The sequence below is a fragment of the Bacillus sp. MN7755 genome, assembly GCF_054771475.1.
In genome coordinates, this window is sequence record NZ_BTRL01000001.1 from 171,087 (window position 1) to 286,429 (window position 115,343).

The window sequence follows — 115,343 nt, forward strand, 5'->3', positions numbered from 1 at the left end:
AGGAACTTTCTTTATCACAAATGATGGGAAGAAGAGAATATTAATTTCAGAATCAATGAAATATCAAGCTGTTGTTGACATGACAAAACTAAATAAAAATGTATTTACTTATAAAAGAATGGGGAAAGACGCTAACGGTAACGATGTAGAAGTCTTCGTTGAACATGTTCCATATAAAGAAAAAGAGCTTTCTTTCACTGATCCGGACAAGCAACTGAACACGACTACTGGCGATATCGTTAAGAACGTTGATGGAGATAAAATTTTAGGTGGAACCCTTTGGCACGGAACAAAAGTATTAGATGAAGCTGGTAATGACGTAACACAGTTTAATTCGAACTTTATTAGTTTAGCAAAATTCGATGACAAATCTAATAAATATGAGTTCTTCAATAGCGAAACAGGTCAAAGCCGCGATGACTATGGTTACTTCGATGTTTTACATGAAAATAAAATAAGAGCTCATGTTTCAATTGGAAATAATAAATATGGTGCGGCTCTTGAACTTACTGAACTGAACAATAAGAAATTTACGTATAAAAGAACTGGTAAAGACCAAGCGGGTAAGGACATCACTATATTCGTTGAACATGAACCTTATAAAGGTGATATGAAACCACAATTTAGTTTTTAATTGGTTTGATTAAAACTCCTGTACTGAGTTACAGGAGTTTTCTTATGAGTCTACTTTTTATATTTAAAAAATAAAAGAAGCATAAGCTGACCAGCACAGTCAGCTTATGCTTCTTTTACATGGAACAATCACTACAGTTCATCCATTACTTTCGTTGGCTTTTGAAGCTCAGATGAAAAAATTGTTAATTCTTCAGCTGATTGCAAGGTAAAAAAATTGCTGCCTATAAAATACAGACAGCAACTTCAACTAAAGTAGCTAGTATCATTTACGCAAGCTACAGTATACATTTTTTAACTAATAAACAGCAATTGGCCCATAAGGCCCCTTGATAATCTCTATTTTTGTTTCAAAAATATCTGTCAAAAGTGTTGGGTCCATAACCTCTTCTACTGTTCCAAAAGCGGCAATTTGTCCATCTTTCATAGCACAAATTTTGTCAGAGTATTTAGCTGCAAAATTTATGTCATGCATAACAGTCAAAATTGTTCTTCCAAATTCATTAGCCGCACGTCTCAAATGCTCCATCATTTGAACAGATCGAGCAACATCAAGGTTGTTCAGAGGCTCGTCCAAAAGTACATATTCAGTCTCTTGGCACAATACCATCGCTACATATGCCCTTTGTCTTTGACCACCAGAAAGCTCATCTAAATATCTATTCTCTAAATTAGTTAAATCTAGGAAGTCGATATATTTAGAAATAATAACTTCATCCTCTTTCGTTAATCTCCCCTTTGAATAAGGAAATCGTCCAAATCCAACTAATTGTCTAACAGTAAGCCTAGTTACAAAATGATTTTCTTGTCGCAATATAGTCAAAACTTTTGCTAAGTCTTTTGATTTGGATTCAGAAACATCCATATTCGCTACCTGAATTTGACCTTCATCCATATCTAAAAGTCTTCCAATCATCAAAAGTGTCGTGGACTTTCCAGCGCCATTTGGTCCAATTAAAGAAGTAAAGCCTGCTTTTGGTATTTCAATATCCAAAGGTCCTATTTTTACCTTATCAGTATAGAACTTTTTAACGTTATCAATTTTTATCATAAAGCCCTCTTCCTTAAAACTATAGTTAAGAATATGATTCCACCAAATAATTCAATAATAACTGAAACTACCCCTTGAGCATGGAATACATGATACATTAAAAAGTATGCACTCGTCATTATTAAAAATCCTATAGCAAAAGCCATTGGGAAAATATATCTATGATCATAAGTTGACGCCGCCTGATAACTCAAAGTTGCTACTAAAAAGCCGTAGAAAGTAAGTGGCCCAATTAGAGCTGTTGAGATAGACATCAAAATAGCAACTAACACAAGCGTATAAATTACACTAGGTTGATATTTAACCCCAAAAGAAGTAGCAACATCCTTTCCTAATGACAAAACATTCAACTTCTTAGAATGAACAAAAATTAATACCGCTACAATTATGATCATAGGAATTACAATAGGAAAATATGCAGGGTCTGCATGATTAACAGAACCAAATAATCTCGCTTGTAAAATATCAAATTCTGAAGGCGCAAGTAGTTTTCTCATAAAAGTTGACACAGAATTTAGCCCGGTACCAATGATAATTCCAACTAAAAGCATAAGTTGTAAATTCCCGTATTTACCGGAAAGTAACCATCCATAAAGTATCAAACTCATGAAAACCATCACAACAACTTGAAATAAAAATGATCCAATTCCATTAAAGTTTATTAATGCACTAGCACCAAAGAAGAATATTGTACTCGTTTGAATTGCTGAATAAAGTGATTCGAAACCTAAAAGTGAAGGAGTAATAATCTTATTATTCGTAATAGATTGGAAAGCAACTGTCGATAAGCTATGGCAAACTGCAGCAATAATCATTGCAACAATAGCTACTATCCTTCTCTTAACAACTGGGATAAAAGAAGGTGAATCTATCGGAACTGGGTTGTTATAAACTAAAAGTCCATATGAAGAAAGGAGACCTAAAGCAATCAATGTTATGAGTAAAATCCAATAACGTCTCGCTTCCTTCTTAGAACGAAAAGCACTAGCTGATCTACTTTCATTATGAAGGCTAGAATCGATTTCGACATTTTCTTTATTTTTATATTCTAATGTGATCATCGCAGCCTCCTTGGTTTTCTTTGTCTCAATAGAATAGTAATAAACACGACCGCTCCCACTGTTGCAAGTATTAAAGAAACAGGGACTTCAAAAGGCTTTATAATTGTTCGAGAAATGATGTCACAGGCAGTTATTGTCCCCATTCCAATCACACAAACCCAAGGTAAATTACTTCTAAGATCATCACCTCTAAACATAGAAACAATATTTGGCACAATTAATCCCAAGAAAGGTAAGTGTCCAATAACAGCTGCAACAATTCCAACTGCAACAGAGATAAGAGCAGTCCCAAAAAGAACAATTCTATTGTAATTAACGCCAAGGCTTGTTGCGACATCTTCTCCTAGTCCAGCTAAAGTCAATCTATTAGCATACATAAAAATAAGCAAAGTAATGATAACAATCAGCCATAAATATTCATATCTTCCCACCTGAATGTTAGCAAATGAACCTACAAACCAAGTTTCAATACTTTGCGTCATTTGAAAAAGGAGTCCCAAAAAGGTAGACACTGCAGAAATAACTGCTCCAAGCATCAATCCAATAATCGGGACAATTAAAGACGAACGAAGCTTAACTCTTCTTAAAAATAGAAAGAAAATCATAGTTCCTATAAAAGAAAAAATGATTGCACCAGTCATTCTTTGAACTAAAGTCGGGGCAGGAAATAATAAATACACAAAAAGCAGGCCTAAGCCTGACCATTCAATAGTACCCGTTGTAGTAGGTTCAACAAAGCGATTCTGTGTAATGAGTTGCATGACGAGTCCTGCCATCGCCATTGCAGCTCCAGTAAGCATTAATGCAACTGTTCTCGGAACACGAGTGATGAAAAACATCTCCATTCCGTCCTCTTGTCCACGTATATCATAAACTCCAGTAAACAGTGATATAATCCCTAAAATTATAACAACTATAACCGCTATTATAAAAGGTTTTGTCCATATTTTATTGTGATTATAAAACTGGGGTTGAGAAATATTCTCAACCCTAGAAATCATATTTTTTGACACTGTTTCGTACCCCTTTACACTACTTAGCTAAAGTTTTTGCAAGATTTCCAAATAACTCTACATAAGTCTGAATTGATTCATTTGTGTAAGTATCTTCTGGTGCATAAACAACTTGTTTTTTAGAAACAGCAGTTGTGTTTTGTAGAGCTGGTGATTTAGAAATAACATCCTTAGCAGGTGTTGAAGTAGCTGCATCAGATGTTGCAGCATCACGATCTAATACGAAAAGCCAATCAGGATTTGTTTGTGCAATAGCTTCAACAGAAACGTCATCACCTTTATGACCTGCAGTAGAATTAGACACTTCTAATGCTGGAGTCCAACCGAAAATTTCATACATTGGTCCCCAAACACGACCAGAATGTGGAGCAGCAAAACCAATATTCCCACCAGTAACGATAACACTCATAACTTTATCTTTTCCGTTATAAGCAGATTTTGCTTTTTCAATAGATTTATCAAAATCAGCTACTAATTGTTTAGCTTCTTTATCTTTATCAAAGATTTTTCCTAGAGTAGTTGTAGAATTTTTAAGTCCATCTACTAAATTTTTTCCAGGCGTAGTAGATTTCTCAGAAACATCAAAATTAAGATCAATAACAGCTGCATTTGGCACTAATTTTTTGATTTCTTCGTAATGATCAGCAAATCTTTGACCAACGATTACAAGTTCAGGGTTTGCCGCTGCAATAATTTCAAGATTTGGTTCGCGATGATTCCCGATATTTTTAACTGAATCATCCTTTTTATATGCTGAGTCTGCAGGCATGATATCCTTTGGAGCAGCCGCTAATTTAATTCCCCAATCAGCTAAAGTTTCAAAAGTTCTATTATCTAAAGCAACTACATTCTTTGGATTTACAGGGACTTTAACAGTTCCATGAGCATCAGTGATTTCAACCGTTTTTGGCTTATCACTACTATCACCTTTATTAGCTTTCGAAGTTTCCTTACTTGAATCTGAGCAAGCTACTAACATTAAAGTGAAAATTGCTAGAATACTTACTAATTTTAAAAGCATAGTTTTTTTCATACGTATACTCCTTATTATGTAATTTAGTTCGAAAATGATAAAGTTCATAGATTAAATTAGATAGTAACTTTTATACATCTAAATTGCTATTGATAATCATTTTCATTTGAACATCCTGTAAATAAGTATAGTCATTAATTCTGTGAAAATCTTGTGAATGGTGTGAGTTAATAAAATTAAAGATAAATTTGATACGGTCTCAACTAATGCGCATCAGATCCATCCCCCCACACATACTAATCGATAGGCTCACACCTTATAAACCATGATTTCTACTGCAAAAAAATGACCATTTCCTGATAGCAATCTTCTTTTTATAGTTTCTGTCTTTTCATATTTCACAGAAACTACTTTATTATCTTATGTTTATCATTCAACCATTGAATATCCCCTGCCATGTATCGTTTGAATATATCTATCTTTCTTCTCGCACTTTAACTTTTTTCTTATATACCCAATATATAAGTCTACTACATTTGGATTTACTACTACGTTATGTCCCCAAACCTGATTCAAAAGCATTTCACGGCTCAATATTGTATTTTTATTCTTGATTAAAAATACAAGTAAATCATACTCCCGCTTCGTAAGCGAGAGATTTTTACCACCTTTTTTCACAATATTGCTAGATGCATCAACAAAGAGATCTTTAAACTGAAAAAAGTTTATCTCATTTTGCTGGTTACAGTCACTTCTTCTTAAAATAGCTTGAACCCTTGCTACTAATTCTTCTTTCGCAAATGGTTTTCTTATATAATCATCTGCTCCTGCTTGTAACCCTGCTACGCAATCCTTGCTAGAAATATTGTCAGTCACAATAATGATCGGTGTCGTTTTAACAAGTCGTATTTGTCTGCAAATTTCTGGTCCGGATATGCTTAATGAATCCCAATCTAATATGATAATATCCCAATCTTGTTCATATATTATATTTAAACCTTCGTTTTCATTGTGAAGTTTTAAAATGAAATAGCCTTCTTGCGTTAAACCGCTTACGATTTTCTTTGCTAAAGACCGTTCATTTTTAATTACTAACACCTGCCTCACCGATGGTTCACCTCTACTTCAATATCACTTAGTTAGATAAAAAATTATCCCTCAAAAATAATTTAAGATTTATAAATATTAAATTCCTAAAAAATCCATTAAAACAGCTTATTAGGAGAACTCTATATAATCTTACAATATGTATGGATAAAAACACAAAACATATGAAGATTTGAATAAATTAAAAATTTAATAACCGCTCGCCAATCGGGCGCTTACGGGCAGCTATAGTATCTACCTGCTTATCATCAATAACTATTTATACTGGAACTTTTTCCATAAAAAGACTTAAGCATTTTATAAAACTACAAAACAAAAAGAACCATAAACTTGCCGTTCAGGCAAACTTATGGTTCTTATCATACATGTGACTTTACCCATAAAGTTGCCGCTAAAAGAAGCATAACTTTGCCGGAAATCACATGTTATTGAGAAGATTTGGTTGATTATTCGAGGAAAAAGGAAGCATAACTTTGCCGTGGATTAATTATTAACCCATAAGCTTGCCTTGAATTTTACAACAAGACAAATAAAAATACCTATTATCAGTATGAGGTATTTAATCTTACTATTTTAGTCATTAGAACTTTTATACGACAAGTTCAGTAACTTTAACAATGGAATTTTAGTATACAGGCTTAATGATAAAAGTGCTTGTAGTGATATCCTTTGCTTTCTAAGCATAATTGCTTTTAGAGTCATAGGATGTATGCCTGCCGCTTTACAAAACTGGCGATGGTCACTTTGAAAAAGAACTGTTACATACTGTCCAAGCATTAAAGAAATCTCTTCTATTGTCGGAGGAACAATGTATGGAGCTACTTGTAACAGTTCTCCTATACTTTTACTAATCCATTCCTCTCTTTGAGTTATCTCATATTGCTTTTCCAAAAAATCATATTCTCTTTGTCCTAACCAATTACCACATGCATAACAATGACCCCGAGACTGTCTAATAGCTACTTGTTCTCTCCTACATTTTGGATTAGGACACAAAGCTTCTAATTTTCTTTTATGCTTCAAACATACAGTGGCACAGTCAAAATACCAAATAAATGGTTCATATATTTCTTCACCAACCTTCTTCCATTCATCAAGACAGTGGGGACACCACTTCTTATAAAAATTATATAAATTCTGAGAATATACAACTTCCTTCCAAGTTAGCATCGTCATGTACTTAAAACCTTTTTGTAACGTTAACAGTTCTAAGGATTCAGCAATTATCGATGTACTTTTTGCCATACTATAATAAGAAGTCTGGTTGATAAAACTTCCCTGTTGAGGTTCTTTAGAAAGTAAGTTACGCTTCTCTGGATGCAAAAAAATAATATGAGAAACAAGGGTTCTTAATTTAACATTATGCGCATCAGCAAGTCTTTTAAGATAACTATTTAAACATTCAACCATTGGAGTACCAATATTTATAGGTTTTATAGGATAGAAATAACTAACTGTTGGCTTTTTAGATATATCCATACTTTTAGCCTTCCATATAATCTTGTTTACCTACAGGATCTCTTTTTGGATTACGCATTCCTACCTTCCCCCCTCTAGTTGCAACTGTTTTTTTCGCTTGCTTTTCCTCTCTCTCTTTTAATCCTATTTTATATAAGAAATTCATCCTATGTTGTTCATTTTCATCAAATAAAGCTTCACCTTGTTCAATTTCCCCATACAACATTTCTAAAGCCTGGATTGGCATAGCATATTTATGTAGCATTTCTTCTGTAATAGTGCTTTTTTGATTATGAAGAGCATCTCCGAGACAACGAGTTAACCAATCTTTTAATATACCTACACAACCCAATGTACGCTCATAAATAAAATCTGCATGCTGTAATAAATTCGGTTCTTCTTCTAGAGGCATGTTTTTTTGCAACATACGAATCACTGATAAAAATGTACGGTATTCATCTACATTACTGGCTTTATATCTTGGGAAGTGTATACTAATTGTCCTACGACTAAGCTGAGCACTTAAATTAAAAAATTCTTTCAATTCATATGTACCAACTAATATGTGAGGTACTTTTGTTTGATTTGCTAAAGACTTAATAGTATCTAGTTGATTTTGTAAACTTTTAGATCCTGATACTTTTAGCAAATGTTGCGCTTCATCCAATATACAAGCTACAGGTCTTCGAAACTTAAATGCGTTCTCAAGTGAGCTTCTTAACGCATACCAGGTAGATTTGCTATGATAGTTAATTGTAGAATTTCGCACCTTATCCTTTTGATTTTCTATAATAACCTTATGATTTATAAGTGGTTCCTGTAATGCCTCTAAAGTTCGATAATAATAATCTTTCCAAGTAAATTTTCCAGAATCAAATCCTACAACTTCAGTTCTTACTATAGGGATTCTCCCTCGATCCCTTACTAATTCTTCCTTCATTTGTTCAATGAAATATTCGTCTAACACTTGAGCTAAAGTGGTTTTTCCCACCCCACTGGGTCCAAGAACTAAAAAGATAAAAGTTCCCGCCGGATTAAGGATACAAGATATAAGTTGTTCTTTGACTTGTTTAATTATAGTATGTTCTACCACAAGACTTTCAAATTGCTTTAACTTTTTATCTTGTTCAACAAATGAAGGTCTATTCTCATTCTCTTTATATTTATTCATCTTAATTTCAGCCTCCCTTCTTATAGATATCAAACTCTTGAAATTCCATATTTTCCAATAAATCTTTAGCTTTTGATGAAATAGAAGAAGGGTATTGTTCTTCAAATTCGTTCTGATCCCCTTTAGAAGACAATTGTTTCTTCATATTCTCTGCCATTAATTTCTCTTTTTCCTCAATATTATTAATAAATTCAGCAATTTTCTTAGCTGTGATTGCATACCCTTTGACGTGATTTTGTTTTCTTTTCTTAATTTCTTCCATAGCTAATTTTAGCTCTCGTTCTGTTTTCCCTTTTAATTCATGATAATATTCAGAGGTACACGTTACCCATTTTTTGTTTACATACGCGTAAGCAATTCCGATATTAAATGGATCATATCTCACAGGTACACTTTTCGCCTCAAGTATAGAATTATTTAAAGCAGGACTCCAATAATTTATATAATTCACTTTAATACCTGTACGTAAATTCACTTTAGCTACCCCATTCCTTGTAGACGGCAAAGTAGTAACGATAAAGTTTTCATCATACGAGATGAAATCAAGTTTCCGCTCTCCTGTTCTATATATGCCTTCATTAAATGCTTCATTAGGCGTAAGCCCTTCCAATGATGGATGTACATTATCACTGTATACCTCCACTAGCCATTTACCAAACACACCTTCCAAATTTTCCAAAGTCCATATCGCGTGATTTACAGGATTTACAGCCTTGGTAACTTGTCGAACATTCTTCATAATTTGAGTATTTCCCCTTAGATTATGAAGGAAATTAGAATTCGAGGTGCCAAACAATCTTTCAATTACACTTCCAAATCTAGCTTTTGCTGGTAGTCTTACTTTTTTGTTAATTTCGTACATAGCTGTAAATGTCTCGAAATAAATGCTGTGAAATTCTTTTCCTCCGTCCACTACAATAGATTGCGGAAGTCGATGATATTTACGCACACATTCTCTCAATGCTACCATCACTGATCTGTAACTAGGTGACTCGAAGGTAATATAATGGGAAAGAACCATTCTAGAGTATGCATCCACTAATAATGTTAGCCACGGTCTTCCTAATACTTTACCCGTCCTAGAACATACAACCTGAATATCTAACTGTGTATGATCTATATGTGTAATCTCAAAAGGTCTATCCCCATGTTTGGGAACGCTTCTTTCTAAGTTCCAATAAAACGGCTCATGCTTATAAGCAGACCGTTCTCCTTGTCTTTTCTTGACTTGTTCATATCGATTTCTATTTTTAATAGCCTTACAAAATGTTTTAAAGCTTGGAACAGAAATATTTTTACTTTCACATAGAATGACTAGTTGTCCGTATACGATTGTTTTATTCTTCTGTTTAAGATTCTCATATTCCCTTTCAATTACTTCTTCTATTAGAGCTATTGTTTCAGTTGGAAGCTTTTTCTCTCGATTACCCTTGCTTTGATTTTTAGCTAATAAACCTATATATCCATTTCCATATATCTGTTGAGCCTCTTTGTAGTCTTTTACCCACTGTCTCAAAGTTCTTTCAGAAACTTCACTACTAGGTATTTTTTCATTATTTAATTTTCGCTTAACTACATTTATCTTTCTATTAGCCTTTGCCAACTCTTCTGGCCCCATTTCTAATATATTTTCTATAAAGGGCGCATATTTTCTACTCTCCTCTTTTTCATTTTTGAGATCTATCCTACCGTTATTCAGCAACTCTATAAAATGTATTTTAGGTAATTCTAATAATCCATTGTCATCCGAATAAAGCGAGATTGATTGAAAGCCTACATTTACAATCCTCCAAACAATTCCGTCCCACATAACTGTCGCATTAACATCTATTGTTACAGCTGTTACAGGATGAATATTTTCAGTTTTTGTTGAATTAATACTTTCAAATGCCTTATTATGCTGTTCACTCAAAAAAATCGGTACATCATTAGAATTGGCAATTATATATTTCACCAGGTCCACATATATTTCATTCTTCACAATCAATGTATATACATCATCAGCATTTGTTGTTTTTAAAGAAGCAAGTAGTTTGGATAATTTCATTCCTAAATTCGAAGAAAGAATATTAATGATCTCTTTTTTCTTGCCTTCTGGTACTGTATAATCTCCATTCTTGAGATACGCCTCTAGAAATATAAGATTTCTGTGCACGTTTAAATCTATTTCAGCTGATGACCGCACAACAAAATCTAAACCTAATTGACTGGCTGCAATTTCTGCGGGGGGACATCTCCAATTCCCCTCTTCATCTTTGCAGTACCTTACTGGATCTTTTTCTGAAAGCTTAATTAGTTGTTCTTCTGTTTTCCATTCTTCAATCTGTACACCATCTTTTCTTAACACTAAAAAATCTGGGGTATAATAAAAGGCAATTCTCTTACCATTTTCCCGAGAATAATCTAACTTTAGGGTAATAGGCTGATCATAATATTCAAGTACATCATCATCATATTCCATTACGTACATAGCGACTAGTTCAACAGTATAACTCTCATATTGAATAGACATCCCCATTTTCTTACTTGGGTATTTCCCTGATAAGTTTTTTTTCGAACTTCTAACACTACGAGAAGGCGGTGATGTCCGGATTTTTTGAATTGTACTAACCGCCTCTTTGTTGAAATCCAACAAAATACACCAGCTTTGAAACTCCTGTTCACTTAACATGACTTACCTCCTATCATTAGAAAATTCATTTTGCATCAATACATTCAAATATTCTCTTAACTTCTTATCTTTAAGTAATCCTGGCTTATGAGCAATTTCTTCTATCTTTCTTCTACTCGGATACACACCGTGCTTTCCTAGAATTTCAACACAGTTATCAATTATTAAGCAATTATCTTCATAAGCCTGTTTTGTTCGTCTTTTAATAAATTCTTTATTCTTTGCAGAAATAATCTTGCATAAGTCTGGAAAATGTTCATACAGTGTTCTTTTGGGGTAGCCTATCAACTTAGCTAATTCAGTCATAGATATAATTCGTTCTGAATTGCTGGCATATTCCCTAAGTATGGACAATGCCCTAGCCCAATCAAATCTAATTTCTCTTGTACCCCGATTCCTTAAAAGATTCTCTACGTTCAAAATAATTAGATTTTTATTTGTACTGATATCTTGGGTATAGAAATAAACCGGTGAAATATCAAATAAGCTACATATTTCAAGCATCCTAGGAAGGGGTGGTAAAACTTTTCCTTTACACCAATCCCAAAGAGTCGTTTTTGCTAAATTTAAGTTCTTCGCAAACCTTTGTAGATTCCCCTGTTCATAAGTTTCAACAAGGTAATTTAAATTTCTAATGATTTGTTGTCTATTCCCTGAAACTGATAGCTCTTCCTTATGTTTTATAAATTGTTCCGCCATTAAAGTTATTTTGTAATTAAAATCTAGATTGTGTAAATTTTGATCGCTACCTTTTTCTATACCAAGCCATGTATTGCAATATACACAATATCCATTTTGACTTTTCCGGTGTAAAATGGGAGATTGTTTAGAACAAGAAGGACATTGCGTTTCTAATCTACGTTTATGCTTAAGGCATACCTTAACTACCTCAAGGTGCCACAATAATGGATTATAATGACTTTCTTCATTATTGATTTGCTCTTCATAACATACTGGGCACCAAGAAAGATGGGCCTTCAATAAATACCGTGATGGAATTACTTCCTTCAATCCCATTAATGTCAATTGATCCAAATGCTGTACTCCTGTTAAAACTTCTAAAACAGTTACCATATCTATAGCATTTTGTTCAAAAGCATTAATTGTCCGAGCACCATCGTAAAATCTATTTCCACCTCTTTTAACACTGTTAATAAGGAATTCTTTATCAAGAACTGGTGCAACGATATAAGAAAGTAACGATGACAGATGAACTTTATGTACTTCTGATAACCTAATTAAGTAACTTGTTAGGCATTCAATATAAGGACTTCCTACTCCCATAGGTTTGACTCCATATAATTCACTTCTTTTTGAATATGCATAATGCAATTTCAACACCGCACTTTGTAAAATATCCTATTACAAATATGGACATATATGTTCGTATATAAACTGCTAATTCTTCCAAATAAAACATTTATGAATCCTTATTCAAAAACTAGATGAATGGTATAATTAAATATAATGAATGTACTAGCAGGAGGATTATAATGAGTACTCAACCTAAAGCAGATATAAGCTTTCAAACAGATTTATTTGATGCAGCAAATCAATTACGTGGACCGGTTTCACCGGCTGATTATAAACACTATGTATTACCTTTAATTTTCATGAGATATCTATCATTGCGTTATGATAAACGCAAAGCACAGATTGAAGCCATGACAGATAATCCAGATAGCGACTTTTATGCAGCCGGAGATGAAATAATACGCGAGACTTTCCTTAGCATGGATGACCTATATAGATCTGAAAATGTCTTTATAATTCCCCAAAAAGCTCATTGGGATTATATCCGATCTAATGCAAATCAGCCTAATATTAAAGAAATTATCGATAACGCTATGAAATTAATCGAGGAAACAAACCCAGAACTACAAGGAACCTTACCTCGAATTTTCCAACGTGCAACTTCTTTACCTATTGAAAATGTCGCTCAGCTTATCACTATCTTTTCACGCGATGCTTTTAGCACATCTAACGAAAATAGTGTTGATGTACTAGGTCGAGTATATGAATACTTCATTGGAAACTTTGCATCTACAGAAGGACAACGCGGTGGTGAATTCTTCACACCAGCATCTATTGTAAATTTATTAGTTGCTATGCTTGATCCAAAGGAAGGAAAGGTCTTTGATCCAGCATGTGGATCAGGTGGGATGTTCATTCAGTCTGATGACTATTCTCAACATAATCGCAACTTGTCTTTTTATGGGCAAGAAATCAAAGAAAATAACGTACGTCTAGGTAAAATGAACGTATTATTACACGGTATTAATGCTGATATTCGTTTGGGTGATTCCCTACTAAATGACCAATTTCCTGATTTAAAGGCAGACTATGTTATCGCAAATCCACCTTTTAACATGAAAGATTGGGGTGCAGACCTTATTCCTAATGATGATCCTCGCTTCAATGTATTAGGATTAGAAGGTGTAAAAGTAACAGATAGCAATGCCAACTATGCTTGGATGCAGCATTTTTTATATCATTTAAGTAATGAAGGTACAGCAGGATATGTTATCGCTAATGGTGCGATGACAACAAATATTACAGGTGAAAAAGATGTTCGACAAGCATTAATTGAACAGGGTTATATTGATTGTGTTGTTCAATTACCAGAAAAGCTTTTCTTTACAACCGGTATACCATGCTGTTTATTCTTTTTAAGCAAAAATCGAGATGGAAAAAGTAAATATCGTGAGCGTAAACAAGAAATTTTATTTATTGATGCTCGTAAAATGGGTGAATTAGTATCACGCCGTCAAAAAGCATTAACAGAAATAGAAATTAATTCAATTGTAGAAACATATCATCAATTTAGAAATAAAAATAGTAAATATAAAGATCAAGCTGGATTCTGTAAAATAGCCTCTATCTCAGAAATACGAAATCAAGATTACAAATTAACTTCTGGTATTTATGTTGGATCAGAAATTCCAGACAGTGATGATATCCCATTTGAAGAAAAAATGGGTGAATTAATTGAAACCTTACGCGAACTATTCGAAGAAAATAATCGTCTTCAAGAAAAGATTTTTAATGACTTGGAGGGATTAATGTGAAGCACACGTTAATCAAATATAAACTGAGTGACCTATGTGAGATAACCATGGGACAAAGTCCCAAAGGTATAGATTGTAATACAGACGGGTTAGGGGTCCCTTTATTAAATGGACCAACAGAATTTAGTCATGAATTTCCTATTCCTGTTCAATTTACTACCTCCCCTAAAAAAATGGCTAATATCGGAGATATATTATGGTGTGTACGTGGATCAACAGTAGGTAGAAGAAATTTTGCAGATAAAGAATATGCAATAGGTAGAGGACTTGCAAGTATTAGAAGTAAATATGGTATTAATCATACTAAATTAGTAAGTTTGATATTGGATCAAAAATTATCATCTATCCTTCAATCTTCATCAGGAAGTACATTCCCTAATGTAAGTCGAACTCAATTAGAAAACTTAGAAATATTCCTTCCATCCATAGAGGAACAAATGACTATTGCAGATATATTTTCTTCGATTTTACAACAGGAATCTTTAAATTTAAAAATAAATAAAACTCTTGAAGAGATGGCACAAACATTATATAAGCATTGGTTTATCCAAGAAGATACTGAAGAAGAGATAGAATTATCACAAATAGTGGAGCTTAATCCTAGATTAACAATAAAAAAAGAGCAGATCTCCTCTTTTATTGATATGAAGGCCCTACCAATTAACGCTTCTTCTATTCAATATACATCTATTCAAAAAAAAGCGTTTTCCTCGGGAAGTAAGTTTCAAAATGAAGATGTGCTTCTAGCAAGAATCACTCCATGTTTTCAAAATGGAAAAGCAGCATTAGTAAATTGCTTAGAAGAAAATGAAATAGCCTTTGGATCAACGGAATTTTTAGTGTTAAGATCAAATAAGCATTCTTGCTCTATGTTTTTATATTGCTTATGTAAAGACCTTTCATTCTTAAAATATGCAGAAGGAAGTATGGTAGGATCATCTGGTCGACAGCGTATACAAAATGATTTTTTATTAAAATACAAGCTTCCTAAATTTACTCAAGAAAAAATGACTAACTTTAAGTTACAAACAACAACTTGGTTTAAAGTAATTGCGAACAATACATTGCAAAACTATAAATTAGCTGAAACTCGAAACTATCTCCTTCCTCTTCTTCTTTCTCGAGATATAGAAGTAAAAGAGGCCAAACAAATAATAAAAGAGGTGCTAACAAATGACTAGTCGGTTGTATGAATCAGATTTTGAACAAGCAACCATCGAGAGACTACAACAAGAAGGTTACACATACTTACCAGCGCATAAATGGATGACACGTAATGATTTACATGAAGTAATAATAAAGGAACGTTTAGCAACGTTCCTTTCTGATAAATATCAAATGATTCCATCTAATGAGATCCCTCGCTTAGTCTCATTATTAACCACAATAGATGGAGTAGATGTAGAAAAAAGAAATGCACGTTTTCATGAACTCCTAGTTAAAGGATATACTTTTTCTTATGAAAAAAACGGAAAAACAAAATATACAGATGTTAGTTTTATAGATTGGGGTGCCCCAAAAAATAACGATTTCATTGTTATGAACCAACTAGCAATCGAAGGCCGTTTTTCTCGCAGGCCTGATATTATCATTTATATTAATGGTATTCCATTAGTTGTTTTTGAATTAAAAAGCCCTTATCGTGAAGACCCCTCTGTTCGAGGTGCTCATTTACAATTACAACATTATGTAAAAGATATTCCACAACTATTTGACTACAACGCTTTTGTTGTCCTATCAGATGGAGTGCAAACAATGCACGGGATGCCCTTTGCTTCATTTGAATATTTTGCCGAGTGGAAGTCAAAAAATGGACGTACAATTGAAAATAATCCTGTATTATCTATGAAAACATTAATTGAAGGGTTATTTCCTAAGGATCGTTTATTGGAATACATTCAAAGATTTATTTTCTTTAAAACACAAGGACAGGCTAGTGTTAAAATCGGTGCAAAGTACCATCAATATTTTGGAGCAACGATTGCATACGAGGAAGCGTTACGGGCTTCTGGTCCAAATGGAAATAAAAAGATTGGAACGGTATTCCATAGTACCGGTTCAGGTAAATCTTTTACTATGCTATTTTTAGCAAATTTACTCCGCCGTTCAAAGGATTTAAAAAACCCAACAATTGTTTTACAGGTAGATCGCACAGATTTAGATGAACAATTATATAAAACATTTGTTAGTGCGGAAAGTTTTATAGGCAAGGTATTCCAAGCAAGTTCGGCAGATGATTTACGTGATTTATTACAAAATGAAGGTGGACAAATTGTATTATCTACAATTGAAAAATTTCGCTTAAAAGATGATGAAAATGAACACCCTGTATTATCTGATCGTTCTAATATTATTGTTATTGCTGATGAAGCACATCGCACTCAATATGGTGTAAAAGGATTTGCTGGGAACTTAAGACAAGCTTTACCAAATGCTTCTCATGTTGCCTTTTCAGGTACACCAATTTCTATGATCGGACGAGATACTACAGAACAATTTGGGCCTATAATTCATACATATGATATGGTTCAATCGGTAAACGATGGTGCAACTGTTAAATTAACATATGACTCTCGCTTAATTCCATTAGATTTAACTAATCTAAATATTGATGAGGAATTAGCTGACATCGTCGCTCATGGTTCAAATGATGATGCATTAGAAAAGTACAAGCGTCAATATGCAGCATTAAAAAAGGTCGTTGGAACACCGAAACGATTAGAGCAATTAGCAAAAGAAATTGTAAATCACTTTAATACGGCTAGCATTGAGCAGCCTTTTGCAAAAGGCTTAATAGTAACGATGAGTCGACATATTTGCGTAGCTTTATATGACCAACTAAAGAAAATACCTAATTGTCCACAAATGGAAATTGTTATGACAGGAGGAAGAACAGACGATCCAATAGAATGGAAAGACGTACAAAAAGGTAGCCAATACGCACATATAAAAAATGACGAAGAAAAGAAAGTTATCAAAGAAAGATTAGCAGATCCAAAAGATCCATTAAAATTATGCTTAGTTGTAGATATGTTCTTAACAGGCTCAGATTTCCCACCAATGACATTTCTATATGTCGACAAACCTATGAAAGGCCATAACTTAATTCAAGCAATCGCACGTGTTAACCGAGTGTTTCCAGAAAAAGAAGGCGGTCAAATTATTGATTTTATCGGTATTGTAGATCAATTAAAACAAGCGACAAAACAATATACAAATAGTATCGAGCCACCAAAAGAAGCTCTTTTTGATATGAAAGAAGCATTAGAGATATTTTGGGGGAATTTAGAGATTATACGACAATATGTACCAGTACATTTACGTCCGGCAGGTTGGCGTAAATTGAGCAAAATCGAGCAAGAAGATTTATTTGCAACACTGCTAGGAAAGTTTTTAGGTATGGATATAGAAAAAGATTTCTTAGAGGCTCAATTAAAATTATCTAAATCCTATAAACTTGTTTCTAACGAAATGGTTGTGAGACCTGTAGTAGATGAAATATTGCTTTATGAAATTGTAAAAACCCAAATACGTAAAATTAGTATGAAGGATTTTCAAGCGGAAGAGCAACTAGAACAAAAATTAAACAAATTGGTAAATGATAGTCTCGTAACTCGCCAAACTATTGATATATTTGCCGTTGCAGGTATAGAAAAACCAGATGTATCTATTTTAGATGATGCATTTACATTGGATGTACAAGATAAAAAACATGAAGATTTACGCTTAAAATTATTCAAACAATTATTAGAGGATCAGGTGAAATTAACATTCTCTAAAAACAAGGCAAAATCTCAAAAAATGAGTGAGCTATTAGAGAAAACAATAACTGAATACCATAATCGAATTATCAATGCAGCAGATGTAGTACGTATTATGACAGAAATGCGTAATGAGATGATGACAGAGGAACAAAAACGCAAAGATTTAGGACTAACCGAAGAAGAAGCTTCATTCTACGAGATTATCGCTAATATGGGTGAACATAGTTTTGAAAATAAGTTTATTGCTGATTTGGTTCATAAAGTAATTAAAGAAATGAAGAGAGAATTTCGTCCTGGCTGGACAGAGGTTCATCGTACCGATGTTTTAGCAAAAGTACGTATTGCCGTTACAAAAGTTCTTATTAAAGAAAAAGTTTCTGGTCAACAACTACAATTTATTATGAACGCGATTGTTGATGAAGCAAGGGAGAAATATAGAGATTGGCCTATTAATGCCTAACTAGAAGTTCTATCCTCTTTTTTATGAAAGGAGGATAGGACTTCTTATATTTCACGTTACAATACTGATGGATACTTTCCGTTAGGTGAAAATCTATTAATTCGATATTTGTATCTCTGGTAAAATAAACACATAATATATTATACACTCTGTTTGTCCATATACTCTTCAAAATCCTTAGCCACCTTTAAGAGTTCTTCACTTCTTACATGGACCGTTTTATTACCTAAATTATATTTCCGGGCTTTTTTTAACTCTTTTATAAAATTGAGCCTTAAATTCATTTTCTTGTCTTGGCCGTACATATGGATAAGAGCTCTATTCCTATTTTCTAATGCCTTATATTCATTGACATTTGCTTTTATATCATGCCTATATTCTGTAGCTTTTAAATAAACTTTTTTAGCTGTAAGCTCATCCATGTCTTGATTAAAATAAATATTTTTATAAGCATTCACACATTGCAGAATATTTAATTCCCTAATATCTCTTTCATTGTCTAACCAAACAATATCATTTTTTTTGTTACCTACTTTATATGTATCACCATCATAAAAAACAAGATATACTTTTGGACTAAGCGGGAAGAAAATTTGTAATCCTTTTGTGGCAAACCCCAAATTGCTTCCATGTGAGTTTCTATGCTCCAAAAATTGGTTATACTTTACTACAGGGTTATCTGATGTAATAAACGCTCGATTAGTTCTATTAAATATTAATTTACACTTTAAATCAGAAGCGACCGGAAGCATCTTTGCCGCAACACTTAAAATAAATGCTGGTGCATTAACATGTTTTACCGTGAAGTCATCTAACCTCTCTTTAACTCTAGGATCATCTTTAAATATAGTCTTAACAGCCTTATCAAGAAATTCATTTTGTGTATCTGCTGAATGCTCGGTTCTGACAGCTAAAAATATTGTAAAGATTAACATCAGATAGTAGTCATTTGATAAATATGCTGGCATAAATTTTTCAGATAAAATCTTATAAAATAGCTTTGAGGCCTCCCCCTCTAACTTTCCCAATCCATCTTCTATCCGACCATCCTTGCCATAAAAATAATCTTTATATGCTTGATTTTTCAAATTACCTTTTGCTATAAACATCTCTCTTTCAACATTAAATATCCCAATAGTCTTTTGATCCAAGTTATTCGAAAACATCTTCAGATAAAACCTTGGCACAAAATGTTGTTTTTTCTTTTTAGACACTAGACCACCTCTTCTAAATAAGCTTGAACATTAAACAAATTAATTTTTTAATAATAAAATTCATTATTTAGATAGTCATTTGATTAACTAAAAACCTCTTACATATAACTTATAATGTAAAAAACAAAATACAAGATACTACAATAATAACGAAAAGAAGAGTTTCAATATGACAAATTGGGTATTTATCTTTAAACCCTAATTTCAATTCTTTAATAACCCAGTTTGATTGCATAGTCTTAAAAAAAGCAATATGAGTCCACCAATGTGTAAAAATCGCCTGATTAGATAAAGAACATTGGTCAACGTCATCAATTATTTCCCTTCTTCTTCGTTCATAAGACTCCCAATTATTTATAGGTCCTTGCTGATTTTTTATTTCAAAATACATTTCACTTAGTTCATTAAAATAACGTAACATTTTTTTGCCTACAATATTATATTCCTGTTTGTTATCTCCTAACAAATCAAGAACTAACCCTATAATACCTACAGCAATTAACGAAATTGATATAAAATCTTTTACTCCTTCATTATCAACTGATTTATACCAAATAGATAGCTGATACACACCTATAATAGTAACTAGGATACTAATCAATCGTGGAAAAACACGATATATATCGTATGTTACAAAATGTTTTTTCCCTCCAAACCCTATATTATAAGCAGTTCGAGCTATATTATGTAATAACGTTTCTTTATCCATCTCTTTTCCCCACTAGCCTACATATGATTTCCCGAATATTTCTTGCCACTTCTCTTTTGCTGAATATGTATAACCTTTTTCATCATATTCAATTGCTTCGATTGTAGTTTTATATGCTTGTTTTGCTTTATACTCAAAATTACCTCTTCGCCAAACATATTGTTTACTTCCCCAGGCCAACCAGTACTCTTGTTTAGGATTGCACTCAGAAAGATATTTAAAAAAGTCTCTAGCCATCCAATCATAGTAAATGTATGATTTATCATTGTGCTCCCAATCTTTCATAAAATTCATTACTAATGTCTCTATTAACAATCCACTAATCGGTACATTATTTTTATTTTTCCAAGTCTTCACCATACGTACAAGGTGTTTGACTTTCTTGTTATACATTTTATTCTGTTCATTTATAGCCTCTATTTCAAGTATAGGCTTACAAATTTTCCAACTTCCTCCATTGTTAGAATCAGCATATGTATAACTTTTTTCCCCTTCATTTAAAAAGGCAGGTACAATCTCAAATTTAACACCATCGCTAAAATTTACTACTACAACTTGCCCGTCCCCACCAATTTCTGTATTAGGATAGGTTGATTTTATAGAATTACGTACCGCTTGTAATAAAGCTGATTGGCCATTACCTATATAACCATTATATTTTGCATACATATCATATGGTAAAACCATTAATAAATCTACATCACTAAAACCTTTGATATCCGTTCCCCTTCCATAAGAACCTACATATCTAGAATTTGATGTGGAACTATCTAAACCCCTAAAGTCCAAATTAATTCTTTTAGTAACACGTTTACATCTTTCAGAAACAATAGCATGATTAGTTGTTCTCAAATTATTAGTAAATGCCTTGAAATTTTCAGCTACACCCATGTCACTTCTCCTCTACTTAAACGTAAACTTACAATAATTTATATGAATTAAAAAATTTAGAAATTAAAGTTAATTATAACATAAAAATTGGAAGCATAAGTTTGCCGCAAACAAAAAGAACCATAAACTTGCCGTTCCGGCAAACTTATGGTTCATATCACAATACAAAATAAAAAAACCACCAAATATGTATTGGTGGAGACGGTGGGAGTCGAACCCACGTCCAAAAATATCGGCACTTAAGCTTCTACGAGTGTAGTCGATATATTAGCATTTCGCAAACTCTTCGGCCTATCGACAGGCTTCCAAGTTGCTAGTCTGGTTGTTCTCTTCCTTTGTCCTCAGACGGCGAACTCCGGCGTAGTCCACTTAGTTTGAGTCCCTTACCCTACCACATGGACGATGGAGGGAGGAACCTTTAGTGCAATTAAGCAGCTAAAGAAAGATTGTTTTGTTTGCCAATTATAGGCTTTGACGTTTTAACGAGGCCGATCCCCTCGACTCGCAACCTAAGCTCGAACTATCCCTGTCGAATCCGTAACGTCCCCATGATAAAAATGGAGCATACGAAGAAAATTTCGTGATAGCTACTAAGAGCTGTTTTTCAATGTGCAACAATCTTACATAAGTTATTATAACATACGCGCGCCGTTTTACAAATGTAAATATCTGTATTACATCTTTTGACGATCACGGAACGCGCGTGCAATTTCACGTTTAGCTTCTTTCTCTTTTAAATCGTGACGCTTATCATATTGTTTCTTACCTTTTGCTAAACCAAGTGCCATTTTCGCGAATCCATTTTTTAAATAGATTCTAACTGGAACTAATGCATATCCTGTTTCTTTTGAAGCACCCATTAACTTCTCGATTTCTTTTTTATGAAGAAGTAACTTTCTCGTGCGAAGCGGGTCATGGTTGAAACGATTCCCTTGCTCGTACGTACTAATATGCATATTATGAACCCATACTTCACCATTATGTACACGTGCAAACGCATCTTTCAAGTTCACGCGTCCAGCGCGAATCGACTTAATTTCCGTTCCTTGAAGGACAAGCCCTGCTTCGTATGTTTCTTCGATGAAATAATCATGAAATGCTTTTTTATTTTGTGCAATAACCTTACCTGAACCTTTTGGCATATAACGTCCCTCCTCTATTTTTACTATTGTAACAAATGTTAATAAAAAGCGAAAGTGGCTCGCTCAGAATGTGAGGTGGATGGAGCTTCTGACCTTGAGGTGCTCTTTACCTCTGGGGAAGAAGCGAAGCCGCCGAACATTCTAGCCACTGTAGCTGGATTCCTATAAAAAGCGAAAGTAGCTCACCCAGAATCTTTGGACATTGGAACTCCCGACAGAGTAACGCTTTTTGCTTCGTCCGAGGGAGTGAAATGGCCAACAGATTCTAGCCACTGTAGCTGGATTCCATAAAAGCGAAAGTGGCTCGCTCTCAAGCCACCAAGAAAAAAGAAAAAGCCCCGCTTTTCATCAAAGCGAAGCCATCTTTTTCTTACTTACGCTTTTTCTTTTTCTTCTTGAATCCTGGTACGTTTTCGAAGAATGCTTTTTTCTTCTTGCCGTTACCATCTTTTTTCCCTGACTGGCTAGCAGATGTGGATGTGGATGTGGATGCGGATGCAGATCCTCTTCCTTTTCCTGTGCCTTTACCTTTGCCACCACGGTCAAATTTTCTTCCTGTGCCACGTTCTCCGCCGCGCTCATTACTACGCTCGCTACGTCCACCGCGTTTCTTTCTGCCTGTTCTTGGCTGTTCGATAACGACTGGGCGGTCTTTGAACTTACGACGAGGCGTACCTTTCATGCCAACGATTTCAAAGTCGATTGCACGCTCATCTTTGTTTACGTTAATAACGCGAATTGTAATTTCGTCACCAATGCGGAATACGTTACCTGTACGTTCTCCGATCATTGCGAAATGTTGCTCATCATAACGGTAGTAATCATCCGTTAAGTAGCTAACATGTACAAGACCTTCGATTGTATTTGGAAGCTCTACGAATAAACCGAAGTTTGTTACAGAGCTAATCATACCGTCATACTCTTCGCCGATCTTATCAACCATATACTCTGCTTTTTTCATTTCGTCTGTTTCACGTTCTGCTTCAACAGCACGACGCTCCATATTAGAAGAGTGCTCTGCAATCTCAGGTAAGTTTTCACGCCATTTTGCTTGTGTTTCGTTGTCGACTTTACCGTTAATGATGTATTCACGAATTAATCGATGAACAATCGTATCTGGGTAACGACGAATTGGTGACGTGAAATGCGTGTAGAATTCAGTTGATAAACCGAAATGTCCTAAGCTATCCGAATCGTAACGAGCTTGCTTCATGGAACGAAGCATAACTGTTGAGATTACCACTTCTTCCGGTTGCCCTTGAACCATTTCAAGAATTTGTTGTAGTGCGCGAGGATGCACTTCATTCGCACGACCTTTTACTGCATATCCGAAATTCGTTACAAACTCGAAGAAACGCTCTAGCTTATCTTCTTTCGGATCTTCATGGACACGGTACATGAATGGTACGTTCATCCAGTGGAAGTGCTCTGCTACTGTTTCGTTCGCAACAAGCATAAATTCTTCAATTAACTTCTCTGATACAGAACGATCACGCATGACAACATCTGTCGGTTTTCCTTCTTCATCTACTAATACTTTCGCTTCTTTAAAGTCAAAGTCGATTGCACCGCGGCGCATACGTTTTTCACGTAAAATTTGTGCCAATTGACCCATCTCTTTAAACATCGGTACTAGCGGTTCATAGCGCTTGATTAATTCTTCATCCTCGTCTTCTAAAATGCTTCTTACGTCAGCATACGTCATACGCTCTGTCGTTTTAATTACACTTTGGAAAATCTCGTGTTTGACAACGTCACCTAAATTGTTAATTTCCATTTCACAAGATAGTGTCAGACGGTCTACTTTTGGATTTAATGAACAAATACCGTTCGATAGTCGATGCGGAATCATCGGAATTACACGGTCAACAAGATATACACTCGTCGCTCTTTCCGCTGCTTCTACATCAATTGGAGAACCTTCTTGAACGTAATGGCTTACATCCGCAATATGAACGCCAAGCTTGTAGTTACCGTTCTCCAGTTTTGTTACTGTAACAGCGTCATCTAAATCTTTCGCATCTGCACCATCAATTGTTACGATCATTTGGTCACGCAGGTCACGACGATCTTTTAAATCTTCTTCTGAAATCGTTTCTGGTACACTGTTTGCATGTTCCATTACTTCTTCAGGAAATGCTAAAGGTAAGTGATGTTTATGGATGACAGATAAAATATCTACTCCTGGATCATTTTTATGACCTAGAATTTGAATAACTTCACCTTCTGCACTTAAACGATTCTCTGGATAGCTCGTAATTTTCACAACTACTTTATGACCTTCTACAGCACCCATCGATGCACTTTTCAAGATAAAGATATCACTCGTCCAGCGCTTATTGTCAGGTATAACAAACCCAAAGTTTTTCGATTCTGTATATGTACCAACTAATTCTTTCGTGCCACGCTCTAAAATGCGTACAATTGAACCTTCTTGACGCGAACCACTCGATTGGGAACTAAGTCGTGCTAATACTGTATCGCCATGAAGTGCACCGTTTAACTCTGTAGGCGGGATGAAAAGATCATCGTCTCCTGTTTTCTTCTCGTCTGGTACAACGAATGCAAAGCCACGTGCATGTCCAATTAACTTACCGCGTACTAAATTCATCTTTTCAGGAAGACCGTAACGGTTGCTACGGGTACGAATAACAAGTCCCTTCTCTTCCATCATTACAAGTGCCTTTACAAAATCTTTAAAGCCCTCAGAACTTTCAATTCCAAATGCCTCTTCTAACTCTTGTATTGTTAATGGTTTATACGCTTCTTCTCTCATAAATAATAACAACTTATCAATATGTTCTTGTATGATTTCTTCCAAGCAAAAATACCTCCTTTAAAACCTTATATTATTTAGTGTATCCGAAAGATAGGGGATGTATAAAGCGAAACTTCAATACTCCCCTTATGATTTTTACAGTTTTCACAAAAAATTCCTTATGAAAAAAAGAGGCAACTAGATCTTACCAATCTAGTTGCTCCAAGAAGTTATATACATCCTCATGTAGCTCGTCACGTTGCTTATCAAGTGTAATGACATGCGTAGAGTCTTCATACCATTTAATGTCTTTTAACGTTGATTCTACACCGTTATAAATAATGTTCGCACTATCTGTATTAATCATTTCATCATGACGTGCTTGTACAACAAATGTCGGTGCATAAATCATGTCCACATTGTTACGTACGTCAGCAATTAATTGTTGTAATGCTTTTAATGTATTCATCGGTGTCTTTTGGAATTCCAACATTTCTTGTTCAATTTGCTCTGGTGATTTTTGCTCACGTTTTTTATATTCGTGGGCATATGCCAATATACCTTGGTACATCGTTTCTTCACTCTTAATATACATTGGTGCACACATTGGTACTACACCTAAAACCGGTACTGTATAGCCTAATTTTAGAGAAAATACGCCGCCAAGTGATAATCCAACGACAGCAATTTTCTCAAAACCTTTATCTTTTAAAAGCTGGTATGCCTCCGTTACATCTTGCCACCAATCTTCAGGACCTGTATGAACAAGCTCTTCTGGTGGTACACCGTGCCCTTTATAAATTGGCGCATGACAAGTATAGCCTTTCTTTTCTAAGAAACGCCCTAACATACGTACATCAGCTGAGTTTCCTGTGAAACCATGTAGTAATAAAACAGCGCGGTCTCCACCCTCAAATGTAAATGGTTTCGGAGATGCTAATTTCATCATGTACTTCTCCTCTTTCTCTTCTGTAATCTAGTCGTATTCTTTCTATATCTTAGTGTACCATATTTATATTTCTATAATCTAATTAGAAACATCTTTCAAATGGCAAAATAAAAAAAGAAGAACCATTAGTACAACTTACTAACGCTTCTTCTTTCAATTCTATAAATTTAAGTACGTAACAGCAATTGTTAATACGAAGAATAGCACAGCTAAAACAATCGTAATGCGGTTCAATACCGCTTCAATTCCACGTGCTTTTTGCTTACCAAATAATTGCTCTGCACCGCCTGAAATTGCACCTGAAAGGCCTGAGCTATTACTAGACTGCATAAGTACCATAACAATCATTAAAATCGATACAATAATAAGTAAAACGGATAATAACGTATGCACTTGGCGTACCTCCTACAAAGATTCAGTTATTGTAACTGTAGCATAAATCCTATAGAAAAGCGAGAGCAATAAGGTTGCTCTCGCTTTCCTTCTATTACATAAACGTCATTGCAAATAATGGTCCAAGCAAACATGTCAAAATTGCAGTTAATGTCATTGTTACCGATCCAATAACACCTTCATGTTCATTATTTTTCATCGCTCTCATGACGCCCATAATATGAGAAGCACATCCAAATCCGATCCCTTTACCAACTGAGTTTGTAACGCGGCTCCATTTTAATAAAAGCGGTCCTGTAATCGTTCCAGTAATACCTGCAATAACAACGAAAGCTGCTGTTAATGACGGTACACCACCAACTTGCTCTGAAACACTCATCGCAACTGGCATTGTCACCGATTTTGGTAAAGAAGATAAAATTAAGCTTTTATCTGTTCCCATAAGTGATGCAATGGCAAAATCACTTGCAATCGCAACTGTTGTACCTACTAATACACCACCAGCAATCGGCACAATATACTTTTGCAGAACGTGACGTTGTTTATAAAGAGGAATTGCAAATGCTACAACACCGGGTCCCAGCAGTTTTGCAATCCAGCCACCACCACTTTCCATATAATGTTGATATGGTATATCAAGTACGATAAATAAGAAAGCCATTAAACCTGTTGCTACAAGCATTGGAATGGTGAATGGTGTTGGAAATACTTTATAGATTTTTTTAGATAATTGATATAATAGCACCGTAAAAAGAACCCAACCAATTCCGATTAATATTTGGTTCATCGCGACTCTCTTTCCTTTCTATTCGCAAGATATTGTCCTGTATGTCCTGCGACAATAATAATTAAAAATGTACTCGCTACAACTGTAATAAAAAGTGAAATTCCTTTACTCATAAAAAAAGCACCGTAATTCATTAAGCCAAGCGTTGGCGGAATTAATAAAAACGGCATAATAGCAACGAGTGTTTCTGCTCCTAAATCGAACCATTCCACTGGAAGAACTTTTAGGCTAAGTAAAACAAGTAAGAGGAACATCCCAATCAAACTTCCTGGAATCGGAATATTTAACATTTCTTGTACCCAAGTTCCAACCATATAAAAAACGTAAAGAGCAGCAATTTGGACAAGAATCTTTGTAAATTTCATGTTCATCATCCCTCATGTTTATACGATCTTCTCTTAATATCTTTATCATAGTATAAATTGTAAAAAGCTGCAATTTATCAACTTGACAGCAAAAACAGTCTATGTTATACGCTTACAACCTTGATATGACTGTATTTCCAAGAGAAAATTAAGTCAAAAACCTTGACCTAATATAAGAAGTTTTTATTTTCTGAATTTTAAAGGTTGTTATTTCAATAAAATAATCTTTTTCTCCTTAAACTTACATATATATAAAGTGAAACTTTAATCACCTCTCACCAATCGAGCTTTTACGGGACAAACAACATAGGTGGTGAACATATGCCAAAAAAAGTTCTTATTTTTTGTGATCCTGGGATTGATGATACGATGGCTCTCCTCTTAGCATTCTTTATCGATGAAATAGAAATCATCGGTATTGTTGCTGATTACGGCAATGTTCCAAAAGAAATGGCCGTACAAAATGCTCATTTTCTTAAGAACGAAACAAAGAATAGAAATATCAAGATATTCGGTGGTTCAGAACGTCCGCTTACTGGTGCCCCCCCTGCTTTTTTTACAGATGTACACGGGACACAAGGGCTCGGTCCAATTATTCCAAATGGGAATGTGACTAATGGAGAAATGGAGAATTTTTTCGAGGTTATTCCTCTTATTGAACAGTATAAAGATGAATTAATCATTGTAAGTTTAGGAAGACTTACCTCCCTAGCAATTTTGATTATCATGTGCAAACAGTTAATGAAGCAAATTAAATCTTACTACGTAATGGGTGGTGCCTTTTTACATCCCGGTAATGTTACTCCTATTTCGGAAGCGAACTTTTATGGCGATCCTACTGCCGCTAATATCGTTCTTCAATCCACAGCTAACATGTACATATACCCGTTAAACGTCACCCAATATTCCGTCATTACACCAGAAATGGCCGAATACATTGAAGCAAAAGGAAAAGCCCCACTCGTCAAACCGTTATTCGATCATTATTACTACGGCTATTATAAAGATGCCTTACCGCATTTAAAGGGAAGCCCCTTTCATGACACACTGCCGATACTCGCTTTATTTGATAACTCTATGTTCACGTATCACAAATCACCTATTGTTGTCATGACGGAATCCTCTGCACAAGGAGCAAGCATTGGGGAATTTCGCTCTTTAGTGAACCAGAAGCCATTTATTGATTGGCCGGGTCATCAAATCGCCATTGATTTTGATTATAACCGTTTCTTTAAACATTTCATGTCACTTATGACGGGTGAACAATTTTAGCACAAAAAAACAGACCGTGATTTCTCACGGTCTGTCGTTATTTTCTACAATTATCGTTTGATGTTATAGAAAGATTTTACACCATCGTAAACAGCTACTTCGCCTAGCTCGTCTTCGATACGTAATAATTGGTTGTACTTAGCAATACGATCCGTACGGCTCATAGAACCAGTTTTGATTTGGCCAGCGTTAGTTGCAACTGCGATGTCAGCGATTGTAGCATCTTCAGTTTCACCAGAACGGTGAGATACAACTGCTGTGTAACCAGCACGTTTAGCCATTTCGATAGCTTCAAAAGTCTCAGTTAAAGTACCGATTTGGTTAACTTTAATTAAGATTGAGTTAGAGATACCTTTTTCGATACCTTCAGCAAGTTTTTGAGTGTTAGTTACGAATAAATCGTCACCAACTAATTGTACTTTATCACCGATACGATCAGTTAATAATTTGTGACCATCCCAGTCGTTTTCGTCTAAACCATCTTCAATAGAGATGATTGGGAAGTCTTTGCAAAGCTCTTCGTAGAAATCAACCATTTCTGCAGAAGTTAAGCCAGTACGGCCTTCACCTGCAAGGTCATATTTACCAGTTTCTTTGTTGTAGAACTCAGAAGAAGCAACGTCCATTCCTAAGAATACGTTCTCGCCAGCTTTGTAACCAGCTTTTTCGATAGCTTCGATGATTACTTCTAGAGCTTCACGGTTAGAACCAAGGTTTGGAGCGAATCCACCTTCGTCACCTACTGCAGTGTTAAGACCTTTGTCATGTAATACAGCTTTAAGTGCATGGAATACTTCAGCACCCATACGGATTGATTCTTTGAATGTTGGAGCACCAACTGGTAAGATCATGAACTCTTGGAAGTCTACGTTGTTATCAGCGTGAGAACCACCGTTGATGATGTTCATCATTGGAGTTGGTAATTGTTTTGCATTGAATCCACCAAGGTAACGGTATAATGGAAGACCTACGAAGTCAGCTGCTGCGTGAGCTACTGCCATAGATACACCAAGGATAGCGTTAGCACCTAGTTTACCTTTGTTTGGAGTGCCATCTAATTCGATCATAGCACGGTCGATACCAGCTTGGTCAGTTACGTCGAAACCAACGATTTCTGGAGCGATTGCTTCGTTAACGTTGTTTACTGCGTTCATAACACCTTTACCAAGGTAACGAGATTTGTCACCGTCACGTAATTCTACTGCTTCGTGTTCACCAGTAGATGCACCACTTGGTACGATAGCGCGTCCGAAAGCGCCGCTTTCTGTGTAAACTTCTACTTCTACAGTTGGGTTACCACGAGAGTCAAGGACTTCGCGAGCATAAACATCAATAATTGTTGACATAATAAATTCTCTCCTTTTTATATAAGCAAATTATTTAATAATTGTTTTACCTGTCATTTCTTTCGGTTGTTCCACATTTAAAAGCGTAAGCATTGTTGGGGCGATATCTCCTAAAATACCACCTTCACGAAGCTCTACATCATTTTTTGTAACGATGAAAGGAACCGGGTTAGTTGTATGAGCTGTCATTGGCTCGCCATCAGCAGTTAACTCCTGATCAGCATTACCATGGTCAGCAGTAATAAGTGCTACACCATCTTTTGCAAGAATTGCTTCTACAACTTTTCCTAAACATTCGTCAGTTGCTTCTACTGCTTTAATTGTTGGTTCCATCATCCCAGAATGGCCAACCATATCACAGTTTGCAAAGTTAAGAATGATAACATCATGTTTATCATTTTCGATTTCATTTACTAAAGCGTCCGTTACTTCGTAAATGCTCATTTCAGGTTTCAAGTCATACGTTGCAACCTTCGGTGAGTTAATTAAGATACGCTCTTCTCCTGGGAATTCAGCCTCACGACCACCGCTAAAGAAGAATGTAACGTGCGGATACTTTTCAGTTTCCGCGATGCGAAGTTGCTTTAATCCCGCTTGCGCAACAACTTCACCTAAAGTGTTATCAAGATTCATTGGCTTGAATGCCACGTAACCATCTACAGTTTCACTGAAGTGTGTCATACAAACGAATTCAGGAATGTGAGGTACTTTTTCACCACGATCGAACTCACGGAAATCTTCGTTTGTAAATACACGAGCAATTTGAATTGCACGGTCTGGACGGAAGTTATAGAAGATAACTGCATCATCATCATTGATTGTTGCAACTGGCGTGTTATCTTCGTTAACAATTACAGACGGCAATACGAATTCATCATAGATACCGTTCGCATAAGAGTCTTCTACACACTCTTCTGCTGATTTATAAGTAGGGCCTTCACCATTCACCATAGCACTGTAACATTTTTCAACGCGATCCCAACGCTTGTCACGGTCCATAGAGTAATAACGACCAGAGATAGTCGCGAATTGTCCTACTCCTGTTTCTTTAATTACTTCATTCGTTGCATCGATATAACCTTTTGCTGTTTGTGGTCCAACATCGCGGCCATCTAAGAATGCATGGATATAAACTTTCTCCACGCCTTCTTTTGCTGCTAAGCGAAGAAGAGCAAACATGTGGTTCATGTGACTGTGCACACCACCATCAGAAAGTAAACCGAATAAATGAAGTGCAGTACCTTTTTCTTTTACGCTTTTAATTGCATTTTGGAATGTTTCGTTCTGATCGAACTCACCTTCACGAATTGCAACGTTTACGCGTGTTAAGCTTTGATATACTATGCGGCCAGCACCGATATTTAAGTGACCAACCTCAGAGTTACCCATTTGACCTTCTGGAAGACCTACTTCCTCACCACAAGCTGTAAGCGTTGTATGAGGGAATTTGTTCCAGTAACCATCAAAATTAGGTTTTTTAGCTTGTGCTACAGCATTCCCGTGAGTTTCTTCACGTAGTCCGAAACCGTCAAGGATGATTAAAGCTGTTGGCTTTCTCATTTTACCGCCCCCAGAAGACCTAAGAACGAAGCAGGCTCTAAGCTAGCACCGCCTACTAAAGCGCCGTCGATGTCAGATTGTGCCATATACTCTTTAATGTTTTCTGGTTTTACGCTACCGCCGTATTGAATACGAACAGCTTCTGCAGCTTCTGTAGAAACAGCTTCTGCAACAACTTTACGGATGTGCGCACATACTTCATTTGCATCTGCAGAAGAAGAAGATTTACCTGTACCGATAGCCCAAATTGGCTCATAAGCGATAACAGTTGCTTTAACTTGCTCTTCTGTTAAACCTGCAAGTGCTTTAGTCACTTGACCTGCTACTAGATCAAATGTTTTTCCGCTTTCGCGCTCTTCTAAAGTCTCACCACAACATACGATTGGTGTTAAACCATGCTCAAATGCTGCAAGAGTCTTTTTGTTTACTGATTCGTCTGTTTCAGCAAACATTTCACGACGCTCAGAGTGGCCAAGTACTACGTAGCCTACTTTTAAGTCGCTAAGTGCTACTGGGCTAATTTCGCCAGTGAATGCACCATTTTTTTCGAAGTGCATGTTTTGTGCACCTACTTGTAAGTCAGTTCCTTCAGTTGCTGCTACTAAGCGCTCTAAGAATAGAGCTGGAGAGCAAACTACTGCGTCAACAGCTGAAGCTGCTGGGATTTGACCTTTAACTTCCTCTACGAAGCTAACTGCTTCAGATAGAGTTTTATTCATTTTCCAGTTACCTGCGATAATTGGTTTACGCATGCTTTGCACCGTCCTTTTTCTTTGGCTGCTACTTATTTGTCGTTAAGACAAACTACACCTGGAAGCTCTTTACCTTCCATGAATTCTAATGACGCACCGCCGCCAGTAGAAATGTGGCTCATTTTATCAGCCATACCGAATTTTTCAACAGCTGCTGCAGAGTCACCACCGCCGATAACAGAGTATGTACCTTCTGCATCTGCTAATGCTTGTCCTACTGCTTTTGTACCTTCTGCGAATGGAGTCATTTCGAATACACCCATTGGTCCATTCCATACAACAAGCTTAGAGTTTTTAATTACATCTGCATAAATTTCACGTGTTTTAGGACCGATGTCCACGCCTTCCCAGTTAGAAGGGATAGAGTCGATACCAACGATTTTAGTTGTTGCAGTTTCAGAGAATTCCTCAGTGATTACAACATCAACTGGCATGTAGAAGTTTACGCCTTTTTCTTTTGCAAGTTGCATAAATTCTTTAGCTAGTTCAATCTTGTCGTCTTCACATAGAGATAGACCAATTTCATGACCTAAAGCTTTAACGAATGTGTAAGCAAGTCCGCCACCGATGATTAAGTTATCTACTTTGTCTAATAGATGACGAATTACACCGATTTTATCTTTTACTTTCGCACCACCGATGATAGCTGTGAATGGACGTTCTGGGTTAGAAAGTGCTTTTCCAAGTACATCTAACTCTTTTTCCATTAATAAACCAGATACTGCTGGTAGGTAGTCTGCGATACCTGCTGTAGAAGCATGAGCACGGTGAGCTGCACCGAATGCATCGTTTACGAAGATATCAGCAAGAGCTGCAAATTCTTTCGCAAGTTCTGCATCGTTCTTTTCTTCGCCCGCATAGAAACGTACGTTTTCAAGAACTAATACGTCGCCTTCGTTCATTGCTGCAACCATTTCTTGTGCAACTGGTCCGAATGCTTCGTCCGCTTTTTTAACATCTTTACCAAGAAGCTCGCCTAAACGTGCTGCTACTGGAGTAAGACGTAATTCTTCTACTGCTTGACCTTTTGGACGGCCTAAGTGGCTTGCTAAAATAACTTTCGCACCTTGCTCTACTAAATATTGAATTGTAGGAAGAGCTGCACGGATACGAGTTTCATCTGTAATTTTGCCTTCTTTCATAGGTACGTTGAAGTCAACGCGGCAAAATACACGCTTACCTTTTAAATCTACGTCACGAATTGATTTTTTGTTCATTGGATTTCCCTCCGACTACTAGTTAGGATTGACAAAACCCACTCAAAAGCTTAACACATTTGCTTTTAAAACGAAAGAAGAGAGAGAGGGAACAAACCCTCTCCCTCGTTTTGTCATTGATAACTTATATAATTAAGAATTAAAGACCTTTTGAAGTCATGTAAGCTGCTAAGTCTACTACGCGGTTAGAGTAACCAGTTTCGTTATCGTACCAAGAAAGTACTTTAACCATGTTACCTTCCATTACCATTGTAGATAATGCATCGATTGTAGAAGAAGCTGTACATCCGTTATAGTCGATAGATACTAATGGCTCTTCGCTGTATCCAAGGATACCTTTTAATTCGCCTTCAGAAGCTGCTTTGAATGCTGCGTTTACTTCTTCAACTGTTACTTCTTTGTCAAGTTCAACAACTAAGTCAACAAGAGAAACGTTAGCAGTTGGAACACGTACAGCGCCACCGTTTAATTTACCTTTAAGTTCTGGTAATACTAATGCTACAGCTTTAGCTGCACCAGTAGATGTTGGGATCATGTTTTCAGCTGCTGCACGAGCACGACGTAAATCTTTGTGTGGTAAGTCTAAGATTTGTTGGTCGTTAGTGTAAGAGTGAATTGTTGTCATCATTCCGCGTTTTACGCCGAATTTTTCGTTTAATACTTTAGCGAATGGAGCTAGACAGTTTGTAGTACAAGAAGCGTTAGATACTACGTTGTGGTTAGCTGCATCGTATTGTTCGTGGTTAACACCCATAACTACAGTGATATCTTCGTCAGAAGCTGGAGCTGAGATGATAACTTTCTTAACTGATCCACCTAAGTGTTTTTCAGCGTCTGATTTTTTAGTGAAACGACCAGTAGATTCTACTACTACTTCTACTCCGTAGTCGCTCCATGGTAATTGAGCTGGGTCACGCTCAGCGATAACTTTAATTTCTTTACCGTTAACAACGATGCTGTTTTCGTTAGCAGATACTTCTGCATTTAAAGTTCCGTGAACTGTGTCATATTTTAAAAGGTGAGCTAATGTTTTAGCATCTGTTAAGTCGTTGATTGCTACTACTTCTACCTCAGAGTTGTTAAGAGCTGCGCGGAATACGTTACGTCCGATACGTCCAAATCCATTAATACCAATTTTAGTCATTTGAATTTCCTCCTTGGGGGATTATATTAAAGGGTAATACCCTTTGTTAACTGTTTTGCTGCACCTTCATCTGTAATTAGAATTGAAGTGTGCCCTTGTTTAATTACAGCCTGTATTGCCTTTGCCTTTGAAGAACCTCCAGCGACTGCAACAACGTGAGATACATGTTGTAAATCCTCTAGTTGCATACCAACTGTTCTTACTTTATGAACAACATTTCCTTGTTCATTAAAGTAGTAACCGAAAGCTTCGCCAACTGCTTCACTTGCCTGAATCTTTAACCAATCTGCTTCTGAAGTATTTCTGCGACGTGCCATTGTTAACGCATCACCTATTCCATGAATGACGATATTGGAAGATCGAATCAACTCAAGAACTTCTTTCACGGAAGGCTCTGTCACAATAGACGCATATGCTTCGCTACTAACATGGTCTGGAACATACAACAAGCGATAATTACTCATCGTATTTTGCGCCATTTTGGCACAAATGGTATTGGCTTCTAACTCAACACCTTCTCCAATTCCACCACGCGCTGGGACAAATAGCATATGTAAATCTTTGCAATCAAGCTGCATCATGTCCGCAGCAGCAGCTAGCGTAGTTCCTCCAGCCACAGCAACGATATTATTCGCTGTCAGACGGTCTTTTATACAAGTCACACAAGCACGGCCCATCTCCAGTTTGACCCAAGGTGATTCATCACTATCACCAGGGACAACGAAAACTTCATCCAAGTCTAATGTTTCCTTAAGTTGCTTTTCTAAAACCTTTAACCCGGAAATTTCTTTCATAAAGTCTTCCAAAGCAAGAACTAAAGCTGTTCCTTCTTCTGTCAAAGTCATTCCAGAAGAAGCGACGTGAACTAAGTTTTGTTCTTTCAAAACTTGAACTTCACTTCGCAATACTCGTTCTGTCATACCGAGACTTGCTGATAAGTTTCTTCTTCCAATCGGCTGCATGAGCCTAATGTATTGAAGAATTTGCATTCTCGTTTGCATAACAGGTAGCAGATCAGGTAATAATTTTTTTGTATTCTGAATCCATGAGCGCATATCTTTTCTCCTCACTACATTGGTTCATTTTTCCTCGGTGGTCACTTTACGTCCCGTAGTGACATTTTGTGTCCCACATAGGTTAAAAAAATAATCCCTGCTACGTGTATTATTGTAACAGGAGATAGAAACTTATTCAACTCTTAACTGCATTCTTTATATAGTTTATTATGACACCTTTGTGAATGTTACCATATTCTACTTGTTTTCCGTCTATTTCTACAACCGGAATCATTAAGTGATATTTTTCTAAAAGGTCATTATCTTCATATATATCTATTTCCTCGATTTGAAAAGAATATTCACATTGTACTTCCTGCAAAACTTCTTTTGCCTGCACGCAAAGACCACAATCTTTTTTTGTATACAGTACAACTTTCATCTTCTTCACCTATCCAATCGTTTTTCGTAATGACGAAGCTGGAATATGCATTTGTTCTCTATACTTCGCCACCGTTCTTCGAGAAATAACGATTTCATGCTCTTCTTCTAATAATTTTGAAATCTTTTGATCTGAAAGTGGCTTTTTCTTATTCTCTGCCTCAACAAGCGTTTGAATAAACTGTTTTACACGTTTTGTAGAAACTGCTTCATCTTCAGTCGTTGAAACAGCATTACTAAAGAACGATTTCATCTCAAATAAACCATGTGGTGTTTGCACATATTTATTTCGCGTTGCACGACTAATTGTAGATTCATGCACACTTAACTCTTCCGCCACCTCTTTTAAAGCAAGCGGTTTTAAATACGCTGGACCTTCCCAAAAGAAATCACGTTGTTTTTCCATAATAATAGTCATTACTTGCAGCAATGTCTGTTTTCTCTGTTTCAAACTGCGCATGATCCACTGCACATGCTGATACTTTTCTGATACGTAAGATGCTACTTCACTTTCGCTATTATTAAGAAGCGCACTATACTCAGAATGAATTTCAATTCTTGGCATATTTCTCTCATTCATCTGTAAAACGAGACGATCGCCATCTTTTTTCACCGCCATATCAGGCACAATATAAAGTGGTTTATCAGAAGAAAACGCAAGACCTGGTTTTGGTTGTAATGACGTTATACAATTTACCGCATCCTGCAATTCTTCATTACTACACTTCAACACTTGAACAAGCTTTCGCCAATCTTTCTTCACGAAATAAGCGAAATGATCTTCCACAACCTCTTCTGCTAATCCATTTCGTCTTTGTAAGCGCTTCAATTGCAAAGTTAGACATTCCTGAATATTACGCGCGCCTACCCCTGCTGGCTCGAGTGATTGGACAAGCTCTACAGAGCGGTCAACTACATGAAGCGGTGCGGAAAGGAGGCTTGCTAACTCCTCGTTCGTTTCTTGTAAATATCCATTTCCATCCATGTTCATAATAATGAAAGAAGCTGCTTTTCGCTCTTCTTCCTCTATTTTATAATACTGTATTTGATTTAATAAATGTTGCTGAATCGTTGTAGAATCCACACTGTAGATTTCCATCTGATTCTCGACTTGTTTGCTGGTACTTTTACTTGTGTTAGAGCTCTTTTTCTTCTCCCTCTCAAAACCACCTAACTCAATAAGGGGATTCTCTAACGATTGCTCATACAAAAACTCCGATAATTCTTGTACATTATACTGGAGCATTGTAATCGCTTGCCTTAACTCTTGTGTCATTGCCAAACGTAAGCTTTGTTCTTGTAAAAGACTTGCCTTCAAACTAATCTCCCCCTTGTTTCTATTGTACAATAAGTTTGGTAAAAGGAGAATGCTATCACAGACACCCATTCCAAAATATTATTAATTTATATGTATTAATGAGATTTACAACTTACAACCGAAATTTGAATAATATTGAAAGAAAATATTAAGGTTAAAAAATTATTATCAAGTACTAATAGTAAATCTTATCACTAGATATAACAAGAGAGAAATAAAAAAAGTCCTAACCTACAAAACGTAAGTTAAGACTTTTTGACGCGCCCAGAGAGATTCGAACCCCCGGCAGACGTGGTACCGGAAACCAAACGGTAACTGCTGTTTAAAATTATTAATAAAATCAAGGTTTTACCTTGTACGTAATTTAGAAATGATATTTTTAGACATGAACATACAACGTTATGTATGCTAAACTATTTCGATTATAAAATCGCTTGCGTACTTTTTTCAATATTAATTTCATTTCGGTTATTCTTCTACACTTCCCACTTCTTCAGATGGTTCATATATGTATTGGAATCCGTAACCAGCTTTCATAATGATTCCCTCAACATTTTCAAGAAATTCTTCACCATATTCAGTACAACGGTATTTTCCATGTATTTTTATAACAAATTGTCGCCCTTTAGAATCGGGGTACATCTCATATATCGCCCCACTTTCTATAAATCCTAAGTAAGCGTAAATTTTTTCTATCAATAATGAAACATGTTCTTCTTCATCTTCCCAATTTTCTTCATCTGCAATAATAAGTTGGACATAACCCGTTTCTTTTTCAACAGCTAATAAGTCTATCTGTTCTAACTCTCTTAAAGACATATGTACACCCCTTCTTATTGTTTACGTACTACTTCAACTTTAGTTGGTGGTATTTCAGTACCTCCAGTTAATGCTGGCTTGCCTTTCCCTTTCACAACCGCACCGAATTCTTCAATTTCAGGAAAAGCAGCTTTTGATTTTTAGTTAAAGGTGCTTTTAAAGACACTTTGGCTTCGTATAAATCAATTTTACCTTTCACTTTATCAATTGCAGCTAAATCAACCCTAGTTCTTATACCGCTAGGTGTTTCTAAGGTTAATTGCTTTACCACTGTTTCATAATCTCCTGTGCCCTCTAAGTTTGATTTCAATTCGGCTTCAAACTTATCTCCTGACGTTCTATTAATAGCTGCCTGCTTTTGTCTCTTTGCTTTCAATAACGCAGCAGCTTCTTGCATTTCCTTTTTTGCTGCATCAGCTTTATCTAAGGCTTTTGCAACTTTAGGTATTTTCCCTAACTTACCTACTTGAAGCATACTTCCAACAACCATGACACCAGCAACCGACCTATCAAACCACCTCACTTTTTCACCAGTAGAAGGGTCAATACCGTCAACCGCACGGGAAGCGTCATAAGCCCCTGAAAGTTCTCCTGTTATGTCTGTCCACATTTTAGATTGAATGCGTGCTTCCATCGCTTTCTGTTCTTCTTCATCAACTTTACGGAATTTTTCAGCCGCCTTTTCAAGCCCTTCAGCAATTATCAAATTCCATTAAAACAGTGAACATTTTCGGCTTCGCTTCATTAAACATTTGATAGAAGCGTTGACTTGTCGCCCCTGTCCACTGTGACGCTATATATTCAGTTTGATTAACTAAATCTTTATGTATCTGTTCTAAGTAGTTACGTGAATCCTTGACATTCTTTGCCGTCTGTTCCAATTGTTCAGGCGTTACCTTTATTTGCGTCATAACATCCCTTCTTTATACAGTATTTCACAAGAAAATTATACCATGTTAACTTATTTTTCTATGCTAATTATTTGAATTTACTAAACAGATAAAATGAATACGATTAGTTACATAATTGAAAATATAATTGTCAAACAAATGTTGAGAAATATCGAAATTCAATTTCCATTATATTCTATTCTTGCTATCATTTAATGTAAGACTATTCAGAAAAGGAAGGGATTATATGCATGTTCCAGTGAAGGGGAATGAAAAGGTTACAAAGTTACTTAATGACTGGTATCAAGCTATACTACAACATCAAAGTATACAAGCAACAAACTTAAAACAAGAAGTTGAAGATAAGCTTTCCAGTATAAAAGAAGATAAAAATTTATTATTATACTATTCATTATTAAACTTTAGATATGAAATGCTGACAGATGGATTTAACATTACAAAAGATAGCTTTAATGAAATTAACTCCTTTGATGTACCTGATAGCGGCTTTTTATCCTATTATTATCACTTCTTTAAAGGCATTCATGAAGCCATGATTTCTAATTACACTAAAGCTAGAGAAGAATTTGAACAAGCGGAAAAACTTTTAATGTACGTACTGAATGAATTAGAGGAAGCTGAATTTAATTACCGCATTGCTTCATTTCACTATCAAACATACCAACCTTTAGTTGCAATTCAATATGTAACGAAGGCAAAAGATATCTTTTCTAAACATACGGGATATGAAGTTAATGTCGCTTCCTGTAACAATGTTTATGGGCTATCCTGCATAGATTTAAGACAATTTGAACAAGCGGAAATCAATCTAAATTGTGCGTTAGATATTCTACAAAAACACAATGAAGAATCTCTAGTCCTTAGAGTACGACACAACTTAGCGTGGTTATACGCGAATCAAAATCTTTCAAATTTAGCAATTCGACATGTATCCGAAGTGACAAAAAAGAACCCCAAACATTTCAAAGCTATTTTTGTAGAAGCACGTGAGTATTATAAATTAGGCGAACATACTCTTGCCGAAGAATTGATTGAAAACGGTCTACGTATTTGTAATGAACTTGAAAACAAAGAACTTCTACCTCATTTTACGATTCTAAAAGAACTAAATAATAAAACTTCCGCATTATCTTTAGAAAAAGTAATTTTAAAAGGGATTTCTTACTTTAAAAAAGAAAAACTATGGGATTGCGTGCAAGAATACACTGAAATTTTAGCAAATGCATTCTATCAAGAAGAAAATCATGTACAAGCTAGTAAGTATTTTTATATGAGTAATGAAGCAAGGAGAAAATATGAAGAAAAAGGGGCGTTAAAGTAATGAAAAAGATTGGATTAACAATAGTTGGATTATCCGTATTAGGAATTACGTCTTTAGGATTAGGACATACAAATGAAATAGTAAAAACGAAACAAAAACTAATAGCAGTAAATATAGGCGATACCTGGTCACCACAAAGACCAGATTTAGCAGTAAATATAGGCGATGGCAGCGGTGCACCTGAATATACACATGGAGAAGGTTGGTCTCCATCTTACACACACGGGGAACCTTGGGGTATAGCTGACGGTAATACTGGTGCACCTGCTTACGACCACGGACGACCACCAGGACCACAAGCTTAATTGTTTCATAAACAAGGCCATACTACTTGTATGGCTTTTTTCTTTATTTTAGTTACTTAAGTCCTACATTTCACTTTAATTATCTTTATTCTACTTATTACTTCCTTCATTTAACCTTATATAGGTTTAAACTACTTTAAATTACTTTATATTGTCCTACAGATTAGTAACGAAAAGGATTGTCATTTCAGACACATATATTATAAAGTATAGACAGATAATCTGTTCTTATTTTAGTAATGTGCAGATTGCCTTTTACTAAAACCTAGAATGAATTGTCAGATAACGCTAACATACAAAAAATAATAAAAAAATTATTTAGACCCTGTTCCCCCTATATTACATACCCCGCCCCCCTGGTGTACGGGTCGCTTTGAAAGGTTCACTAAAAAATGGCCCTAAATGACATGCTATAGATAGCGCCATATATACTCCTACCCTACGTCCTCTACTAGTCATCAATAACACATCGAACGGAACACGCTGTTCGTATCGTGTCGTAACGCTGTACACACACATCACACACACATACACAATGCACCAACCATGCACCATCACACACTATGTATGTACACCACGCCGTGACATCACCTACTGCAACGCATACCACTGCTGCACATATATATCTATCACCTTACCTTTACCACGAATTGGTGCCATATACTAAAGGTTCACCAAACGAATTAACGAATACAGCCATTCCCAACCCTTCAAAATACTCTCCTGTTTCTGTTACTAATTGGGCCAACTCATTTTGAACCTTTTTAGACATTGGAATTACCCTACTTTTTCGGTTCTTGTTTTTTCTGCCAGGTAATAAAATAACGCCATTATCAAAATCAACGTCATTGATTTCTAATGTATTGACTTCGTTGATACGCAAGCCGCATTTAAGCATTACCAGCATAGCTACATAATCTCTATAACCCGCATAAGAAGTTTTATCAATCATCGCGAATAGGCGTTTTATTTGATTGTCGGTCAAAGTATAAATTTTTTGTTCATCTACCTTTAACTTTCTAACCCCCAACACAGGATTATTTTCAATAACCGTTTCTTTTTCCAAACGATTAAAAATTGCCCTAATAGCAGATAAGCGAATATTAACTGTCACAGGCGATAACTTTCTTTCTTTTAGCAGCTGATTCACATACTTCCTTATGTCCTCTTTCGTAACATCTGTAATTAGCTGGCGGTCAATTATCTTAATAAACTCCGCCCAAAACATCCTATAATCGCTTATAGTCCGTTCTCTGTACCCTTCAGCTACATAAATGTCCATTACACGTTCTAAAGCCCTATTAACAGTAATAGACGGCTTATATAGGACAATATCCGTATCAACATCACGACGCTTTCCAACGGCACGACGCTTAATTCTTTTCATAGCAAAAAACCCCCTGTACACGATTATTTCTAATCACATACAAGGGGCTGCCTTAGATTTACTATTAATTTTCAACACGTTCTTCACGCTGTTACGTGCTACTTACTTAATACACTTTTCCTTTCCACTTCTAAATGGAACGCGTCACAATAACACTAAATGTATGACGGTTATCTAAAAGCTTTCGTAAAAGAATGTGACTATAGTAAGGCTGTAACAATATATAACGCGCCCAGAGGGATTCGAACCCCCGGCAGACGTGGTACCGGAAACCACCGCTCTATCCGACTGAGCTATGGGCGCATGATTATAAAATATACTTCATTTTCTCTCCATAATAATAGCAATAAAAACCATTTAAATCAATAAAAACTCTTTGATAGCACATTGTATATACGCTATTTCCCGCATAAAAGCGCCCCCTATTTTCTACATTTAGGAGGCAATTCTTAACGGTCTTATTTATCTAGTTTCTCTTTAATCTCTTTTGGAATTTCATCCGGTTGTACTTCTTGGTATGTTTCGATATACTCACCTTTCGTTTTAACCTTTACATATGCTCCCTCTCTAAGCCCACGAGGTGCATAAAACTTAACATCTCTTCCTTCACCTGAAGCGTAGTAACCAGTAAGTTTATAGTCTCCAGCTACCTCTCCAACTGTAGATAGTCGGCCAGATTCTTTCGCTTTTACATATACAAAGTCTTCTTTCACAAGCGGATTATATCTATCAGTCACCTCATTATGAGAAAAGCTTGCCACACCAATAACTAATATAAAAAGTCCAATTAAACCTAATAATAACTTCTTCATTTTTCTCTCCTTCAAATGTCCTTTTACCTTGCTTTACTTTCTTTATTCTAGGAGAAAAAGTTTTTTTCCACTATCGCTTATCCTTACATATTCATTACAAAATTGTAATTTCAAAATGATACATCCCTAAAATTCCCAATCATAAATTCACCCCAACTCACAAATTATAATCTTTGAATTGATATTCCAAAGGGGGCTTCATTCAATGACTGTAATTACGAAACTAAAGCAAACTGTTTCTGGATTAAAAAGCGCACAAGCTAGCTTAGAGGGATTCGCTCTTGATACGGATAACCAACAAGCAAAGCAACTTTTCCAAACAGCTGCGCAGCAAACACAAACGATTATCGATTCTTTAAACCCACGTGTTGAAGAAGTCCAACAAGAAGAACCACAATACTCACAGCAATAACGGATTCGTCATGCTGTGAAATAGAAAAAGGATGATATGCAATCATCCTTTTTCTATCACATTACATATTGCAATAGAAATGGAATGATAATTATGCGAAAACTCGGCCTCATAACCGCATTATTTGCCCTTCTATTTAGCTCTTTTACCGGATGTGATAATAGTCCCTTAGATAAAAAAGTGAAAGAAGAAGCAAAACGAACGGAGAAAGAGAAAGGTCCCAAATTAACAAAGACAAGTACGGAATCCTTTAATCAATCTATATCACAAGGAGCCAAAAAAAGAGCTCTCGCTATGGATGAAATTATAAAAAGCACAGCAGTAAATTCAAATTTAGATCTCTACATAGCAGTTACACCGGAGCATCACGAAAGGTTTGGATTAAAACCTCTTCGTAAGAAGCTTCAAAAGCAGCTAAGTGATGAGCATCCTACTTTCGATGTTCGTGTCAGTACAGATAAAAAAATCTTTATGTTACTCGAAAAACTCGAAAGAAAAATTAAGGAAAAAGAAGTATCTAAAGATGAAATTAATAAACAATTAAAATTCATTGGGAAAAAAATGGAGTCTAACACTTAACGCTTTTTTTTAAGAAAAGGAAGGATCGCAATGTCTAGTAAAGATAAAAACTTAACCCCTGTGCAACAGGAGTATAAAAAATTCGAACAAGAACGAGAACCGAAGCGCCCTGTCTTGAAAAATTGTATAAAAGCCTTTTTCGTCGGTGGTTTTATTTGCTTCATCGGACAACTCATTTCTACATTTTATATCACATATTTTGATTTCACCGAGCGTTCAGCGGGAAATCCAACAGTCGCAACTCTTATTTTCATCTCCATGTTACTAACTGGATTTGGTATATACGATCGTTTTGGACAGTTTGCTGGAGCAGGCACAGCTGTACCTGTCACTGGATTTGGTAACTCTGTTATTGCCGCATGTATCGAACACCGAACAGAGGGATTTGTCCTCGGTGTTGGCGGTAACATGTTTAAATTAGCTGGTTCTGTTATTTTATTTGGTGTATTTTCCGCTTTCGTCATCGCACTTATTAAAACGATTCTCGTTCAATGGGGAGGGCTATAAATGTTACAAGGACACCGAACATGGGTATTTGAAAACAAACCAGTTATTATTTCGACGGGAGTCGTTGGCGGGCCGTTTGAAGCTAAAGGAAAAATTCCAGAAGACTTCGATACCCTCCATGAAGATTTATGGCTCGGACAAGATTCCTATGAAAAAGCACATAAAATTTTGTTCGAAGAGGCTTGTAGCCGCGCTACTGAAAAAGCAAAACTTCGTAAAGATGATATTCAATTTGTACTCGCAGGCGATTTAATTAATCAAATTACCCCTACAAGCTTTGCTTGCCGTACACTGGGCACTCCTTATCTCGGACTATTCGGCGCTTGTTCTACTTCTATGGAAGGTTTAGCACTTGGAGCAAGTATCGTAAATGCAAAAGGCGCAAAATATTTATTAACCGGTGCATCAAGCCATAATACAGCTGTGGAAAAACAGTTCCGCTATCCTACCGAATATGGCGGGCAAAAACCCCCTACCGCGCAGTGGACAGTAACCGGAGCAGGAGCCGCTATTTTAAGCGATACGGGACACGGTCCTAGGGTAACATCTGCCACAATCGGACGAGTGGTTGATATGGGATTAACGGATCCGTTTAATATGGGAGGTGCAATGGCTCCAGCTGCCGTTGATACAATTGAAGCCCATTTACGCGAACGCCAAATTGATGCCTCTTACTACGATTTAATCGTAACAGGCGACCTCGGACATGTCGGTCGCGAAATCGCTTATGACTTACTACATAAACACGGAACAAAAGTAACGAGCGAACAGTTTCAAGATTGTGGGTTACTCATTTATAGAGAAGGGCAACCTGTTATCGCTGGTGCTAGCGGACCAGGATGCTCTGCAACAGTCGTATACGGTCACTTATTAAACCGAATGAAAAGAGGAGAGTTTAAAAAAATACTTGTCGTTGCGACAGGCGCCTTGCTATCTCCACTTACATTCCAACAAGAAGAAACGATTCCGTGTATCGCTCATGCCGTTTCGATTGAATTTGGAGGTGCAATGCAATGATTTTTTTCTGGGCTTTCGTCATTGGTGGACTCATATGTGTAATCGGGCAACTTATGTTTGATGTCGGCAAGCTAACACCAGCTCATACAATGGCAACACTCGTTGTTGCCGGAGCTATATTAGATGGATTCAATTTGTATGAACCATTAATTGACTTCGCTGGAGCTGGGGCAACCGTACCTATTACAAGCTTCGGTAATGCCCTCGTTCACGGTGCAATGGAAGAAGCTGCAAAACATGGCATCGTTGGCGTCATTACTGGCATGTTTAAAGTAACGAGCGCCGGTGTGTCCGCAGCTATTATTTTCGGCTTCATTGGCGCATTGCTATTCAAACCGAAAGGATAAGGGGTGTTTATATGACTGTTATCGCTAGCGTAAAAACTTGCCTTGCTAGTATGAGGGGTGCTCAAGCAAGTTTAAGCTCTCTTTCGCTAAATTCCACAGATGACGAAGCAAAACGCGTATTTCATGAATGTATGTTAGAAATGGACAGTGTCATCGCTGATTTAAAGGATAGAGTTTCAGTATTAGAACGTGAAGAACCTCAATATAAAGGGTTTTAAGTAGACTGGAGGAATGACTATGTCTCACCTGCCGGAATGGACACTTGTCATTCTTCGCTCTGTATTCATATTAATCATTTTATTCACTATTACAAAATGCTTAGGAAAAAGGCAAATCTCCCAACTTTCCTTTTTTGAATACATAGCAGGAATGACAATCGGTGATATCGCCGCTCAAATAGCTACAGGGCTTGATCAAAAGTTTTTCCATGGTGTCTTTGCCATACTTATTTTCGCCTCAGTACCCTTTTTTGTCGGAATTCTCTCCCTAAAAAACAAAACTGCTAGAGATTTTTTTGAAGGGAAGTCTACAGTGTTAATAAAAGATGGCAAAGTACTTGAGGATAATTTAAAACAAGAAAAATATACAAGTGATGAGTTACTTGAACTTCTTAGAGGAAATGGTGCATTCAGTATAGCTGAAGTCGAATTTGCTGTCTTAGAACCAAGCGGAGAATTAAATGTATTATTAAAGAAAGATTCTCAGCCCCTTACTGCAAAAGATCTCGGTTTAAAAGTGCCGAATGAAAAAGAACCGCAAACTGTTATTATGGATGGCAATGTACTAGATGAACCTCTTTCAGCAAGCGGGCATAACCGCGCTTGGTTGCATTCCGAACTAGAAAAGCTCGGTGTTGTTATTGAAAATGTCTTTCTCGGTCAAGTGGATTCATACGGACAACTTACTATCGACATTTATAATGACAAACTACAAATGCCTTCTCCTCAAAACAAACCTTTATTATTAGCATCTTTAAAAAAATGTCATGCTGATCTTGAACTATTTTCCTTAGAAACAAAGTCGAAATCAGCAAGCGAAATGTATAGTAAAAACGCGAAACAAATTGAAAAGATTTTAAATAAAGTAACCTATCTTTTAAAAGAATAACTCTCGAAAGAACGCTTCAGTAAAAAGGCGTTCTTTTCTTTTTTCTACAGGTTTCATAACGTTTAAATTTATGTAATTCGGTTATGATGTTGAAGATACATAAGCAGGGAATTTCAAAAACATAGCGAATAATTCATGGTACAACTACATATTTTTTTGATTTAAAGTGGTTTCGTTTGACCTTTATTGACCATAATTGTATTATAAGACTAAGAAAGCTTTAGAAGGAGGAAATAACAGATGAATTTAATTCCTACAGTAATTGAACAAACAAATCGTGGAGAACGCGCTTACGATATTTACTCTCGACTATTAAAAGACCGCATCATTATGCTTGGTAGTGCAATTGATGACAACGTAGCTAACTCAATCGTTTCCCAGCTTTTATTCTTGGAATCTCAAGATCCAGAAAAAGATATTCACATCTACATCAACAGCCCTGGTGGTTCTATCACAGCAGGTATGGCAATTTACGATACAATGCAATTTATTAAACCACAAGTATCAACAATCTGTATTGGTATGGCTGCATCTATGGGTGCATTCTTACTTGCAGCAGGTGAAAAAGGAAAACGTTATGCACTTCCAAACAGTGAAGTAATGATTCACCAACCACTTGGCGGAGCACAAGGTCAAGCGACTGAAATCGAAATCGCTGCAAAACGTATCCTATTCTTACGTGAAAAACTAAACCAAATTCTTGCTGACCGCACAGGTCAACCTCTTGAAGTACTACAACGCGACACAGACCGCGACAACTTCATGACAGCAGAAAAAGCTTTAGAATACGGTTTAATCGATAAGATCTTTACAAATCGTTAATACTTAAAAGCGAAAGCGGCTCGTTTAGAATCGCAGGGTGTTGGAGCTTTTACATCCGAGGCGCTTTTTGCCTCGAATGTAAAAGCGAAACAACTGGAGATTCTAGCCGCTGGAGCTAGATACATAAAAGAGCGCCCTATTACAGGGCGCTTTTTTATGTATTGGCCTTCGCACGAATATACCCCACCTAGTATTCACCTAAATATATCAGCGATTTTTCAAATATATCGACCGTAACTCCAATTATATCGGCGATTATTTTAATATATCGACGTTTCGACACAACTTATCGACTTACCGACAATCCTCGACAAGCACTCACACCCCACATACCCCACCAACAAACATCAAAAACAAAAAAGCTATCGCATATACGCGATAGCTTTTTATTGTACATATGCAGCTAATGCTTCTAAAGCCTCTTCTGCATCTGAACCTTCTGTTGTAATTGTTATCATGCTACCAGTTCCAATTGCTAAGCTCATAATCCCCATTATGCTCTTTGCATTTACTGTCTTTCCATCTTTCTCGATGAAGATATCCGCATGAAAGCGATTTGCCTCTTGTACAAACAACGCAGCCGGACGTGCTTGTAAACCGTTTTTTAATGAAACCTGAACTCTTTTTTGAACCACAGCTCCATTTCCCCTTTAACCTCTTATTTTTTTGCTACCGTTTCCCCCGCGCGTAATTTCTCTGCAATATCATCGATTTTACGCAAACGATGATTAATACCCGATTTACTAATTTTGCCCCCGGATACCATCTCACCTAACTCTTTCAATGTTACATCTTGATAATCTCTTCGTAGTTGCGCAATTTCTCGTAGTTTATCTGGCAATATATCAAGACCAACCGTCTCATCAATATAGCGGATATTTTCAATCTGCCTTAGCGCTGCACCAATTGTTTTATTTAAATTAGCTGTTTCGCAGTTCACTAAACGATTTACAGAATTACGCATATCACGTACAATTCGAATGTCTTCAAATCTTAAAAGTGCATTATGAGCACCTATAATATTTAAAAACTCTGTAATTTTTTCTGCTTCTTTCAAATACGTAATATACCCTTTTCTTCTTTCCAACGTCTTACTATTTAAATCAAATCCGTTCATCAGTTCACATATAGCATCATTATGTTCCTTATATAACGAAAAGATCTCTAAATGATAAGATGATGTTTCTGGGTTATTTACTGAACCACCTGCTAAAAATGCACCGCGTAAATACGATCGTTTACAACATTTCTTCTCAATCAATTCTTGTGATATATTTCGAATAAATGAAAAGTCATCTCGAACGATATGAAGATCGGCTAATATTTCGCGAGACTTCTCAACAAGCCTTACGATATATACATTATTTTTCTTCAATCGCATTTTTTTACGAACAAGTAATTCTACCGTCACGTCATATCCTTTTTTCAAAAGCGTATAAATCCTTCTTGCAATTGCCGCATTTTCCGTTTGAATATCGATAGATAGACGACGATTTGAAAAAGAAAGCGATCCGTTCATTCGAAGTAACGCTGATAGTTCTGCTTTCTCACAGCATTCCTTCATCTCAAGATTCGTCAACTCTTTCTTTGTTTCTGATGCAAATGACACAGTCAACACCTCCTTATACGATTATTGTGGAACAAAAATCTTGTCCTATATGAAAGGATGAGCGTTACCTCAAACGAGGCAACGCACATCTACAACAGTGAATATAAAATAGAAGCTAACTTTAATGTATCGTGCCTTACAACACGATCATCATACTTCGCTAATTGGTCTTGAATGACATCAATATTGTTTTCGGTAAAACGCTCTTCATCTACTACAACTGGCGCCGACATTTCTTCCTCATATAACTGACGTAATTCACAAGGAATATCACGGTTATTTACAATTGCAGTATCGATAAATGGTTTACCTAAATGATCATGTAACGCCTGCACATGGTCAAACGCAGTATATCCCATCGTTTCACCAGCTTGCGTCATAACATTACATACATATACCTTCTTCGCTTTTGCAGCAAGAACAGCGTCCCCGATTTTGTTAACAACTAAATTCGGTAATATACTCGTATACAAACTTCCTGGACCAAAAACAAGTAAATCAGCTCGTTTAATCTCAGCCAACGTTTCATGTAACGGCTCTACATCTTCTGGAGTTAAAAAGACACGGTTAATCTTCTTCCCGAAATAAGGAATTTTTGATTCACCTGTTACAATTTCTCCATCTTCTAGTTCCGCATGCAATACTGCACTTTGGTTCGCTGCCGGTAACACACGTCCTCTGACGTTTAACACTTTACTCGTTTCAGTAATCGCATGGAAGAAATCTCCTGTAATCGAGGTCATACCCGCCAATAATAAATTCCCTAATGCATGACCTTTCAGCCCATCTCCCGTTGTGAAGCGGTGCTGAAATAAAGCTTCCACCAGTGGCTCTACATCTGATAACGCCACAAGTACGTTACGAATATCACCTGGGGGTGGAATTTCTAGCTCATCACGTAATCTACCTGAACTACCACCATCATCAGCGATTGTAACAACTGCTGTAATATCAACAGGATACTGTTTTAATCCTCGTAACAAAACAGAAAGTCCAGTTCCGCCTCCCATGATAACAATTTTAGGTTTTCTCTCTTTTTTCATCCCTTAATGGCCCTTTCTCTTCTCCACATCACGATGAGATACATGAACACTATACTCTGGTTTCAAATGTTTCCCAAGGTATTCTGTAAGCGTAACAGAACGATGCTGTCCACCTGTACATCCAATTGCTATTACAAGTTGACTCTTGCCTTCTCTTTTATAATGAGGCAGCATGAAAGTGATAAGATCCGTCAATTTCTCTAAAAACTTATGCGTCTCATTAAATTTCAGTACATACGATGAAACTTCCTCATCTAGTCCTGTTAATGGCTTCATATGTGGAATGTAATATGGATTTGGTAAAAAACGAACATCAAATACTAAATCTGCATCAATTGGAATGCCGTACTTAAATCCAAATGACATAACATTTACACGAAATGCTTGCTCCGTTTCAGTTGAAAACAGATGAACAATTTTTTCACGTAATTCTTTCGGTTTTAAATCCGATGTATCAAGCACAATATTAGCGCGTGCCTTCATATCAGTTAATAAGCTACGCTCCATCTCAATTCCCTTTAACGGCAAACCGGTTGGTGCAAGTGGATGCGAACGTCTCGTTTCTTTATAACGAGTTACAAGTGTGCTATCTTTCGCATCTAAGAATAAAATATGAGGAATAATCCATGTACGTTCTGATAAATCATCAAGCGCTCCCCATAAATGTTCGAAAAACTCTCGGCCACGTAAATCAACGCCAAGTGCTACTTTATTCATTTTCCCTTTTGAATCCGCCATAAGCTCAATAAACTTTGGCAATAACATCGGTGGTAAATTATCTACACAGAAATATCCTAAATCTTCAAAACTTTGTAAAGCTACTGTCTTTCCAGCTCCAGACATTCCTGTAATAATTACCATTTTTATATCATTATTCTCTGTCATCGTATCCTCTCCTTGACGGTTTAACTCGGATCTAATCGATATGAAAGCAACTCGAAATCTGGGGTATATACAAATGTACCGTAGATTATGCCATTTCCTTTAATTAAATAATCAATAATGTGATAATCTCCTGGTGCCATTGCTAAATCATCAATTTTATCAAATGTATGCCAACCAATGATGCCTTCTTCGCTCTCTAGTTTGTTTTCTCCTGCAAAATCTGTCGCTAAAAAGGAGAACATCATCCATTCAGAAACAACTTTATCACCTTCTTGGATGACAAAGGTGAAGACCCCCTTTAACGCTGGGTTCTTTAAATAAATCCCTGTCTCTTCACGATACTCGCGAACAACGGAATCTCTTACAGTCTCACCACGCTCCATTTTCCCGCCTGGTGCAACCCACCAATTCCGGCGAGGTTTTTGGAGTAAGAGTACTTCATTATCTCTAATTAACACACAGTTTGTCACTCTTTGCATGTTTCTTCACCTCAGCTACTTGCAGCAAATTTTTCACTGCATACTCATTTCATTATACTATCAAAAACAGTTTGCTACAACGAAGGAGCCAGTCCTCCTTCGCTAAGCACACGCTACTCAACAATTTTAAAAAAGCTTTCTATAACAAGCAATGTAAATGCTTAGAATTTCAATGAATAGCATGAAAAATCCCCTTAACGATTTTTATCGCCAAGGGGATTAAAGCCTTTATTTCTTACCGAAATAAGTAACAATCGCAAATCCTAAAATAAAGGTAATAATTGAACTTATAATTGAAAACCCTCCAGTTGGAATACCAGGGAACACAATTACAATCGAGCCGATAACAAGTCCAATAATTGCCGCAAATGTCATACTTTTATAACGATCTAATAAGAAACTAATTCCTTTACTACTTACAACGAACCCTACCATAACACCAGCACCGATAACTGCGATTAAAGGTAAGTTCAGTGTAGTTAAAGCGTTAATTGCTGTCGGATACACACCAATAATTAATAAAATAAATGATCCGCTAATTCCAGGAAGCAACATAGCCATACTAGCCATCCATCCTGCGAAAAATAAACCAATTGCATTTAAAATTGTTAACGTCGTAATTGGATCTGCTGCCTTATCTGGTTTAAAGAAAGCTGTGATCGCAACAAGAATTGCTGCAACTATTAATAAAACAATGTGCTTACCTTTAAACGATGCCTTTGCATCAGCTTCCCTCATTAACATCGGTAATATACTAATAATTAAACCGAGGAAGAAAAATTGAGTCGGTTCATAATGATTTGCAAGTAAATATTTAATAACGTGACTTAACGTTAAAAACGCTGCTGCCACACCAGCTGCAAGGGGAATTAAAAATCCTAAATGTTTTTTCCATTCACGACTAAAGAATCCACTAATTGCCGCAAGCAATTGTTCATAAATCCCTAACACAACAGCGATTGTACCGCCGCTCACACCAGGAATTAAATCACTAACGCCCATACAAAATCCACGATATATATTACGCCATTCCATACTGAATAAATTCCTCATTTCTTATAGTGATTTTTTCCGTAAAGTCCAGTATATCAATAAGAAAGCTTATAATCTCAATATTTTTTGACAAAACTTTGACATTTTCACACAAAAAAAGAAGAAAGCTCTTATTATGTAGCTTTCTTCTCAAAAAGTATAGCATCCCTTATTTTTCTGATACAGTTTTTAGTTCTTCTAATAACTCTTCTACGTAATGTTGTGCGCTTTGCGCTGCAATACTACCGTCACCTGTTGCAGTTACAATTTGACGAAGCATTTTTTCGCGAACATCACCAGCTGCGAAAATACCAGGAACTTTCGTTTCCATACGCTCGTTCGTTTCAACGTAACCATTTTCATTTGTAATACCTAACTCAACAAACGGTTTTGATAGTGGTAACATACCGATATATACGAAAACGCCATCAGTTTTGACTTCTTTCTCTTCTCCACTGTTCACGTCTACAAGCGTTACGCTTCCTACTTTACCATTCGCTTCGTTAATTTCTTTAATAGTGTGATTCCAAATGAAATCTACTTTCTCGTTTTGGAAAGCACGATCTTGTAAAATTTTCTGTGCACGAAGAGTATCACGACGGTGAACGATTGTTACTTTTGATGCGAAGCGTGTTAAGAACACACCCTCTTCAACAGCAGAGTCTCCACCCCCAATAACAACAAGTTCTTTCTCTTTAAAGAATGCACCATCACATACCGCACAGTATGATACACCACGGCCGCCAAGTTCTGTTTCACCTGGTACACCGATTTTTTTATACTCTGCACCACTTGCAACGATAATTGCACGTGTTTTATATTCTTTTTTACCAGCAATAATTGTTTTGTACTCTTTACCATCGATGACTGCTTTCACATCACCATATGCATATTCAGCACCAAATTTCTTCGCATGCTCGAACATTTTATTTGATAAGTCTGGTCCTAAAATTGACTCATAACCTGGGTAGTTTTCTACATCTTCTGTGTTCGCCATTTGTCCGCCTGGAATACCACGCTCAAGCATTAATGTGCTTAAATTCGCACGAGATGTATATACTGCAGCTGTCATACCAGCTGGTCCTGCACCAATAATAATGACATCATAAATTTTTTCTTCTGACACACTATTCACTCCTATTCATTCCTACACAATTAAGTTACCCTCATTATACTGTTAGCATCATTTTTTTCCCAATGATTTGCTTACTTATGTGTGCGTACGTTTAACAGCTTGCACATACTTTCGAACAGTCGCTACAGATACATTATATACATCCCCGAGCTCCGACTGTGTCATCTTATTTCCTTGTTCGCTGCGTACGATATATTCAACCGCAGCTGACCAACCGTATACATTTGTAAAAACTGCCCCAGATGTATATAAACGTATGAACGTACAAAACCAAAATTGTAAACACTCTTCGATTAATTCATCATCTTTTTTCGTATAATTGTATAACGCATCCGCGATTCGCGCGCACTGTTCAAATTGCTGTAAATCAGCTGGAATGCTCTTATGGCTATTAAGTAAAAAGAAATACTTTGCAAGTTGCGATACGATTGGAACACCGTTCTTCGCCTGCGTTACATCAAAGAAGAATCCCACCTTCTCTGGCGTTGACAATTCATTCATTAAATATAAAGCTAGCATTTGTTCCTCTAGCGTCGCACTTTGCTGAAATGATTTTCGTAATTCTTCAAATAACACGTTTTGTCCTTCATCCGCTAAATTCAATGCATTCCACGGTTCTTTTCCCTTTTTATCAGGGTGCAATTCTACAACATGTTGCCACATTTTTTCAGCTACTTGCTGATCTTTCACCATATACGCAGAATATGCAAACCAATAATAAAAACTAACGTCTCCCTCGTATCCTTGACGCTTTAATAATTTGAACCATTTATATGCAGGCTCGAAATGACCAATTGTTGCAAGTGTCGTTCCAAGTTTCAAACGATGTTCAAACGAAATCGGATATACCGAAACTAACTGCGCAGCTAACGCCTCTACTTGTTTATGCTCTCCAATTGAATATAGAAAAATAAGCGTATTACAAAGCGCATGTATATTACCTGGATTTTTCTCTAAAATCATTTCAGTTAACTTCAGCGCCTTATCTACATTACCAGATTGAAAATGCGCAATGGCTAAATTATTATGCCCCGACCAAAATTCCGGATAATCTTTCGTAACAATTTCTAATGTAGCAATTGCTTCTTCCAATTGTCCGTTGCGAATATAACGATTCGCTTCTTCCTGCATAACAATTAAATCATCTTCATCCTCAATCTCTTCCGCACCCATAGCTTCTTCTTCCATGATCTCAAGTAATTCTAATGTTTCTTCTACGAATTCCTTCTCTTCTGCAACTTCTAAATAGCGATCTGCATACTTCTTCGCCTGCTGAAATAGCCCCATATATGCATAATTATTTGCAATAAAATAATAACACTGTTCAAGTTCTGGATTAGATCTAACAAGCTTAAAGAAGGTTTGATTTGACTCTTGATATTCACCAGCCTCAGATAATACTGTTGCTAATTGGCATAAAATAAACGGCTCCTTCTCACTTTGTGCCGCTCTTCGAAAATATTTAATTGCATCTTGCAATTTCTGCCCTTTGTAAGCCCTCATCCCTTTTTTATAAAAGAAGTCCGCTAATTGATTAAAAGAGATAACTTGTCCGTTCTCCTTATATATTCTTTGATTTTTCCCCATATATCCTCCAGTTTTTTGTTTTCTTCGTTCACACATTCTTCTATCTATAAGTATAAACGATTCCGTAAAAAACAAAACAGTATATTATACTCAATTATTTCCTTTTTATTCATTAAAAAAGAAGAGAAATGTTACATTTTTAGTATCAACCTTCTCTAGCATCCATTTCTTCTTTTGTATAAATAACACGCATTGGATTTCCACCTACGAAAGCACCACTTGGTACATCTCTATGAACCAGTGTGCCAGCTGAAACAATCGCGCCATCCCCAATTTTCACACCTGGTAATATAGTCGTATTTGCTCCAATCATCACTTCGTTTCCTATGATGATTTCCCCAAGTCGATATTCGCGAATTAAATATTCATGTGCTAAAAGCGTTGTATTATAGCCGATAATCGAATTTTCTCCCACAACTATCTTTTCCGGGAACATAATATCTGGCATTACCATAAGCGCAAATGATGTTTTCTTTCCTACTTTCATCCGTAAAAACGTACGATACAGCCAATTCTTCACAGATAAAAATGGTGTGTAGCGTGCGATTTGGATAATAATAAAGTTTTTCATTACCTTCCAAAAAGACACTGTTTTATACACATTCCATAATGAATTTTCTCCTGAAACAGGATAGCGCGTTGTCCGTCGCACTGAACTCTCTCCTCTACTTATACAAAGTAAAACTTTACGAGCGATTCATATCAGACAAAATCGGTAGTAAATCACTCATTTTATCTAACATAAAGTCCGGTTTATAAGCCTCTAAATACGCTCTACCTTTCAATGTCCATGAAACCGCAGCTGTTTTCGTACCCGCATTTTGTCCACCAACAATATCATGATGATTATCCCCAACCATCAATGCTTCTTCTGGTTTCGCATCTAATAACTCAAGCGCTTTTTGAAGTGGCTCTGGATGTGGTTTCACATGCTCTACATCGTCAATTGTTACGACAACATCAAAGAACTCATCAAGCTTTGATAACTTTAATCCCATCTCAACGGTTTGTCGTGCTTTCGTTGTAACAATACCAACTTTATAACCTTGTTTCTTTAATTCTTGAACTGTTTCATATACAGTTTCATATTCTTCTACTAATTCATCATGATGATCATGGTTAAATTGACGATAGCTTGTAATTAACTCTTCAACCTTGCTTTCATCAATCTTACTGAAAGTATCATGTAAAGATGGACCGATAAATGGCAATACATCTTCACGCTTATATTGATCTGGATAATATGTATTTAAAGTATGTAAAAAAGAAGAAATAATAAGTTCATTTGTATTAATTAACGTTCCATCTAAATCAAATAACACTGTATTTATTTTCATTGCCTTAGTCCTTTCTCTTTCCTGAATATGAAAGAAGCAGCATCTTATAATAAGATGCTACTTTTCTCTAATTTTCCGAATATCTTTTATCAGCTTGCCCCATTTTTCGTCTCACAATAATGAAAATAATAGAAATAACAACAAGTCCAATTGACATCACTTGTGCAATACGAAGTGGTCCTAGCATTAAACTATCTGTACGTAACCCTTCTACGAAGAAGCGTCCTACTGAATACCAAATTAAATATGTGAAGAATAGTTCCCCACGGCGTAAATTCACTTTTCGTAATGCAAGTAATAGAATTACTCCCGCGAAATTCCATAATGATTCATATAAAAATGTCGGGTGGTAGTACACACCATCAATATACATTTGATTAATAATGAAATCCGGTAAATGAAGACCTTCTAAAAACTGTCTCGTTACTTCATCACCATGTGCCTCTTGGTTCATAAAGTTTCCCCATCGGCCAATTGCTTGTCCTAGTAAAATACTTGGCGCAGCAATATCAGCCAACTTCCAGAATGAAAACCCGCGGCGTTTCGCAAAAAGAATTCCTGTAATAACAGCCCCGATTAAACCACCATGAATCGCCAAGCCACCTTGACGAATATTAATAATTTGACTCGGGTTTTGCGCGTAATATTCCCATTCAAAAATAACATAGTACATTCTCGCAAATAGAATAGCGATCGGTACTGCAATTAATACAAGGTCAACAAATGTATCTTTTGGAATACCTAGCCTTTCTCCCTCGCGAGTTGCTAGCCAAAGACCTAATAGCACACCTGTACCGATAATAATCCCGTACCAATAAACAGGAAACGGCCCAAGTTGGACAGCTACGCGGTCAAGCTGCGGTACAGAACCTAACAGCATATGTATGACCTCCCTCTCCAAAGTTTACTCCTGATTTCCTAACTCAATCGCACTCATTAATCGTTCTGAGAACTGCTGTGCTGCATTGACTCCCATACGTTTTAAACGGAAGTTCATCGCTGCTACTTCAATAATAACAGCCAAGTTTCGACCAGGACGAACTGGAAGTGTAATCTTCGTTAGTTCTGTATCAATAATCTTCATCTTCTCTTCATCAAGACCTAAGCGATCATAATTTTTCTTTTGATCCCAAATTTCAAGATTAATAACAAGTGTAATACGCTTATAATTTCGCACTGCCCCTGCACCAAATAACGTCATAACGTTAATGATACCTAGACCACGAATTTCTAATAAATGCTCAATTAAATCTGGTGAGCTTCCTACTAATGTGTCTTCATCTTCTTGGCGAATTTCTACACTATCATCCGCAACAAGGCGGTGGCCACGCTTCACAAGTTCAAGAGCTGTCTCACTTTTACCGACACCACTTTGACCTGTAATTAAAACACCAACGCCGTAAATATCTACTAACACACCATGAACAGCAGTTGTTGGCGCTAACTTACCTTCTAAATAGTTTGTTAAACGACTTGATAATCTTGTTGTCGTTTGAGAAGAACGTAATAAAGGCATGCCGGATTCACGTGATGCTTGTAGTAACTCATCTGGTACATCTTGATTACGAGTTATAATAATACATGGCGTCTCCTCGGTACAAAGCGCTTTCATTCTCTCTTGTTTTTGCTCTGACGTTAACGTGTCAAAGAACGTAAGCTCCGTCTTTCCAAGAAGCTGTACGCGATCAGCTGGATAGTATGTGAAAAATCCTGCCATTTCAATTCCAGGTCTTGATAAATCACTTGTATCAATCGGACGATGAATTCCATCTTCACCACTTATTAACTCCAATTGAAATTGTTCAATTAAATCTTTTGTCCTTACTTTCGGCATATGTATAAACCTCCACTCCGCTGCGGGTTCAGTCTCGTTTGATGTAAAATTCCATTCTACCCGATATTGTACCATTTTTTTCTGGAAACAAGAAATACGGTTTCTAATAAATAGAAAAAAACATTTCATACACATCATGAAATGTTTTTCTTTTTGTCATTTTCTCTTTTTTTCATATAACGGTTCCACAATTGCCTTTTCAATAATCATATTAAAAATTGAAATACAAATTGCCGCAACAATTGCTACACCGAAACCTGATATATTAAATGCATCTCCTAATAATGAATCTGCTATTTTTAACGTAATCGCATTAATAACAATTAAGAAGAACCCGAAAGTTACAACTGTAATTGGTAGCGTAATTAAAATTAAAAACGGTTTTACGAACACATTTAAAACAGCCAAGATAATACTCGCAATAATTGCAGTTTGTATATTTGCTACGTAAAACGCGTCTGGTGCAATCCCTTTTAAAAGTCCCGATACAGCGATTAACACAACGCTATTTACAAGAAGTGATACAATCCATCTCATTTTCTTACACATCCTTTAAACATATATATTTCATCATACGCTAATAGATAATAAACGCAAGTATCATGCAAACACTTATACCAACTTATTCTACTCTTCATGCTTGTATACCTACTAACATTTCCTTGTGAAATAAGGCCCACACCATCTATGCTCATGCGTTTTCACAAAAGTCCAAGTGAAATCTTTATCTACAATATAAATATCGCCTTTATACATATCATCTGTTTCACGTAATATATCATCCATACTTAATAAACTCGCATCTTTTATTAGCAGTACATCATCACAGTGTTGATAGAAGATATAGCAATCCTTTTTCACTTCATTATGAAACGCGTCCTCCGCTTCTTCCCCCTCTAAACACTTCTTTTTCTCATAACTAAATATGTGCCATAGATAACCACATGTATACTTATCTCCGTAAAGGAAAATATCTTTTTTTTCCTCATCACTTAAATGATTTGCAAAATAGTCCTCCCAGCGTTTCCGAAAATATATACCCCACCTTTTGAACTCTCTTACCTTCATATTTTTCTTTCGCAACACATCTAAAAACTCCATCGTCTCCCCCTATACAATAAAAACCGAGTGTCATTTCCACTCGGTTTTTATTCATACACTTATTGTGATAACTCTACTTCTTTTATTTTTGCTTTCATCCTTGCTTTATCACGAACTAAAATGTCTTTTAAATACTTACCTGTATACGAGCGCTCTTCTTTCACTACTTGCTCTGGCGTTCCGGAAGCAACGATTTGTCCACCTTTGTCCCCGCCCTCTGGTCCAAGGTCAACGATATAATCAGCTGTTTTTATCACATCTAAATTATGTTCAATTACAAGTACCGTCTCACCGCTCTCAACAAGACGTTGCAACACTTCTAGAAGACGTGCGATATCATGTGCATGTAAACCAGTCGTTGGCTCATCTAAAATGTATAGCGTACGCCCTGTAGAACGACGGTGTAATTCAGAAGCTAATTTCACACGCTGTGCTTCACCACCAGATAACGTCGTAGCTGGTTGCCCTAATTTCATATAACCAAGCCCAACATCTACAAGTGTTTGAAGTTTACGCTTAATTTTTGGGATATTAGCGAAGAACTCTACTCCATCTTCAATTGTCATCCCTAACACTTCAGAAATGTTCTTATCTTTATACTTCACTTCTAACGTTTCACGGTTGTAACGTTTACCATGACAAACTTCACACGGAACGTATACGTCTGGTAAGAAGTGCATTTCGATTTTAATAATTCCATCACCACGGCACGCTTCACAACGTCCACCTTTTACATTAAAACTGAAACGCCCTTTTTGATATCCGCGCACTTTCGCTTCATTCGTTTGTGCAAACACATCACGAATATCATCAAATACACCTGTATACGTCGCTGGATTAGAACGTGGTGTACGACCGATTGGTGATTGATCAATATCAATTACTTTATCTAAGTTCTCAAGACCTTTAATTTCTTTATGAGTACCTGGCTTCGCTTTCGCTTTATATAACTTTTGCGCTAACGATTTATATAGTACTTCATTAATCATCGTACTTTTACCGGAACCAGACACACCCGTTACCGCTACAAACGTACCAAGTGGGAATGACATTTTCGCATTCTTTAAGTTATTCTCTTTTGCACCGACAATTTCCACTTTACGTCCGTCACCTTTACGTCTTTCAAGTGGAACCGGAATAAACTCTTTACCGCTTAAATACTTCCCTGTTAATGAATTCTCATCTTGCATTACTTCAGCTGGTGTCCCTGCTGATACGACTTGTCCACCGTGAATACCTGCGCCAGGTCCGATATCAAGTAAATAGTCAGCTGCCATCATCGTATCTTCATCATGTTCAACGACGATTAACGTATTGCCTAAATCGCGCATTTCTTGCAATGTACGAATAAGACGATCGTTATCACGCTGGTGTAAACCGATAGAAGGCTCATCAAGAATATAAAGTACGCCAGTAAGACGAGAACCAATTTGCGTCGCCAAACGAATACGCTGCGCCTCACCACCTGATAAAGTTCCTGCGGCACGACTTAACGTTAAATAATCTAAACCAACGTTCACTAAGAACCCAACGCGCTCCTGAATTTCTCTTAAAATTAAATGAGCAATTTTTTGTTGTTTCTCCGTTAGCTCTACATTCGAGAAGAATTCCTGTACTTCTTGAACAGAATACTTCGTTACATCAGCAATCGTTTTATCACCAACGAAAACAGCTAAACTCTCAGGTTTTAAACGTCCACCTTTACACTTCGGACAAGCTTGTTCTGCCATATACTTTTCCATTTGCTCGCGGATATAATCAGAACTCGTTTCACGATAGCGACGTTCAATATTTGGGATAACACCTTCAAATAAAATCTCATTTTCCTTTACTTGACCAAATTCATTTACATAGCGGAAGTAAACTTTCTCTTCACCGCTTCCGTACAACACTTTATCAAATAAATCTTTCGGTATATCTTTCACAGGCATATCCATATCAACACCGTAATGATTACAGACAGACTGTAAAAGCTGTGGGTAATATTGTGAATTTGTCGGTTCCCAAGGCGCAATCGCATGCTCATTTAATGATAAATCCCAGTTCGGAATAACAAGTTCTAAATCCACCTCTAGTTTTGAGCCAAGTCCATCACAAGACGGACATGCCCCGAATGGACTATTGAATGAGAACATACGCGGCTCTAATTCTCCAATTGAAAAACCACAATGCGGACAAGCATGATGTTCACTAAATAGAAGTTCCTCTTCTCCCATAACATCGATTAACACGCGGCCCCCACCAAGCTTTAATGCACTTTCAAGTGAATCAGCAAGACGGCTTGCGATTCCTTCTTTTACAACAATACGATCAATTACAACTTCAATGGAATGCTTTTTGTTTTTATCTAACGCAATATCTTCTGATACATCAAGCATTTCACCATCAACACGTACACGAACATATCCTTGCTTCTTAATATCTTCCAGCACTTTCACATGTGCACCTTTACGCCCAGAAACGATAGGAGCTAACACTTGTAATTTCGTACGTTCAGGATATTCAAGGACACGGTCTACCATCTGTTCTACTGTTTGTGACGTAATTTCAATGCCATGATTCGGACAAATTGGCGTACCAATTCGCGCAAATAATAAACGTAAGTAATCATAAATCTCGGTTACCGTTCCAACAGTTGAACGCGGATTACGACTCGTCGTTTTTTGATCAATCGAAATCGCTGGTGACAATCCTTCAATCGTATCTACATCCGGTTTATCCATTTGCCCTAAAAACTGGCGTGCATACGCAGATAACGATTCTACGTATCTGCGCTGTCCTTCTGCATAAATCGTATCAAATGCTAATGATGATTTCCCCGAACCAGACAATCCCGTTACAACGACAAGCTGATTTCTCGGAATGGTTACATCTATATTTTTTAAGTTATGTGCTCTAGCACCTTTTACAACAATAAAATCCTTGCTCTTACTCACTCTGTTCACCCTTCCGCTTTTAATTCTAATAATAAATCTCTTAATTCAGCTGCACGCTCGAAGTCTAACGCTTTTGCTGCTTCTTTCATTTCTGCTTCCATCTTCGCAATTGTCTTTTCACGCTCTTTTTTCGTCATCTTCTTAGCTGGCGTTGCTTCATATGTTTCCGGCTCTTCAGCAGCTGTCGTTGCACGGATTACATCACGCACGCCTTTTTGAATCGTTTTCGGCGTAATACCATGCTCTTCATTGTAAGCTTCTTGTATAGTACGACGACGTTGCGTTTCTTCAATCGCAATTCCCATCGATCTTGTTATACGATCTGCGTACATAATAACGCGACCGTTTTCATTACGTGCCGCACGACCAATTGTTTGAATTAATGAACGCTCTGAACGCAAGAACCCTTCCTTATCAGCATCTAAAATAGCTACAAGTGATACTTCTGGAATATCTAATCCTTCCCGTAATAAGTTAATACCGACAAGTACATCAAACTTACCAAGGCGAAGGTCACGGATAATTTCAATACGTTCTAATGTTTTAATTTCAGAGTGAAGATAGTTCACTTTAATTCCTACATCTTTTAAGTAATCCGTTAAATCCTCTGACATTTTTTTCGTTAAAGTCGTAATCAATACACGTTCATTTTTTGCAATGCGATCTTGAATCTCTCCTAATAAATCGTCAATTTGCCCTTCAATTGGTCGTATATCGATTGGTGGATCTAAAAGCCCTGTTGGACGAATAATTTGTTCTATTACTTCTGGCGACTGCTCTAACTCATACGGTCCTGGCGTTGCTGAAACGTAAATAACTTGATTCGTTTTCTCTTCAAACTCATCAAATGTGAGCGGTCTATTATCTAAAGCTGATGGCAGACGGAATCCATGATCCACAAGCACTTGCTTACGTGCTTGGTCCCCGTTATACATCGCTCTTACTTGTGGCACTGATACGTGCGACTCATCCATAACGATTAAGAAATCTTTTGGGAAATAGTCTAATAACGTATACGGCGTTGCACCGGCTGGACGAAGTGTTAAATGGCGGGAATAGTTTTCAATCCCTGAACAAAAGCCCATCTCGCGCATCATTTCTAAATCATAACGTGTACGTTGCTCTATACGCTGCGCTTCTAACAACTTGCCATTATCATTTAATTCCTTTAAACGTTCTTCTAATTCTTTTTCTATATTTTCAATAGCGACCTTCATCTTTTCTTCACGTGTAACGAAGTGAGATGCTGGGAAGATTGCTACATGATCACGTTCTGCTAATACTTCACCTGTTAACGCATTTACTTCGCGAATACGATCAATTTCATCGCCGAAAAACTCAATTCGAATACAATGCTCATCAAGTGATGCTGGGAAGATTTCAACTACATCTCCGCGCACACGGAATGTACCACGCTTGAAATCAATATCATTACGTCCATACTGCACATCAACTAGTTCACGAAGCAATTGATTGCGGTCCTTTTCCATACCAACTCGAAGTGAAACAACTAACTCACGGTATTCTTCTGGAGAACCTAAGCCATATATACACGAAACACTTGCAACGATAATTACATCATCCCGTTCAAATAATGCAGACGTTGCTGAGTGACGCAATTTATCAATTTCATCATTAATCTGCGCATCTTTTTCAATAAAAGTATCTGTTTGCGGCACATACGCTTCTGGCTGATAATAATCGTAATAACTAACAAAATATTCAACTGCATTATTCGGAAAAAAGTCTTTCAACTCACTATATAACTGCCCTGCTAACGTTTTATTATGAGCCATAACAAGTGTTGGCTTCTGCACTTCTTTAATGACATTTGAAATTGTAAATGTCTTACCCGTTCCTGTCGCACCAAGCAACACTTGCTTTTTCTTTCCACTATTAATTCCCTCTACAAGCTTCTCTATAGCTACCGGCTGATCACCTTGCGGGGAATACGCTGAGATAATTTCAAATTGATGTTCCAAGGAAAAACCGACCTCCTCATAAAAATCTGTATTATTATTTTACCACGAATGCCCATAAAAAACCTAAAAAAACGAACAGATATTCGGTAAAGTTTTCGACATTATATACACAGAAAAAGGAAGGAGTACATACTTCCTTCCTCTACTAACTCTATTTTTTAGGTACATATAATAAGTCATACCCATTGCTTCTATCTTCATTCGTACAATCTATTAGCCTATAAGTGATTTCTAATTCATGCTGGTCTTTAACAATACTTTTACAACTATCTTTATGTAACCCTTTATTCTCACCAGCAAATTGGTCTTGTCTATTATCTACCACATAAAGTATATCTTTCTCACTATGCTCTAACGTTTGAAAAATCGGATCCCCTTCATGTGTGTAATGTACAATTCTTATTTTATCAACTTCCCCTTGTTCCACATTTAAAACGAATTGCTCGAATTTATCTAGATTGGAAATTCCTGCTCCCTTTACAATGACATCATTCTTCTTATCAATTGTAGTGTTAGGTTGCGAGCATGCTACTAAACTAAAGAGAAATAGACATATAAAACTGGTTCTTTTTCCTATTGTCATCCTCTCCTATAAAAATTATTTGTATACCCAAAAGCTCCTTTCAACTATGAAAGGAGCTTTTCTTTTCTTTTCCTTTCTCCTTCTTCGGAAAAATCACATATGAAAATGAAATAACTGTATCCACTAAAAGTATAATTGCCCAAACTTGGCTAACACGACTCGCTGCTTTATTTAAAACAATCCCCGTTTCTAACCAATTACCCCATTGTTCAAACGGTACAAACCCATATAAGAAGAAAAAGAAAATATGAACAATCACAAATAAACTAAGATGCACTACCCAATTTTTCATTTCCTGCTTCGCATAGGCCATGCCTGTTAATTCTACTTGTTCTTCAATAATAGGCGCCGGTTCATTCCGCCATTTCGCAAATAATTTTTGTACAAATATATCAAGTTTCTTCAAATCCTTTTTCCCGTAGAAGACCGCATACAATAAAATAATTACAGTAATGATTTGAAAGTTAGAGAACTTTCCTGTTTGATAGTAATCCACTACTCCTAAAGTTAAAATAAACACTTCATTTACGAGTAGCACAATCCCCATAATAAAACTCGCCTTTTTCAAACGAAATCCGTAACGCAGTAAAAAGAAACCGATAGCCGATAACCAAAATACAATTTCTGCCCCAATTAAAAAATACCAACGATATTCTGCGAGTATACTCATTTATCCCTCTCCTTTTCATCATAAATACGAAAAGCTTCATCCATATATAGTAAAAGTTCTTCTTCGATTGGATACATGCTCATTTTCTGTGAAGCTTCCTTCGATTTTCTAACTTCCCATAACTTATCTAAAAATGCTTCGTCACCATTAGCCATCTCTAAACATTTCTGCATTAATTTCTTCGTTGCCTCTTGTACCTCATTACTAGCAGCTTCTTTACCATCTTTCATAAAAGTACGTAATTGCTTTAACAAATCTACCCACTCTAAAACATTCGGATCTTCCTCACTCATATTTGGCAAATTGTGAAGCAATTTTTGTTCTTCCTTTGAAAACACTTCATTTTGGAATATTTCACGTATACGAGGAGACTGTTTCGAAAGCTGAATCAATTCAAACATAACTTTCCAATCAAGTTCTCCCTCCACGTCCACCGAATAAACAACTGCTTGTAAAACACGCTCCATTTGATTAAATTTCTTTTGTTCTTCCTGTACAAATCGAAGTTGTTTTTCAAGAGAATCCTTTAAATTCAGCTCACCTTTTACTAACATATTCGCAGTTTCTTTTAACGAAAATCCCATTTCCTTTAAAAATAAAATTTGCTGCAAACGAATGACGTCAGCTTCACTATATAACCGATGTCCACCCTCTGTTTTCCCACTCGGCTTCAATAAATCTATTTGATCATAATAACGTAATGTACGTACCGTAACTCCTGTTTCTCTCGTCAATTGTTGTATTGAAATCACTGCCATCACCTCTTCCACTTCATTATAAAAGATGACGTTACGTAACTTTCAAGTGTTTTGTAAAAAAAATACAAAAAGCTGTTTATACTCTTTGTATAAACAGCTTTTACGGAAATAACCCCTTTTGTACAGCACGACCACAAAATAAAATAAGTGCTCCAACAACAACACTCGTTGCTGTTTTATGATAATGGGCTGATAGTAATAAATAATACGATAAACTTACAGTACCAATCATAATACAAATACTTGGCACTGGATTACGAGAGAAGTTCTGCATTCCCCAAAACAAAGCAAAAATAGCCGTAGCAACACATAATACCGGTAATCCCATCCCAGTTCCCCTTTTTCTATTTATCCCTTACTCAGGCGATACCAAACTTATACACGATCAGCCTCTTTACTATTTCTATATTTCCATTTCGGCCAATAGTTCACAAAGAAATAAACAAACTGCCCTAGTACAAATAACACAAACGGCATACCAGCACTTCCGTAAACTATTAAATTGTACAAACTCCACACAGCTAAACTAATCGTAAAAAATAATCCTACATATTTAAACGCTTTATCTGACTGGAATCTCTCAAACTCATCCTGCATTTTTTCATTCCTCCTATCGCTATGCTCGTTTTCCTACCATAACTCCTATGATGAGACTACCTGCAAATAAGGAACTACATATTATAAGTATCTCTTGCACAGGTATAACAGCCCTGCCTATTGCTTTACTCGCAACAATATAAACAATAAGGAACAGAAATGCGAATACAAATGAGACGTTTACATGCTTTTTTATATTTTCATTTACTCGCTCATCTATATCAGGGAGTTCTTCTTTTTTGTACTTACGCTTTTTGTAATACATATACACTGTCAAAAATACAATTGCTAAAACGTTACTCACTACGAGCGGTAAAATTGGTATAGCTGGATTCATAATACAAACGACAATGTCTCCCAACAGCAATCCAAAAAACGTACCGACATACAACTTTCTAGCATCGTTCATTTTCTCTCCCCTTACTCTAGCGTAAATATTTCTTCCACCTTCACTCCAAAATATTTGGCGATTTTTAGGGATAATTCTAGACTCGGATTGTAATGATGGTTTTCAATCGCCACGATTGTCTGCCGCGTCACTTGCATCGCCTTTGCCATTTCCACTTGTGTTATATGATGTTGCTTTCTTAATTCTTTAATTTTATTTTTCACACCCATAGGCTCCACCTTCAAAAGTAAAGATATCTTTACTTAAATTATAAATATTTTCCAGTTACAAGTAAAGATATCTTTACAAATTTCAGAAAAATGTTTCACTGAATATTTTCTCTAACCAAGTACAAGAGTAATTCAATTTATATCAGCGATTTTTTTAATATATCAGCGCAACTCCGTTTATATAGGCGATTTTCCAAATATATCGACTTACCGACAAATACCGACATCCGTAGCAATATAAGCATAAGAAAGAAGCTGCCCCAAAATATCTTTTGGAACAGCTTCTTCGTCCTACTTACATAAATCCTAATCCCCATACAAGAACGTATCCAAGAACCGATAAGCAAACCGAGCCGATAAGCCCCGCCACAAATGCTTTGCTTCCTAACTTACGGAACGTTTTAAACTCTACATTTAAACCAAGCCCCGCCATCGCCATTGCGATAAGCATATAAGCGATGACTACAATATATCCCGCAACAACTTCTGGAATTACGCCAAGCGAATGCACCGCACTCATCGCTAAAAATCCGAAGATGAACCAAGGAATTGGAAGGTCACGCCACGATCTTTTTTCCTCGCTACCTTCACTCTTACCAAACCATAATCCGATTAAAATCGCTACTGGAACAAGCATTGCGACGCGCGTTAGTTTCACGATAACTGCGATATCTACAGCCGTACTTCCTCCTGGCGCCGCAGCCGCAATTACGTGAGCAATTTCATGCAATGTCGCCCCTGAGAACACTCCGTATCCGTATGGGGATAGGCCAAGCACTGGATATAATAACGTGTAAATAAGCGTAAATATCGTACCTAAAATAGCAATAATTGCGGCACCAACTGCCGTTTCATCATCCTTCGCTTTCACTTGCGGCGCAATTGCCACGACCGCAGCCGCGCCGCAAATTGCTGTTCCGCACGCTGTTAAAATGCCAAGTTTCTTTTCTACTTTAAATACTTTCGTTAGTCCGTATACAACGAAAATTGTAAATGTAATAACAACCGCTGCGATGACCAATACTTTTGGCCCCGCCTTCGCAATATCAACAAGGTTTAATCGCATTCCAAGTAAGATGATCCCAAAGCGAAGCAACTTCTTACTCGCAAAGTTCGTCCCTGCAATCGCATCATGGGGGACTCCAATTGCCGCACGCCAAACCATCCCCATTAGAATAGCAATTACTAATTGTCCCATAATATTTAAAAATGGCAGCTCTGCTAAATATTTCGCCGCAATTGCGATTAATAGTGTAATCCCAATCCCTTGCGAAAATCCAAAGCCCTTCTTCTTTTGTATAACAAGTGTTTGTTCCACTTTGAACCACTCCAATAATCGTATTGGAACATGCATGTTCTTTCTAATTACATTATAAGAGAGTTTTTATAATAAGTTTAATACCAATATTGAATCTCTATCATCAGAAATACTTATGATAAGATGAAAGAAAAACGAAAGGAGCCTAGAACATGAACGTAGATATTTTAAAAATTTTTGTTACGGTTGTTGAACAGAAACACTTCTCTCGTGCAGCGGAATTATTAAATCTTTCACAGCCTGGCGTAAGTATGCATATACGCAACTTAGAAAATGAATTTGGAACTACACTCATTCAGCGCTCCCCTAAGCACGTTCAAGTGACAGAGGCTGGAAACATTTTATATATACACGCAAAGCAAATGCTCTCTCTTTACGAAGATGCTAAACAAGAGATTAACGAACTACATAACGTTGTAACAGGAACCCTTCGCATCGGTGCTAGTTTTACAATTGGCGAATACTTGCTCCCGAAAATACTAGCTAACTATGCGAATGAAAATCCACACGTCGAAGTCCATACCTTTATCTCAAATACAGAAGACGTTTTGCAAAGCCTTCGCTCTAATCAAATTGATATCGGCTTAGTAGAAGGGCAAGTTGTATATGCTGATGTTGACGTTGAAACGTTTATGCAAGATGAAATGAAGCTCGTCGTTCCGCCAAATCATCCATTGCTCCGCACAAATGAAATAAATGAAAGCACACTCCAAGATCAAGTATGGGTATTAAGAGAAAGTGGTTCTGGAACACGTGCTTATAGTGATCGCTTTATTCATCAACACCATTTAAAAATGAAACGATTCTTTACATTCAGTAGTATCCAAAGCGTGAAGGAAGCAGTGAGTGCCGGGCTTGGCATCGCTATACTTTCTGATTGGACTGTACGGAAAGAGCTACTAGCAAAAGAACTATTCCACGTCGAAGTTCCAAATGAGCAACTCATCCGCCCGTTCTCCATCGTGCGCGGCAAATATTTCATTCCATCTAAAGCCATTCAAGTGTTTTTAAATCATGTGGATTCTTTTGCAAAAAAACAGCATTGACCTTCACATTAGTGTGAAGGTTTACAATACATGTAAAAGGAGTGAAACACATTGCGAATTGGAGAATTATCAAAAGAAACTGGCGTTAGTGAAAGATCACTAAGACATTACGAAGAAAAGGGATTACTCCCTTCTAAGCGCCTTGCAAATGGCTACCGTGATTTTGATGAAAGTGCCATCGAAAAAGTGGAGCTTATTCAAATGTACTTACAAATTGGCTTAAATTTAGAAGAGACGGCAAGGATGCTGCGCTGCCTTGAAATAGAGCCACACCTGTACGACAATCCGTGCAGCAGTATCCTTACGCTTTACGAAGATAAACTTAATGAAGTAACGAAGCAAATCTCATTACTTTCCAGCATTCAAACGAATTTGCAAAAACACGTTTCACTCCTAAAACAAGCAAAAGAAAAGGGATGATTACATGTTTGTTATACATGGCAGTTCAAGACAAAACGGAAATACAGAAGCTTTAACACATATGATGATAGAGGGCATTGAAACAGAACAAATTTATTTGCGTGATCATACCGTCTATCCTATTACAGATCAACGTCATGATGCAGAAGGATTCCAACCCGTAAATGATGACTATGAGCAGTTAACCAAACGCATGTTAGAGCACGACACAATTATTTTTGCTACACCGTTATACTGGTACGGGATGAGTGGATATATGAAAAACTTCATTGATCGCTGGTCACAAAGCTTACGCGATACATCGCTTCATTTCAAAGAGAAAATGAAAGGTAAAAAAATGTACGTTGTCATCGTTGGCGGAGATAATCCAAAACTGAAAGCATTACCGCTTATCTCCCAGTTTCAATATATCTTTGATTTTGTTGGTTCATCATTTGAAGGTTATATCATTGGGGATGCGAATGGATTAGATGAAATCAAAAACGATGCTGAGGCGCTAGCGAAGGCACAAATTTATAATAATGAATTCAAAAATAGCAAATAGAAATAAGTTTGACAAACTATTTAGACTTAGCAACGCAAGAAGAATTAGAAAGCATGTTACAAGAATATCCTGGCACAATACTTTTCATTAGCCATGACCGTGCCTTCATTCGTTCTGTTGCAGACCATATTCTACAAGTAGATGAGAGTGAACCAAGAGTATTCCACGGTAATTATGAGCAATACAAAAAAAGAACAACCGATGCTTCTGTAAACATTACTGAACAAGAATTATTACGATTACAAACAAAATTAACAGAAATCATCAGCCGAATTTCCATACCAAATCATCACGATGACATCAAATCTCTCGAACAAGAATATGAAACATTATTAGTTGAAATCCAGAAATGTAAAGAAGCACTCTAATGTCTTCCCTATATATCGACGGGTCCTTCCACATTTCCCAAGAAATATTGAAACTTCGACATAGAAATATTAGACATAACAGCAAAAAAGCCGTGCATCAGCACGGCTTTTTACTCTATATACGAACAGCAGTCCCGCTCACAGCAACCATTAGCATCCCTTCGCGAACTACTTCGTAATCCACGTCAATACCAACAATTGCATTCGCATTTTTTTGTCTCGCAAAAGTTTTCATTTCTTCCATTGCGATGTCGCGCGCTTCTTTTAATTTACTTTCATAAGCACCAGCACGACCGCCGACAACGTCACGGACAGAGGCGAAAAGGTCACGAACGATATTCGCACCCATAATCGCTTCTCCATTGACGATATCGATATACTCAATAATTTCTTTTCCTTGAATTGTAGATGTTGTTGTTACAATCATACTTTATAGCCTCCCATATGAGATTTTTACCTACTTATGGTGCACTAATTCAGTACAAATTATATTTACGAACTAAACTGAGCTTCGTATAACCTACTGTATCCTCCGCCTCGCTCAATTAATTCATCATGTGAACCTTGTTCTGCAATACCATCTTTATTTACAACGACGATTCGATCCGCATTTTTAATCGTTGCAAGTCTGTGAGCGATAACTAACGTTGTACGGCCAGCTGCTAATTCAGCAAGTGATTTTTGAATTGCAAGTTCCGTCTCAGTATCTAGTGCGGAAGTAGCTTCATCTAGTATTAAAATTGGCGGGTTTTTCAAGAACATACGAGCAATTGCTAAACGTTGCTTCTGTCCACCAGAAAGTTTTACACCGCGCTCACCGATAACAGTATCTAAACCGTCTGGTTGCGAATAAATTAAATCTTCTAGCTGCGCACGTTTTACTGCCTGCCAAATTTCAGCTTCTGAAGCCTTTAAATTTCCGTAAGCAATATTTTCACGAATCGTTCCTGAGAATAAGAACACATCTTGCTGCACAATTCCAATTTGCTTACGAAGTGAAGATAACGTCATATCTTTCGTATCAATACCATCAATTTGAATCGATCCAGACGATTGTTCATAAAAACGTGGTAACAGGCTACATAACGTCGTTTTTCCAGCTCCTGATGGTCCAACGAACGCAACCGTTTCACCTGCATGTATGTTCAAACTAATGTCATTTAAAATCGGTTCTTTGTTTTCATAACCAAACGTAATGTTGTTATATTGAATATCACCATGTACTTGCTTCACTTCCATTGCATCTTTAGAGTCTACAATATCAGGCTCTGTTTCAAGAAGCTCTACATACCTTTTAAAACCTGCAATCCCTTTCGGATAGCTTTCAATTACCGCATTAATTTTTTCAATTGGGCGGAAGAAAATATTCGTTAATAGAACGAATCCGATAAATCCACCGTACGTTAATTCGCCTTGCAGAACAAACCATGTGCCGCATATTAAGACGAAGAGTGTTACGAGACGCATGAGCATATAACTAATTGACGAATTTAACGCCATAATTTTATAAGCCATTAATTTCGTTGTACGGAAACGAGCGTTGTTCACAGCAAATTGCTCCTTCTCAAACTTTTCATTTCCGAATGCTTGTACAACGCGGATACCACCAACGTTGTTCTCAATACATGCATTGAAATCAGCAACGTCTGAGAATAAACGTCTAAACGTACCTGTCATTTTTTTGTTGAAGTACAGCGCTAACCATAATAGGAATGGAATGACGAAGAACGTTAATAGCGCTAACTTCCAGTTGATCATCATCATAAATGAGAACGCCCCAACTAAAGTCATAACAGCGATAAATAAATCTTCTGGCCCATGGTGAGCAATTTCCCCAATTTCCATTAAGTCGTTTGTAAGACGTGAAATTAAATGACCTGTTTTATTATTGTCAAAAAATCTGAATGATAGCTTTTGAATGTGATCAAATAATTTCTGCCTCATATCCGTTTCAATGTTAACCCCAAGCATATGCCCCCAATATGTAACGACATATTGCAAACCTGCATTTAATATATAAACTGCAAGTAAACCGAAACAAGCCCATAAAATAAGCGTCCAGTTTTGCCCTGGCAATAACTTATCAATAAATTGATTTACGATAAGCGGGAAGCCAAGTTCTAGTAATCCTGCGACGACTGCACAAGAAAAGTCGAGTATAAATAAACCTTTGTAAGGTTTATAGTAAGAAAAAAATTTACGTAACATATCTTCCCTCCATTTTCCAAAATTAAAAAGACTCCCTAAATGATAACCATTATCAAATAATTATTCAAGTTATCCGTCTATGAAACTGAAAATAAGGTTTGCGATAGTTGTCGTTTTTTGCCGGAAAGTCGATATATTTGAATAATCGCTGATATATTCCGATAATCGCCGATATAATTTCAATTGCGCTGATATATTCTGATAATCGCCGATATAAATTTCATTTACTAACTACCCTCTCCAAAACAAAAAAGGCATCACCACAAGGTGATACCCTTTCTTTTATTACATCGCTTCCGAATCCCACTCATGCTCCTGCTGAACAAATACAACACCTAATTCGTGATGTCCCCCAGCATACAATGCCGTTTGAGCAAGACGAAGCTCACCATTTGTATCTAATACTTCTAATTTACAAAATGCCCCTGTCGTCTTCGTTTGAAGTGCATCATAAAATTCCTCAGCACTTCTTGGAACGACTCCATTTACTTTCGTAATAATTTCTCCAGGCAGTAAATTCAGCTCTGCACCAATTGTATTCGGGATTGTATCTAATACAACGAGCCCATCATTACGTGCAGCGAAATACGCTGGTCTTGTCTCATCAGAAATTTTTTCTTGCATGGAAATCGTGAAACGCCCAAGCATTGCGACTCCCATCGCGATAATTGCAAGTACATGCCACCAATAACTTGCGATTCCTAAAACGAGCACAAGTGTCGCTAAACCATAGACACGTCTTCCTGTAAATAATAAAGCTTCCGTCGGCTCATAACTTCTAATCCTTCTCATAAATCCAATTAAAAATGGAACGAGGAATAGAGAATATGTATCAGAACCGATTGAAACAACAGGCCACCATGAAATAAACTGCGTTACCGCGTCACCTGGTACAAGAATAAAAATAGGAACGATCCATAAACGCTTGGATTCGTGTAAACCAATCTTTAGCCCACGCTTACCCTTCCTAATCTTCGGCGTAGAATATCCTACTGCATTTTTAGAAATCAACAAACCCTCTACAACGAGCATGACGCCTAGTAAAATAGCAAGAGATACAATCGTACTCTCCTCACCATCTCCAAGCTGTAAGAAGGAAACTGGTAGCTTAGAAGATAATAGAACACATACCATCGCGACACTAAATGTATAAGCTGCTGATAAATATCGATACATAGCAGTTACTCCAAATAATAATGTCCAAAGTAAGATGACCCATAAACTCGCTTTAGAAACAACAAGTCCAAGTCCAATTGTAATAATAGATACAACTAATCCGTATTTAACTCCTGCAAATAGAGACGTTCGCAGTTCAAACCAAATATCATAAACTTTAAAAGAAAAATCCTTTCGTTCTCGTAACATACGTAAGTATCCAACGAAGATACTACTTATTAAAAATACATAGACAGCAGGGTGTAAGAAAAAACGTCCAACTGCCCGCATTATTTCAAAAATCCATGCCTCCACGAACCCATTCACCACCATTTATATCATTCTTTCTTTTTATATTATCATAACTGGACAAACGTTTGTTTAACACAAAAAAATACAGGCAGCAAACTGCCTGTATTTTTTTATTTCGCTATTAATTTTAATGCTGATTGTAATTGTAGATCATTTTCTCCAGAACGGATTTTTTCAATAATTTTCGTTTGAATCGCCTCAGCTGTCTTTTTATCTAGCTGTCCTGTCGCTTCCATCTCATTCGCATTTTGGAATGCTTTCAGCGCTGATTCTGTCTCTTTACTAAAGTATCCATCTTCACGACCTGGTACATATCCTAAGCTCTTAAGCATTTCTTGCGCGTGCTTTACTTGTACATCATTTGAATTATATGAAAGTGTCTTTTCAATTTGAATTGGTGTCGCATGATAATAATCCGGTTGCTTCACTTCTACGGTTGGCGCGATTCCTTTTTTATGAATCCAGTTTCCATCCGGTGTTAACCATTTAAACATCGTTAGTTTGATGTTGCTGCCATCTTTAAATGGAACGGCTTGCTGAACAGTACCTTTACCAAACGTTTTTTCACCAATTAAATCGTATCCTTCTCCCTCTTTTAGCGCACCCGCTAAAATCTCTGAAGCAGAAGCACTTCCATTATCAATTAATACTGAAATTGGATATGATTTTCTCTCTTTCAATTCCGTAGAGAATTTCTTCTTCTCACCATTTCGTTGCTCTACTTGTAGCATCGGCTTTTTATCCGTCATAATTTCCCCTAGTATCTCTTCTACACTATTTAAGTAGCCACCAGGATTACCACGCACATCAATAACTAAGCCTTTTATGTTTTTCTTCTCTAACTCTTTTAACTGATCCTTAAATTCTTTCGCTGTATTTTCAGCAAAGGAAGTGATTTGCATATAACCGATATCTTTTCCGCTCTCTTGTTTCACAGAACTAAACACTGTGAAGATTGGAATTTTTTCACGCTTAATTTTAAATACAATCGGATCAGCTACTCCTGCACGCTTAATTTCAATCGCGACAGTCGTTCCTTTTTTACCACGAATCTTTAATACTGCTTCTTCACGTGATAAATCTTTCACACTATTTCCATCTACAGATAAAATTTGGTCATTCGGTTTAATTCCAATCTTTTCTGCCGGTGAGCCTTTAATTGGTGATACGATAATAAGCTTACCGTCCGTTTTGTTCACCTCAGCCCCAATCCCCTCTAGCTCAGGATCAAGCGATTCACTAAACTGTTTAGCCGTTTCTTTATCCATATACGTGGAATAAGGGTCCTTCAGCGTAGACAACATACCTTGTATTGCACCTTCGACTAACTTGTCATCCTTCACGTCTTCCACATAACGTGAATCAATTAGTGCATACGCCTCATTAATTTTTGCCAAATTCCCTTGCGCAGTGCTAGCGTCTCCACTCGAAATTGTTTGCGTCACTTCTGCTGGGTTAACCCCAAATAAAGACATACCTGCAAACATTCCGCCAGCACCAATTAAAAATGCAACAACCATTCCAATAATTGCAACTCTACGTTTCAATGCGGAATTCCCCTTTCCAAAACACACAGGTGGTGTAGCAAAAGGCATCACACAGTGTGTGATGCCTTTACCTATTTCTACTATATGATAAGCTTGTACGAATTATGTTTGCAACTTTTTATACTTTTAAGAAGCGACGAATTGACATTACACTTCCCCACATACCGATTAAAGCCCCAATTAATACTAGTAAACCAGCTAATTGGAATACGAAAGGACTATATGGTAGAAGCTCGAAAATTGTTCCGCCAAGTTTTTCGTTAAATACACTTTGCAGTGAATTATACGTAACTAAAATTAGGCCAATTGGAATAATTGATCCTAATACTCCTAGGAATAATCCTTCTAATAGAAACGGCCAACGAATAAACCAGTTTGTTGCACCTACAAGTTTCATAATTTCGATTTCTGTACTACGAGCATAAATTGTAATTTTAATTGTGTTAGAGATTAAGAACATCGCTGTGAATAAAAGACCAGCAATTAGTGCAATCCCGATATTACGTCCTGTTTTTACAGTATCAAATAATTTTTCAACTTGACCTTTACCGTATTGAACGTTACTTACAAACTGCATTTTTTCAATCTTTTTCGCAATTGTTGCTGTATCTGTTGGTTCTTTTGCTTTTACAATGAATACGTTTTTCAATGGGTTATCTTGTTCAAATAACTCAAACGCTTTTCCGCTATCGCCTAAGCTTTTAATTAAGGTTTTTAGCTCTTCTTCTTTAGAAGAATATTTAATAGAGTCTACTTTTGCAATCTTACTCATATCATCTTCTAATTTCTTTTGATCAGCTTCTTTTGCTGCTGGATCAATGTGTACACGAATCTCAACATCTTGCTCTACCTTCGTCGCAAAATGGTTCATATTCATAATGGCTGTTAAAAAGACACCTACAAGTAATAATGTAACTGTTACTGCACTAACAGAAGCAAACGTCATCCATCCGTTACGGGATAGATTTTTTACACCTTCTCGCAAATGTCGACTAAGGGTCTTAGCCTTCATATCCGTATCCTCCCTCAATCTCGTCTCGAACAATTTTTCCGCCTTCAATCGCGATTACACGATGACGGATTGTATTTACGATATCTGCATTATGCGTCGCCATAACAATTGTTGTACCACGCTCATTAATGCGAGTAAAAATCTTCATAATATCTAGAGCTGTTTCAATATCTAAGTTACCTGTTGGCTCATCGGCAATTACAACCTTTGGTCGATTTACAATCGCTCTCGCAATCGCAACACGTTGTTGCTCTCCACCTGAAAGTTCACTTGGAAGTGCGTCTGCACGATCTTCAAGACCTACAAGACCTAAAACTTCTGTTACACGCTCACGAATTGCATCTGGTTCTTCTTCAATTACTTCTAAGGCAAACGCAACATTCTCATATACTGTTAATTTAGGTAGTAATTTAAAATCTTGGAAAATTACGCCTAATTGACGACGGAAATATGGAACATCTCTTTCTGCCAATGTTTCAATAACAAGTCCATTTACATTAATTGATCCTGTAGATGGCTTCTCTTCACGATACATCATTTTAATAAATGTAGATTTTCCGGCTCCACTCGGTCCAACTACGTATACAAACTCACCTTGTTTAATGTTAACTGTGAGACCAGCAATGGCTTTCATACCATTCGGGTACTCCTTATAAACATTCGTCATTTTTATCATTATTTATCACCCAATACTTAATGATTTTTTTCGAAATACTTTTCTGTACATTTGAAAATAAAAGATAGCCTTTTATTCCCGCTTAACCATTCTTGTTGAAGGTAGTCTACTTATACCCTGTTTCTAAGCAATACTACTCTATGTAATATATTTCAGCAAAATTCTACAAACCCCATTGTAACATCAAACGGTTTCCAATTCGGATACATTTTTGTTACAGTTATGTTACATCCCCAAAAAAGGGAAACGAGTTGACTATATTAATCAACTCGTCCATTTTACCCTTCTTATTTATGTTCAGCTAACCATTCAGCTACTTTTTTCGCATCTTCACCTTGAATGATTCCTGGTGACATAGAACCGCGGCCTTTTTCAATAATCTTTTCAATCTCTGCTGCGTCATATTTCTGTCCTACTTTTCGTAAATCTGGTCCAGTTGCTCCTGATAAATCTTTCGCGTGACAACCTATACAACTTTTTTGATAAATTTGCTCTGGGCTATCTGTGCTTGCAGATTGTTTCGAAGGCTTACTCTCTTCTTTATTTCCACACGCTCCTAAAGCAAAAACGACTGATGTTCCTAGCGCAATAGCCAACAATTTCTTTTTCACTTCTATCGCTCCCCATTGTTGATATTCTTTTCATTCCTAACACACTCATTTTCATTATAAGCATTATCTTTATATAGAAAAACTAAGGTATATTTCATATTCTTCAAAAATACAGTGAGAACCCTAATAATATAAAGCTTTTATAAGATGTTTCAATTCTGTGAACAACTTATAAACTTCTATAAAGAATCCTTTTTGAACGGGAAATCAGAAAAGTTCTGTATAAAGTATTACTCTATTGCCGCTCTGTTTTACTATTCTCTACTTTTTACAAAACAATATACAACTTTGTATGCTACATATAATCCCATCAAAAAGAGAAGTTGTCGTTTCCAACTTCTCTTCCTCTGTACTTCATCCATATAAATAAAATAATACTCTTTATATCCTCTATATCCTCAGCATGCGCCAACAATTTTGTTGGCCTTTTTTCGCTTATTAAATGCGAGAACGTAAGTAAGCATCAATAAACGGATCAATTTCTCCATCCATAACTGCTTGCACGTTACCAACCTCTGTATTTGTACGGTGGTCTTTCACAAGAGAATATGGGTGGAATACGTAAGAACGGATTTGGCTACCCCATCCGATTTCTTTTTGCTCTCCACGAATCTCATCTAATTGTGCCTGTTGCTCTTCCAATTTCTTTTGATATAATTTCGCTTTTAACATTTTCATCGCGTGCTCACGGTTTTTAATTTGAGAACGCTCTGACTGACACGTTACAACCGTATTTGTCGGTGTATGCGTAATACGAACTGCTGAATCTGTCGTATTAACGTGCTGTCCACCAGCTCCACTTGCGCGGTACGTATCAATTTTCAAGTCTTCCGTACGCACTTCAATTTCAACTTCATCATTGAATTCAGGTACAACTTCACAAGATACGAACGATGTATGACGACGGCCTGAAGAATCGAATGGCGAAATACGCACAAGACGATGTACACCTTTCTCTGCCTTTAAGTAACCGTAAGCGTTATGACCTTTAATTAATAAAGTAACACTCTTAATACCAGCTTCGTCACCTGGTAAGTAGTCAACTGTTTCTACTTTAAAGCCACGTTTTTCAGCCCAACGTGTGTACATACGTAGTAACATAGAACCCCAGTCTTGTGACTCTGTTCCACCAGCACCTGGGTGTAATTCTAAAATTGCATTATTTTTATCATAAGGATCGCTTAATAATAACTGAAGTTCATACTCATTCATTTCTTGAATTAAGCCTTTTACTTCTGATTCAAGCTCCTCATGTAAATCTTCATCATACTCTTCTTTTAAAAGCTCATGCGTGACTTCTAAATTTTCGAATGTCTCATCTAACTGACGGAACTTCCCAACCATATCTTTCAGTGCATTTGCTTCGTTAATTACAACTTGTGCGCCTTGTTGGTCATCCCAAAATCCTGCACCCATCATTTTCTCTTCTAATTCTGCAATTTGTTTCTCCTTAGTAGGGAGGTCAAAGAGACCCCCTAAAAGCCGCTAATCTCTTAGCCATTTTCTCTAATTCCTGTCTAATTTCTACTAATTCCATTTCCTTCACCTCTATGTAATTGCTGTTACTTTCGTATGAAAACAAGGGAAACTCTCTCCACTTATGACGGAGAGAGTTTAATCCTTCTTAATTATACATTTTTGATATAAAAGTTTGCAAAGCGGCCTGAACTACTGCCCTATATTACTTCCCGATACCACAGCAGTTTTTATATTTTTTACCGCTACCACATTTACATAAATCGTTGCGGCCCACTTGGTCACCTTTTACAACTGGTTTTTTCTTTGCCTCTTCGCCATCGCTAGATGGATGAACAGCTTCACCTTGAACAACTTCTTGACGCTCTAAGTTTTGTTCGATTTCAGCTTTCATAATGTAACGAGCGATTTCTTCTTCAATAGAAGCAATCATTGATTCGAACATTGCGAATCCTTCCATTTGATACTCACGAAGTGGATCGATTTGACCGTAAGCACGTAAATGAATACCTTCACGAAGGTGATCCATCGCATCAATATGCTCTGTCCATTTCGTATCTACAACACGGAATACAACAACTTTTTCGAACTCACGCATTTGCTCTTCTGGCATTAGCTTTTCTTTGTCATTGTAACGCTCTATTAATTTCGCGATAATTGGCTCGCTCATTTCCTCTGGAGCAAGACGACGTAATTCTTCTTCTTTCACATCTCCTTCTTGCAGAAGGTTTGTATTTAAGTAGTCAACAAGACCTTTAATGTTCCAATCTTCTTCAATTTCTTCTTGTGTATGAAGTGAAACCGCACGCTCTACTGTAGATTTCATCATACCTTCAATAATGCCGCGTAAGTTCTCAGACTCCATTACTTCTTGACGCTGTTTGTAAATAACTTCACGTTGCTGACGAAGTACATCATCGTATTGTAGTAACTGCTTACGTGCATCATAGTTATTTCCTTCTACACGTTTTTGCGCAGATTCTACTGCACGAGAAACCATTTTACTTTCGATTGGCTGAGAATCATCCATACCAAGACGATCCATCATTGCTTTCATGTTATCTGAACCGAAGCGGCGCATTAATTCATCTTCCATCGATAAGTAGAACTGCGTAACACCAGGGTCCCCTTGACGACCAGCACGACCACGTAACTGATTATCAATACGACGACTTTCGTGACGCTCTGTACCGATAACTGCTAAACCAACGTTTTTAATATCTTCTCCAAGCTTAATATCCGTACCACGACCCGCCATGTTCGTCGCAATCGTTACAGCGCCTTTCATACCAGCTTCTGCAATGATATCTGCTTCACGCGCATGGTTTTTCGCATTTAAAATGTTATGACGTACACCTTTACGCGTTAACATTTTTGAAATAAGCTCTGATGTTTCAATTGCAACTGTACCGACAAGAACAGGTTGTCCTTGTTTATGACGATTTACAATATCCTCAACAACAGCATTAAATTTACCCTCCATTGATTTGAAGATTAAATCAGCACGGTCATCACGGACAATCGGTTTATTTGTTGGAATTACGATAACGTTCATATTATAAATGCTACGGAATTCTTCTTCCTCTGTTTTCGCTGTACCAGTCATACCAGATAACTTTTCGTACATACGGAAGTAGTTCTGGAACGTAATTGTCGCAAGCGTCATACTTTCATTTTGAATTTCTACGCCTTCTTTTGCCTCGATAGCTTGGTGTAAACCTTCACTATAACGACGACCTTTCATAAGACGACCAGTAAATTGGTCTACAATTACGATTTCGCCTTCTTGTACAACATAATCTGTATCACGATGCATAACAACGTGTGCACGAAGCGCCTGATTAATGTGGTGAAGAAGTGCTACATGTTTTAAATCGAATAAGTTTTCAATATGGAAAGCTTTCTCAGCTTTCGTAATACCATCTTCTGTTAACATTACATTTTTCGTCTTCACATCAAATGAATATTCTTTTTCATTTTCTAATGTACGAACGAATGCATTTGCAAACATGTATAGCTCTGTTGATTTTTGAGCTTGTCCAGAAATAATAAGTGGCGTACGTGCTTCATCGACTAAGATAGAATCGACTTCATCGATAATAGCAAAGTGAAGTGGACGTTGAACGCACTGCTCTTTATATAACACCATGTTATCACGTAAGTAATCGAATCCAAGCTCGTTATTCGTGCTATACGTAATATCAGCAGCATAAGCCTCTTGTTTCTCTTCTCGTGACATATGGTTTAAGTTAATTCCTACTGTTAAGCCTAGGAACTCATGAAGTTGTCCCATTTCGCTCGCATCACGTTGCGCTAAGTATTCATTGACTGTAACAACGTGAACACCTTTTCCTGTTAAAGCATTTAAATATACAGGTAATGTAGATGTTAACGTTTTACCTTCACCCGTTTTCATCTCAGAGATATTCCCTTCATGTAAGGCAATACCACCCATTAACTGTACGCCATACGGACGCATTCCAAGAACACGAGTCGCAGCTTCACGAACAACCGCAAAAGCTTCAGGTAGTAGATCATCTACTGTTTCACCTTTTGTTAGACGTTCTTTAAATTCAAGCGTCTTCCCTTTTAATTGTTCATCAGTTAATGGCTTAATAGATGACTCTAATGCATCAATTTGCTCAACTGTCTTCTGCATACGTTTAATTTGGCGTTGATTTACATCAAACACCTTTTTTAAAATACCGATCATAGGAAATACGCTCCTCTTTTTATTAAAATAAAACTTCCGATTGTTTTTTCTTTTTCTCTATTACAATCAGTCGTTATAAAAATCAAATGTATGTTATGCCAATTTTTCTCCTAATTAAAAAAACTAAAATGTATATACCTAATGATAATTGTAACACTTGTCTTATAACTATGACAACAATCGGCCGAATGTCTCGTTCTAAATTAAGAAAACTTTTTTTAAAAATCTATTTTCAGCAAAAAAAGCGCAGCCATTTCGGCTGCGCTTTCGAATTATTATTTAGTTTCGATTAAACCGTATTTCCCATCTTTACGACCATATACAACATTAGTTTCATTTGTATCAGCATTTGTGAAGACGAAGAAATTATGTCCTAGCATATCCATTTGTAGAATTGCCTCTTCAACGTCCATCGGTTTTAAATCGAATCGTTTTGTACGTACAAGTTCTAGTTCATCCTCTTCTACCTGATCCAGAACAGCTACTGCTTCTGGAAGGATAAAGTTCGTTTTTATAGAACCTTTCTCACGTAACTTACGATTTACTTTTGTTTTATGTTTACGAATTTGTCGCTCAAGTTTATCAACTACTAAATCGATAGCAGCGTACATATCGCTATTAGTTTCTTCTGCACGAAGTAATAAATCAGTAAATGGGATTGTTACCTCGACACGTTGCTTGTCAGAGTATACTTTTAAATTAACTTTAATCTCTGGGAATGTATCAAAATAACGCTCTAACTTACTTAGTTTTTTCTCTACATATTCCTTTAATGCTGGAGTTACTTCAATATTTTCACCACGAATGTTGAATTTCATAGATGAATTCCTCCTTTCAAGCCTATGTACTATAATTTCGACACTGGCTTAAAAACTCCTTCTAACTTTTTTAAAAAAATTAGTGGAATTGCGATTTTTTTATCGTTTTTTGTTGAAATGAAAAGATGCATCGTTTCTATCTTTATTTTATCCTATTAACATCATGAATAACGAATATAACTGTGGACAATTCGTTACAGAAAAGAAACAACTTTTTGACAACTTAATTCATAACAAAAACCCCTTGCAAAAAAACAAGAGGTTCTACATATATATAACGTTGCCACAAACGCAGCTTTCTCTTCCCAAAAACGATATTCCTACAGTTTTACAACATTAGCTGCTTGTGGCCCACGTGCTCCATCTACAATGTCAAATTCAACTTGTTGCCCTTCTTCTAACGACTTATATCCATCTTGTTGAATAGCAGAAAAATGAACAAACACATCATCACCATCTTCACGCTCAATAAACCCAAATCCCTTTTCTGCATTGAACCATTTCACTCTTCCTTGCATGTTCATTCCATTCCCTTCACTCTAAAAATCAGGGCATTCACCCCATGATTTCACTATAACGAATGACAACATACGAAGTCAAAGAAGACTTATCGCCTTTTTATTATCCCATTCGACAGTTACAGATCAACTTCTACAGAGCGTCAAACTAGAAACTTCCCTTGCTCCTCTATCGTATAAAAGACTTCCAATTTGTCTAACTGTAATTCCTGTCGTATATACATCATCAACGAGTAAAATGCGTTGGTCATGAAACATCTCTTCTCCCTGAAAATAAAAAGGATTACTTCCTGAAAGCCTTTCTTTACGCGATTTTTTACTTTGCTTTTCTGTTTCCCTTCTTCTTAATGATGGATAAGAAACTTTGACAGGCAAACAAGTTGCTAATAACTCTGCCTGATTAAAACCACGTTCATATTCCCGTTCCCTACTAAGCGGAACAGCAATAACAGTTGAAACGACCGGAAAATACTTTTGAAATAGCTCCCGAAAAGATCGGTGAAAAATATGAACTAATTCCGCATCCCCCCGAAACTTAAACTGTGCTACTATTTCTTTCATCTCATCATCGTATACGTACAACGAACGATTTTTAAAAGGCCAATACTTTTCATCGTCCATCCACCTTATACAATCCATACAAATATCATCTTTTTTAAACAAATTAGAAATACGTTCTAAAGGTCGCCCACACTCCGTGCAAATTTCTCCTATAATATAGGAAAGCTTTTGCTCACATCTATCACATATATATTTTTCATGAGACTTTACAAAAAAGGTGTACCAACTAACTGTTTCCAAAATATACTCATCGCAAAGTAGACAATGCATTAATCAATCCTTGTTCTTTCGCAATTTTGTTCATACTTTGAATATGTTTTTTCGCACGTACCATCGCCTCTGTCTTACCGTAATGAAAATAAATAACCTCACCATAAGGTTCTTCAAAACTACGACCTGCTCGGCCTGCAATTTGTACGAGCGCACTTTCCGAAAAGATTTCTTCTTCTGCCCCTAACACCGCAACTTGTAAATTCTTCACAGTTACTCCCCTCTCTAAAATTGTCGTTGTAACTAATAACGGAATGTCTCCCTTTCTGAAAGATGCCACTTTTTCTTTTCTCATCGGATCTTCTGCATGTACGCCATCGATTCTATTATCCAACCCATTCAATAACAAGCTCATTTCTTCTATATATCGCACATGAGGAACAAATAAAAAAATGGGATGCTTTTTGTTTAAGTACATTTTTAACCATTGTAGTAACACGCGAGGAATTTTTTTATGATGAAGGCTTTTCTTCCAATTTCCGCACCAACTAAATAGAGGAACTGGTAACGGATGACGATGGTATCGTCCTGAGACAATGATACCTTTTTGTTTCCCCCTTCTGAAATTGCGCTTCCACTTTTCATCGGGAGTTGCAGTTAAATAAATACGCGCTGCTTTCTCTTTCATCGCTTGTTGCACTGCATACTGTAACATTTGATCCGCATGATACGGGAAGGCATCTATCTCATCTACAATCATGACATGAAACGCTCTATAGTAACGTAACAGTTGATGAGTCGTTGCAACGACTAACGCTGCATCTTTTTCATGATCTACACTCCCTCCGTATAAAGCAGCTACATTTATACTCGGAAACACTTCTTGTAATCTCGGCGCTAATTCCAGTACAACATCCATCCTTGGCGTTGCGATACAAACTCTTTCTCCTTTTTGAAGTGCCTCTGCAATACCGTAAAATAACATTTCTGTTTTTCCAGCCCCGCACACAGCCCAAATAAAAAAAGATTCTTTCTGCTTAATAGCTTCTATAACACCTTGCGCCGCCAACTGTTGACCAGTAGACAAAGTCCCGTTCCACTGTAACAAATTTAAACCTTTTTCTCCGTTTCTTTCAGCGATCCCGCGAACAAGTACAGCACATTCACTAACTCTCCCCATCGTTATACACTTCCGGCAATACGTACACACTTTACTGCACCTTTTGCATAAAAATGATGCGAATAGCCGCTGCTCTATATTTCCACAGCGCTGACACGTATATTTAGAAGCTTTCTTTTTTATACCTTGTACACATACGACCTCTCCCTTCTTTTTCAAGTTATTTAAGTCCCTAAGTAGATCTGAAGAAAGTTCTTCTAATAGCAACTGCTTTCCAGCAAGCATCAGCAACCACCTCCAGCACCACTATAAACCTTTCTCATAATCTCGTAAAAACGCAAAAAAGCCGATAACCTACTTATAAAATAGTAAGCTATCGACTTTATACACATGTTTTATTCGATTATAAATCCTAGAATCTACCGTATCCTAAGAAATGTTTTTGGTTGTAGCTACTGCTTAAGCTAGCGTAAGCAATCCCTTTATCACCAGCATGAATCATTTGGCCATTACCAACGTAAATACCGATGTGAGATGGACCTGGTTTATAAGTACCTTGGAAGAATACTAAATCTCCAGGTTGTGGGCTACTTACTTTAGAAACTGAATTCCAGTAACCTGCAACGTCTTGACGTCCTACACCATAGATGTAAGAAATGAATCCACTACAGTCAAAACCACCGTTTGATGGAGATGCACTTCCCCAAACATATGGTAAGCCTAAGTAGCCTTGCGCTTTACCAATTACGCCACCCGCATTTGGAGTTGGTGCTGGCTCTGGTTTTTTCGTTTCTTGCTTAGGTGCTTCTTTTTTAGGCTCTTCTTTTTTAGGTTCTTCCTTTTTAGGCTCTTCTTTTTGAGCTTGTCCACCGTTGTTTGCTGGTGCAGCTTGCTGAGCAGGTGCTTGTGCTTGTGCTTGCTGAGCTTGCGCATCTTTAGCAGCTTGTTCTGCTTGTTTTTGAGCAGCAGCTTCTTGTGCCGCTTTCTCTTGTGCTTCTTGTTCAGCAATACGTTGTAATTGTAATGCTTGTTTTTCAAGATCTTTCAATTGACTTTCCGTACTTGTCATTGAAGTTACAACTGTATCCATTTTACCGCTTAAATCGTTTACTGCTGTTGCTTTTTTCGCTTTTTCAGCGTCAAGTTCTTTCTTAGCAGTTTCAATTTGAGCTTGTGCTTCTTTTAATTCTTTTTGCTTTGTTTTTACCGTTTCAACATCTTTTTTCACGTTCGCTTGGTCTTCTTGTTGTGTTTTCATGATATCTTCGTCAGACTCAAGAATTTTAGAAACAGAAGTTAAACGATCAACTAAATCTGCAACGTTTTTAGAGTTTACAAGAACTTCTGTTACAACATTTGTGTTTGGTTGTTCTTGAAGTGCAACTAAACGTTTTCTTAATAATTCTTCACGTTTTGCAATTTTCGTTTGTAGTTCTGCAATATCTTTATTTTTCTTTTCGATTAATTGCTCAGTATCCGCAACTTTTTTCGTTGTTTCATCCAGCTTTGAAGCATTCTCTTGGACAGACTTATCTAAACCTTGAATTGTTTTGTTTAAGTCGTTCATTTGTTTTTGTAATTCATCACGTTCTTGTTGTTGTTTATGTAAAGTATCATTTTGTGTGTTAATTTGTGATTTCACGTCAGAAATTTTATCTTCTGCAAATACATTTGGTGTTAGTCCTGAAAACATTAACCCTGCAACTAATGCGCAAGATGCCATTTTTAGCTTTTTCATTTTATTTTTTACACCGCTTTCTTTTTTCTTTTTCCGTATATAACCTATAAAATTTATACCATAATTCGGGATTTTTTTTGCTAATGTTACGCTTTTGTAAAACAAATGTAATATTATGTGTAACACTATCGCAAAATATGCATATTTTTGTATGTATGTGTAGAAATTTAAAAGCTTTTTATAAGCAAAGAAAAAACGCAAGGTTTCCCTTACGTTTTGTTAAATATACTAATACGGATGAAATCAAAACGTTATTTCATCCATTTTTCAGCCCAATTTTGGACTTCATCCATAACACTTTCTAACGCTTTTCCCTTGTCCGTTAAACCGTACTCGATTCGAACTGGTACTTCTGGATAAACATTACGAACTACAATGCCTTCGCTTTCCAATTCCTTTAAACGCTCTGACAACATACGATCGCTCATATTCGGTATAATATCTGCGATTTCTCTAAAACGTTTTGACTCTTCAAGCAAAGATTTAATAATTAAGCCAGTCCATTTCTTACTAAGCAAAGTAAAAGCTGACTCAAACTTTGGACATAAACAAGAATTATGCTCCATATGTTTCACCTCTCTTCTATTATAATATAGTTTCTTGTAAAAAGTAAGTTATAAAACTTTCCTCATTATTTTATTTTACGTACATTTTATCATTTCCAAATATTAACTTGTCAACTTCATGTAAAATATCCGTAAAAAAACCCTCTTCCATAAGAGAGCTTTTTATATCTTTATTACTTCGTATACCATCCAAGACCTAATGCACCTTCACCTAAATGCGTACCAATTACAGCACCGAAATAACCTGTACGGATTGTAACATGAGGATATTTTGCTTCTAATTCTTTCTTCCATTCAATCGCTTCCTCTTCACGTTGCGCATGAATGATAACTGCTTCCATAGGTACACCTTTACTTGCTTGCTCATCAAAAATTTCGATGATACGTTTTAACGCTTTTTTACGCGTACGGATTTTTTCAAACGGAATAATGATTTTTTCTCTAAAATATAAAACCGGCTTCACTTGTAACAGACTACCAATGAAAGCTTGCGCGCTATTTAATCGTCCTCCACGTTGTAAATGGTGTAAATCATCTACTACAAAATAAGCGTCCATCGTTTTCTTCATTTCATCAAAACGGGCGATAATCTCTTTTGGATCCTTTCCTTCGCTTGCTAGTCTTGCACCTTCACGCACATAGAATCCTTGTACTTCACAACTAATTTCAGAATCGTACGTATATACATCAATACCCTCAACCATCTGTCCAGCTGTCGTTGCCGTTTGATATGTACCACTAATTCCACTTGAAAGATGGATGCTAATAACTGCATCGTAATCCTTAGATAATTGTTCATATAGCTCAACAAACTTTCCGATTGCTGGTTGAGAAGTTTTCGGAAGTTCTTCTTGCTCACGTACTTTTACATAAAAATCATCTGCTGAAATTTCAGCTTCTTCTTGATAAGATTCCGTTCCAAATACAACGTTTAATGGAATCATATATATATTGAGTTCATCACGAATATGCTTCGGTATATATGCTGTACTATCAGTAACAATAGCTGTTTTCATTTGCGTACCTGCCTTATAAAAAAGTTTTTATTTCCTAATTTTACACGAAAACTAAAAATGGTGCATCCATACATGAAAATGCCGGTTTGAAATTATACTCATCATCTCGACAAATTACAACAAAAAGGTAAAATACTCACCAAAAATTTCAACTTATTTATAAAAAATGTTTGAATATAAAAACGCCCGCTTTTAAAATGTAAAGTACTAGTCATTTTGATGGATAGGGGCGTATACAAGTGTTATTACAATATTTAACAATAAAAGACTACGGTGAACACGAAATTGTTATTCAAAAATCAAGATTCATCTGTTATGTTAGTCGTGCTACAACCGAAGAAGAAGCTCAAGAATTCATACAAAAAATCAAAAAACAAAATTGGAATGCCACACATAATTGTTCTGCGTATTTAATTGGCGAACAAGATCAAATCCAAAAAGCAAATGATGATGGCGAACCTAGTGGTACAGCTGGTGTACCTATGTTAGAGGTACTAAAAAAACGCGGTTTAAAAGATACCGTCGTTGTCGTTACCCGCTATTTTGGTGGTATCAAACTGGGCGCTGGTGGTTTAATTCGCGCATATGGAAAATGTACAAGCGAAGGCATTAATCATGTCGGTGTTGTCGAGCGAAAACTAATGCGTGTTATGCAGACCGAGATTGATTACACATTACTTGGCAAAATTGAAAATGAATTGCGTAATTCAAAATATGCCATTAAAGATATACATTATCTCGAAAATGTCACATTTGATACGTATGTAGAAGAAGATGGAAAACAAGCATTCACAGATTGGATGATTGAATTAACAAATGGGAAATGTACAATTACAGAAGGAGATATGTTGTACTTAGAACAAGATGTTATCTAAGAATAACTACATCATCACCTTTAAATATTAATGTAGTGAATTACTTTCCTACAAATGAACTAAGGAGATTATATATGGAAGAACGTTATTATCATCTCCAAAATAGCAGAATAAAAAAGAAACGAAGAAGAAAGTTTTTCTACTTCCTCATTTTCTTATTTTTATTTGGTAGTGTAGGACTTTATATATTAAATTCCTACTCTTCTCTCATGGGGATGTATAGTGGTTTTACTCGTGAAAAATCGGATTTGAGAACCGCAGATGTAGAAATTACAAAAGAGCCTTTTACAATCCTTATTATGGGTATAGAAGATTATGCAACAGACGGTCAAAACGGTCGTACAGATTCATTAATGTTTGCGACAGTCAATCCAAAAACGCAAAAGATTTCACTTATGAGTATCCCTCGTGATAGTCGTGTTCCAATTGTCGGAAAGAATAAAGAGGACAAAATTAATGCTGCGCACGCTTACGGCGGAGAAGAAATGGCAATCAAAACGGTCGAAGGTTTTCTAAAAGTGCCTGTAGACCATTATCTTAAAATTGATTTCCAAGGCTTTAAAGGTATTGTTGATGCTGTTGGCGGTGTTACTGTTGATGTCCCCTTCGATTTTTGGGAGCGTTCAGACGTGGATTACTACAAAAAAATTGAATTTAAGCAAGGGCAACAAGAATTAAATGGTGAAGAAGCACTCGCTTACGTTCGTATGCGAAAGCAAGATCCAAATGGCGATTATGGTCGGGCCGCTAGACAAAGACAATTACTAGCTGCTGTTGCTCAAAAACTAAATTCCACCTCTACCGTATTTAAAATTAAAGATTTGACAGAAGTCGTTGGAAAATATATAAAAACTGACATTCCTATTTCAGATGGCCTTGCTCTTTACAATAAACTCTCTGGGTTTGATCCTTCTACAATGCAAACGTTCAAACTTGAAGGAGAAGACAAAAAAGTAGGTGGTATTTATTACTTCCTTCCAGATCCAATCGGTGTAGAGACAGTACGTAACGAAATAAAAAAAGAATTAGGAGAAACAGCAAACTCTCAAGAAAATTCAACAACAAAAACCGAATCAAATCCTTCTTCAAATTCTAACTCTAACGAAAAGGCAAAGAAAGAAACGAACCAAAATCAGAACAAGACACAAACTGAGCCCTCTCCTTCTACGAATGCTCATGCAGAGTGGATTATGAGAAATCAGCAATAAAAAAAGAGCCGAATCAAATGATTTGGCTCTTTTTTATTTACTTATTAAAGTGTTGTAAAATCGCTTCTACAATACGCTCTGATGCACGACCATCACCGTATGGGTTAGATGCTTTTGACATCTTATCATGAGCTTCTTTATTCGATAACAATTCGTCAGCAAGACTAAAGATTGTCTCTTCGTCTGTTCCTGCTAATTTCAATGTCCCTGCTTCAATACCTTCTGGGCGCTCTGTTGTATCACGAAGAACAAGAACCGGTACACCTAATGACGGTGCTTCCTCTTGTACCCCACCAGAATCAGTTAACATTAAGTATGAACGAGCTGCAACATTGTGGAAATCAATTACATCTAGCGGCTCAATTAAATGAATGCGGCCATGATCCCCTAAAATATCATTCGCTGTTTCACGAACAACAGGGTTCATATGAACAGGATACACAACTTGTACGTCTTCATGCTTATCAACAAGACGCTTAATTGCACGGAACATGTTACGCATTGGCTCTCCTAAGTTTTCACGACGGTGAGCTGTCATAAGTACAAGACGATCATTCCCAAGTTTCTCTAGTACAGGATGACTATATGTTTCTTTTACAGTCGTTTTTAGTGCGTCAATCGCTGTATTTCCTGTTATGAAAATGCTTGACTCATCTTTATTTTCTTTCTGTAAGTTCGTTGCTGATTTTGCTGTAGGTGAGAAATGAAGATCTGCCATTACACCTGTTAATTGACGATTCATCTCTTCTGGGTATGGAGAATATTTATCCCATGTACGAAGTCCTGCCTCGACATGACCTACTGGAATTTGATTATAGAAAGCAGCCAAGCTTGCAATAAATGTTGTCGTTGTATCACCATGTACAAGTACGATATCCGGCTTTGCTTCTTTCATTACTTTATCCAAACCTTCTAAACCACGTGTTGTAATATCAATTAAAGTTTGGCGATCCTTCATAATATTCAAATCGAAATCTGGCGTAATTCCAAAGATACTTAATACTTGATCTAACATTTGACGATGTTGTGCTGTTACAGTCACAATCGATTCAATTTTATCTGGATGCTTTTGCAACTCTAATACAAGAGGTGCCATTTTAATTGCTTCTGGACGTGTCCCGAAAATTGTCATTACTTTTAAACGTTCAGTCATTTCATTGCCTCTTTTCTTTCACTAGTTACAACTTCTATTATGACATATAAGAATATACATGAATACATACCTTTTTAACGAATAACGGAAAAGTCCCTCTTACAAATACTTTCTCTTCCAACAGAATAATAATCTATCTCTTGCTTCTTGACATCCTCATCAGTATAACAATTTCTTCCATCGAATAAAATAGGTTCTCTCATAAGTTGGGCGTACTTTTCTAACGGATAAGCTCGGATAGCCTCCCATTCTGTCATGATAAAAGCCGCACTCGCTCCTCTAATTGATTCATCTATACATTCACTATATTGTATAGTCCCCCCAAAGATATTTTTCATATTTTGAATCGCCTTCGGGTCATATAGAACTACATCCGCACCTATATTAATTAATTCTTGTATCATAATAAGGGATGGTGCATCTCTTATATCATCAGTATTCGGTTTAAATGACGCTCCCAGCACCGCAATCCGCTTCTTATTCATATTTATTACTTTCTTTGCTTTCTCAATCAATAACAACTGTTGTTTATTATTCACTTCAATGACTGCTTTTAACAAGCGAAAATCATGCGCCACATTCCCTGCAATTTGTACAAGAGCTTTCGTATCTTTTGGAAAACACGATCCCCCGTAACCAATGCCCGCATTTAAAAACGACGCACCAATTCTCTTATCCATTCCCATCCCTTGTGCAACGTCTAATATATTCGCTCCTACCTTCTCACATATATTTGAAATTTCATTGATAAAACTAATTTTTGTCGCTAAAAAGGCATTCGATGCATATTTAATCATCTCTGCACTTTTTATATCTGTAACATACGTTTTTAAGCGTAATTCATTATATAAATTCTCCACTTTTCGTGCCGTTTCCTCATTATCTGCTCCAATTACAATACGATCTCCTCGAAAAAAATCGTAAATACCTGAACCCTCCCGTAAAAATTCGGGATTCGATGCAATATGTAATTCATGTCTCCCCTGTAACTTCTCCTCAATCCATCCTCTAATCGTACCATTCGTCCCTACAGGAACAGTACTTTTTGTAACAACAATAATGTCGTTAGTCGCATATGTTCCAATATCAAAACATGCACTTTGAATATATGTTAAATCCGCTGTCCCATCTAATAAAGATGGTGTTCCAACTGCGATAAATATGAACTCTGCATCGTTAAATGCTTCTTCTTTACTTGTTGTAAAAGTTAAACAGTTATTCTCATATGCTTCATTTATTAATTCATATAAACCAGCTTCATAAATAGGCAGATCCCCTTGTTTTATCCGTTCAATTTTCTCATCATTTATATCAAAACATGTAACCGAATGTCCCAATACTGCCAATCCTACTCCTGTAATCAATCCAACGTATCCGGTACCTATTATCGTAATTTTCATTTCCTTTTCGCACAGGAATATACAATAGAAAATATACGAATACATAGAATTCTCCCTGTGCTTCCCCCTCTCACATTAAAAATGAGAAAACTCTTTTACTTCTTTATTATATGAATTACTTTTTTCATTCTTTTTTAAGTTTTTGTAAAATTAAATAACTTTTATTAATTATTCGTTAAACCAATCGAGATTTTACAGGAATTAAGGCTCCCCGTTCATTCGGGATAAATTCCCACATTTTAACACGGAACTTACTCATTTCTACGTGTAACACTTATAATATTGAAATAAAAGTATTCACTATTAAAGAAAAAGAGAAAATGTCATATTCCAAAGCCCAATACGATTAACCTTCTCAAATGATTCAACATTCTGTATACAATTGTCATATATTCTATCTGTTTCCATTTACCGTAAAAACAAAAAAAGATTGAATTCTAATCTTTTTGTGATACCATATGTTATGAGCCTGTAAATAAACATCATAATTTTCAGATAAATATATTTTAAAAAAAATTACGTTAGACTATAAAAGGGTGGGGTATTAATGGACTCACAAGTGATTTATGCCATTTTGGCATCTTTCATCACTGTACTCGTCGTTACTCCTTTAGTTATTAAGTTAGCTTTTAAAATAGGAGCAACAGATAAGCCAAACGCGCGTAAAGTACATCAAAAGATCATGCCTCGTCTTGGCGGGTTAGCGATATTTATTGGTGTAGCTGTAGGATTTGTTGTCGGTGGCTTATATGAACAAAGAATGTTATCGATAACGCTAGGTGCGATTATCATTGTAATCATCGGTATTTTAGATGATATGTACGAGTTATCTGCGAAGGTAAAATTCGGTGGACAACTATTAGTTGCCATTATGATTGTAAAAAGTGGATTATTAGTGCAAGTATTATATATTCCAATCCTCGGGGATACTGAACTTGGATGGCTTGCTTACCCAATTACAGTATTTTGGATTGTAGGTATTACAAATGCAATAAACTTAATTGATGGCTTAGATGGATTATCTGCTGGTATTTCATCTATCGTACTTGCAACGCTAGCATATATGGCCTTCACTAGCCCGTGGGGTACTGGAGCCGCTATTATCTTACCACTAGCATTAATTACATTAGCAAGTACAATTGGATTTTTATTCTACAACTTCCATCCAGCAAAAATTTTCATGGGAGATACAGGCGCACTATTTTTAGGATACTGTATTTCTGTTATATCGTTACTTGGATTATACAAAAGTGTAACGTTATTCAGCTTTATCGTTCCAGTTATCATTTTAGGTGTACCGGTATTTGATACGACATTTGCAATTATCCGTCGTATCGTAAATAAAAAACCTATTTCAGCACCAGATAAATCGCATTTACATCACCGTTTACTTGCAATGGGCTTCTCTCATCGTAAAACGGTACTAATTATATACGCATTCGGTATTTTCTTTAGTGTAAATGCAATCATTTTCTCTAGTGCGACATTATGGTTATCCATTATTCTTCTTTTCGTTTTAATCTTCTTTACAGAGATTATCGCTGAAGTAATCGGGCTTGTACATGAACGTTACAAACCACTTATTTCCTTTTATAAAAAAGTGAAAAAACGCGAAGACTAATTGTAGTATAGCCTGTACAATTATGAAATATTCAAATAGCCTACTCTTTCTTATAAGAGTAGGCTATTTTTTTATTCATTATTTTACATTTCCAAAATATAGATTGTTTGAGAGTGTCGCTATTGGAGAAAGATATACATAATAAGAAAAGGATTATATTTTCTTTTTTACATCTTGATTGTCAAACTGAGGGTGAATGTTATGATCAAGCGAGTATTTCAATACATTATTTTATTTTTAATGATTACTATGTACGCGTCATCTCATGCAGGAGCAACTACTATTCCCCCTGCTGAACATCATCCAAATACTGAGACGACTTCTCCTACCAAAAAAATCGCGTACTTAACATTTGATGACGGACCAAACAAATATACTACACAAATTTTAAACATCTTAAAAGAAAAGAACGGAAAAGCAACTTTCTTTGTTATTGGTGGAAAAGTGCCACATTATAAAAAGACAATGCAAAGATTAATTAAAGACGGACATTATATCGGACTTCACAGTATGTCACACGATGTAAAACGTCTTTACACTGGTGATCCATCTGCTTTAATTACAGAAATGGAACAAACACAAAACATTGTTCAGCAAGTTACAAAATTAAATACACATCTCGTTCGTGTCCCGTATGGTAGCATGCCTTACTTAAAAAAGAATTACCGTGATGCACTCGTATCAGCCCAGTATAAAATGTGGGATTGGACAATCGATACATATGACTGGAAAAGCTATGACAATCCTTCTGCCATACTAGAAAGGGTACGTAATCAGAGCGATGAACAAGTCGAAGTGATTTTAATGCATGATTCGAGTGTCACTGTACAAATACTGCCAAAAGTAATTGATTATTTACAGTCACAAGGATACAAACTTCTTCCCTATAATCCATCTTCTCATCTCGAAGTTAATTTTTGGAAAGACACAAGATTGTAACAGCTTTAGTGCCTATGTGCTAAAGCTGTTTTATTTTTCTCTTCCCACCCTTCCCATTTTTGTGTAAAATTTTAAATAGTGATGAAGTTTCGAGGTGAATAGAAATGAAACGAATAGATCTCATTTTTAACGCAATACAAAAAGGCAATTATACAGAAGGTGTAACCGCATCAGAACTCGCTACCCTTCTACAACTAGATCGCGCCAATGTAAGTAGTGACTTAAACAAACTTGTAAAAGATACACGTTTATTAAAAACAAATACGCGTCCTGTTCGTTTTTATATAGAAACGAACACTTCGTTGGAAACGCATTCAAAAGAAGTGACTTCATTAGAGACATTTGCTCTTGAAAATACAAGCCTTAAAATCGCAATTGAAAAAGCGAAAGCTTCTATTCTCTATCCTCCAAACGGTATGCACACTTTACTGCTGGGAGAAACAGGAGTCGGAAAATCTATGTTCGCTTCTTTAATGCACGAATATGCAATTGAAGTTGAACAGCTTCCTAAAAACGCACCATTTATCGTCTTTAACTGTGCTGATTACGCAAATAATCCACAGCTACTACTGGGGCAGTTATTTGGGATTAAAAAAGGAGCTTATACAGGGGCAAGTGATCAAAAAGGGTTAATTGAAAAAGCGCATGAAGGGATTCTTTTCTTAGATGAAGTACATCGCCTTCCTCCAGAAGGACAAGAAATGCTTTTCACCTTTATTGACCGCGGAGTATATCGCCGCCTTGGAGAAACAGAAAACGAGCGTAAAGCACAAGTATTAATTATTACTGCAACAACCGAAGAACCAAATTCATTTTTATTAAAAACATTTACAAGACGTATACCGATGACTGTCACACTGCCACCACTTCGTGAGCGTACACATAAAGAACGCTTTGCTTTATTACAACTATTTTTCACAAATGAAGCAATCCGCCTGCGAAAAGAAATTCACGTTAGCCCGAATGCAATGCGTGCTTTCGTCTTTTACAATTGTCCCAATAACATCGGTCAATTAAAAACGGATGTACAAATCGCCTGCGCGAAAGCCTACTCTGACTTCGTGACAAAGAAACGTGATTCTGTCTACGTTTCAAGTACAGATTTACCTTGGTATATGAAAGAAGGGCTATTCATTGAAAGAAAAAGCCGTCATCTATACCAAATACCAAATGAAACATTTATATTTACAGGTGATGAAGGTTGGAGTAATCATAAAATAGAGAATGAAAAACAGTCTTCTATTTACGATTATATTGATTATAAATACGAAGAACTTCAAGCTCGCGGTATTGAAGAGGACGAATTAGAATTACTAATAGAAAATGATATTCAAAGCTTTTTCGTACAATATTTTAACCAAATGTCCAAAAAGACAAGTCATGAAAATGTTTTTAAAATTGTGGATCGTAATATCGTTTCCGTATGTGAAAAAATCGCGGAACTTGCTGAAAAGCATTTATCTAAAACGTTTGATGAAAAAGTATTTCTCGCTTTAAGTTTACATGTACAGACAACTCTACAACGTTTACAAGCTGGGAAACAAATTCATCACCCACAATTAAATCAAATTCGTACGAAATATAAAGAAGCTTTTTCCGTAGCTATGCAATGCATTCAACTACTGGAAGACGAATTACAAATAACAATGCCTATCGATGAAGCAGGCTTTTTAACAATGTTCTTCGTTGTTGATCCAATTCCTGCCTCACAAACAGAAGTAAAAGTATTAATATTAGCGCACGGCAACGGCATTGCAACAGAAATGGCAAACGTTGCAAACGAACTTCTCGGCATTGAGGAAGTAACCGGTATCGATATGCCGCTACATGAATCGCCGAAAGATTTCTTAGAGCGCGTGAAAGTGTATATGAAAACACTCCAAAATGTAAACGGGCTTCTCTTACTCGTTGATATGGGGTCGCTTGCTTATATTGGTGATATATTAGAAACTGAGTTCAAAATTCCGGTACGTGTTCTTTCCATGACTAGCACTCCACATGCACTAGAAGCAGCTCGAAAAGCTCAGCTTGGCTACTCGTTAGATGCATTATATGAAACCGTGAAGAACTTAACACCGTTTTACTTAAACGTACAAGAAGAAAAGAAAAAGCCACTATCACCAATGAAATCTGTTATTTTAACAGCTTGTTTAACTGGTGAGGGCAGTGCTTTAGCTATTCAAAAAATGTTAGAGAACTATTTGCGATTTGACAAAGACTTAATTGAAATTATTCCGATTAGTATCGTCCATGAAAAAGATTTAACGAAAATGATTGAGAACATAAAAAAAGAGCGGAATATCATTTGTATCGTCACAAATTTCGATGTGCAAGTTCCATGCTTAACATATCATTTTCAAGATATCGTAAACTACACAGCAATTCAGCCAATTCAAGAATTAATTACGTATGAAGAAACATATGCAAAAATGGCTGACATTCTTGAACAACAAATGCAGCGTAACGACGGAGCATTACTTATTAAAACAATTCGTTACGCATTAAATACAATTCAAGAATTAATTTCCTTACAGCTAACTCCTGACAGCTTAATGGGTGTTATTCTGCATATGAGCTGTATGGTTGACCGTCTTCAAAAAGGAGAAAGCCTCCTCCCTCATCCAGATAAAGAGAAACGAAGACAAGATGAATACTGGATGTATATGAAAGTGAAAAAGGCATTGCAACCGATTGAAAATACATTTGAAATACAAATACCTGATGACGAAGTATTTTATATCATGGACTTCTTCATAAAAAATCAACCTGTAAAAAATTAATCAAGACAGTATTTTAAATATATCGACCGTAATACGAATTATATGAGCGATTTTCAAAATATATCGATTTACCGACAATAATCGCTAAAATTTGTACCTCATAGCAAAAAAGGCTGTTCCAAAATATGGACAGCCTTTTTTCTACTTCTTTACTTTCCTAATTCTCCCCCTGATTTCGCCCTTCTTATTGGACTTCGTATAAACATTTACATATACGTTCGCCTGAATGATTTCTTGAAGTAAGCTATCAAACGCTCTCCCCTGTAAAGGCCCTTCAAAATCCGCCACATTGACTACACCCGTCACGGCTCCTTCATTTACACTAATACCTTGCTTTAATGGGCCAAATAAGCTTAAAACAATTGGACCAATTTGATCTGCTTTCCCTAAATGAATTTGGCATGATGTAACTTTTTCGATGTTTTTCAATATGACCCGATATTGCAACTTCTTTAAATCATCACTAAATATAAACTCTGCTACACCATAAGCTTCTGTATTTACAGGAGGTATTTCCCTCTTACCTGTTAACCTCGCAAAGAAATGAGTTGTCATACGGGCATTCTCCTTATATAAATTTCCCAGCACTACTTCTACTACTTTATGGTTTATACATAATCATTTATGACTTTTTCAAGCCTTAATTACAAAGAAAAGATTCACACAATCTTTACATTAGAATCGTTCCTTTCGCTTTACTATCTCTTGTATAATGCACTTAGAAAAACATTCTAGGAGGGCATTTTGAAAAATAACAAATACACTTTTCACACATTATTAGAGATTTTTCTCGTCTCATTTAAATTAGGACTTACTTCATTTGGTGGTCCTGTCGCCCATCTTGGGTATTTCCACCACGAATATGTGCAAAAAAGAAAATGGATGGATGAACGAAGCTATGGAGATTTAGTAGCACTATGTCAATTCCTTCCTGGTCCTGCTAGCAGTCAAGTCGGTATGGGGGTTGGGGTATTAAGGGGCGGGGTATTAGGAGCTATTATTTCATGGATTGGATTCACTTTACCGTCTGTGCTTGTTTTAGTTTTCTTCGCCTCATTCCTTAATCAGTTCGATCTTGGAAGTGCTGGCTGGATTCATGGACTAAAACTTGTAGCAGTCGCTATTGTCGCTCATGCCATATGGGGAATGGCGCAGAAATTAACGCCAGACCGAAATCGTGCGACGATTGCGATTGTAACTGCCGCAGTCGCCTTACTATGGCCAAATAGCTGGACACAAGTCATTCTCATTGTAGTATCTGGCTTTATCGGCTGGTTTTTATATCGCAACCAACCAATTAGCCAATCTCAAAATATAAAAGTACCTATTTCAAAAAAGATAGCAGTTTCTTGTCTCATCTTATTCTTCGGGCTATTAGTACTGCTACCAATATTAAGACCGTTCTCTTATTACATCGCTTTATTTGATAGTTTCTATCGCTCTGGCGCACTTGTATTTGGAGGTGGACACGTCGTGCTGCCCCTTCTTGAAGGTGAGTTCGTACAAAATGGAATGATGACGAAAGAACAATTCCTAGCTGGATACGGATTAACACAAGCAGTACCAGGACCACTATTTACATTCGCCTCTTATATAGGAGCAGTGCTAAACGGGACACTTGGGGCAATACTCGCAACAATTGCAATCTTTCTTCCTGCTTTCTTGCTCGTTATTGGTGTTTTACCATTTTGGGACAGTGTGAGAAAAATATCTTACATACAAGGCGCACTACTTGGAGTCAATGCAGCCGTTGTCGGTATTTTATTAGCAGCTTTTTATGACCCTATTTGGACAAGTACAATTATGAACGCTGTAGATTTTGTTTTTGCGTCTCTTCTATTTTGCTTGCTCGCTTTTTGGAAAACACCACCTTGGGCTATCGTTATACTTGGAGCCTTCGGCGGATATATTCTATCCATTTTGTAAACAAAAAACGACGGCATTATGTAGCCGTCGTTTTTTTATTAAAACTTCACAAGCTCTATTCCTTCTGGTAACTCGCTCTCTGTTAAAATACGTAATTCTTTCACACGATCCATTACGTAAGAAGAACGCTTCACAAGCTCTGGATCAATATAAGCTGGATGAACCATAATTTCTACCGTTTGCTCACCTTGTACTCTCTCTTTTAACTTCACGAAGTAATCTTCCGTCACACCATCCGCGTAAAAATCACTGTAAAACACGTCAGAAAATGGACGTACTGCTCGCTCTTCCTCACAACGACGAATTGGAACATTATATTTAGCAGCTAATTTCTCAAGAACATCGTGCAAAATCGGCAATCCATGCACGTGATGATGACTATCTAAATGAGTTGGTGTTAATCCGTAAGATAAGAATTTCTCAATTTGAGCAGTCCATTCCCTCTCAACTTCTTCTGGATTTACCTTCCCTTCCCATACGACGCTTTGTTTATGAAACAATCCATCGCTACTTACAAGTGATGGTACGTCTCCAAGAAGCGGTTTCCCTGCCGTCAATACGAGATGTACTCCTACTCCTAACGTTTTATACTCTTCCGCTAAGCGTACCGCATGCTCTGTTCCTGGCATATTCATCATCATCGTCGTTGAATTTACAAGTCCATTTATATGTCCATTAATAATGCCGTAATTTGTACCCTCAGTAAGACCGAAATCATCTGCATTTACAATTAACTTAATCATCGTAATACCTCCTATTGAAATAAAAAAAGCGGGCTAAATAGCGCCGCTTTTATTTCTCTATCTTTTTGAAGAACTGTGGAAGATGTTCTTTATGTGCTTCCAACATTTCATCTAAAATTTGTTTTGCAACTTTATCTGATGGTACAAGTGGATTAATTGTCATAGCAAGCAGCGCCTTATGATAATCCCCTGTAACAGCAGCTTCAATTGTTGTGCGCTCAAATGATTTAATTTGTTGTACTAAACCGCGAACTGGTACTGGAAGATCTCCAACTGCAATTGGTTTTGGACCTTCTTTCGTAATAATACAGTTCACTTCAACAGCAGAATCATGTGGTAAGCTTGCAATTGTTCCATTGTTTCGTGTATTAACAGGCTGGATATCACCTTTATTATTGTAAATAGACGTAATTAAGCTACATGCTGCATCACTATAATAAGCGCCGCCACGTTTTTCTAATTGTGGTGGTTTAATATCTAAGTTCGGGTCTTTATATAACTCGAATAAATCATCTTCTAATTGTTTTACTACTTCTGCACGTGTACCTTTTTCAACCGAAGCTTCTTTCTCTTCTTCTAACATTTCACGTGTTTTGTAGTAGTAACGATGGTATGGACAAGGAATTGCACGAAGGCCGCGAATAAAGTCTGGCTCCCAGTTAAGCGCAGCGATATTTTCCATCGTAATTTGCTTTTCTGGATCTGTTACAAGCTCTAACACTCGGTCCATTACACTTACGCCATCTAAATATACGTCTAGTCCATATACCATATGGTTTAAACCTGCAAAGTCAACATGTACACGACTTGCATCTACTTCAAGTAATCTTGCAAGACCCATACGGATTCCGATTGGAACGTTACATAGACCAACTACTCTTTGGATATTTGTATAACGAAGAACAGCTTCTGTTACCATACCAGCTGGGTTTGCAAAGTTAATTAACCATGCATTCGGACAAAGCTCCTCCATATCCTTACAAATATCTAAAATAACAGGAATCGTTCTCAACGCTTTGAATAAACCACCAGGACCATTCGTTTCCTGACCGATTACATCATATTTTAATGGGATTGCTTCATCTTTTGCACGTGCTTCTAATAAACCAACGCGAAGCTGCGTCGTTACGAAATCAGCATCCTTTAATGCCTCACGGCGATCAAGTGTTAAATGAACCTCGATTGGTAAACCTGATTTTTTCACCATACGTTTCGCTAAGTTACCAACGATTTCTAACTTTTCTTTTCCTGCCTCAATATCTACTAACCAAATTTCACGAACAGGAAGCTCATCATAACGTTTAATAAATCCTTCAATTAACTCTGGTGTATAACTAGATCCACCGCCGATTGTAGCAATTTTAATTCCAGTCATGTTTTATTCCCCTTTCGCTTCAAGCTTTTTATAAAGATCGATAAACTCTGCTGCTAATTCTTTTACTGTAATCGCATTCATTAAATGATCTTGTGCGTGAATTAAAAGAACACTAATCTCTGTTTTTTCTCCTCTTGCTTCTGATTGTATGAGCTCTGTTTGGAAATGATGCGCTTCATTAATCGCTTCTTTCGCCTTTACCATCGCTTCATCAGCTTCTGCCATTTTCCCCTGTTTGGCAAATTGAAGTGCCTCCATTGCAAAGCTTCGTGCATTACCACTATTTAAAATTAATTGGAATGGAATTTGTTCTGCTGTAGTCATCATAATTACCGTCCTCTCTATTATGGTTCAACCGGTTTAAATACCCCTTCAGTTTGAACATTTCTATTAAATTATTATTTTATGAATGATAGTTTGGTGTTCTTGAAGATGGGTCTCATCTTTCTGAACATGATATAAAGGTAATTGTTCTCACAGACAATATTGTCTGTGAGAACAATTTCTATGTTACATAGGTACAGAGTTGTTATTTCCTTGCGCTGCTGCTTTTTCAGTACGAACAACTGAACGGTCACATAACACAACGAATGGATAATAGATTACCATCGCAATTACAAAGTTGAATAACTGTAGAATTGCACCTGAAAGATGCCCACCTGTTACAAGATAACCACTAATAATTGGTGGTGTTGCCCATGGAATCATCACAACTGTTTTTGGTACCCAGCCAATAGATATAGCTGTATAAGAAGTAATTACTAATACAATTGGTGTTATGATAAACGGTAAGAATAAAATTGGATTTAAAATAATTGGTGTACCAAAGATTACTGGTTCGTTAATGTTGAATGCACCTGGACCAATTGATAAACGAGATACACCGCGTAATTGTGCACTTTTTGCTACAAGTAATACAACTACTAAGAACGCTAATGTTGCACCAGAACCACCAAGATATACGAAAGTATCAAAGAATGGTTTTGTAACAATGTTTGGAACATCAAATGCAGATGTACCACCTTGGAATAACTTCATGTTTTTCTCTAATGCCGGTAAGTATAATGGCTCAATAATACCACCAACAATATTTGGACCATGTAAACCAAAGAACCAAAGAAGATGAACAAGGAGTACAATGACAATTGCACTTGGTAATGTCCCTGCTAAACTTTGCAGTGGTGATTGAATCGTATTAAAGATAAATTCATGAACACTTGTACCAGCTAATTTCACTGCTAATTGAATACCTGCAACTACTGTTAAGATAACAAATGCTGGAACTATAGCTGCGAAAGATCTTAAAACTGCTGGTGGTACTCCATCAGGCATTTTTAAAGTAATGTTTCTTTGTACAAAGAAACGGAATACTTCAGTAACAAGGAGTGCCACGATAATTGCTACGAATAACCCTTGTGCACCTGTCCAAGCTAAGTTCAACCCGCCTTCTTTCGGTGTTGTTGGCGTAAGAATAATTAACGCACCAAATGAAATAATACCTGCTGACAAACCATCAACGCCGTAAGATTTTGCTAAGTTATAACTTGTTGTAAATGCTATGATTAGTGCTAGAATTGCGAAAGAACCAGTCCACATTCCACCGCCAACTTGTTTCCACGTTTCACCAAACAAACCTTTCATGAAATCTTGGAAAGCGTCAGACGGAAAACCATTAATTAGTGATGCCAATGCACCAACTAAAATAAGTGGCATAACTGCAATAAATCCATCACGGATCGCAGCTAAGTGACGTTGCGATCCGATTTTACCAGCGACAGGAACAATATATTTCTCCATGAATGCAATAAACTTTTGCATTTCGCTTCCCCCCTAATTATTTTTTAAGTGTTAATGCGTGATCTAAAACTGCTTCTCCATTCATCATGCCGTAGTGCATTGGATTGATAACGTCGATTCCAACGTTTCTCTCATCAGCAAGCGTTTTCATTGAAGAAAGCATATAACGAACTTGTGGTCCTAGTAATAATACATCTGCTTGATCGATATTCGTTTTTACTGCATCCCCAGATACAGCCCAAATCTTTCCTTCTAGACCGCGAGCTTTTGCAGCCGCTTCCATTTTTGTAACTAGTAAACTTGTAGACATCCCTGCTGAGCAACATAATAAAATATTCATTTGAAAATCCCCCTTGTGTAGTATAAAAAATTTATGTTTTATTTATTTTTCTTTACGCTATTTATTAACGCAATTAGCGTGCCAACTTTTTAAAACCACTAAAATCAGCACTTTTTCGACTATTTTCTTTGTGTGTTAACGCTTTCAATTAGTGTGTCACTCAAAAAACACACAGTGTGTTATAAAACAACACGCTTTTAACACATAACTGTATGAAAATAGATTAGTGTTTAGTTGTCTAGTTGTGTTTAAAACAAAAAAACACTAAAAAATTTTTTTTAGCATGAAAATCTATTAAAAAATAAACTCCTCTTGAACACACTCCCTTATCTATTGTCCAAGCAAACTCTACTAAATTACATAGAATAGAATAAAATAACACAATTCGAAAGGGGATTCCTATGCCAAAACATAGAAAACAAAGCAAAATAAAGATTTATAGAATAACAAGCTATAAAAAAGACAAGCGTTCTGAATTAGACTCTGACAAATTTGAACTAGAACAGCAGGAAATAGAAAACAAACAGGACAAGCACGGTAAACAGGATAAACAGGACAAACAGGACAAACAGGACAAACAAGACAAACAGGACAAACAAGACAAACAAGATAAACAGGGCAAACAATTACAATCGGAAAATGTAGTCATAGTACCCACAGATTCACACAGCTTAGATGTGTGGGATGAAATTTCTCTAAAGGAAATACAAGCTGGTGAACATACAAATTTATTTGCGGAACAAAGCAATTATCAAAATATTACTTTGTTACAAGTAAGCGATGTTCGTTTATATTTGGACAAGCAACTACAATTTAGTTCCGTCGATGAGCAAATTTATCATGAAGCACTTGTACATCCAATTATGTCAAAAGTAATTGATCCAAAACGTGTTCTCATATTAGGCGGTGGTGATGGTCTTGCCTTACGAGAAGTTTTGAAATATGAAACTGTACTACATGTGGATCTTGTTGACTTAGATGGATCGATGATTGATATGGCTCGTAATGTTCCTGAATTAGTTTCTTTAAACAAAAGCGCATTTTTTGATAATCGTGTAAATACACACGTATGTGATGCAAAAGAGTTTCTAAGTACTCCTTCCTCTTTATACGATGTAATCATTATTGATTTTCCAGACCCAGCGACAGAGTTGTTAAGCACTTTATATACAAGCGAACTTTTTGCTCGTATAGCTACATTCTTAACAGAAGACGGCGCGTTCGTCTGTCAATCTAATTCCCCTGCTGATGCACCTCTAGTATACTGGAGTATCGGTAACACAATTGAACATGCTGGATTAACTGTGAAAAGTTATCATACAATCGTTCCTTCTTTCGGAACTGACTGGGGATTTCATATTGCCGCTAATTCTGCCTATGTACTCGATCAAATTGAGCAATTATATGTAGTGCCATCTCCTCGAACATTACCCTCTCTTCTTTCTCCTTTATTTCAATTTAAAGAAGAACATTTGGAACAACGTAATCTCGCTCTTCTAAACTCAGAATCGAATCTTATCCTACACCAATGCTACAAAAAGGAAATGGAGTTTTGACGATATTATAGTAAGGAGTGCTACCTTATGGAATATTCTACTTTCGGTAAGCATATAATAGTAGATTTATGGGGAGTGGATTCTCCCCTATTAGATGATATTTACTTTTTAGAACATCATTTAGTTGCCGCTGCAGATCAATCTGGTGCACACGTTTTAAACGTAAGTAAAAAAAAATTCCAGCCTTATGGCGTTACTGTATTAATTTTGCTATCAGAAAGCCACCTTTCTATTCACACTTATCCAGAAAAAAACTTTGCAGCAATTGATTGTTATACATGCGGTACAACCGTTGAACCGCAAATAGCGATTGATTATATCGTAAATATATTAAAACCAGAACGGATGCATACAAAAAAATTAATTCGTGGTATAGGAGAAATTGTTACTACTGATTAATTAACACTCTTACTCATCCGTACAAAAGGAGGATTGTATAATACCATCAGTGGCACGAACACTCCACTGATGGTACAGACATATACATAATTTTTTCACCTTAATTGATGATTTATTTTTTTTATTTTGCGCTTCCAATATAGGGTCATTATGAACCAAATCATGAAGTAAATAACAATAAAGATTCCTATACAAACAAGAATCGGACTGAAACGATTCGGAACCCACCCAATCAAAATTGCTGTAGGCAAAAATGTTCCTAGCAAAACGATAAAGTGAATACTTGTCTGTTTTAATATACTCCATTCTTCCTTTTCAAAAATAAATGAAGCAAAAGAGAAGATAAGTCCTATTATATTTGCTGTTACTAAATATGCGATTAATGTTTTTGTTTCCACTGTCTCCATTCCATTTACATAACCAATCCATAAAAACAATAGACTATATACCATCGCCATCCCTAAACCAAAAGCGATTTTATTTATAACCCTATCAAACATCTTTTAACCCCCTCCTATATTTAAAGCTTCTTTAATGAGCGGTACATATTTCCTTGAAACATATTCTTTCATTCCATTAGAAAAATGGGCACACATACTGCCACTAAAAGACATTTCAAAGCTTTTGACATGCCCTAAATTTGCAAGTATTGACTTAGAAAATCTAGCAAAACGCTTTGCAGCTAACTGTTCTTCTAATTCATATAGGCGAGCCTTCACCTCAAGACTCCCTTTCTTCGTTTGCGCAATAACTTTTCTCTCTTTTGTATAGAACCAATAAATATCATTTAAATTCAATAAATAATACTGCTGATTTAACACACCAACAATTTGGTTTACAGTTCCCCCTTCTATTATTTTTAAAAGTTGCTGAATTTCATCTGTTATTTCTTTTGTTTTTATAATAATTTCTACTTCGTCTTGTGATGGGTCCAATTCGATGCGAACTTTCATCTACTTCCCACCCCCTTTACAACTTCATTTTTACATAAACTTGGAAATAATAAATAAAATTATGCGTAAGTGGTTCTCTTTTCGCCATAACAGTATCTTTACGAAACATAAAAAAACCTTGCATACGCAAGGTTCATTCAGTCGCTAACATCTTCCTATATAATTCTACAAATTCACTCGCTAATTCCTTCACCGTAATCGCGTTCATTAAATGATCTTGCGCGTGCACCATTAGAAGAGTAACTTCGGTCTTTTCACCACCAGCTTCTTTCTGTATGAGCTCCGTTTGTATACGGTGCGCCTCTTTTAATTCCTCTAACGCTTCTTGTAATTTCGCTTCTGCTTCTGTAAACTCTCCACGCTTTGCACAATCAATTGCTTCCATTGAACAACTTCTCGCATTTCCCCCATGCAAAATTAAATGAAAAGCTTTCGTCTCTATCGTATCCATTTTAGTTCTTTACTCCCCCTTTTCTTCCGCTACCTTTTGTTTATCCCATATTTTTAAGAACGGTAAATAAATGAAGAATGCAAGCGCAAAGTTAACAAGTTGTAAAACAACGCCTGAAATTTTCCCGCCCGATCCTAAATATCCACTAAATAGAATTGGTGTCGTCCAAGGTACAGCAGCTCCACTCGGCCGAGCTACCCATCCCCATTCCATTGCAAAGTAAGAAACAATTGTTAACACAACTGGAACCAATATAAATGGAATTAATAAAATTGGGTTCATTACAATCGGCATACCAAAAGTTACCATCTCATTAATATTAAATATGCCAGGCGCAATTGACAATCTCCCTAAACTTTTTAATTGCTGACTTCGCGCAAATAGTAACATTCCTACAACTAAAGCAAGTGTTGCACCGGAACCGCCCATATAAATCCATAAATCAAAAAACTGTGCGGTAATCGTATTTGGTACATCTTGCCCTGCTTGAAAAGCAACTCGATTTTGATCCATTAACGACAACCAAACGGGGCTCATTACACCACCAACAATAGTAGCACCATGAATTCCACACGACCAAAGAACATGAACGAGAATAACTGCTATTATTGCGCCCCAAAGACTAGCACCAAGTACACTAAGTGGTTCCTGTAAAATTTGCCCTACAATATTATGGATACTGCCAAAAGAAGTATTTTCTATAATTAAGCGTAAAATCCAAATAACCGTTACAACAATAAATCCTGGAACAAGTGCCGCAAATGAACGCGTCACAGCTGGTGGAACTGTCTCTGGCATCTTTATAATTATCTTTTTTTGTACAATAAACCGATAAAGTTCAGTAGATATAAGTGCAATAATCATTGCTACAAACAACCCTTGGCTTCCCATTAATGCTGCTGGGATAGCACCTTCTACAAGTACACTCTCTTTTGTACTTGGTATAATATATGCGACTTGAAATGGCGTCGCAAGTAAAAACGTCACAAGCGACAATGCCCCAGATGCTAAAGCATCCACTTTATAATACTCCCCAAGCCTGTAAGCGATTCCAAAAACAGCTATTAAAGCCATTATATTAAAAGTTGCACTAACTGGATACCCCAAAGCCCTCTGCCAATTCTCCCCAAACAAACCTACCATAAAATCATTGTATCCTGGTATTGGTAAAGCACTAATAATAAGAAAAAATGATCCAATAATTAAGAAAGGCATCGTCAAAATAATTCCATCACGAATCGCTTGCAAATGCCTCTGCTCTGCAACCTTCCCTGCTATCGGCATCACATACTTTTCTAAAAACCGTATCATCTATCCCACTCTCCTCATGGTTTCATTGACAAAGCTGCTTGTAAGATAGCTTCTCCATTACAAAGCCCGTAATGGACAGATTGAATGACATCAACGGGTATCCCTTTCTCCTTACATAATTCTTTCATTTTCGGTAATAAATAACGTACTTGCGGTCCAAGTAGCAGTACATCCGCTTCATCAATGTGGCTATTTACTTCAGAACCTGATACTGCCCAAATCTTCACCTCTATCCCTCTTGCCTCTGCTGCTTTCTCCATTTTGGTAACAATCAAACTGGAAGACATTCCCGCTGCACAGCAAAGCAAAATATTCATCCCGCTTCCCTCCCCCTTGTTCTTAACCTAAGTTATAGTGCACCCCTTGCCACCACTAGGTTACAAATATATATGTCTAGATTTCCTGCTGTATGCCGAGCTTAAAAACAAAAATTTCTCGGTTTTCACGCTATTCCATCTATCAGTATTCTTCTAGTAAAGAAGGCTCTAACTCGCTATAATGATTCAGTATGATTTTTTATAATTGATAGGAGGATATATTTATGAAGGCATATCGCTTTCCACTTATTTTATTATCTTCTATCCTAATTGGTGGTTTCATTGGTTATTTCATGGGTGCCGATGCAGTTGCTTTAAAGCCGCTTGGTGACATTTTCTTAAACTTAATGTTTACGATTGTTGTACCGTTAGTGTTCTTTAGCATTGCATCATCTATTGCTAATATGGATGGATTAAAACGTTTCGGTAAAATTATGTCTAGTATGGCTGGGACTTTCTTATTTACAAGTATTTTAGCTGCTATTTTTATGATTATTGTCGTGAAAGTATTCCCGCCAGCACAAGGTGTTGTATTAGAACTAACACAACCTGACAAGGCTGACAAAGCTGTTAGTGTTGCTGATCAAATTGTTGGTATTCTAACAGTATCTGACTTCTCAAAGTTACTATCTCGTGAAAATATGTTAGCACTTATTTTCTTCTCTATCTTAATGGGGATTGCAACTTCAGCAGTTGGTGAAAAAGGAAAACCATTCGCTACATTCCTACAAGCTGGTGCAGAAATTTCAATGAAAGTTGTATCTTTCATTATGTACTACGCTCCAATCGGACTTGCTGCTTACTTCGCAGCATTAGTTGGTGAATTCGGACCACAACTTCTTGGAACTTACTTCCGAGCAGCAATGGTATACTATCCAGCGTCTCTAATTTACTTCTTTGTATTCTTCACGTTCTATGCATACCTTGCAGGTCGCAAACAAGGTGTTCAAATCTTTTGGAAGAACATGGTCTCTCCTACAGTTACATCACTTGCAACTTGTAGTAGTGCTGCTAGTATTCCAGCGAACTTAGAAGCAACGAAGAAAATGGGTATCTCTTCTGACGTTCGTGAAACAGTTGTCCTTCTTGGATCTACACTTCATAAAGACGGCTCTGTTTTAGGCGGCGTATTAAAAATTGCTTTCTTATTCGGTATTTTCAACATGGAATTCGAAGGACCAAAAACATTGGCAATCGCACTTGTTGTTTCTCTATTAGTAGGAACAGTAATGGGCGCTATTCCAGGCGGCGGTATGATTGGTGAAATGTTAATCGTTTCTCTATACGGCTTCCCGCCAGAAGCATTACCAATTATCGCAGCAATTAGTACAATCATTGATCCTCCTGCAACGATGTTAAACGTAACAGCAGATAACGCTTGTGCCGTAATGACAGCTCGCCTTGTAGAAGGTAAAAACTGGATCAAAAACAAATTTGCTTAATAAATAGAAAGAGGATGCTCATTTTGGAGCATCCTCTTTTTGTCGTTATTTGTTAATAAGTCGATATCCTTTGTCGACACGTCGGTATATCGAAAAAATCGTTGATATATTTGAAGTTATAATAGATATATCCGAAAAATCGTTGATATCTCCTCTTGCCACAAATTTGTTAAAATCTTCACAAATATTCCACATCCATTATCCTTACTCCGTACTATAATCATGTATGGAAAAGGAGATGGACATAATGACTCAAAGCGCACCAGAATTTAAAGTTTTGCAAAGCATTGCATTCCTTGCTGTCGTTTTGCAAAGTTCCTTATTATATACAATGAATCAAGGAAATGTCTTACTTGAGCAATCCCTTATTATGGGTATGCTATTCAACCTTGCAAAATTTTCAGCACCTGCATTCATATTTATCGTTGGCTTTCATTTAATTCGGCAATATACGAAGCAACTAGCCTACACAGAATATATTTATGAAAAAGCCGCACATTTACTCATTCCTTATTTCTTCTGGTCTATTCTTTACTTATTAACAACAAACGATATGATTACACTACAAAGCGGAATAAAAAGTGTATTACTCGGAACAGCCGCACCCCATCTTTGGTACGTAATTATGATGTTCCAAATTCACCTATTGTTCCCTTTGCTGTGCACACTATTTTATTGGTTTCAAAAACGAACAGAAAATAAAAAAGACATATATAAATATATGACCATCTTTGCTTGTCTATATTTCCTATTAATGTGGTATTCTTCGCACTACATTTTTAATGGAGAGAAATTGACTAGCTCAACCATTTTACATTATACAGATCGTTCCTTCTTCTTCTACTCATTCTATTTCGTCATGGGAGGAATCGCTGCTGTCGCATTAAAAACGTGGCGTTTATTTGTCATGAAACATATCCCGCTTATCACAATATTATTTTTCATCTTATTTTTATTCATCAATTATGAGTTATTTAGTTTTTACGGAGCAAACTCTATTCATTTAACCGTTTCGACTTATTTAAAACCGTCTATGTTTTTATATATCGTATGCGAAATTATCATACTTTACGTGTTATCTATTACAATCGTACAGCGACGCGGTTTCTTATATAAAGCTTTACGATTTATCGGGAATTACACATATGGTGCTTATTTAGCTCACTTTTTCTTCCTGCAACTATGTACAAAATTTCTTTCTTTATTCACACTGCAAGAAAACACAGTATTATATAGCCTATTATTATTTACAATCACGGCCACAATCTCGATTTCGGCAATGGTCATTTGCAGTACACTACCACTTCATACGTGGATTACAGGACCTTCTCCTACAACAAATATAAAATGGGCGAAGATCGTACTTCGGAAACATCACAAAAAAGTATGCAAACCATATCTTTGATATAATAGAATTCCATACAAGAAAAGAAAGTAGGATACACCTATGATTAATCAAATTGGACAAATTATGTTATATGTAAATAATCAAGATGAAGCCGTACAATTTTGGACTGAGACAGTAGGATTCCAAATTATTGCGGAAGAAAATAACGGACAAGGGTTTCGCTGGATTGAAATTGCGCCAGCAAAAGAAGCAGGAACAAGCATCGTCCTTCACGATAAAGCGTTAATTGCGAAGATGCAACCTGAATTAAACTTAGGTACTCCTTCACTTATGTTCTTCGCTAATAACTTGGATCAACTGTATAAAGATCTTTCTGAGAAAGGTGTTACAGTTGGACAAGTTGTAGATTTACCTACTGGTAGAGCATTTAACTTTGCTGATCATGAAAACAATTACTTTGCGGTAATGGAACGCAAATAAAAAAGAAGCTATCCGAAAAAAAAACGGATAGCTTCTTTCAATTTAAGAAACTTGTTCTGCATTCGTTTCTCTATGCTGTATATGACTCGTAATCCAAGCAATTCCGCCAGCAACAACGAGGTAACATAACAATATTAAAATTTGCATTTGTAATTGCGACCAGTCTCCTAAAGAGATAACATCTTGTAATCCTCTAAGAGAATGAGACATTGGAAGAAACTGTCCGATTTTGCTAAGAACAGCTATATTTAATTCTCCCGGGAAGGTACCTCCACTCGTCGCTAATTGCAGGACAAGAAGCGTTACTGCTAAGAACTTTCCAACAAGACCAAATACCGTTACTAGCATAAGAATAAATGTCATGAACGTAAAGGAAATAACAATACTTGATAAAACAAAGAGCGGCACACTTGCAACTTCTAATTTCATAACTCCTAGCACAACCACATCCACTAGTAATGCTTGAATAAGTCCAATTAAATATACCAATCCTAGTTTATTAATAAAGTGTACCGTTCCGCTTACTTTCATATTTTGTCTACGACCAAGCGGTAAAATATTCGATGCCATAATTCCGCCAACATAAAATGCAAGAGATAAGAAATATGGCGCAATACCTGAACCGTAGTTAGGTACGTCAGAAACTGTTGACTTCACTAATTGAACTGGCTCTGAGAACATCGTATTGCGTGCATCATCATTGCGAACATCCGCTATCTTCTCTGCGCCCTCTCCCAATTTCGTAGAAAGTTCTTTCGCAC

General features: G+C 36.6%; 115 protein-coding genes, 1 tRNA gene and 1 other RNA gene (2 of these 117 cut by a window edge). 30 read left to right on the forward strand and 87 right to left on the reverse strand.

All coding sequences use genetic code 11. The features are described 5' to 3' along the window. Positions 1-634 carry the 3' portion of a DUF4822 domain-containing protein gene (locus tag ACYVEC_RS00960; RefSeq protein ID WP_063221758.1) on the forward strand. 332 nt of this gene lie to the left of the window's left edge, so 634 of the gene's 966 nt are visible here — the last part of the coding sequence; its start codon lies beyond the left edge, outside the window; its stop codon occupies positions 632-634. A 297-nt stretch (positions 635-931) separates the two neighbouring features. Here the strand turns inward: ACYVEC_RS00960 and ACYVEC_RS00965 are convergent, their stop codons facing one another. From ACYVEC_RS00965 to ACYVEC_RS01005, 9 genes are all read right to left on the reverse strand, one after another. Further along, positions 932-1,684, reverse strand: a complete 753-nt coding sequence (locus ACYVEC_RS00965; RefSeq protein ID WP_048566655.1) for an iron ABC transporter ATP-binding protein — start codon at positions 1,682-1,684, stop codon at positions 932-934. Continuing rightward, the gene (locus ACYVEC_RS00970; protein ID WP_063221759.1) at positions 1,681-2,745 is read right to left on the reverse strand and encodes an iron chelate uptake ABC transporter family permease subunit; all 1,065 of its coding nucleotides are present in this window, start codon (positions 2,743-2,745) and stop codon (positions 1,681-1,683) included. The genes ACYVEC_RS00965 and ACYVEC_RS00970 overlap by 4 nt, the downstream gene beginning before the upstream one ends. Further along, positions 2,742-3,758 (reverse strand): ABC transporter permease, encoded by a 1,017-nt coding sequence (locus ACYVEC_RS00975; protein ID WP_061679285.1) that lies wholly within the window; start codon positions 3,756-3,758, stop codon positions 2,742-2,744. The genes ACYVEC_RS00970 and ACYVEC_RS00975 overlap by 4 nt, the downstream gene beginning before the upstream one ends. Before the next feature lie 19 nt (positions 3,759-3,777). Next, on the reverse strand, positions 3,778-4,791 hold the full coding sequence (locus ACYVEC_RS00980) for a siderophore ABC transporter substrate-binding protein (protein WP_063221760.1): 1,014 nt from the start codon (positions 4,789-4,791) through the stop codon (positions 3,778-3,780). Between the two features lie 369 nt (positions 4,792-5,160). Then, a complete protein-coding gene (locus ACYVEC_RS00985; RefSeq protein WP_063221761.1) occupies positions 5,161-5,838 on the reverse strand; it encodes a response regulator transcription factor in 678 nt (225 codons plus the stop codon). Positions 5,839-6,411: 573 nt separating this feature from the next. Next, complete coding sequence (locus ACYVEC_RS00990; protein ID WP_460505363.1) at positions 6,412-7,317, reverse strand: TniQ family protein; 906 nt, start codon at positions 7,315-7,317, stop codon at positions 6,412-6,414. 4 nt (positions 7,318-7,321) lie between these two features. Continuing rightward, positions 7,322-8,467, reverse strand: a complete 1,146-nt coding sequence (locus ACYVEC_RS00995) for an AAA family ATPase (RefSeq protein ID WP_460505365.1) — start codon at positions 8,465-8,467, stop codon at positions 7,322-7,324. A gap of 7 nt (positions 8,468-8,474) precedes the next feature. Next, on the reverse strand, positions 8,475-10,979 hold the full coding sequence (locus tag ACYVEC_RS01000; protein ID WP_460505367.1) for a TnsA endonuclease N-terminal domain-containing protein: 2,505 nt from the start codon (positions 10,977-10,979) through the stop codon (positions 8,475-8,477). 162 nt (positions 10,980-11,141) lie between these two features. Then, positions 11,142-12,422 (reverse strand): TniQ family protein, encoded by a 1,281-nt coding sequence (locus tag ACYVEC_RS01005; protein WP_460505369.1) that lies wholly within the window; start codon positions 12,420-12,422, stop codon positions 11,142-11,144. 209 nt (positions 12,423-12,631) lie between these two features. On the opposite strand from ACYVEC_RS01005, the gene ACYVEC_RS01010 reads away from it, so the two are divergent. Genes ACYVEC_RS01010 through ACYVEC_RS01020 form a run of 3 tightly spaced genes read left to right on the forward strand, consistent with a single transcriptional unit; the run spans position 12,632 to position 18,430 of the window. Further along, a complete protein-coding gene (locus ACYVEC_RS01010; protein WP_460505371.1) occupies positions 12,632-14,206 on the forward strand; it encodes a type I restriction-modification system subunit M in 1,575 nt (524 codons plus the stop codon). Continuing rightward, entirely contained in the window at positions 14,203-15,387 is a 1,185-nt protein-coding gene (locus tag ACYVEC_RS01015; RefSeq protein WP_460505373.1) for a restriction endonuclease subunit S, read from the forward strand. Before ACYVEC_RS01010 ends, ACYVEC_RS01015 begins: the two co-directional genes overlap by 4 nt. Beyond that, entirely contained in the window at positions 15,380-18,430 is a 3,051-nt protein-coding gene (locus ACYVEC_RS01020) for a type I restriction endonuclease subunit R (RefSeq protein WP_460505375.1), read from the forward strand. Before ACYVEC_RS01015 ends, ACYVEC_RS01020 begins: the two co-directional genes overlap by 8 nt. Positions 18,431-18,570: 140 nt before the next feature. Here the strand turns inward: ACYVEC_RS01020 and ACYVEC_RS01025 are convergent, their stop codons facing one another. From ACYVEC_RS01025 to ACYVEC_RS01070, 10 genes are all read right to left on the reverse strand, one after another. Then, entirely contained in the window at positions 18,571-19,644 is a 1,074-nt protein-coding gene (locus tag ACYVEC_RS01025) for a DUF4238 domain-containing protein (RefSeq protein WP_460505377.1), read from the reverse strand. Positions 19,645-19,753: 109 nt separating this feature from the next. Beyond that, positions 19,754-20,353, reverse strand: coding sequence for an SLATT domain-containing protein (locus tag ACYVEC_RS01030; RefSeq protein ID WP_460505379.1), 600 nt, complete (start codon positions 20,351-20,353; stop codon positions 19,754-19,756). 12 nt (positions 20,354-20,365) lie between these two features. Next, entirely contained in the window at positions 20,366-21,244 is an 879-nt protein-coding gene (locus ACYVEC_RS01035; protein ID WP_460505381.1) for an SMODS domain-containing nucleotidyltransferase, read from the reverse strand. 193 nt (positions 21,245-21,437) lie between these two features. Beyond that, positions 21,438-21,792, reverse strand: a transfer-messenger RNA (tmRNA) gene (ssrA, locus tag ACYVEC_RS01040). 126 nt (positions 21,793-21,918) lie between these two features. Beyond that, positions 21,919-22,386 carry an SsrA-binding protein gene (gene smpB, locus ACYVEC_RS01045; RefSeq protein WP_001123906.1) on the reverse strand — a complete coding sequence of 156 codons (468 nt, stop codon included), beginning with the start codon at positions 22,384-22,386 and terminating at the stop codon, positions 21,919-21,921. Between the two features lie 370 nt (positions 22,387-22,756). After that, a complete protein-coding gene (gene rnr / locus ACYVEC_RS01050; RefSeq protein ID WP_098555233.1) occupies positions 22,757-25,207 on the reverse strand; it encodes a ribonuclease R in 2,451 nt (816 codons plus the stop codon). Positions 25,208-25,349: 142 nt separating this feature from the next. Next, entirely contained in the window at positions 25,350-26,090 is a 741-nt protein-coding gene (estA, locus tag ACYVEC_RS01055) for a carboxylesterase (RefSeq protein WP_161940515.1), read from the reverse strand. A gap of 162 nt (positions 26,091-26,252) precedes the next feature. Continuing rightward, positions 26,253-26,486 carry a preprotein translocase subunit SecG gene (gene secG / locus ACYVEC_RS01060; protein ID WP_000557263.1) on the reverse strand — a complete coding sequence of 78 codons (234 nt, stop codon included), beginning with the start codon at positions 26,484-26,486 and terminating at the stop codon, positions 26,253-26,255. 94 nt (positions 26,487-26,580) lie between these two features. Beyond that, a complete protein-coding gene (locus ACYVEC_RS01065) occupies positions 26,581-27,273 on the reverse strand; it encodes an LrgB family protein (protein WP_098555234.1) in 693 nt (230 codons plus the stop codon). Next, positions 27,270-27,638, reverse strand: a complete 369-nt coding sequence (locus ACYVEC_RS01070) for a CidA/LrgA family holin-like protein (RefSeq protein ID WP_063221765.1) — start codon at positions 27,636-27,638, stop codon at positions 27,270-27,272. Before ACYVEC_RS01070 ends, ACYVEC_RS01065 begins: the two co-directional genes overlap by 4 nt. Positions 27,639-27,959: 321 nt before the next feature. Between ACYVEC_RS01070 and ACYVEC_RS01075 the strand changes: the two genes are divergently transcribed. Continuing rightward, positions 27,960-28,910: a nucleoside hydrolase gene (locus ACYVEC_RS01075; RefSeq protein WP_063221766.1), complete on the forward strand. Its 951-nt coding sequence runs from the start codon at positions 27,960-27,962 to the stop codon at positions 28,908-28,910. Positions 28,911-28,960: 50 nt separating this feature from the next. Here the strand turns inward: ACYVEC_RS01075 and eno are convergent, their stop codons facing one another. The 11 genes from eno to ACYVEC_RS01130 form a co-directional block, all read right to left on the reverse strand. After that, a complete protein-coding gene (gene eno / locus ACYVEC_RS01080; protein WP_060632838.1) occupies positions 28,961-30,256 on the reverse strand; it encodes a phosphopyruvate hydratase in 1,296 nt (431 codons plus the stop codon). A 30-nt stretch (positions 30,257-30,286) separates the two neighbouring features. Beyond that, on the reverse strand, positions 30,287-31,816 hold the full coding sequence (gene gpmI, locus ACYVEC_RS01085) for a 2,3-bisphosphoglycerate-independent phosphoglycerate mutase (protein ID WP_001231144.1): 1,530 nt from the start codon (positions 31,814-31,816) through the stop codon (positions 30,287-30,289). Further along, a complete protein-coding gene (gene tpiA / locus ACYVEC_RS01090; protein ID WP_001231043.1) occupies positions 31,813-32,568 on the reverse strand; it encodes a triose-phosphate isomerase in 756 nt (251 codons plus the stop codon). The genes gpmI and tpiA overlap by 4 nt, the downstream gene beginning before the upstream one ends. A 32-nt stretch (positions 32,569-32,600) precedes the next feature. Then, positions 32,601-33,785, reverse strand: a complete 1,185-nt coding sequence (locus ACYVEC_RS01095) for a phosphoglycerate kinase (protein ID WP_063221767.1) — start codon at positions 33,783-33,785, stop codon at positions 32,601-32,603. Positions 33,786-33,924: 139 nt separating this feature from the next. Further along, the gene (gene gap, locus ACYVEC_RS01100; RefSeq protein ID WP_000161237.1) at positions 33,925-34,929 is read right to left on the reverse strand and encodes a type I glyceraldehyde-3-phosphate dehydrogenase; all 1,005 of its coding nucleotides are present in this window, start codon (positions 34,927-34,929) and stop codon (positions 33,925-33,927) included. Between the two features lie 26 nt (positions 34,930-34,955). Further along, positions 34,956-35,984 (reverse strand): gapA transcriptional regulator CggR, encoded by a 1,029-nt coding sequence (gene cggR / locus ACYVEC_RS01105; RefSeq protein ID WP_001258183.1) that lies wholly within the window; start codon positions 35,982-35,984, stop codon positions 34,956-34,958. Between the two features lie 136 nt (positions 35,985-36,120). After that, positions 36,121-36,366 carry a glutaredoxin family protein gene (locus ACYVEC_RS01110; protein ID WP_063221768.1) on the reverse strand — a complete coding sequence of 82 codons (246 nt, stop codon included), beginning with the start codon at positions 36,364-36,366 and terminating at the stop codon, positions 36,121-36,123. Between the two features lie 9 nt (positions 36,367-36,375). Then, complete coding sequence (gene rpoN, locus ACYVEC_RS01115; RefSeq protein ID WP_063221769.1) at positions 36,376-37,683, reverse strand: RNA polymerase factor sigma-54; 1,308 nt, start codon at positions 37,681-37,683, stop codon at positions 36,376-36,378. A gap of 468 nt (positions 37,684-38,151) precedes the next feature. Beyond that, positions 38,152-38,502: a DUF6572 domain-containing protein gene (locus tag ACYVEC_RS01120; RefSeq protein WP_063221770.1), complete on the reverse strand. Its 351-nt coding sequence runs from the start codon at positions 38,500-38,502 to the stop codon at positions 38,152-38,154. A gap of 91 nt (positions 38,503-38,593) precedes the next feature. Then, entirely contained in the window at positions 38,594-39,208 is a 615-nt protein-coding gene (locus ACYVEC_RS01125; protein WP_345799174.1) for a pre-toxin TG domain-containing protein, read from the reverse strand. Then, positions 39,195-39,413: a WXG100 family type VII secretion target gene (locus ACYVEC_RS01130; protein WP_231428555.1), complete on the reverse strand. Its 219-nt coding sequence runs from the start codon at positions 39,411-39,413 to the stop codon at positions 39,195-39,197. Before ACYVEC_RS01130 ends, ACYVEC_RS01125 begins: the two co-directional genes overlap by 14 nt. A 226-nt stretch (positions 39,414-39,639) precedes the next feature. Between ACYVEC_RS01130 and ACYVEC_RS01135 the strand changes: the two genes are divergently transcribed. Further along, positions 39,640-40,734, forward strand: coding sequence for a response regulator aspartate phosphatase (locus tag ACYVEC_RS01135; RefSeq protein ID WP_063221771.1), 1,095 nt, complete (start codon positions 39,640-39,642; stop codon positions 40,732-40,734). After that, a complete protein-coding gene (locus tag ACYVEC_RS01140; protein ID WP_063221772.1) occupies positions 40,734-41,039 on the forward strand; it encodes a hypothetical protein in 306 nt (101 codons plus the stop codon). The genes ACYVEC_RS01135 and ACYVEC_RS01140 overlap by 1 nt, the downstream gene beginning before the upstream one ends. A 640-nt stretch (positions 41,040-41,679) precedes the next feature. On the opposite strand, the gene ACYVEC_RS01145 is transcribed toward ACYVEC_RS01140, so the two are convergent. From ACYVEC_RS01145 to ACYVEC_RS01155, 3 genes are all read right to left on the reverse strand, one after another. Next, positions 41,680-42,426 (reverse strand): tyrosine-type recombinase/integrase, encoded by a 747-nt coding sequence (locus ACYVEC_RS01145; protein WP_231428556.1) that lies wholly within the window; start codon positions 42,424-42,426, stop codon positions 41,680-41,682. A 227-nt stretch (positions 42,427-42,653) separates the two neighbouring features. Continuing rightward, positions 42,654-42,729: transfer RNA gene (locus tag ACYVEC_RS01150), tRNA-Arg, on the reverse strand. Between the two features lie 155 nt (positions 42,730-42,884). Continuing rightward, complete coding sequence (locus tag ACYVEC_RS01155; RefSeq protein ID WP_000734941.1) at positions 42,885-43,238, reverse strand: YxeA family protein; 354 nt, start codon at positions 43,236-43,238, stop codon at positions 42,885-42,887. A gap of 205 nt (positions 43,239-43,443) precedes the next feature. On the opposite strand from ACYVEC_RS01155, the gene ACYVEC_RS01160 reads away from it, so the two are divergent. From ACYVEC_RS01160 to clpP, 8 genes are all read left to right on the forward strand, one after another. Next, on the forward strand, positions 43,444-43,650 hold the full coding sequence (locus ACYVEC_RS01160) for a DUF1657 domain-containing protein (RefSeq protein ID WP_000216166.1): 207 nt from the start codon (positions 43,444-43,446) through the stop codon (positions 43,648-43,650). A 93-nt stretch (positions 43,651-43,743) separates the two neighbouring features. Then, on the forward strand, positions 43,744-44,229 hold the full coding sequence (locus tag ACYVEC_RS01165) for a YhcN/YlaJ family sporulation lipoprotein (RefSeq protein ID WP_001228545.1): 486 nt from the start codon (positions 43,744-43,746) through the stop codon (positions 44,227-44,229). A gap of 30 nt (positions 44,230-44,259) precedes the next feature. After that, positions 44,260-44,736 carry a stage V sporulation protein AC gene (spoVAC, locus tag ACYVEC_RS01170; RefSeq protein ID WP_000095399.1) on the forward strand — a complete coding sequence of 159 codons (477 nt, stop codon included), beginning with the start codon at positions 44,260-44,262 and terminating at the stop codon, positions 44,734-44,736. Then, complete coding sequence (spoVAD, locus tag ACYVEC_RS01175; protein ID WP_063221773.1) at positions 44,737-45,753, forward strand: stage V sporulation protein AD; 1,017 nt, start codon at positions 44,737-44,739, stop codon at positions 45,751-45,753. Continuing rightward, positions 45,750-46,100: a stage V sporulation protein AE gene (spoVAE, locus tag ACYVEC_RS01180; protein WP_000575919.1), complete on the forward strand. Its 351-nt coding sequence runs from the start codon at positions 45,750-45,752 to the stop codon at positions 46,098-46,100. The genes spoVAD and spoVAE overlap by 4 nt, the downstream gene beginning before the upstream one ends. An 11-nt stretch (positions 46,101-46,111) precedes the next feature. After that, positions 46,112-46,318: a DUF1657 domain-containing protein gene (locus ACYVEC_RS01185; RefSeq protein WP_460505392.1), complete on the forward strand. Its 207-nt coding sequence runs from the start codon at positions 46,112-46,114 to the stop codon at positions 46,316-46,318. Between the two features lie 19 nt (positions 46,319-46,337). Further along, on the forward strand, positions 46,338-47,207 hold the full coding sequence (locus tag ACYVEC_RS01190) for a DUF421 domain-containing protein (protein WP_000018935.1): 870 nt from the start codon (positions 46,338-46,340) through the stop codon (positions 47,205-47,207). A 240-nt stretch (positions 47,208-47,447) separates the two neighbouring features. Next, the gene (clpP, locus tag ACYVEC_RS01195) at positions 47,448-48,029 is read left to right on the forward strand and encodes an ATP-dependent Clp endopeptidase proteolytic subunit ClpP (RefSeq protein ID WP_001049162.1); all 582 of its coding nucleotides are present in this window, start codon (positions 47,448-47,450) and stop codon (positions 48,027-48,029) included. Between the two features lie 386 nt (positions 48,030-48,415). On the opposite strand, the gene ACYVEC_RS01200 is transcribed toward clpP, so the two are convergent. From ACYVEC_RS01200 to ACYVEC_RS01315, 24 genes are all read right to left on the reverse strand, one after another. Continuing rightward, a complete protein-coding gene (locus ACYVEC_RS01200) occupies positions 48,416-48,664 on the reverse strand; it encodes an HPr family phosphocarrier protein (protein WP_000250307.1) in 249 nt (82 codons plus the stop codon). Positions 48,665-48,687: 23 nt separating this feature from the next. After that, entirely contained in the window at positions 48,688-49,638 is a 951-nt protein-coding gene (whiA, locus tag ACYVEC_RS01205; protein ID WP_000006561.1) for a DNA-binding protein WhiA, read from the reverse strand. Between the two features lie 89 nt (positions 49,639-49,727). Continuing rightward, positions 49,728-50,681, reverse strand: coding sequence for a gluconeogenesis factor YvcK family protein (locus ACYVEC_RS01210; protein WP_016085599.1), 954 nt, complete (start codon positions 50,679-50,681; stop codon positions 49,728-49,730). 3 nt (positions 50,682-50,684) lie between these two features. Next, positions 50,685-51,566, reverse strand: a complete 882-nt coding sequence (rapZ, locus tag ACYVEC_RS01215; protein ID WP_000138465.1) for an RNase adapter RapZ — start codon at positions 51,564-51,566, stop codon at positions 50,685-50,687. Positions 51,567-51,586: 20 nt separating this feature from the next. Continuing rightward, positions 51,587-52,045: an NUDIX hydrolase gene (locus tag ACYVEC_RS01220; protein WP_001190080.1), complete on the reverse strand. Its 459-nt coding sequence runs from the start codon at positions 52,043-52,045 to the stop codon at positions 51,587-51,589. Positions 52,046-52,273: 228 nt separating this feature from the next. Continuing rightward, positions 52,274-53,080 (reverse strand): DUF368 domain-containing protein, encoded by an 807-nt coding sequence (locus ACYVEC_RS01225; RefSeq protein WP_063221777.1) that lies wholly within the window; start codon positions 53,078-53,080, stop codon positions 52,274-52,276. A 166-nt stretch (positions 53,081-53,246) separates the two neighbouring features. Next, positions 53,247-54,203 carry a thioredoxin-disulfide reductase gene (gene trxB, locus ACYVEC_RS01230; RefSeq protein WP_063221778.1) on the reverse strand — a complete coding sequence of 319 codons (957 nt, stop codon included), beginning with the start codon at positions 54,201-54,203 and terminating at the stop codon, positions 53,247-53,249. Positions 54,204-54,287: 84 nt separating this feature from the next. Next, positions 54,288-55,799: a tetratricopeptide repeat protein gene (locus ACYVEC_RS01235; RefSeq protein ID WP_063221779.1), complete on the reverse strand. Its 1,512-nt coding sequence runs from the start codon at positions 55,797-55,799 to the stop codon at positions 54,288-54,290. Positions 55,800-55,944: 145 nt separating this feature from the next. Continuing rightward, on the reverse strand, positions 55,945-56,451 hold the full coding sequence (locus tag ACYVEC_RS01240; protein ID WP_063221780.1) for an acyltransferase: 507 nt from the start codon (positions 56,449-56,451) through the stop codon (positions 55,945-55,947). A gap of 34 nt (positions 56,452-56,485) precedes the next feature. Next, positions 56,486-57,136, reverse strand: coding sequence for a pyrophosphatase PpaX (gene ppaX, locus ACYVEC_RS01245; protein WP_063221781.1), 651 nt, complete (start codon positions 57,134-57,136; stop codon positions 56,486-56,488). Positions 57,137-57,203: 67 nt separating this feature from the next. Next, complete coding sequence (lgt, locus tag ACYVEC_RS01250; protein WP_063221782.1) at positions 57,204-58,016, reverse strand: prolipoprotein diacylglyceryl transferase; 813 nt, start codon at positions 58,014-58,016, stop codon at positions 57,204-57,206. 24 nt (positions 58,017-58,040) lie between these two features. After that, the gene (hprK, locus tag ACYVEC_RS01255) at positions 58,041-58,970 is read right to left on the reverse strand and encodes an HPr(Ser) kinase/phosphatase (RefSeq protein WP_060632856.1); all 930 of its coding nucleotides are present in this window, start codon (positions 58,968-58,970) and stop codon (positions 58,041-58,043) included. A 156-nt stretch (positions 58,971-59,126) separates the two neighbouring features. Continuing rightward, entirely contained in the window at positions 59,127-59,507 is a 381-nt protein-coding gene (locus ACYVEC_RS01260; protein WP_001267308.1) for a phage holin family protein, read from the reverse strand. Between the two features lie 114 nt (positions 59,508-59,621). Then, positions 59,622-60,071, reverse strand: coding sequence for a DUF4275 family protein (locus ACYVEC_RS01265; protein ID WP_098555241.1), 450 nt, complete (start codon positions 60,069-60,071; stop codon positions 59,622-59,624). 59 nt (positions 60,072-60,130) lie between these two features. Next, a complete protein-coding gene (gene uvrA, locus ACYVEC_RS01270; RefSeq protein WP_460505399.1) occupies positions 60,131-63,007 on the reverse strand; it encodes an excinuclease ABC subunit UvrA in 2,877 nt (958 codons plus the stop codon). Positions 63,008-63,012: 5 nt separating this feature from the next. Continuing rightward, positions 63,013-64,989 carry an excinuclease ABC subunit B gene (gene uvrB, locus ACYVEC_RS01275; protein WP_063221785.1) on the reverse strand — a complete coding sequence of 659 codons (1,977 nt, stop codon included), beginning with the start codon at positions 64,987-64,989 and terminating at the stop codon, positions 63,013-63,015. A 151-nt stretch (positions 64,990-65,140) separates the two neighbouring features. After that, positions 65,141-65,572 carry a DUF4362 domain-containing protein gene (locus ACYVEC_RS01280; RefSeq protein ID WP_460505402.1) on the reverse strand — a complete coding sequence of 144 codons (432 nt, stop codon included), beginning with the start codon at positions 65,570-65,572 and terminating at the stop codon, positions 65,141-65,143. Positions 65,573-65,612: 40 nt separating this feature from the next. Continuing rightward, a complete protein-coding gene (locus ACYVEC_RS01285) occupies positions 65,613-66,242 on the reverse strand; it encodes a hypothetical protein (protein ID WP_063221787.1) in 630 nt (209 codons plus the stop codon). Continuing rightward, positions 66,239-67,000, reverse strand: a complete 762-nt coding sequence (locus tag ACYVEC_RS01290; protein WP_142332684.1) for a MerR family transcriptional regulator — start codon at positions 66,998-67,000, stop codon at positions 66,239-66,241. The genes ACYVEC_RS01285 and ACYVEC_RS01290 overlap by 4 nt, the downstream gene beginning before the upstream one ends. A 100-nt stretch (positions 67,001-67,100) precedes the next feature. Further along, the gene (locus tag ACYVEC_RS01295) at positions 67,101-67,328 is read right to left on the reverse strand and encodes a hypothetical protein (protein WP_098555244.1); all 228 of its coding nucleotides are present in this window, start codon (positions 67,326-67,328) and stop codon (positions 67,101-67,103) included. Between the two features lie 47 nt (positions 67,329-67,375). After that, entirely contained in the window at positions 67,376-67,597 is a 222-nt protein-coding gene (locus tag ACYVEC_RS01300) for a hypothetical protein (RefSeq protein WP_063221790.1), read from the reverse strand. A 19-nt stretch (positions 67,598-67,616) separates the two neighbouring features. Then, complete coding sequence (locus ACYVEC_RS01305; protein ID WP_063221791.1) at positions 67,617-68,006, reverse strand: hypothetical protein; 390 nt, start codon at positions 68,004-68,006, stop codon at positions 67,617-67,619. An 11-nt stretch (positions 68,007-68,017) separates the two neighbouring features. Continuing rightward, positions 68,018-68,215 carry a helix-turn-helix transcriptional regulator gene (locus ACYVEC_RS01310; RefSeq protein ID WP_000538359.1) on the reverse strand — a complete coding sequence of 66 codons (198 nt, stop codon included), beginning with the start codon at positions 68,213-68,215 and terminating at the stop codon, positions 68,018-68,020. A 295-nt stretch (positions 68,216-68,510) separates the two neighbouring features. Next, entirely contained in the window at positions 68,511-69,533 is a 1,023-nt protein-coding gene (locus tag ACYVEC_RS01315; protein ID WP_142332685.1) for a YeiH family protein, read from the reverse strand. A 152-nt stretch (positions 69,534-69,685) separates the two neighbouring features. Between ACYVEC_RS01315 and ACYVEC_RS01320 the strand changes: the two genes are divergently transcribed. The 4 genes from ACYVEC_RS01320 to ACYVEC_RS01335 are packed head-to-tail and all read left to right on the forward strand — an operon-like array spanning position 69,686 to position 71,911. After that, positions 69,686-70,579, forward strand: coding sequence for a LysR family transcriptional regulator (locus ACYVEC_RS01320; protein ID WP_001099986.1), 894 nt, complete (start codon positions 69,686-69,688; stop codon positions 70,577-70,579). 51 nt (positions 70,580-70,630) lie between these two features. Further along, entirely contained in the window at positions 70,631-70,999 is a 369-nt protein-coding gene (locus tag ACYVEC_RS01325) for a MerR family transcriptional regulator (RefSeq protein WP_001975222.1), read from the forward strand. A gap of 4 nt (positions 71,000-71,003) precedes the next feature. Further along, complete coding sequence (locus tag ACYVEC_RS01330) at positions 71,004-71,543, forward strand: flavodoxin family protein (RefSeq protein ID WP_063221795.1); 540 nt, start codon at positions 71,004-71,006, stop codon at positions 71,541-71,543. An 8-nt stretch (positions 71,544-71,551) separates the two neighbouring features. Further along, a complete protein-coding gene (locus ACYVEC_RS01335) occupies positions 71,552-71,911 on the forward strand; it encodes a hypothetical protein (RefSeq protein WP_063221796.1) in 360 nt (119 codons plus the stop codon). 115 nt (positions 71,912-72,026) lie between these two features. On the opposite strand, the gene ACYVEC_RS01340 is transcribed toward ACYVEC_RS01335, so the two are convergent. From ACYVEC_RS01340 to ACYVEC_RS01415, 16 genes are all read right to left on the reverse strand, one after another. Next, positions 72,027-72,338, reverse strand: a complete 312-nt coding sequence (locus tag ACYVEC_RS01340; RefSeq protein ID WP_000637523.1) for a heavy metal-binding domain-containing protein — start codon at positions 72,336-72,338, stop codon at positions 72,027-72,029. Between the two features lie 65 nt (positions 72,339-72,403). Further along, positions 72,404-74,119: an ABC transporter ATP-binding protein gene (locus ACYVEC_RS01345; RefSeq protein ID WP_063221797.1), complete on the reverse strand. Its 1,716-nt coding sequence runs from the start codon at positions 74,117-74,119 to the stop codon at positions 72,404-72,406. Between the two features lie 285 nt (positions 74,120-74,404). After that, positions 74,405-75,607, reverse strand: a complete 1,203-nt coding sequence (locus tag ACYVEC_RS01350) for a PDZ domain-containing protein (RefSeq protein WP_063221798.1) — start codon at positions 75,605-75,607, stop codon at positions 74,405-74,407. Positions 75,608-75,696: 89 nt separating this feature from the next. Beyond that, a complete protein-coding gene (locus ACYVEC_RS01355; RefSeq protein WP_080468340.1) occupies positions 75,697-77,133 on the reverse strand; it encodes a S41 family peptidase in 1,437 nt (478 codons plus the stop codon). A 118-nt stretch (positions 77,134-77,251) separates the two neighbouring features. Further along, positions 77,252-78,145: a permease-like cell division protein FtsX gene (gene ftsX, locus ACYVEC_RS01360; protein ID WP_060632872.1), complete on the reverse strand. Its 894-nt coding sequence runs from the start codon at positions 78,143-78,145 to the stop codon at positions 77,252-77,254. Next, a complete protein-coding gene (ftsE, locus tag ACYVEC_RS01365; RefSeq protein WP_080468341.1) occupies positions 78,135-78,821 on the reverse strand; it encodes a cell division ATP-binding protein FtsE in 687 nt (228 codons plus the stop codon). The genes ftsX and ftsE overlap by 11 nt, the downstream gene beginning before the upstream one ends. A gap of 287 nt (positions 78,822-79,108) precedes the next feature. After that, positions 79,109-79,432: a cytochrome c551 gene (cccB, locus tag ACYVEC_RS01370; protein WP_000727967.1), complete on the reverse strand. Its 324-nt coding sequence runs from the start codon at positions 79,430-79,432 to the stop codon at positions 79,109-79,111. A gap of 438 nt (positions 79,433-79,870) precedes the next feature. Next, positions 79,871-80,969 (reverse strand): peptide chain release factor 2 gene (prfB, locus tag ACYVEC_RS01375; RefSeq protein ID WP_098555249.1). Its coding sequence is split into 2 segments (ribosomal slippage): positions 79,871-80,896 and positions 80,898-80,969, totalling 1,098 coding nucleotides; the frame shifts between segments, so codons are not numbered across the junction. A 144-nt stretch (positions 80,970-81,113) separates the two neighbouring features. Continuing rightward, on the reverse strand, positions 81,114-83,621 hold the full coding sequence (gene secA, locus ACYVEC_RS01380) for a preprotein translocase subunit SecA (RefSeq protein WP_063221802.1): 2,508 nt from the start codon (positions 83,619-83,621) through the stop codon (positions 81,114-81,116). A gap of 275 nt (positions 83,622-83,896) precedes the next feature. Further along, positions 83,897-84,439 carry a ribosome hibernation-promoting factor, HPF/YfiA family gene (gene hpf / locus ACYVEC_RS01385; RefSeq protein WP_060632875.1) on the reverse strand — a complete coding sequence of 181 codons (543 nt, stop codon included), beginning with the start codon at positions 84,437-84,439 and terminating at the stop codon, positions 83,897-83,899. 320 nt (positions 84,440-84,759) lie between these two features. Beyond that, positions 84,760-84,957 (reverse strand): cold shock protein CspC, encoded by a 198-nt coding sequence (gene cspC, locus ACYVEC_RS01390; RefSeq protein WP_001990088.1) that lies wholly within the window; start codon positions 84,955-84,957, stop codon positions 84,760-84,762. Positions 84,958-85,083: 126 nt separating this feature from the next. Continuing rightward, entirely contained in the window at positions 85,084-85,788 is a 705-nt protein-coding gene (locus ACYVEC_RS01395) for a ComF family protein (RefSeq protein WP_063221803.1), read from the reverse strand. Further along, the gene (gene comFA, locus ACYVEC_RS01400; RefSeq protein WP_275719051.1) at positions 85,766-87,133 is read right to left on the reverse strand and encodes an ATP-dependent helicase ComFA; all 1,368 of its coding nucleotides are present in this window, start codon (positions 87,131-87,133) and stop codon (positions 85,766-85,768) included. Before comFA ends, ACYVEC_RS01395 begins: the two co-directional genes overlap by 23 nt. 127 nt (positions 87,134-87,260) lie before the next feature. Beyond that, positions 87,261-88,691, reverse strand: a complete 1,431-nt coding sequence (locus ACYVEC_RS01405) for a C40 family peptidase (protein ID WP_063221874.1) — start codon at positions 88,689-88,691, stop codon at positions 87,261-87,263. A 146-nt stretch (positions 88,692-88,837) separates the two neighbouring features. Next, positions 88,838-89,152, reverse strand: coding sequence for a winged helix-turn-helix transcriptional regulator (locus ACYVEC_RS01410; RefSeq protein WP_000400857.1), 315 nt, complete (start codon positions 89,150-89,152; stop codon positions 88,838-88,840). A 173-nt stretch (positions 89,153-89,325) separates the two neighbouring features. Beyond that, the gene (locus ACYVEC_RS01415) at positions 89,326-90,168 is read right to left on the reverse strand and encodes a DegV family protein (RefSeq protein ID WP_063221805.1); all 843 of its coding nucleotides are present in this window, start codon (positions 90,166-90,168) and stop codon (positions 89,326-89,328) included. Positions 90,169-90,407: 239 nt separating this feature from the next. On the opposite strand from ACYVEC_RS01415, the gene ACYVEC_RS01420 reads away from it, so the two are divergent. Beyond that, entirely contained in the window at positions 90,408-91,043 is a 636-nt protein-coding gene (locus ACYVEC_RS01420; protein WP_000926682.1) for a YigZ family protein, read from the forward strand. 74 nt (positions 91,044-91,117) lie between these two features. Continuing rightward, positions 91,118-92,251: an LCP family protein gene (locus ACYVEC_RS01425; RefSeq protein ID WP_063221806.1), complete on the forward strand. Its 1,134-nt coding sequence runs from the start codon at positions 91,118-91,120 to the stop codon at positions 92,249-92,251. Positions 92,252-92,288: 37 nt separating this feature from the next. On the opposite strand, the gene wecB is transcribed toward ACYVEC_RS01425, so the two are convergent. Further along, on the reverse strand, positions 92,289-93,404 hold the full coding sequence (gene wecB / locus ACYVEC_RS01430; RefSeq protein ID WP_063221807.1) for a non-hydrolyzing UDP-N-acetylglucosamine 2-epimerase: 1,116 nt from the start codon (positions 93,402-93,404) through the stop codon (positions 92,289-92,291). A 74-nt stretch (positions 93,405-93,478) separates the two neighbouring features. Further along, positions 93,479-94,849 carry a UDP-glucose dehydrogenase family protein gene (locus ACYVEC_RS01435; RefSeq protein ID WP_142332686.1) on the reverse strand — a complete coding sequence of 457 codons (1,371 nt, stop codon included), beginning with the start codon at positions 94,847-94,849 and terminating at the stop codon, positions 93,479-93,481. A 502-nt stretch (positions 94,850-95,351) separates the two neighbouring features. Here ACYVEC_RS01435 and ACYVEC_RS01440 point away from each other — a divergent pair. The 3 genes from ACYVEC_RS01440 to ACYVEC_RS01450 all read left to right on the forward strand — a co-directional run bounded on the left by ACYVEC_RS01440 (position 95,352) and on the right by ACYVEC_RS01450 (position 100,144). Beyond that, positions 95,352-96,425: a glycosyltransferase family 4 protein gene (locus ACYVEC_RS01440; protein WP_016718934.1), complete on the forward strand. Its 1,074-nt coding sequence runs from the start codon at positions 95,352-95,354 to the stop codon at positions 96,423-96,425. A gap of 201 nt (positions 96,426-96,626) precedes the next feature. Further along, positions 96,627-97,364, forward strand: a complete 738-nt coding sequence (locus ACYVEC_RS01445; protein ID WP_063221808.1) for a polysaccharide deacetylase family protein — start codon at positions 96,627-96,629, stop codon at positions 97,362-97,364. A 104-nt stretch (positions 97,365-97,468) separates the two neighbouring features. Beyond that, a complete protein-coding gene (locus ACYVEC_RS01450; RefSeq protein WP_098555253.1) occupies positions 97,469-100,144 on the forward strand; it encodes a PRD domain-containing protein in 2,676 nt (891 codons plus the stop codon). Between the two features lie 141 nt (positions 100,145-100,285). Here the strand turns inward: ACYVEC_RS01450 and exsM are convergent, their stop codons facing one another. After that, positions 100,286-100,699 carry an exosporium regulatory protein ExsM gene (gene exsM / locus ACYVEC_RS01455; RefSeq protein ID WP_063221810.1) on the reverse strand — a complete coding sequence of 138 codons (414 nt, stop codon included), beginning with the start codon at positions 100,697-100,699 and terminating at the stop codon, positions 100,286-100,288. A 189-nt stretch (positions 100,700-100,888) separates the two neighbouring features. On the opposite strand from exsM, the gene ACYVEC_RS01460 reads away from it, so the two are divergent. Continuing rightward, on the forward strand, positions 100,889-102,070 hold the full coding sequence (locus ACYVEC_RS01460; RefSeq protein ID WP_460505419.1) for a chromate transporter: 1,182 nt from the start codon (positions 100,889-100,891) through the stop codon (positions 102,068-102,070). 38 nt (positions 102,071-102,108) lie between these two features. On the opposite strand, the gene chbG is transcribed toward ACYVEC_RS01460, so the two are convergent. The 5 genes from chbG to ACYVEC_RS01485 form a co-directional block, all read right to left on the reverse strand. Next, positions 102,109-102,813, reverse strand: coding sequence for a chitin disaccharide deacetylase (gene chbG / locus ACYVEC_RS01465; protein ID WP_063221812.1), 705 nt, complete (start codon positions 102,811-102,813; stop codon positions 102,109-102,111). A gap of 49 nt (positions 102,814-102,862) precedes the next feature. Next, on the reverse strand, positions 102,863-104,188 hold the full coding sequence (gene celF, locus ACYVEC_RS01470) for a 6-phospho-beta-glucosidase (protein ID WP_063221813.1): 1,326 nt from the start codon (positions 104,186-104,188) through the stop codon (positions 102,863-102,865). Positions 104,189-104,191: 3 nt separating this feature from the next. Continuing rightward, positions 104,192-104,515 carry a PTS lactose/cellobiose transporter subunit IIA gene (locus ACYVEC_RS01475; RefSeq protein ID WP_000989050.1) on the reverse strand — a complete coding sequence of 108 codons (324 nt, stop codon included), beginning with the start codon at positions 104,513-104,515 and terminating at the stop codon, positions 104,192-104,194. 183 nt (positions 104,516-104,698) lie between these two features. Continuing rightward, positions 104,699-106,006, reverse strand: a complete 1,308-nt coding sequence (gene celB, locus ACYVEC_RS01480) for a PTS cellobiose transporter subunit IIC (RefSeq protein ID WP_063221814.1) — start codon at positions 106,004-106,006, stop codon at positions 104,699-104,701. A 16-nt stretch (positions 106,007-106,022) separates the two neighbouring features. Continuing rightward, positions 106,023-106,325 (reverse strand): PTS sugar transporter subunit IIB, encoded by a 303-nt coding sequence (locus ACYVEC_RS01485; protein WP_001023569.1) that lies wholly within the window; start codon positions 106,323-106,325, stop codon positions 106,023-106,025. 401 nt (positions 106,326-106,726) lie between these two features. On the opposite strand from ACYVEC_RS01485, the gene ACYVEC_RS01490 reads away from it, so the two are divergent. Beyond that, on the forward strand, positions 106,727-107,881 hold the full coding sequence (locus ACYVEC_RS01490) for a polyamine aminopropyltransferase (RefSeq protein WP_460505424.1): 1,155 nt from the start codon (positions 106,727-106,729) through the stop codon (positions 107,879-107,881). Between the two features lie 27 nt (positions 107,882-107,908). Beyond that, positions 107,909-108,280, forward strand: a complete 372-nt coding sequence (speD, locus tag ACYVEC_RS01495) for an adenosylmethionine decarboxylase (protein ID WP_048563425.1) — start codon at positions 107,909-107,911, stop codon at positions 108,278-108,280. A 95-nt stretch (positions 108,281-108,375) separates the two neighbouring features. Here speD and ACYVEC_RS01500 read toward each other — a convergent pair whose 3' ends face one another. The 5 genes from ACYVEC_RS01500 to ACYVEC_RS01520 all read right to left on the reverse strand — a co-directional run bounded on the left by ACYVEC_RS01500 (position 108,376) and on the right by ACYVEC_RS01520 (position 111,312). After that, positions 108,376-108,780, reverse strand: a complete 405-nt coding sequence (locus ACYVEC_RS01500) for a DUF3021 domain-containing protein (RefSeq protein ID WP_063221816.1) — start codon at positions 108,778-108,780, stop codon at positions 108,376-108,378. A gap of 3 nt (positions 108,781-108,783) precedes the next feature. Continuing rightward, positions 108,784-109,233, reverse strand: coding sequence for a LytTR family DNA-binding domain-containing protein (locus tag ACYVEC_RS01505; RefSeq protein WP_063221817.1), 450 nt, complete (start codon positions 109,231-109,233; stop codon positions 108,784-108,786). 133 nt (positions 109,234-109,366) lie between these two features. Further along, a complete protein-coding gene (locus tag ACYVEC_RS01510) occupies positions 109,367-109,684 on the reverse strand; it encodes a PTS lactose/cellobiose transporter subunit IIA (protein ID WP_063221818.1) in 318 nt (105 codons plus the stop codon). Between the two features lie 9 nt (positions 109,685-109,693). Beyond that, positions 109,694-110,995 (reverse strand): PTS cellobiose transporter subunit IIC, encoded by a 1,302-nt coding sequence (celB, locus tag ACYVEC_RS01515; protein ID WP_063221819.1) that lies wholly within the window; start codon positions 110,993-110,995, stop codon positions 109,694-109,696. 14 nt (positions 110,996-111,009) lie between these two features. Further along, positions 111,010-111,312 (reverse strand): PTS sugar transporter subunit IIB, encoded by a 303-nt coding sequence (locus tag ACYVEC_RS01520; RefSeq protein ID WP_063221820.1) that lies wholly within the window; start codon positions 111,310-111,312, stop codon positions 111,010-111,012. Positions 111,313-111,536: 224 nt separating this feature from the next. Here ACYVEC_RS01520 and ACYVEC_RS01525 point away from each other — a divergent pair, with 224 nt between their 5' ends. The 3 genes from ACYVEC_RS01525 to ACYVEC_RS01535 all read left to right on the forward strand — a co-directional run bounded on the left by ACYVEC_RS01525 (position 111,537) and on the right by ACYVEC_RS01535 (position 114,582). Continuing rightward, positions 111,537-112,754 (forward strand): dicarboxylate/amino acid:cation symporter, encoded by a 1,218-nt coding sequence (locus ACYVEC_RS01525; RefSeq protein ID WP_063221821.1) that lies wholly within the window; start codon positions 111,537-111,539, stop codon positions 112,752-112,754. A 247-nt stretch (positions 112,755-113,001) separates the two neighbouring features. Next, positions 113,002-114,159 (forward strand): acyltransferase, encoded by a 1,158-nt coding sequence (locus tag ACYVEC_RS01530; protein ID WP_063221822.1) that lies wholly within the window; start codon positions 113,002-113,004, stop codon positions 114,157-114,159. A gap of 42 nt (positions 114,160-114,201) precedes the next feature. Next, a complete protein-coding gene (locus ACYVEC_RS01535; protein ID WP_063221823.1) occupies positions 114,202-114,582 on the forward strand; it encodes a VOC family protein in 381 nt (126 codons plus the stop codon). 42 nt (positions 114,583-114,624) lie between these two features. Here the strand turns inward: ACYVEC_RS01535 and ACYVEC_RS01540 are convergent, their stop codons facing one another. Continuing rightward, positions 114,625-115,343 carry the final stretch of a YhgE/Pip family protein gene (locus ACYVEC_RS01540; RefSeq protein ID WP_063221824.1) on the reverse strand. It continues 1,282 nt past the right edge of the window, so the window shows 719 of its 2,001 coding nt (coding positions 1,283-2,001); its start codon lies off the right edge, out of view — the gene reads right to left on this strand; the stop codon is at positions 114,625-114,627.

Excerpts from the sequence above, each read along its gene's own strand:
- ACYVEC_RS01285 (WP_063221787.1), bottom strand. The coding sequence starts at position 66,242 with ATGAGTATACTCGCAGAATATCGTTGGTATTTTTTAATTGGGGCAGAA.
- ACYVEC_RS01265 (WP_098555241.1), bottom strand. The coding sequence starts at position 60,071 with ATGGAGTTTTTAGATGTGTTGCGAAAGAAAAATATGAAGGTAAGAGAG.
- ACYVEC_RS01035 (WP_460505381.1), bottom strand. The coding sequence starts at position 21,244 with ATGGGTGTAGCTGAAAATTTCAAGGCATTTACTAATAATTTGAGAACA.
- ACYVEC_RS01135 (WP_063221771.1), top strand. The coding sequence starts at position 39,640 with ATGCATGTTCCAGTGAAGGGGAATGAAAAGGTTACAAAGTTACTTAAT.
- rapZ (WP_000138465.1), bottom strand. The coding sequence starts at position 51,566 with ATGACAGAGAATAATGATATAAAAATGGTAATTATTACAGGAATGTCT.
- ACYVEC_RS01225 (WP_063221777.1), bottom strand. The coding sequence starts at position 53,080 with ATGGAATGGCGTAATATATATCGTGGATTTTGTATGGGCGTTAGTGAT.
- cspC (WP_001990088.1), bottom strand. The coding sequence starts at position 84,957 with ATGCAAGGAAGAGTGAAATGGTTCAATGCAGAAAAGGGATTTGGGTTT.
- ACYVEC_RS01030 (WP_460505379.1), bottom strand. The coding sequence starts at position 20,353 with ATGGATAAAGAAACGTTATTACATAATATAGCTCGAACTGCTTATAAT.
- ACYVEC_RS01235 (WP_063221779.1), bottom strand. The coding sequence starts at position 55,799 with ATGGGGAAAAATCAAAGAATATATAAGGAGAACGGACAAGTTATCTCT.
- ACYVEC_RS01300 (WP_063221790.1), bottom strand. The coding sequence starts at position 67,597 with ATGCAGGATGAGTTTGAGAGATTCCAGTCAGATAAAGCGTTTAAATAT.
- celB (WP_063221819.1), bottom strand. The coding sequence starts at position 110,995 with ATGATACGGTTTTTAGAAAAGTATGTGATGCCGATAGCAGGGAAGGTT.
- ACYVEC_RS01190 (WP_000018935.1), top strand. The coding sequence starts at position 46,338 with ATGTCTCACCTGCCGGAATGGACACTTGTCATTCTTCGCTCTGTATTC.
- celB (WP_063221814.1), bottom strand. The coding sequence starts at position 106,006 with ATGCAAAAGTTTATTGCATTCATGGAGAAATATATTGTTCCTGTCGCT.
- comFA (WP_275719051.1), bottom strand. The coding sequence starts at position 87,133 with ATGCTTGCTGGAAAGCAGTTGCTATTAGAAGAACTTTCTTCAGATCTA.
- ACYVEC_RS01005 (WP_460505369.1), bottom strand. The coding sequence starts at position 12,422 with ATGGGAGTAGGAAGTCCTTATATTGAATGCCTAACAAGTTACTTAATT.
- eno (WP_060632838.1), bottom strand. The coding sequence starts at position 30,256 with ATGTCAACAATTATTGATGTTTATGCTCGCGAAGTCCTTGACTCTCGT.
- spoVAC (WP_000095399.1), top strand. The coding sequence starts at position 44,260 with ATGTCTAGTAAAGATAAAAACTTAACCCCTGTGCAACAGGAGTATAAA.
- ACYVEC_RS01165 (WP_001228545.1), top strand. The coding sequence starts at position 43,744 with ATGCGAAAACTCGGCCTCATAACCGCATTATTTGCCCTTCTATTTAGC.
- ACYVEC_RS00995 (WP_460505365.1), bottom strand. The coding sequence starts at position 8,467 with ATGAATAAATATAAAGAGAATGAGAATAGACCTTCATTTGTTGAACAA.
- ppaX (WP_063221781.1), bottom strand. The coding sequence starts at position 57,136 with ATGAAAATAAATACAGTGTTATTTGATTTAGATGGAACGTTAATTAAT.
- ACYVEC_RS01305 (WP_063221791.1), bottom strand. The coding sequence starts at position 68,006 with ATGAACGATGCTAGAAAGTTGTATGTCGGTACGTTTTTTGGATTGCTG.
- gap (WP_000161237.1), bottom strand. The coding sequence starts at position 34,929 with ATGACTAAAATTGGTATTAATGGATTTGGACGTATCGGACGTAACGTA.
- ACYVEC_RS01425 (WP_063221806.1), top strand. The coding sequence starts at position 91,118 with ATGGAAGAACGTTATTATCATCTCCAAAATAGCAGAATAAAAAAGAAA.
- ACYVEC_RS00980 (WP_063221760.1), bottom strand. The coding sequence starts at position 4,791 with ATGAAAAAAACTATGCTTTTAAAATTAGTAAGTATTCTAGCAATTTTC.
- lgt (WP_063221782.1), bottom strand. The coding sequence starts at position 58,016 with ATGCTGTTAGGTTCTGTACCGCAGCTTGACCGCGTAGCTGTCCAACTT.
- ACYVEC_RS01440 (WP_016718934.1), top strand. The coding sequence starts at position 95,352 with ATGGACTCACAAGTGATTTATGCCATTTTGGCATCTTTCATCACTGTA.
- ACYVEC_RS01160 (WP_000216166.1), top strand. The coding sequence starts at position 43,444 with ATGACTGTAATTACGAAACTAAAGCAAACTGTTTCTGGATTAAAAAGC.
- ACYVEC_RS01510 (WP_063221818.1), bottom strand. The coding sequence starts at position 109,684 with ATGGATACGATAGAGACGAAAGCTTTTCATTTAATTTTGCATGGGGGA.
- ACYVEC_RS01000 (WP_460505367.1), bottom strand. The coding sequence starts at position 10,979 with ATGTCTATTCAATATGAGAGTTATACTGTTGAACTAGTCGCTATGTAC.
- ftsE (WP_080468341.1), bottom strand. The coding sequence starts at position 78,821 with ATGATAAAAATGACGAATGTTTATAAGGAGTACCCGAATGGTATGAAA.
- ACYVEC_RS01530 (WP_063221822.1), top strand. The coding sequence starts at position 113,002 with ATGACTCAAAGCGCACCAGAATTTAAAGTTTTGCAAAGCATTGCATTC.
- speD (WP_048563425.1), top strand. The coding sequence starts at position 107,909 with ATGGAATATTCTACTTTCGGTAAGCATATAATAGTAGATTTATGGGGA.
- ACYVEC_RS01020 (WP_460505375.1), top strand. The coding sequence starts at position 15,380 with ATGACTAGTCGGTTGTATGAATCAGATTTTGAACAAGCAACCATCGAG.
- ACYVEC_RS01260 (WP_001267308.1), bottom strand. The coding sequence starts at position 59,507 with ATGAGATGGATTGTATCACTTCTTGTAAATAGCGTTGTGTTAATCGCT.
- ACYVEC_RS01500 (WP_063221816.1), bottom strand. The coding sequence starts at position 108,780 with ATGTTTGATAGGGTTATAAATAAAATCGCTTTTGGTTTAGGGATGGCG.
- ACYVEC_RS01520 (WP_063221820.1), bottom strand. The coding sequence starts at position 111,312 with ATGAATATTTTGCTTTGCTGTGCAGCGGGAATGTCTTCCAGTTTGATT.
- ACYVEC_RS01210 (WP_016085599.1), bottom strand. The coding sequence starts at position 50,681 with ATGAAAAAAGAGAGAAAACCTAAAATTGTTATCATGGGAGGCGGAACT.
- ACYVEC_RS01345 (WP_063221797.1), bottom strand. The coding sequence starts at position 74,119 with ATGTTACGTAAATTTTTTTCTTACTATAAACCTTACAAAGGTTTATTT.
- ftsX (WP_060632872.1), bottom strand. The coding sequence starts at position 78,145 with ATGAAGGCTAAGACCCTTAGTCGACATTTGCGAGAAGGTGTAAAAAAT.
- ACYVEC_RS01445 (WP_063221808.1), top strand. The coding sequence starts at position 96,627 with ATGATCAAGCGAGTATTTCAATACATTATTTTATTTTTAATGATTACT.
- clpP (WP_001049162.1), top strand. The coding sequence starts at position 47,448 with ATGAATTTAATTCCTACAGTAATTGAACAAACAAATCGTGGAGAACGC.
- ACYVEC_RS01120 (WP_063221770.1), bottom strand. The coding sequence starts at position 38,502 with ATGTCTTTAAGAGAGTTAGAACAGATAGACTTATTAGCTGTTGAAAAA.
- ACYVEC_RS01320 (WP_001099986.1), top strand. The coding sequence starts at position 69,686 with ATGAACGTAGATATTTTAAAAATTTTTGTTACGGTTGTTGAACAGAAA.
- ACYVEC_RS01095 (WP_063221767.1), bottom strand. The coding sequence starts at position 33,785 with ATGAACAAAAAATCAATTCGTGACGTAGATTTAAAAGGTAAGCGTGTA.
- chbG (WP_063221812.1), bottom strand. The coding sequence starts at position 102,813 with ATGATTAAGTTAATTGTAAATGCAGATGATTTCGGTCTTACTGAGGGT.
- ACYVEC_RS01490 (WP_460505424.1), top strand. The coding sequence starts at position 106,727 with ATGCCAAAACATAGAAAACAAAGCAAAATAAAGATTTATAGAATAACA.
- ACYVEC_RS00965 (WP_048566655.1), bottom strand. The coding sequence starts at position 1,684 with ATGATAAAAATTGATAACGTTAAAAAGTTCTATACTGATAAGGTAAAA.
- ACYVEC_RS01010 (WP_460505371.1), top strand. The coding sequence starts at position 12,632 with ATGAGTACTCAACCTAAAGCAGATATAAGCTTTCAAACAGATTTATTT.
- celF (WP_063221813.1), bottom strand. The coding sequence starts at position 104,188 with ATGACTGGAATTAAAATTGCTACAATCGGCGGTGGATCTAGTTATACA.
- ACYVEC_RS01485 (WP_001023569.1), bottom strand. The coding sequence starts at position 106,325 with ATGAATATTTTATTATGTTGCTCAGCAGGGATGTCTACAAGTTTACTA.
- ACYVEC_RS01110 (WP_063221768.1), bottom strand. The coding sequence starts at position 36,366 with ATGAAAGTTGTACTGTATACAAAAAAAGATTGTGGTCTTTGCGTGCAG.
- ACYVEC_RS01415 (WP_063221805.1), bottom strand. The coding sequence starts at position 90,168 with ATGAAAACAGCTATTGTTACTGATAGTACAGCATATATACCGAAGCAT.
- estA (WP_161940515.1), bottom strand. The coding sequence starts at position 26,090 with ATGAAATTAGCATCTCCGAAACCATTTACATTTGAGGGTGGAGACCGC.
- ACYVEC_RS01535 (WP_063221823.1), top strand. The coding sequence starts at position 114,202 with ATGATTAATCAAATTGGACAAATTATGTTATATGTAAATAATCAAGAT.
- tpiA (WP_001231043.1), bottom strand. The coding sequence starts at position 32,568 with ATGCGTAAACCAATTATCGCAGGTAACTGGAAAATGAATAAAACTCTA.
- secA (WP_063221802.1), bottom strand. The coding sequence starts at position 83,621 with ATGATCGGTATTTTAAAAAAGGTGTTTGATGTAAATCAACGCCAAATT.
- ACYVEC_RS00990 (WP_460505363.1), bottom strand. The coding sequence starts at position 7,317 with ATGGATATATCTAAAAAGCCAACAGTTAGTTATTTCTATCCTATAAAA.
- ACYVEC_RS01505 (WP_063221817.1), bottom strand. The coding sequence starts at position 109,233 with ATGAAAGTTCGCATCGAATTGGACCCATCACAAGACGAAGTAGAAATT.
- smpB (WP_001123906.1), bottom strand. The coding sequence starts at position 22,386 with ATGCCAAAAGGTTCAGGTAAGGTTATTGCACAAAATAAAAAAGCATTT.
- ACYVEC_RS01295 (WP_098555244.1), bottom strand. The coding sequence starts at position 67,328 with ATGGGATTACCGGTATTATGTGTTGCTACGGCTATTTTTGCTTTGTTT.
- ACYVEC_RS01330 (WP_063221795.1), top strand. The coding sequence starts at position 71,004 with ATGTTTGTTATACATGGCAGTTCAAGACAAAACGGAAATACAGAAGCT.
- ACYVEC_RS01280 (WP_460505402.1), bottom strand. The coding sequence starts at position 65,572 with ATGACAATAGGAAAAAGAACCAGTTTTATATGTCTATTTCTCTTTAGT.
- ACYVEC_RS01410 (WP_000400857.1), bottom strand. The coding sequence starts at position 89,152 with ATGGAGCATAATTCTTGTTTATGTCCAAAGTTTGAGTCAGCTTTTACT.
- hprK (WP_060632856.1), bottom strand. The coding sequence starts at position 58,970 with ATGCCGAAAGTAAGGACAAAAGATTTAATTGAACAATTTCAATTGGAG.
- ACYVEC_RS01220 (WP_001190080.1), bottom strand. The coding sequence starts at position 52,045 with ATGCAAAGAGTGACAAACTGTGTGTTAATTAGAGATAATGAAGTACTC.
- ACYVEC_RS01340 (WP_000637523.1), bottom strand. The coding sequence starts at position 72,338 with ATGATTGTAACAACAACATCTACAATTCAAGGAAAAGAAATTATTGAG.
- ACYVEC_RS01290 (WP_142332684.1), bottom strand. The coding sequence starts at position 67,000 with ATGGCAGTGATTTCAATACAACAATTGACGAGAGAAACAGGAGTTACG.
- ACYVEC_RS01075 (WP_063221766.1), top strand. The coding sequence starts at position 27,960 with ATGCCAAAAAAAGTTCTTATTTTTTGTGATCCTGGGATTGATGATACG.
- ACYVEC_RS01475 (WP_000989050.1), bottom strand. The coding sequence starts at position 104,515 with ATGATGACTACAGCAGAACAAATTCCATTCCAATTAATTTTAAATAGT.
- ACYVEC_RS01450 (WP_098555253.1), top strand. The coding sequence starts at position 97,469 with ATGAAACGAATAGATCTCATTTTTAACGCAATACAAAAAGGCAATTAT.
- spoVAE (WP_000575919.1), top strand. The coding sequence starts at position 45,750 with ATGATTTTTTTCTGGGCTTTCGTCATTGGTGGACTCATATGTGTAATC.
- wecB (WP_063221807.1), bottom strand. The coding sequence starts at position 93,404 with ATGACTGAACGTTTAAAAGTAATGACAATTTTCGGGACACGTCCAGAA.
- ACYVEC_RS00970 (WP_063221759.1), bottom strand. The coding sequence starts at position 2,745 with ATGATCACATTAGAATATAAAAATAAAGAAAATGTCGAAATCGATTCT.
- ACYVEC_RS01065 (WP_098555234.1), bottom strand. The coding sequence starts at position 27,273 with ATGAACCAAATATTAATCGGAATTGGTTGGGTTCTTTTTACGGTGCTA.
- ACYVEC_RS01155 (WP_000734941.1), bottom strand. The coding sequence starts at position 43,238 with ATGAAGAAGTTATTATTAGGTTTAATTGGACTTTTTATATTAGTTATT.
- ACYVEC_RS01395 (WP_063221803.1), bottom strand. The coding sequence starts at position 85,788 with ATGCATTGTCTACTTTGCGATGAGTATATTTTGGAAACAGTTAGTTGG.
- cggR (WP_001258183.1), bottom strand. The coding sequence starts at position 35,984 with ATGCGCTCATGGATTCAGAATACAAAAAAATTATTACCTGATCTGCTA.
- ACYVEC_RS01435 (WP_142332686.1), bottom strand. The coding sequence starts at position 94,849 with ATGTATTCGTATATTTTCTATTGTATATTCCTGTGCGAAAAGGAAATG.
- ACYVEC_RS01145 (WP_231428556.1), bottom strand. The coding sequence starts at position 42,426 with ATGAAAAGAATTAAGCGTCGTGCCGTTGGAAAGCGTCGTGATGTTGAT.
- spoVAD (WP_063221773.1), top strand. The coding sequence starts at position 44,737 with ATGTTACAAGGACACCGAACATGGGTATTTGAAAACAAACCAGTTATT.
- ACYVEC_RS01185 (WP_460505392.1), top strand. The coding sequence starts at position 46,112 with ATGACTGTTATCGCTAGCGTAAAAACTTGCCTTGCTAGTATGAGGGGT.
- hpf (WP_060632875.1), bottom strand. The coding sequence starts at position 84,439 with ATGAAATTCAACATTCGTGGTGAAAATATTGAAGTAACTCCAGCATTA.
- ACYVEC_RS01525 (WP_063221821.1), top strand. The coding sequence starts at position 111,537 with ATGAAGGCATATCGCTTTCCACTTATTTTATTATCTTCTATCCTAATT.
- ACYVEC_RS01310 (WP_000538359.1), bottom strand. The coding sequence starts at position 68,215 with ATGGGTGTGAAAAATAAAATTAAAGAATTAAGAAAGCAACATCATATA.
- ACYVEC_RS01130 (WP_231428555.1), bottom strand. The coding sequence starts at position 39,413 with ATGACGCAAATAAAGGTAACGCCTGAACAATTGGAACAGACGGCAAAG.
- ACYVEC_RS01350 (WP_063221798.1), bottom strand. The coding sequence starts at position 75,607 with ATGGTGGTGAATGGGTTCGTGGAGGCATGGATTTTTGAAATAATGCGG.
- ACYVEC_RS01070 (WP_063221765.1), bottom strand. The coding sequence starts at position 27,638 with ATGAAATTTACAAAGATTCTTGTCCAAATTGCTGCTCTTTACGTTTTT.
- exsM (WP_063221810.1), bottom strand. The coding sequence starts at position 100,699 with ATGACAACTCATTTCTTTGCGAGGTTAACAGGTAAGAGGGAAATACCT.
- ACYVEC_RS01140 (WP_063221772.1), top strand. The coding sequence starts at position 40,734 with ATGAAAAAGATTGGATTAACAATAGTTGGATTATCCGTATTAGGAATT.
- gpmI (WP_001231144.1), bottom strand. The coding sequence starts at position 31,816 with ATGAGAAAGCCAACAGCTTTAATCATCCTTGACGGTTTCGGACTACGT.